The sequence below is a fragment of the Streptomyces sp. S465 genome (assembly GCF_026898115.1).
Classification (GTDB): domain Bacteria; phylum Actinomycetota; class Actinomycetes; order Streptomycetales; family Streptomycetaceae; genus Streptomyces; species Streptomyces luomodiensis.
Map to the genome: position 1 here is coordinate 9,007,150 of NZ_CP114036.1, position 115,343 is coordinate 9,122,492.

At 72.0% G+C, this 115,343-nt stretch carries 54 protein-coding genes and 2 pseudogenes (2 of these 56 only partly in view); 34 read left to right on the plus strand and 22 right to left on the minus strand.

Annotated features, from left to right (window positions below):
- Positions 1-306 carry the 5' end (the start) of a glycoside hydrolase family 35 protein gene (locus N6H00_RS37980; RefSeq protein WP_268976445.1) on the minus strand. Its footprint begins 1,446 nt before the window's first position, so 306 of the gene's 1,752 nt are visible here — the first part of the coding sequence; it begins with the start codon at positions 304-306; the stop codon falls past the left edge of the window.
- A gap of 199 nt (positions 307-505) precedes the next feature.
- Positions 506-1,498, minus strand: a complete 993-nt coding sequence (locus N6H00_RS37985; protein ID WP_268976446.1) for a LacI family DNA-binding transcriptional regulator — start codon at positions 1,496-1,498, stop codon at positions 506-508.
- A 263-nt stretch (positions 1,499-1,761) separates the two neighbouring features.
- Between N6H00_RS37985 and N6H00_RS37990 the strand changes: the two genes are divergently transcribed.
- The 4 genes from N6H00_RS37990 to N6H00_RS38005 all read left to right on the plus strand — a co-directional run bounded on the left by N6H00_RS37990 (position 1,762) and on the right by N6H00_RS38005 (position 5,943).
- Entirely contained in the window at positions 1,762-2,688 is a 927-nt protein-coding gene (locus N6H00_RS37990) for a carbohydrate ABC transporter permease (RefSeq protein ID WP_268976448.1), read from the plus strand.
- A gap of 5 nt (positions 2,689-2,693) precedes the next feature.
- The gene (locus N6H00_RS37995) at positions 2,694-3,638 is read left to right on the plus strand and encodes a carbohydrate ABC transporter permease (RefSeq protein ID WP_268976449.1); all 945 of its coding nucleotides are present in this window, start codon (positions 2,694-2,696) and stop codon (positions 3,636-3,638) included.
- Positions 3,639-3,703: 65 nt separating this feature from the next.
- On the plus strand, positions 3,704-5,041 hold the full coding sequence (locus N6H00_RS38000) for an ABC transporter substrate-binding protein (RefSeq protein ID WP_268976450.1): 1,338 nt from the start codon (positions 3,704-3,706) through the stop codon (positions 5,039-5,041).
- A 164-nt stretch (positions 5,042-5,205) separates the two neighbouring features.
- A complete protein-coding gene (locus N6H00_RS38005) occupies positions 5,206-5,943 on the plus strand; it encodes an SDR family oxidoreductase (RefSeq protein ID WP_268976451.1) in 738 nt (245 codons plus the stop codon).
- A gap of 142 nt (positions 5,944-6,085) precedes the next feature.
- Here N6H00_RS38005 and N6H00_RS38010 read toward each other — a convergent pair whose 3' ends face one another.
- Positions 6,086-6,979: an NADP-dependent oxidoreductase gene (locus N6H00_RS38010; protein ID WP_268976452.1), complete on the minus strand. Its 894-nt coding sequence runs from the start codon at positions 6,977-6,979 to the stop codon at positions 6,086-6,088.
- 87 nt (positions 6,980-7,066) lie between these two features.
- Here N6H00_RS38010 and N6H00_RS38015 point away from each other — a divergent pair, with 87 nt between their 5' ends.
- Complete coding sequence (locus N6H00_RS38015; protein WP_268976453.1) at positions 7,067-7,672, plus strand: TetR/AcrR family transcriptional regulator; 606 nt, start codon at positions 7,067-7,069, stop codon at positions 7,670-7,672.
- A 154-nt stretch (positions 7,673-7,826) separates the two neighbouring features.
- On the opposite strand, the gene N6H00_RS38020 is transcribed toward N6H00_RS38015, so the two are convergent.
- From N6H00_RS38020 to N6H00_RS38055, 8 genes are all read right to left on the minus strand, one after another.
- The gene (locus tag N6H00_RS38020) at positions 7,827-7,976 is read right to left on the minus strand and encodes a hypothetical protein (protein ID WP_268976454.1); all 150 of its coding nucleotides are present in this window, start codon (positions 7,974-7,976) and stop codon (positions 7,827-7,829) included.
- 50 nt (positions 7,977-8,026) lie between these two features.
- Positions 8,027-8,701 carry an MBL fold metallo-hydrolase gene (locus N6H00_RS38025; protein ID WP_268976455.1) on the minus strand — a complete coding sequence of 225 codons (675 nt, stop codon included), beginning with the start codon at positions 8,699-8,701 and terminating at the stop codon, positions 8,027-8,029.
- Between the two features lie 92 nt (positions 8,702-8,793).
- Positions 8,794-9,702, minus strand: a complete 909-nt coding sequence (locus N6H00_RS38030) for a class I SAM-dependent methyltransferase (protein WP_268976456.1) — start codon at positions 9,700-9,702, stop codon at positions 8,794-8,796.
- A 34-nt stretch (positions 9,703-9,736) separates the two neighbouring features.
- Entirely contained in the window at positions 9,737-10,825 is a 1,089-nt protein-coding gene (locus tag N6H00_RS38035; RefSeq protein ID WP_268976457.1) for an NAD(P)-dependent alcohol dehydrogenase, read from the minus strand.
- Positions 10,822-11,604, minus strand: coding sequence for an aldehyde dehydrogenase family protein (locus tag N6H00_RS38040; protein ID WP_268976458.1), 783 nt, complete (start codon positions 11,602-11,604; stop codon positions 10,822-10,824). The genes N6H00_RS38035 and N6H00_RS38040 overlap by 4 nt, the downstream gene beginning before the upstream one ends.
- An 8-nt stretch (positions 11,605-11,612) precedes the next feature.
- The gene (locus N6H00_RS38045; RefSeq protein ID WP_268976459.1) at positions 11,613-12,368 is read right to left on the minus strand and encodes a (5-formylfuran-3-yl)methyl phosphate synthase; all 756 of its coding nucleotides are present in this window, start codon (positions 12,366-12,368) and stop codon (positions 11,613-11,615) included.
- 248 nt (positions 12,369-12,616) lie between these two features.
- Positions 12,617-13,000 carry a VOC family protein gene (locus N6H00_RS38050; RefSeq protein WP_268976460.1) on the minus strand — a complete coding sequence of 128 codons (384 nt, stop codon included), beginning with the start codon at positions 12,998-13,000 and terminating at the stop codon, positions 12,617-12,619.
- 104 nt (positions 13,001-13,104) lie between these two features.
- Positions 13,105-13,935 carry a helix-turn-helix transcriptional regulator gene (locus N6H00_RS38055; RefSeq protein WP_268976461.1) on the minus strand — a complete coding sequence of 277 codons (831 nt, stop codon included), beginning with the start codon at positions 13,933-13,935 and terminating at the stop codon, positions 13,105-13,107.
- Between the two features lie 239 nt (positions 13,936-14,174).
- Here N6H00_RS38055 and N6H00_RS40675 point away from each other — a divergent pair, with 239 nt between their 5' ends.
- From N6H00_RS40675 to N6H00_RS38075, 4 genes are all read left to right on the plus strand, one after another.
- Positions 14,175-14,669, plus strand: a complete 495-nt coding sequence (locus tag N6H00_RS40675; protein ID WP_443073161.1) for a nuclear transport factor 2 family protein — start codon at positions 14,175-14,177, stop codon at positions 14,667-14,669.
- A 107-nt stretch (positions 14,670-14,776) separates the two neighbouring features.
- Positions 14,777-15,556 carry an SDR family NAD(P)-dependent oxidoreductase gene (locus N6H00_RS38065; protein WP_268976463.1) on the plus strand — a complete coding sequence of 260 codons (780 nt, stop codon included), beginning with the start codon at positions 14,777-14,779 and terminating at the stop codon, positions 15,554-15,556.
- 359 nt (positions 15,557-15,915) lie between these two features.
- On the plus strand, positions 15,916-19,311 hold the full coding sequence (locus tag N6H00_RS38070; RefSeq protein WP_268976465.1) for a discoidin domain-containing protein: 3,396 nt from the start codon (positions 15,916-15,918) through the stop codon (positions 19,309-19,311).
- A gap of 105 nt (positions 19,312-19,416) precedes the next feature.
- Positions 19,417-23,697, plus strand: coding sequence for a discoidin domain-containing protein (locus tag N6H00_RS38075; RefSeq protein ID WP_268976466.1), 4,281 nt, complete (start codon positions 19,417-19,419; stop codon positions 23,695-23,697).
- Positions 23,698-23,816: 119 nt separating this feature from the next.
- On the opposite strand, the gene N6H00_RS38080 is transcribed toward N6H00_RS38075, so the two are convergent.
- Entirely contained in the window at positions 23,817-24,578 is a 762-nt protein-coding gene (locus N6H00_RS38080; RefSeq protein WP_268976467.1) for an SDR family oxidoreductase, read from the minus strand.
- Between the two features lie 227 nt (positions 24,579-24,805).
- Between N6H00_RS38080 and N6H00_RS38085 the strand changes: the two genes are divergently transcribed.
- The gene (locus N6H00_RS38085) at positions 24,806-25,657 is read left to right on the plus strand and encodes a helix-turn-helix domain-containing protein (RefSeq protein ID WP_268976468.1); all 852 of its coding nucleotides are present in this window, start codon (positions 24,806-24,808) and stop codon (positions 25,655-25,657) included.
- 769 nt (positions 25,658-26,426) lie between these two features.
- Entirely contained in the window at positions 26,427-26,621 is a 195-nt protein-coding gene (locus tag N6H00_RS38090) for a zinc-binding dehydrogenase (protein WP_443073262.1), read from the plus strand.
- 173 nt (positions 26,622-26,794) lie between these two features.
- Here the strand turns inward: N6H00_RS38090 and N6H00_RS38095 are convergent, their stop codons facing one another.
- Positions 26,795-27,466, minus strand: a complete 672-nt coding sequence (locus tag N6H00_RS38095; protein WP_268976469.1) for a GntR family transcriptional regulator — start codon at positions 27,464-27,466, stop codon at positions 26,795-26,797.
- Between the two features lie 315 nt (positions 27,467-27,781).
- On the opposite strand from N6H00_RS38095, the gene N6H00_RS38100 reads away from it, so the two are divergent.
- The 3 genes from N6H00_RS38100 (at position 27,782) to N6H00_RS38110 (ending at position 31,346) form a co-directional block, all read left to right on the plus strand.
- Positions 27,782-29,386 (plus strand): AbgT family transporter, encoded by a 1,605-nt coding sequence (locus N6H00_RS38100; RefSeq protein ID WP_268976470.1) that lies wholly within the window; start codon positions 27,782-27,784, stop codon positions 29,384-29,386.
- A 180-nt stretch (positions 29,387-29,566) separates the two neighbouring features.
- The gene (locus N6H00_RS38105) at positions 29,567-30,646 is read left to right on the plus strand and encodes an NAD/NADP octopine/nopaline dehydrogenase family protein (RefSeq protein ID WP_268976471.1); all 1,080 of its coding nucleotides are present in this window, start codon (positions 29,567-29,569) and stop codon (positions 30,644-30,646) included.
- Positions 30,647-30,779: 133 nt separating this feature from the next.
- Positions 30,780-31,346 (plus strand): GNAT family N-acetyltransferase, encoded by a 567-nt coding sequence (locus tag N6H00_RS38110; protein ID WP_268976472.1) that lies wholly within the window; start codon positions 30,780-30,782, stop codon positions 31,344-31,346.
- Between the two features lie 58 nt (positions 31,347-31,404).
- On the opposite strand, the gene N6H00_RS38115 is transcribed toward N6H00_RS38110, so the two are convergent.
- Complete coding sequence (locus tag N6H00_RS38115; RefSeq protein ID WP_268976473.1) at positions 31,405-32,298, minus strand: NAD-dependent protein deacetylase; 894 nt, start codon at positions 32,296-32,298, stop codon at positions 31,405-31,407.
- Between the two features lie 315 nt (positions 32,299-32,613).
- On the opposite strand from N6H00_RS38115, the gene N6H00_RS38120 reads away from it, so the two are divergent.
- The 11 genes and pseudogenes from N6H00_RS38120 to N6H00_RS38170 all read left to right on the plus strand — a co-directional run bounded on the left by N6H00_RS38120 (position 32,614) and on the right by N6H00_RS38170 (position 46,398).
- Complete coding sequence (locus N6H00_RS38120; protein ID WP_268976474.1) at positions 32,614-33,378, plus strand: SDR family oxidoreductase; 765 nt, start codon at positions 32,614-32,616, stop codon at positions 33,376-33,378.
- A gap of 168 nt (positions 33,379-33,546) precedes the next feature.
- A pseudogene (locus N6H00_RS40680) lies at positions 33,547-33,648 on the plus strand (glucose-1-phosphate thymidylyltransferase); the annotation flags it as partial.
- A 22-nt stretch (positions 33,649-33,670) separates the two neighbouring features.
- A pseudogene (locus N6H00_RS38125) lies at positions 33,671-33,921 on the plus strand (dTDP-glucose 4,6-dehydratase); the annotation flags it as partial.
- A 477-nt stretch (positions 33,922-34,398) separates the two neighbouring features.
- Positions 34,399-35,355, plus strand: a complete 957-nt coding sequence (locus N6H00_RS38135) for an alpha/beta hydrolase (protein WP_268976476.1) — start codon at positions 34,399-34,401, stop codon at positions 35,353-35,355.
- A 173-nt stretch (positions 35,356-35,528) separates the two neighbouring features.
- Positions 35,529-38,162: a rifamycin-inactivating phosphotransferase gene (gene rph, locus N6H00_RS38140; RefSeq protein WP_268976477.1), complete on the plus strand. Its 2,634-nt coding sequence runs from the start codon at positions 35,529-35,531 to the stop codon at positions 38,160-38,162.
- A gap of 125 nt (positions 38,163-38,287) precedes the next feature.
- Positions 38,288-39,307, plus strand: coding sequence for an RICIN domain-containing protein (locus N6H00_RS38145; protein WP_268976478.1), 1,020 nt, complete (start codon positions 38,288-38,290; stop codon positions 39,305-39,307).
- Positions 39,308-39,535: 228 nt separating this feature from the next.
- Positions 39,536-39,703, plus strand: a complete 168-nt coding sequence (locus tag N6H00_RS38150; RefSeq protein WP_268976479.1) for a hypothetical protein — start codon at positions 39,536-39,538, stop codon at positions 39,701-39,703.
- A gap of 200 nt (positions 39,704-39,903) precedes the next feature.
- Positions 39,904-41,211: an alpha/beta hydrolase family protein gene (locus tag N6H00_RS38155; protein WP_268976480.1), complete on the plus strand. Its 1,308-nt coding sequence runs from the start codon at positions 39,904-39,906 to the stop codon at positions 41,209-41,211.
- A gap of 209 nt (positions 41,212-41,420) precedes the next feature.
- The gene (ccrA, locus tag N6H00_RS38160; protein ID WP_268976481.1) at positions 41,421-42,782 is read left to right on the plus strand and encodes a crotonyl-CoA carboxylase/reductase; all 1,362 of its coding nucleotides are present in this window, start codon (positions 41,421-41,423) and stop codon (positions 42,780-42,782) included.
- Entirely contained in the window at positions 42,779-43,522 is a 744-nt protein-coding gene (locus N6H00_RS38165; protein WP_268976482.1) for a thioesterase II family protein, read from the plus strand. Before ccrA ends, N6H00_RS38165 begins: the two co-directional genes overlap by 4 nt.
- 134 nt (positions 43,523-43,656) lie before the next feature.
- Positions 43,657-46,398 carry a helix-turn-helix transcriptional regulator gene (locus tag N6H00_RS38170; RefSeq protein WP_268976483.1) on the plus strand — a complete coding sequence of 914 codons (2,742 nt, stop codon included), beginning with the start codon at positions 43,657-43,659 and terminating at the stop codon, positions 46,396-46,398.
- Between the two features lie 53 nt (positions 46,399-46,451).
- Here the strand turns inward: N6H00_RS38170 and N6H00_RS38175 are convergent, their stop codons facing one another.
- Genes N6H00_RS38175 through N6H00_RS38195 form a run of 5 tightly spaced genes read right to left on the minus strand, consistent with a single transcriptional unit; the run spans position 46,452 to position 73,078 of the window.
- Entirely contained in the window at positions 46,452-47,234 is a 783-nt protein-coding gene (locus N6H00_RS38175) for an FkbM family methyltransferase (RefSeq protein ID WP_268976484.1), read from the minus strand.
- A complete protein-coding gene (locus N6H00_RS38180; protein ID WP_268976485.1) occupies positions 47,231-48,397 on the minus strand; it encodes a C9 hydroxylase cytochrome P450 in 1,167 nt (388 codons plus the stop codon). Before N6H00_RS38180 ends, N6H00_RS38175 begins: the two co-directional genes overlap by 4 nt.
- A complete protein-coding gene (gene fkbA, locus N6H00_RS38185; RefSeq protein WP_268976486.1) occupies positions 48,394-67,593 on the minus strand; it encodes a tacrolimus type I polyketide synthase FkbA in 19,200 nt (6,399 codons plus the stop codon). Before fkbA ends, N6H00_RS38180 begins: the two co-directional genes overlap by 4 nt.
- A 2-nt stretch (positions 67,594-67,595) precedes the next feature.
- Positions 67,596-72,083, minus strand: a complete 4,488-nt coding sequence (locus N6H00_RS38190; protein ID WP_268976487.1) for an amino acid adenylation domain-containing protein — start codon at positions 72,081-72,083, stop codon at positions 67,596-67,598.
- Positions 72,080-73,078, minus strand: a complete 999-nt coding sequence (locus N6H00_RS38195; protein WP_268976488.1) for an FkbO/Hyg5 family chorismatase — start codon at positions 73,076-73,078, stop codon at positions 72,080-72,082. Before N6H00_RS38195 ends, N6H00_RS38190 begins: the two co-directional genes overlap by 4 nt.
- Before the next feature lie 216 nt (positions 73,079-73,294).
- Between N6H00_RS38195 and fkbB the strand changes: the two genes are divergently transcribed.
- From fkbB to N6H00_RS38240, 7 genes are all read left to right on the plus strand, one after another.
- Positions 73,295-95,836 (plus strand): tacrolimus type I polyketide synthase FkbB, encoded by a 22,542-nt coding sequence (fkbB, locus tag N6H00_RS40295; RefSeq protein WP_443073162.1) that lies wholly within the window; start codon positions 73,295-73,297, stop codon positions 95,834-95,836.
- Positions 95,837-95,867: 31 nt separating this feature from the next.
- Positions 95,868-106,628 carry a tacrolimus type I polyketide synthase FkbC gene (fkbC, locus tag N6H00_RS38215; RefSeq protein ID WP_443073263.1) on the plus strand — a complete coding sequence of 3,587 codons (10,761 nt, stop codon included), beginning with the start codon at positions 95,868-95,870 and terminating at the stop codon, positions 106,626-106,628.
- A 62-nt stretch (positions 106,629-106,690) separates the two neighbouring features.
- Positions 106,691-107,728 carry an ornithine cyclodeaminase family protein gene (locus N6H00_RS38220; RefSeq protein WP_268976490.1) on the plus strand — a complete coding sequence of 346 codons (1,038 nt, stop codon included), beginning with the start codon at positions 106,691-106,693 and terminating at the stop codon, positions 107,726-107,728.
- Positions 107,722-108,597 carry a 3-hydroxyacyl-CoA dehydrogenase family protein gene (locus N6H00_RS38225; RefSeq protein WP_268976491.1) on the plus strand — a complete coding sequence of 292 codons (876 nt, stop codon included), beginning with the start codon at positions 107,722-107,724 and terminating at the stop codon, positions 108,595-108,597. The genes N6H00_RS38220 and N6H00_RS38225 overlap by 7 nt, the downstream gene beginning before the upstream one ends.
- Positions 108,594-108,854, plus strand: coding sequence for an acyl carrier protein (locus tag N6H00_RS38230; RefSeq protein WP_268976492.1), 261 nt, complete (start codon positions 108,594-108,596; stop codon positions 108,852-108,854). Before N6H00_RS38225 ends, N6H00_RS38230 begins: the two co-directional genes overlap by 4 nt.
- Positions 108,847-109,947 (plus strand): acyl-CoA dehydrogenase family protein, encoded by a 1,101-nt coding sequence (locus tag N6H00_RS38235; RefSeq protein WP_268976493.1) that lies wholly within the window; start codon positions 108,847-108,849, stop codon positions 109,945-109,947. Before N6H00_RS38230 ends, N6H00_RS38235 begins: the two co-directional genes overlap by 8 nt.
- Positions 109,948-109,957: 10 nt before the next feature.
- Positions 109,958-111,040 carry an HAD-IIIC family phosphatase gene (locus N6H00_RS38240; protein WP_268976494.1) on the plus strand — a complete coding sequence of 361 codons (1,083 nt, stop codon included), beginning with the start codon at positions 109,958-109,960 and terminating at the stop codon, positions 111,038-111,040.
- Here the strand turns inward: N6H00_RS38240 and N6H00_RS38245 are convergent.
- The 3 genes from N6H00_RS38245 to N6H00_RS38255 form a co-directional block, all read right to left on the minus strand.
- On the minus strand, positions 111,018-111,686 hold the full coding sequence (locus tag N6H00_RS38245; RefSeq protein ID WP_268976495.1) for an O-methyltransferase: 669 nt from the start codon (positions 111,684-111,686) through the stop codon (positions 111,018-111,020). The genes N6H00_RS38240 and N6H00_RS38245 overlap by 23 nt on opposite strands.
- A gap of 104 nt (positions 111,687-111,790) precedes the next feature.
- Complete coding sequence (locus N6H00_RS38250) at positions 111,791-113,035, minus strand: SLC13 family permease (RefSeq protein ID WP_268976496.1); 1,245 nt, start codon at positions 113,033-113,035, stop codon at positions 111,791-111,793.
- Positions 113,025-114,242, minus strand: coding sequence for a CaiB/BaiF CoA transferase family protein (locus tag N6H00_RS38255; RefSeq protein WP_268976497.1), 1,218 nt, complete (start codon positions 114,240-114,242; stop codon positions 113,025-113,027). The genes N6H00_RS38250 and N6H00_RS38255 overlap by 11 nt, the downstream gene beginning before the upstream one ends.
- Before the next feature lie 112 nt (positions 114,243-114,354).
- On the opposite strand from N6H00_RS38255, the gene N6H00_RS38260 reads away from it, so the two are divergent.
- Together N6H00_RS38260 and N6H00_RS38265 are read left to right on the plus strand one after the other, a co-directional pair.
- Entirely contained in the window at positions 114,355-115,248 is an 894-nt protein-coding gene (locus tag N6H00_RS38260; protein ID WP_268976498.1) for a LysR family transcriptional regulator, read from the plus strand.
- Positions 115,249-115,304: 56 nt separating this feature from the next.
- Positions 115,305-115,343: the 5' end (the start) of a MaoC family dehydratase gene (locus tag N6H00_RS38265; RefSeq protein WP_268976499.1), read on the plus strand. It continues 531 nt past the right edge of the window; the window shows 39 of its 570 coding nt (coding positions 1-39); it begins with the start codon at positions 115,305-115,307; its stop codon lies beyond the right edge, outside the window.

The window sequence follows — 115,343 nt, forward strand, 5'->3', positions numbered from 1 at the left end:
TCCCTCCCATTCGGCACAGATGTAAGGACCTGGCCGAAGGAGCACATGGAGACCTTCCGCCGCGGCGAGGTCGAGGAAGCGCGGCAGATCGAGCGCGCCGTCCATGCGGAAGGTGTCCGGTCGCGGCTGGTGGAGGTTCCACGGGACGTACGTCTCGATGGTGTTCAGGCCCATCAGGCGTGCCTTGCTCAGCCGGTCGGCCCACTGCGCGGGATGGACGCGGAAGTAGTGCAGCCCGCCCGACAGTATCCGGAAGGGCTCTCCGTCGAGCAGAAAGCCGGAAGCGTCTCGGTGAAGTACGGGCATGGCTGCTGGCTCCTAGGTGGCTGGCGGGGGAGGGTTGCGGTCAGTGCGCCGCCCACCCGTGATGTTTGCGTAAACATGAGGGGTCGTGCAAGCCCCCACCATCACCTGGCGAACTGGCCGGGAGGGCCGGGCAACACCGTGCGTCATGCCCCTGGTCGGCCGGCGTCGGCGGCACCGCCGCCCGGCGCGCCCGGCGCCGTCACCGCTGGTCCGGCGGCGGGGCGGTGCTCTCCCGGACGACGAGCCGGGTGGGTACGAGCACCGTGCCGCGCTCCGGCCCGTTCTGCCGCACTTGGTGCAGAACACCTTCCACGCAGCGGCGGCCCACCTCGGCGAAGTCCTGGTGGACCGTGGTCAGTGGGGGCAGGAACGAGCCGGCCTCGGGGATGTCGTCGAACCCGACGACGGACACCTCCTCGGGAACCTTGCGGCCACGCTCGTGCAGGGCCCGCAGGAGGCCGAGTGCCATCTGGTCGTTGGCCGCGAACACCGCGGTGCAGTCGGGCTGCTCCGCCAGGTGGAGTCCCGCGCGGTAGCCCGACTCCGCCGACCAGTCGCCGCGTACCAGCGGTGGTGCCACGCGCCCCGCGTCCTCCAGCGCCGTGCGCCAGGCATCCGTTCGCCGCTGGGCCGCGTACGACTCCTCGGGTCCCGCGAGGTGCCAGACCGTGCGGTGCCCGAGGTCCAGCAGGTGGCGCACGGCGTCCCGGGTCCCGCCCGCCTGGTCCGTGTCGACGACCGTGAACCGGTCGCCGGCGTCCGAGTCCGCGACCACCACCTTCACCTGCGGCGGCAGCGACAGCCGGGCGGCGTCGAGAAGGTGGACCTCCATGATGACGATGACCGCGTCCACCGCCAGCTCGCCCAACCGGGAGAAGGCGCCGCGCACCTCGTCCTGAGTGGGCACCGCGACCGGCAGGAGCGTGACCGCGTACCCCTCGTGCGCGGCCGAGGTGGCGATGGCCTCCAGCGTGCGCACATTGCCCGTCGTCGAGAGGGTGAAGGTGATGACGCCGATCGTGCGGAACTCCCCGCGCTTGAGCGCGCGCGCCGCGCTGTTGGGCCGGTAGCCCAGCTCCTTCATGGCCGCGAGCACCTGTTGACGCGTGCCCTCGGTCACGCCGGCGAAGCCGTTGGAGACCCGGGAGACGGTCTGTGAGGAGACGCCCGCGAGCTGGGCGACGTCCGCCATCGACACGGTCCGCCGTCGGCGTGGGGTGCGGTCCGCGGGCGGTGGTGTGCCTGGTGCCGAGGTGCTCTGGCCTGTTCCGTCCACCGGTTCCTCTTCCGCGTTGCGTGAGCGACCCTTGACCGCCCTCCTGGACGCAGTGTAAACATGCCGCCATCAGATGTTAACGCAAACATCACCCCTGTCCGGCTCCGCCGGTGATCTGCTCGAGCGGCCTGAATGTTTGCGTAAACCCCCGTTGGCGAGGCACGAGCGAGGGACGCGAGATGACGACGCTACAACCGCCGGCGGCCGTGGGGCACCAGTCGGCCGGGCCACCGGCGCGACGGCCGCGCCGGTCGTGGACGGGATGGGGGTTCATCGGCCCGTTCGTGCTCGTGTTCGCGCTGGTCTTCCTGGCGCCGCTGGCGTATTCGATCTACCTGAGCCTGTTCCGGACCCGGCTCATCGGCGGCACGTCCTTCGTCGGCCTGGACAACTACCAGCAGGCTCTCCAGGACGGCCAGTTCTGGGACGGTGTGCTGCGCGTCGGCCTGTTCCTGCTGATCCAGGTGCCGATCATGCTGGGCCTCGCCCTGCTGGTGGCGCTCGCGATCGACAGCGGCCGCCTGTACGGCAAGGACTTCTTCCGGATCTCCGTCTTCCTGCCGTACGCGGTACCCGCCGTCGTCGCGGCCCTGATGTGGGGCTTCATGTACGGCCCGCGCTTCGGGCTGGTCGGCGACATCAACGACGCCTTCGGCGTGCGACTGCCCGACCCGCTCTCCTCCGACCTGATCCTGGCGTCCATCGGCAACATCGTCACCTGGGAATTCGTCGGGTACAACATGCTGATCTTCTACTCCGCGCTGCGGGTCGTCCCGCACTCGCTCTACGAGGCCGCCGAGATCGACGGTGCCGGACAGTGGCGGGTCATCGCGGCGATCAAGCTCCCGGCGATCCGCGGCGCCCTCGTCATCGCCACGATCTTCTCCATCATCGGCAGCTTCCAGCTCTTCAACGAGCCCGCCATCCTGCAAAAACTCGCGCCGAACGCGATCACCACCGACTACACCCCCAACTACTACACCTACTCGCTGTCCTTCTCGGGCCAGCAGCACAACTACTCCGCGACGGTCGCCATCGTCATGGGCGTGATCACCATGGTCGTCGCCTATGTCGTCCAGCTGCGCGGCATGCGCAAGGGAGCGTGAGCGCGATGACGACGAGCAGCGCCACCGACGCACCGCGGCCCACGACCGCACCGAGGCCGATCGCACGTCCGCGCCCGCGCGCACCGCGCCGCCCGCACACCCCGGGCCGCCCCCGGCGCAGCGTCCTGCTGACCGTGCTCACCGGCGTGGTCCTGCTCTACAGCCTCGTACCGCTGCTCTGGCTGGTGATCAGCGCCACCAAGACCCAGCAGGGCCTCGCCCGGTCGTTCGGCCTGTGGTTCGACGGGGATTTCGCCCTCTGGGACAACCTCACCGAGACCTTCACCTACCAGGACGGCGTCTTCGGCCGCTGGCTGCTCAACACCCTCCTGTACGTGGTGGTCGGCGCGGGCGGTGCCACCTTGCTCGCCGTCCTGGGCGGCTACGCGCTCGCCAAGTTCGACTTCCCCGGCAAGCGCGCCGTGTTCGCCGTCGTCATCGGGGCCGTCGCGGTACCCACGACGGCGCTCGCCGTCCCGACGTTCCTGATGTTCAGCAAGCTCGGCCTGACCGACACCCCCTGGGCCATCATCGTCCCCTCCCTCATCTCGCCGTTCGGCCTGTACCTGATGTGGGTGTTCGCCACCGAGGCGATCCCCGCCGAGCTGATGGAGGCCGCCCGGATCGACGGCGCGGGCGAGCTGCGGACCTTCTTCCAGGTCGCGCTGCCACTCCTCGCACCGGGGACCGTCACCGTGCTGCTCTTCACCACGGTCGCGACGTGGAACAACTACTTCCTGCCGCTGATCATGCTCAAGGACCCCGACTGGTATCCGCTGACCCTCGGTCTCGACGCCTGGAACAAACAGGCGGCCACGGCCGGCGGTGAAGCCGTCTTCAACCTCGTCGTCACCGGCTCGCTGCTCACCATCGTGCCGCTGATCGCCGCGTTTCTCCTGCTCCAGAAGTACTGGCAGTCCGGGCTCGCCGCCGGGAGCGTGAAGGAGTAGCCGCCGCGCTGCCCCGCTCCTGGCCCGCACATCCCTGTCGAACCGAATGAAGTGGAAGTACCGCCATGTCCAAGTACTCCCGCCGCCTGCTGCGCGGCCTTGGTCTCGTCTGTGTCCTGGCGCTCGGGGCGACGGCCTGCGGCTCCGACGGCGACAGCTCCGATCAGAAGCGGGTGGACGCCGCTGACATCCGGGCCGCGCTGAAGAAGGGCGGCACCGTGACCGTGTGGGCGTGGGAGCCCACCCTCAAGCAGGTTGCCGCCGACTTCGAGAAGAAGTACCCGAAGGTCGACATCAAGCTGGTCAACGCGGGCACCAACAACGACCAGTACAAGGCCCTCCAGAACGCCATTTCGGCGAAGAAGGGCGTCCCTGACGTCGCACAGATCGAGTACTACGCGCTCGGCCAGTACGCCCTGACGAAGTCCGTCACCGATCTCACGGCGTACGGCGCGGGCAAACTGGCCGGCTCCTACTCGCCGGGCCCGTGGAACGCGGTGCGGTCCGGCGACGGCGTCTACGGCCTGCCCATGGACTCCGGGCCGATGGCGCTGTTCTACAACAAGAAGGTCTTCGACAGGTACGAGATCGCCGTGCCGACGACCTGGGACGAGTACGTCGAGGCCGCCCGCAAGCTGCACAAGGCGAACCCGAAGGCGTACATCACCAGCGACGTCGGTGACGCCGGTCTGACCACCAGCCTGCTGTGGCAGGCCGGTTCGCGCCCGTACAAGGTCGACGGCACCACGGTGGGTATCGACTTCACCGACGCGGGCGCCAAGAAGTACACCGAGACATGGCAGAAGCTGATCGACGAAAAACTCGTCTCGCCCGTCGTGGGCTGGAGCGACGACTGGTACAAGGGGCTGGGCGACGGCAGCATCGCCACGTTGCCCATCGGCGCGTGGATGCCCGCCAACTTCGCGTCCGGTGTGAAGAACGCGGCCGGTGACTGGCGGGTGGCCCCGCTCCCGCAGTGGACGAAGGGGCAGAGCGTGAGTGCGGAGAACGGCGGCAGCTCACTGGCGCTGCCCGCGCTCGGCAAGAACAAGGAACTCGCGTACGCCTTCGTGGAGTACGCCAACTCCGGTGCGGGCGTGCGGACCCGCGTCGAGAACGGCGCGTTCCCGGCGACCACGAAGGACCTGAACGCGTCGTCGTTCCAGGACACCGCGTTCCCGTACTTCGGCGGCCAGAAGGCCAACAAGATCTTCGCCGAGTCCGCGAAGAACGTGCCCGCCGACTGGACGTACCTGCCGTACCAGGTGTACGCCAACTCGATCTTCAACGACACCGTCGGCAAGGCCTACGTCTCCGACAAGAAGCTGGCGGACGGCCTGGACGCGTGGCGCGAGGCGTCCGCCAAGTACGGCTCGGAGCAGGGCTTCACCGTCGAGAAGTAATACATGGAGCCGCGGTACGCCCGGTTGCGTCACCGGCCGAGGCTCGCGCCCTCGACTTGCTAACCGGAGACTCCTCCACTTAGTCTCGAGTCAAGTGGGGGCGCCTCCGGTTCGCTGTGGGTCGGCCCGACGACCTGTGCGCACACCGTGAAAGGAAGCTGGTCATGTCAGGTATCGAGGGCAAGGTCGTCGCGATCACGGGCGCCAGCAGTGGCATCGGCGAGGCGACGGCGATCCACCTCGCCGAACACGGGGCCCACCTGGTGCTCGGAGCCCGGCGGGAGGACCGGCTGAACGCGGTGGTGGACCGGATCACGGCGAAGGGCGGTTCGGCCGTCGGGGTCGTCGTCGACGTGACGCGCCGCGAGGACCTGAGGCGCCTGACGGACACGGCGGTCGGCCGCTTCGGCCGGCTCGATGTCCTGGTCTCCAATGCCGGCACCATGGCGATCTCGCCGTTCGACGAGTTGCGCCAGGACGACTGGGACGCCATGGTCGCCACCCACATCACCGGCCTGCTGAACGGCATCGGGGCGGCACTGCCCATCTTCCGGCGGCAGCGCTCCGGCCAGTTCGTCAACGTCGCCTCCACCGCGGCCTACGTGGTGAAGTCTCCCCAGGCCGTCTACGCGGCCACCAAGACGGCGGTGAAGGTGCTGACCGAGGGCCTGCGGCAGGAGTCGGGGCCCGACCTGCGGGTCACCCTGGTCTCGCCGGGGTTCACCAACACGGAGGGCGTGGGCAAGGGAGCGAGTCCCGAAGCGGCGGCGGCCGCCGTCCGGCAGCGCGACGAGATCGCCATGCCGCCCTCCGCCGTCGCCTCCGCCATCGGGTACGCGATCGAGCAGCCCGACGGCGTCGACATCAGCGAGATCGTCGTCCGGCCCACCGTGCAAGCCTGACGGCGACGCGGCCGGGAAGACCGTCGCCGTCCGCACGGCCGCTGCCGGCCTCGTGTCCGAGCACCCCGGGCCGGGAGCCGCCGGCCGGCCTGGAGGCCGGCGGCGTCCTCGATTCCCGCTCGCGGACGCCGCCGGCCGGCTTTCACACGACGATGACCCGGCGCCCGCGCGTATGACCGGCGTGGCTGTCGATGTGCGCCGCCGCGGCCTCGGCGAGGGTGTAGGACTTCTCGACCGGGATGTGGAGCTTGCCCCGTGAGATGAGGTCGACGGCCTCGGCGAGCGCGTCCGGCACGCTCCCGGCGACGCCGGAGAATCGGACACCGGATTCCGGCGCGTCGAGATCGGCGATGGAGATCACCTTCTGCGGATCCCCGGTCAGCTCGACGAGCTCGCGGATCACGCCCGAGCCGGCCAGATCGAGTGCCGCGTCGACCTGGCCGAGCTGCCGCACCCGCTCGACCCAGCCCTCGCCGTACGTCGTGGCGAGGGCACCCAGGCTGCGCAGGTAGTCCTGGTTCGCGGCCCCGGCCGTGCCGATCACCGTGATGCCGCGGTCGCGGGCGATCTGCAGCACCGCCGATCCGACTCCGCCGGACGCGCCGCTGACCAGCAGCGTCTGCCCGGACCGCACACCGACCTCGCGGATGATGCGCAGCGCGGTCTCCACCACGGAGGGGTACCCGGCCGCCTCTTCGAAGGTCAGGCCCTCGGGCATACGGGCCCAGGCCGACAGCACGGCGAACTCGGCATAGGTGCTCGCGCCCTCGCCGAACACCTGGTCGCCGATCTCGACCCCTTCGACGCCCGCGCCGACCTCGTCCACCACCCCGGCGGCGTCCAGCCCGACCCCGGAGGGCAGCTCGGTCGGATGGGCGCCGAGGACCTGGCCTTCCCGGATCCTCCAGTCGACGGGGTTCACGCCCGCCGCCCGCACGGCGATGCGTACCTGACCGGGGCCCGCGTGGGGCTCCTCGGCGTCTATGAGTCGCAGCACGTCCGGACCGCCGAATTCGGCGAAGCTCACTTTCTTCATGCGGCCGACCGTAGCACTAACCGTTAGTGTTTAAAAACAGGTAGGGTTTAAGAACCGATACGCCTTTGTGTCTGATAGCATCAGGGAATGACCGTGCCGCCCGGACGCCGTGAGCGTAAGAAGGCCGCGACCCGTCAGAAGATCGCCGACACCGCCCTGCGGCTCTTCCTGGAACGCGGGTACGACGCGGTGGGCATCCGTGACGTGGCCGCTGAGGCCGACGTGGCCGTCACCACGCTCTTCTCCCACTTCGCCTCGAAAGAGGCCCTGGTGTTCGAGCAGGACCAAGACTTCGAGCAACGCCTGACGCAGGCGGTCACCGGCCGGGCGCCGCACGAGCCGCTCATGCCCGCGCTGCGGCGCGAGATCCAGGCCCTGGTGCGGCACTGCACGGCGGACAGCGCCGCCCCGATCTGGCGCATGGTCGACGCGTCACCCGCCCTGCGGGAGTACGAGGAGTCGATGCGGCTGCGCCACGCGGACTCGCTGGCAACGGCCATCGCCGCTGATCCCGACCTGGCGCAGACCACAACGGCCTGCCGGACGATCGCGAGGTTCGTGATCGACGCCTATTCGCTGGCCCGGGAGGCGGCCGATCCCGAGGCCGCGGTGGACGAGATCTTCAAGATGATCGAGGCGGCCTGGGAGGTCGCCTGCCGCTCCGGGAACTCCACCGGCGCGGCCGGAGCGTAGTCAGCGCTCGATCCCGCCCGGCCCCGTTTCGCCGACGATCCGTACCGTGCGGCGGAGATGCCCACGGATCGCGCGGAACGAATACGCGCGATCCGTCAGGACGGCCGCCGGCCGGGCCCGAGGTCTACCCTGGCACAGCTCGAGCGCGGGCGCGTCAGGTGAAGAGTGACATGTAGGACGAGGCGAGGCCGGAGGCCAGCCAGAACGATCCGAGCGCGATACCGATGATGATCAGTACGGCCAGCGCTCTGTCTATCTTCTCCGCCAGTGGGGACGGCGGCCGGGGATCCAGGTCGTAATTCATCCGTCCAACGTAAGACAACACGGAGGTGTGCGGGGTGGCTTGGGCAAGTTTTATGTGGCTGCGGCCGTGGACGCGCCGTGCAAGGCGGACGCGGCGTTACGGGTGATCGGCTCACCGTGGCCGAACACCGCCGTGTCGACGTCGAGCTCGGCCAGTCGGCGCAACGACTCCATGGCCCGGACCCGGTCGGTGTTGAAGACGCCCAGCATGGCCCGACCGACGTTGGCGACCGCGTCGCCGGTGAACACAACCCGTGGACCGGGCAGGTGGAGCGCGATCGACCCGTCCGTATGGCCGGGCACCGCGACCACCACCGCCCCGCCGCCGAACGCCAGCACATCGCCGTCCTCGACCTCGTGGTCAACTCGGCACGGCGGAGCCGGCGGCAGCGGCGGAAGCGCCGCTTTGATCGGTACCTCGAACTGCTCCAGTACCGGTGGCGCCCCGACCGCCTCCCCTCGGATCACCGGAGCCTCCAGCCGATGCGCGACCACCTCGGCTCCGTGCCGGTTGGCCAGTTCGGCCGCCGAGCCGGTGTGGTCCTCGTGCCAGTGCGTCAGCACGATGCGCCGCAACGCACCGTCCAGTGCTCCTTCGATCTCCGCCGCGCGGTCAGCCGTCCCGGTGTCGATGAGGGTCAGCTCGTCGCCGTCCTGCCACAGATAGGCCGACCCCACGGGGAAGCGCAGCATGCGCAGTGCCGGTAGTACCTCGATGATCTCCATACGACACAGCGTGCCCGGCCGGCCCGGCGGTCGTGCGGCTCTTAGCTGAGGGCCGATCAGCGGCGCTCACACCGGCCGCCCTGACGGCAGCGTCACGGCCGGGGCTTGGTCGCGAACACCCACCGGTTGCCCTCCAGCGCGTCGTTCTGCTCGGGCAGTGGGCCGCATCCGTGCCGGCGGGTGAAGTCGAAGGGGGTGTGGACCGATGTGGACCAGCCCTTGCCCGCCAGATCACCTGCGGAGTCGGGCCGCTGCTCGCCACTGAACAGGTCGAGCAGGTCGATGCCGATCTGGCGTTTCGTCGAGGTGTAGAGCGGGCTGTCGCGGTAGTCCAGCAGGTCCTTTTCCAGCTTGGCCTCGAACGCCAGAGCGCTTCCTCCCGCGCTCAATCCGTCCACCGTGTCGATGAGGTACTTCTCGGCGGCGTTCGGCAGGTAGAACAGCAACCCCTCGGCCAGCCAGACGCTCGGCGCGGTCGCGTCGAAGCCGGCGTCGGTCAGCGCGCCGACCCAGTCGGCGCGCAGATCGATCGGGATCGGCACGCGCGCTGCCTTCGGGGTGGCCGACAGTCCGCCGAGCACCTTGTGCTTGAACGCCAGCACGCCTTCGCGGTCGATCTCGAAGATCACGCACCCGGAAGGCCAGTCGAGGCGGAACGCCCGCGCGTCCAACCCCGCCCCGAGCAGAACCACTTGGCGGGCGCCCTGCGGGTGCACCGACCGGAGGAGAAAGTCGTCGAGGACCCTCGTCCGCAGACCGAAGTAACGCGCGAATCGCCCCCACAGCGGGTTCGCGTCTCCGTCCGCGGCCTGTTCTATGCGGACCGGCCAGCCCGCGGACGCCGGTGCGGCGCGCACGAAGTGCTCCGCGTAGACGTCCCGTGCCAGGCTGTCGTGGCGGTGGGTCTCGATCGCCCGTGCCGCGGCGACCATGAGGGCGGTCAGACCGACACCCCCTTCCACACCCTCCACACCGGCGTTGCGATGTGCCGTGCCGACCATGTGTCCTCCCTTGAGGCGAGCAGAGACGTAAAGATCACGGAACCAGGACGGGTTTGACCACGCGGCCCGCCTCGCAGTCGCGTTCGGCCTTGTTGATGTCGGCGAGCGGGTACGTACGGATCAGCTGGTCGAAGGAAAACCGTCCGGCCTGCCACAGTCCGATCAGCCGTGGAATCAGCAGTCCCGGCACCGCGTCCCCCTCACAGATGTGGGAGATCCTGCGGCCCCGGTCCAGTGTCCCCGGTTCGAGCGGCAGCGCGGTGTGGAGCCGTGCCACCAGGCCGAGGTGGCCGGTGGGGCGCAGGGCCGACAGCGCGTTGTTGATCAGCTGGGCGGAGCCCGTGGTGTCCAGCGCGTACTGCGCGCCGCCGTCGGTCAGTCGCCGGATGCGGTCGGGCAGGCCAGCCGATGCGGCGTGCAGCGGGACCGCGCCGAACCGCTCGGCGAGGGCCAGCCGTTCGGGGTGCCGGTCGACGGCCACGGCCACCGCCCCGGCGGCGGTGGCCGCCATCACCGCGGCCAGGCCCACCGCTCCCGCGCCGAAGACCGCGAAGCTGTCGCCGGGGCCGACGCCGAAGGAGTTGAGGACCGCTCCGGCACCGGTGAGGAAGCCGCAGCCGAGCGGTCCGAGGAGTGCGATGGGCAGCGAGGGATCGACCCGGACGGTGTTGCGGGCCGAGACCAGCGCGTACTCGGCGAACGAGGACTGGCCGAACCACCGGGGGGCCAAGGCGCCCCCGGCCGCGTCGGTGAACCGCGCCGCCTTCTCCGCGCGCCCTCCGAAGAGGTTGAGCGAGGCGAAGGAGTCACAGTAGGCGGGGGCCGCGCCCACGCAGTTCCGGCAGTGTCCGCAGGAGTCGAAGCTCAGCACGACATGGTCGCCGACGCTCAGGCCGGTGTCCGGGCCGCCCGTCTCCACCACGACCCCGGAGCCCTCGTGGCCGAGCACCGCCGGCAGCGGTGAGCGGCCCGCCGAACGCCGTACCGCGAGATCGGTCCGGCACATCCCGCAGCCCGCGATCCGGACCAGGACCTCGCCGTCGGCCGGGCCCGCGTGCAACATCACCTCCTCGACGGTGAATCGGCTCTCGTACGAGCGCAGTACCGCCGCACCGAACCTCATCGGCCCGCCTCATCCGGACGGTGCACGGAGAGTTCGGCGTCATGGTTGATCCACGCCGTCCCGCACACCAGCCGGTCGGCCACCGCCTCGGCCCGGTCGAGATCGGCTCCCCAGACCGAGCCGCCCAGCCCGAAGCCGGTGCCGTTGGCCCGCTCGACCGCTTCGTCGAGACTCCCGTACGGCAGCACCGGAAGGACCGGACCGAGCTGCTCCGCCACCACCACCGGGCTGTCGGGCGGGACATCGGCCAGGATCGTCGGGGCGAAGAAGCAGCCCGGCCGGTCCAGCCGGTGGCCACCGGCCACGGCCCTGGCACCGTCCGCCAGGGCCTGGGCCGTACAGTGCTCGACCCGGGCCAGGTGCGCGGAGTTGTTGACCGGCCCCGGCTCCGAGCCCGCCTCGAGCCCGGGGCCGACGACGACGGACTTCGCGCGCCGCGCCAGGGCCTGGACCACCTCGGAGTGGAGCCGGACCGGGGCGTAGCCGCGCTTGACCGCCATGCAGACCTGCCCGCAGTTGCGGAACGCCGCCCAGAACAGCCGGTCCGCGATCCGCTCCACCTCCACGTCCGCGTCGGCTGCCGCGAGCAACGCCATGGTGCGGGCGACGGGGTCGGCCCGCCGGCCGAGCCAGGCCGCGTGGGCCCGGTCGACGACGGCGTCCAACTCGTCCGGCCGCTGGTCGGGAGCCTCGTCGAAGGCCGCGCCCGTCGCCGGATCGAGGACGGCGAAGCGCTTGCCGCGGGTCCTGCGCGGGTGATGTGACCGACCTGTCGGCATGCCGGCGGTCAGCTCGCGGCCGCGACGGCAGCCGCGCGTTCCCGGGCGTGCCGGTCCATCTCCGCCCGGAAAGCGGCCACCAGCCGTGGCTGAATCCTGCCGGCGTTGCGGTCGCCCCCCTCGCAGACCGCCCCGCGCACCCCCACGATGTCCGTGCCGATACGGGTCAGCGCGCCGAGGTCCGCCGCTGTGACGCTGCCCGCGAGGGCGGCGAGCAGACCCGCCTCGTGGGCCAGCCGGACGAACTCCGCGCAGACATCGGGCGGAACGTGGTCGAACAGCCGTGTCCCGTCCTTGATCGCGGTGTCGAGCATGGCCGCGTCGGAGCCGGAGCGGCGGGCGATGTCGGGCAGCGCGAGCGGGTTGACGCAGCCGATCCGGTGGGCGTCGGCATAGCCGGAGGCGACGACGAACGCGTCCGGCCGGTAGTCCTTCACCGCCCGGACGACCCCTTCCATGACCTCGACGGCCTGTTCGGGCGTGGTGCATCCGTAGAGGCCGACCTTGATGTACGTGGCTCCGGAGACCGCCGCGCCGAGCGCCGCCTGGGCCACCGTGCCGGGCTTGTACGGTACGTCTCCCACGGTGGCGGACACCGGCTTGTCCGCCGGGACCGCGTCGCGGATCTCCCGGATGACCCACGGGAAGTTCGCGCCGAGCGAGCCCTCGTCGGGCCTTTTGACATCGACGATGTCGAGGTGCTCCGCCGCCTTTGCGCAGTCGAGGGCCTCCTCGACGCTGTCCGGGGAGATGAGAAGCAACAACGTGTATTCCTTCCACCGCGTGTCCGCCTGCCAGGGGCAGGCGTGCGGAGTCGACGGGATCACGTGCGGTCTGCTCATCATTGCCGCGGCCCGTGACCATCGGCAGGGCGCGCGGAGTGTGGCAGGGGGTCATTGCCGGACGTGTCCGCGCCCCCCAGCGCGCCGTCTACGCCGGTCAGAACCAGCCGCACCCGGTGTGCCCGTTGCCACATCGTCGGCCGAGCGGCTCGGCGCCGGGAGGCACGTGGTCACACAGGCTTGAGCCGGGTGTGCAGAAGGCAGAATTCGTTGCCTTCCGGGTCGGCCAGGACATGCCAGTTCTCGGCGCCGGTCTGGCCGACGTCGGCGGGCCTGGCGCCGAGCGCGAGCAGCCGCTCCAGCTCGGCGTCCTGGTCGCGGTCGGTGGCGTTGACGTCGATGTGCAGTCGGAGCTGCCCGGTCCGCGGGGTGCTGCTGGGGCTGAGGACGAGGGTGGGCTGCGGGCCGCCGAAGCCGGTGTCGGGTGGCCCGATCTCGATGCTTCCGTCGTCCTCCCGGCCGAGTTCGACGTAGCCGAGGACCTCACTCCAGAACGCGGCGAGCCGCTCGGGGTCGGCGGCGTCGATGACCAGCTCACTGATGCGGCATGCCATGCCCGGCAGTGTACGGACAACACCCCGGAAGTCGATGGCCGGCCGTGCGCCGGGGCAGGCGGCCGCCACCGGCCGAGCGGCCGCTTCATTGCGGCGGTGGGCGGTCATTCGGCCAGCAGCTGCGTCCCGATCACGTCCAGGAGTGCCAGGCGGTCGGCGTCTTCGGTGCCGGGCTGGGCCGTGTAGATCATGATGCGCAGATCGCTGGCGGCGACGCTGAGGACGTCGCAGTCCAGGGTCAGGGCGCCGACCTGGGGGTGGTCGATGGTTTTGCGAGCGGCTGGGTGCTCGCTCACGGCGCCGGATTCCCACAGGTCGTTGAAGCGGGCGCTGGTCCGGCGCAGTTCGGCGATGAGGGATGTGAGATCCGGGTCGTCGGGGTAGCGGCCGGCGGTGCGGCGCAGATCGGCGACGTGTGCTGCCTGGAGCGCGCCCTTGGACTCGGGGGTGTCGCGCACACGGCTGTGCGGGTTCACGAAGTTGCGCCAGACCGCGTTGAGATCGTTGCCCTGCCATTCCCCCATGAGTGCCGTGTAGAGGGGATTGGCGAGCAGCTGGGTCCAGGCGGCGTCGAAGACGGCGACCGGGGTGCCGGTCAGCCGGTCCAGCATGCGGTGGATACCGGGCGTGATGTGGCGCGGGATCGTGCCGGGGCCCGGCACCGCGAGGCCGGCCAGGTGGAAGAAATGGGCTCGTTCGTCCTGGGTGAGTCGCAGGGCGCGGGCCAGGGCTTCGACGACCTGGGGTGAGGGGTTGGCAGCGCGTCCCTGCTCCAGCCGGATGATGTAGTCGGCGGAGATGCTGGCCAGCTGGGACAGTTCCTCGCGGCGCAGTCCGGCGGCGCGCCTGCGTCCGCCCGTGGGCAGGCCGACGGCCTGGGGCGGGACGCGATCGCGCCAGTGGCGCAGGGCCGCACCGAGTTCTGTGGTCGCCATGTCCTCGATTGTGACAAGAGAGCCGTTCGCCTGTCCTGGTACCGCCATTCCCAGGAAAACGGGTCCACTCGCTACCCAGGCGTTTCCGGCCGACCGTGGAGGCATGACACAGACGCAACCGCCCGCACGGCCCGTCGTGGGGTTCACCGGGCTGTTCACCGGGCCGGGGGACCAGGGCCTGCCCATGGCCACCCCGCGATCGCCGAAGCGCCGGCTGCCGCCTGCGACCTCGGCTGCCGGTGCGTACGCGCCGACGGCGGCGTCCTGGAACACACCGGAGCCGGGACCGCGGCCGGTACGGGGAGACGGCCGCCTGCTTCGCCGATGTCCCCACCGTCGAGATCAGCTGGTCAACCGGGAGCGGTGCCGACTTCGTACGCTGGACCCGTGCCATGGCCGGGCGCGGCGATCGCGGCGACCGAGCGGTGCACCGGCTCGGTCCGGCTGCGATCCGCATCGACGGTGGCCGGGCCCTGGCCGAGCTGCCACTGACCACTGACCATCGAGTGGCGCATCGACATCGACGGTGCGCATCGACATCGACGGTGCGCACGCGGACCTGGCCTCCGCCTGCCGCCGCCCCACGAGAGGGACACCCACCTCGTCCCGGTGCTGCCCGGCACCCGGCTCGCCGTCGGCCCGGCCGAGCCGGTCGGCCACCGGCCGTCCCACCGACACCTGGCCTGGTACCTGCCCCGCCGGGGCCACAGCGTCGGCGATCACCACCTCGGTGACGACCGGCCCGAGGCCGCGTCGCCGAGCGGTACCGCGCCGAACACACCTGGCTCCACCAGAGTCGCACCCCGGCCGCATCGGCCGATCCCTGAAAGGAACAGCACTCATGAGCAAGCTCGCCCTCGTCACCGGCGCCACCTCCGGCATCGGCGAGGCATTCGCCACACGCCTCGCCACGGACGGCTACGACCTGATCATCGTGGGCCGCAACAAGGACCGCCTCGAGAAGTTCGCCGCCGACCACCCCGGCGTCACCATACGCACCGTCGCAGCCGACCTGTCCACCGACGACGGCGTCGACACCGTCGCCGAGATCTGCGCCGGCGAGCCGCTGACCATGCTCGTCAACAACGCCGGCGTCGCCCACTACATGCCGGTGGCCGAGCTGCCCGCCGACAAGGCCCGCGAACTCGTCCACGTCAAGGTCGTCGCCCCCACCATGCTCACCCGCGCCGCCGTCGCCGGTATGCAGGAACGCGGCGAAGGAAAGATCATCAACGTGGCCGGGATGATCGCCTTCAGCGGTCCCGCCGACACGTCCGTCATGCCCCGCCGCGCCGTCTACGCCGGCACCCTGGCCCACCTCGTCGCCATGTCCCAGACCCTCAGCGCCGAGCTGGCGGACACCGGCGTCCAGGTCCAGGTCCTGTGCCCCGGCGTCGTCGCCACCGAATTCCACTCGCGCCAGGGCCTCGACCTGAGCGCCGTACCCCGCATGAGCGCCGAGGACGTCGTCACCGCCGGCCTGCGCGGCCTCGAACTCGGCGAAGTCGTCTGCGCCCCCGGTGTCGAAGACGCCGCCCTCCTCGACGCCGTCTTCCAGGCCGACCTCGCCGCCTTCGGCGGACAGAGCCCCGCACTCGCCTCCCGCTACCGGACCAACTGAACCGCTCCGCCCCGCCGATCCCTGTTCGCCCCTTTGCCCTTTGCCGTGTGTGTCCGCCCATGAACGTCCCGGCGGAGCGGCCCATCAAAGTACGTACCAAGCCGTTGACAAAGTTGAAACGGAGTAGAAATCTGTCAAGGCAATGCAAAAGATGAACGAAATCACTTAACTCTTGTACTGCGGCTGGCTCGGTTTCACCACGGCATCGTCTTGGCCTTGCCGAACACTTTCATCGTTCACCCGGCGCACCGGTCCCTCATGCCTCCGTGATCCCTGCCCCGAGAGGTCCTGCGCGTCGGCGGACAGCGGGTCGCGGGGCCGGTTGCGGGCGCTCAGGGGAAGGGAACGAGAGGGGCCTCATGAACAGAAGACATCACGGTCGGCGGTGGTCCGCCGGGCTTGTGCTGGCGGGTCTGCTCACGGTCGGGCTGCTGCCCGTGACAGCCCATGCCGCGGAGGGAACGAACTTGGCGCTGGGCAGGCCGGTGACGGCCAGTGGGGCGCACGGCTCGTACCCGGCGAGCAATGTCACCGACGGCAGCCAGGCCTCCTACTGGGAGGGTCCCGCGGGCTCGTTCCCACAGTGGGTGCAGGTCGACCTCGGGAGCAAGGCGGACATCGACGAGGTGGTGCTGAAGCTCCCCGCGTCGTGGGAGTCGCGCACCGAGGCCGTAACGGTCCAGGCCGGCACCGACGGCAAGGACTTCACCACCGTGGTGGCGGAGGCGCGCAAGGAGTTCGCGCCGTCGTCCGGCAACACCGTGGCGCTCGACGCCACGGCCCAGGCACGGTACGTGCGGGTCCAGGTGACCGGCAACACGGGCTGGAACGCCGCCCAGCTCTCCGAGATCGAGGTGCGCGGGGAGGCCGGCGGGGAGAACCCCGGGGACCCGCCCCCGGGCACCAACCTGGCTCTGCGCAAGCCGATCGAGGCGTCGTCGACCACCCAGAACTACGTCGCGGGCAACGCCAACGACGGCAGCACCTCCACCTACTGGGAGGCGAGCGGCCAGTCCTCGACGCTGACCGCGAAGCTCGGCGCCGACGCCGATCTGACCGGCGTCGTCGTCAAGCTGAACCCCGATGCCGCCTGGAGCACCCGGTCGCAGAGCATTCAGGTGCTGGGACGGCCGGCCGGGGAGTCCGGGTTCACCTCGCTGAAGGACCGGGCCGACTACACCTTCAGCCCGTCGCAGAACAAGAACACGGTGACCATCCCGGTCACGGGCCGGTACGCGGACGTACGCCTGCAGTTCTTCGGCAACACCGGCGCCGGCGGAGGCCAGGTCGCCGAGTTCGAGGTCGTCGGCGCGGCCGCACCCGCCCCCGACCTGACCGTCACCGACCTCGCCTGGTCGCCCGAGTCGCCCTCCGAGGCGGAGGCGGTCACCGTCGAGGCCACGGTCCGCAACGTTGGAACGGCCGCCGCGCCCGCGACCACGGTGAACGTCAGCCTCGAGGGCGCGGTCGCCGGCAGCGGCGCCGTCGACGCGCTCGCACCGGGCGCGTCGGCGAAGGTGCCGGTCAAGGTCGGCAAGCGGCCCATGGGCAGCTACAGCGTCTCCGCCGTCGTCGACCCGACCGACACGGTCGTCGAGCTCGACAACACCAACAACAGCCGCAACGCCGCCTCGAAGCTGGTCATCGGCCAGGCCCCCGGACCGGACCTGGAGGTCACCGGCATCACCACCAACCCCTCCAGCCCGGCCGTCGGCGCCAAGGTCACCTTCACCGTCGCCGTGCACAACAGGGGCACCACCGCGGTGCCCGCCGGATCGGTCACCCGGCTCACCGTCGGCGACACCACGCTGAACGGCACCGCGGACGCCATCCCGGCCGGTGACACGGCCACCGTGGCGATCAGCGGCGACTGGACCGCCACCAGCGGGGGAGCGGCGCTCACCGCGACGGCCGACGCCACCGGCACCGTCGCCGAGACCAACGAGGACAACAACACCTTCGCCCGCTCCCTGGTCGTCGGACGCGGCGCCGCCGTGCCCTACATCGAGTACGAGGCGGAGGACGGCCGGTACGACGGCACCCTGCTGAAGACGGACGCCAAGCGCACCTTCGGGCACACCAACTTCGCCACCGAGTCCTCCGGGCGCTCATCGGTCCGGCTCGACTCCACCGGCCAGTACGTGGAGTTCACCTCCACCACGCCGGCCAACTCCATCGTCGTCCGCAACTCGATCCCGGACGCGGCGGGCGGCGGCGGCAGGGAGGCGACCATCAGCCTCTACGCGGACGGCAAGTTCGTCCGCAAGCTCAACCTGTCCTCCAAGCACAGCTGGCTGTACGGCACGACCGACGACCCGGAGGGCCTGACCAACCGGCCCGGCGGCGACGCCCGGCGACTGTTCGACGAGTCCAACGCCCTGCTCACCGAGACCTATCCGGCGGGTACCAAGTTCCGGCTCCAGCGGGACGCCGGTGACGACGCGTCCTTCTACGTCATCGACCTGATCGATCTGGAGCAGGTCGCGGCACCGGCCGCCAAGCCCGCCGACTGCGTCTCCATCACCGACTACGGGGCCGTGCCCAACGACGGCATCGACGACGCGGACGCCATCCAGCGCGCCGTCACGGCGGACCAGAACGGCGAGATCCCCTGCGTGTGGATCCCCGCGGGCCAGTGGCGCCAGGAGAAGAAGATCCTGACCGACGACCCGCAGAACCGGGGCCAGTACAACCAGATGGGTATCCGGGACGTCACCATCCGCGGCGCCGGTATGTGGCACTCCCAGCTCTACTCGCTCATCCCGCCCCAGGAAGCGGGCGGCATCAACCACCCCCACGAGGGCAACTTCGGCTTCGACATCGACGACAACACCAAGATCTCCGACATCGCCATCTTCGGCTCCGGCACCATCCGCGGCGGCGACGGCGGCGCCGAGGGCGGTGTCGCGCTCAACGGCCGCTTCGGCAAGAACACCAAGATCACCAACGTGTGGATCGAGCACTCCAACGTCGGCGCCTGGGTCGGCCGCGACTACTCCAACATCCCCGAGCTGTGGGGACCGGGCGACGGCCTGGAGTTCAACGGCGTACGGATCCGCAACACCTACGCCGACGGCGTCAACTTCACCAACGGCACCCGCAACTCGACCGTATACAACTCCTCCTTCCGCAACACCGGCGACGACGCGCTCGCCGTGTGGGCCAACAAGTACGTGAAGGACACCTCCGTCGACATCGGCCACGACAACCACTTCCGCAACAACACCATCCAGCTGCCCTGGCGGGCCAACGGCATCGCGATCTACGGCGGCTACGGCAACACGATCGAGAACAACCTGGTCTCCGACACCATGAACTACCCGGGGATCATGCTGGCCACGGACCACGACCCGCTGCCCTTCTCGGGCCAGACGCTCATCGCGGGCAACGGCCTGTACCGCACGGGCGGCGCGTTCTGGGGCGAGGCGCAGGAGTTCGGCGCGATCACCCTGTTCGCCCAGGGACAGGACATCCCGGGGGTCACGATCCGCGACACGGCCATCCACGACTCCACCTACGACGGCATCCAGTTCAAGACGGGCGGCGGCGCGCTGCCCGGCGTCCAGATCAAGGACGTCACCATCGACAAGTCCAACAACGGGTCCGGAATCCTCGCGATGGGCGGGGCGCGCGGCAGCGCCACCCTGACGAACGTGACGATCACCAACTCGGCCGAGGGTGACGTGGTGAAGGAGCCCGGCTCGCAGTTCGTGATCAACGGCTCCGCGAACCGGTCCTCCGCATCGCGCGACTGAGCGCTGTGCCACCGGGTGCGCCGACTCCGGCCGGCGCGCCCGCTCCCCCCACCCATCCCACTGACGTGCCCCGCCGGACGCGGCGGGGCAACAGATCGGGGACCCATGAAAACCCGCAGTCCCTTACGGGTCATATGTGCCGTGGTGGTCACGAGCCTGATGCTGCTGGGCGGCCCTCTGGTGTCCGCCGCCCCGGCGGCCGGCGGCCCTGACATCGCCGCCGGCGACCCCGCCACGGCGAGCAGTTCCCACCGCGATTACGGCGCCGCGAACGTCACCGACGGCAACCAGGACACCTACTGGCAGAGCGCCGGCAGCGACCTGCCCCAATGGGTACAGACCGACCTCGGGACCACCGCCCGGGTGGACGAGGTGGTCCTCAAACTGCCCGGCTCGTGGGAGAAGCGCAGCCAGACCCTGTCCGTGCAGGGCAGCGCCGACGGCACCGGCTTCACCACCCTCAAGGCATCGGCCTCCTACGCCTTCGACCCCGCGGGCGGCAACACCGTCCGGGTGAGCTTCCCCGCCACCCGGACGCGGTACGTACGGGTGGCCATCACCGCCAACACCGGCTGGCAGGCGGCCCAGCTGTCCGAGCTGGAGGTGCGCGCCGCGGGGGAGTCCTCGGACAACCTCGCCCGGGGGCGCCCCTTCACCGCCAGCAGCCACACCGATGTCTACCTCCCGGCCAACGCCGGTGACGGCAACAAGGGGAGCTACTGGGAGAGCCGCAACAACGACTTTCCGCAGTGGCTCCAGGCCGACCTCGGCGCGGCCGTCCGGGTCAACCGCGTCGTCCTGCGGCTTCCCGACGGCTGGGGCACGCGCACCCAGACACTGAAGATCCAGGGCAGCACCAACGGTTCCGACTTCTCCGACCTGACCGCGAGCAAGACCTACACCTTCGCCCCCTCCGACGGGAACTCGGCGACGATCACCTTCGACGCGGCCACCACCCGCTATGTGCGGGCGCAGGTCACCGCCAACAGCGTCCAGCCCGGCGCCCAGGTCTCCGAGCTGGAGGTCTACGGACCCGCCACCGGCGACACCCAGGCGCCCTCCGCCCCGGCCCATCTGGCCCTGACCGAGCCCAGCACCGGCCAGATCCGCCTCACCTGGGACGCGGCCACGGACGACACCGGCGTCACCGCGTACGACATCTACGCCGACGGCGACCTGCTGACCTCGGTCGGTGGTGACGTCACCACCTACACCGACACCCGGCCCGCGGGCACCCGTGTCAGCTACTTCGTACGGGCCAGGGACGCGGCGGGCAACCAGTCGGCCAACAGCAACACCGTGACCCGGGCCGCGGGCGACGGCGACACCGAGGCCCCCACCGCCCCGGTGAACCTGTCCTTCACCGAGCCCGAGCCAGGCCGGATCAAGCTCACCTGGGACGCCTCCGCCGACAACAAGGGCGTGACCGGATACGACGTCTACGCCAACGCCACCCGGCGCGCAACCGTCTCCGGTGACGTGCTCACCTGGACGGACACCCAGCCCACGGCCGCGACCGTCACCTACTACGTGCGCGCCAAGGACGCGGCCGGCAACGAGTCCCCGGCGAGCAACTCGGTGACCCGCAACGGCAGCGGAGCCGACTCCAACCTGGCTGTCGGCAAGCCCATCTCCGCGTCCTCCGTGATCCACACGTATGTCGCGGAGAACGCCAACGACAACGACACGGGAACCTACTGGGAGGGCGGCGCGGGCAGCTACCCGAACACCCTCACCGTCAAGCTGGGCGCCAACGCGGACGTCGACCGGCTGGTCCTGCGGCTCAACCCCGGATGGGGCAGCCGCACGCAGACCATCGAGGTCCTCGGCCGGGAGCAGGACGCGTCCGACTACACGTCGCTGGTCGACGCCAAGGAGTACCTCTTCGACCAGGCGAAGCAGAACACCGTCACCGTCCCCGTCGGCAAGCGCGTCGCCGACGTGCGGCTGCGCTTCACCGCCAACACCGGGGCGACGGCCGGTCAGATCGCCGAGTTCCAGGTGCTGGGCGTGCCCGCGCCCAACCCCGACCTCCAGGTGACGAAGCTGACCCCGTCGCCGGCGTCGCCCGTCGAATCGGACGACATCACCGTCTCCGCCACCGTGCGCAACAGCGGGTCGGCCGACGCGCCGGGCAGCAAGGTCGCCGTACGGCTCGGCGGGACGACCGTCGCGACCGCCTCGGTCGGGGCCCTCGACGCGGGGGAGCAGACCACGGTCACCGCGTCCCTCGGAGCGCGCGAGGCGGGTACGTACGAACTGAGCGCGGTGGCCGACGAGCCGGACGAGATCATCGAGGAGAACGAGACCAACAACACCTTCACCAGCCCGGACGCCCTGGTGGTGAAGCCGGTCGCCAGCTCGGACCTGGTCCCCGCCCAGGTGACCACGTCCCCGTCCTCCCCGGCCGCCGGCCAGGACGTCACCTTCAAGGCCGCCCTCACCAACCAGGGCACCGTCGCGTCCGCGGGCGGCGACCACGAGATCACCCTCACCCTGACCGACTCCAAGGGCGAGACGGTCAAGACCTGGACGGGCACCCACACGGGCGCCATCGGCCCCGGCGACACCACCGACCCCGTGACCCTCGGCTCCTGGAAGGCCGCCAACGGGTCGTACACCGTGAAGGTCACGGTCGCTCCCGACGCCGAGGAGATACCGGCCAAGCGGGAGAACAACACCGCCACCAAACCCCTCTTCGTCGGGCGCGGCGCCAACATGCCCTACGACATGTACGAGGCGGAGGACGGATCACTCGGCGGCGGCGCGAAGGTCGTCGGACCCAACCGGACCATCGGCGACCTCGCGGGTGAGGCGTCGGGCCGCAAGGCGGTCACCCTGGACGACACCGGCGAGTACGTCGAGTTCACCACCAGGGCCAGCACGAACACCCTGGTCACCCGCTTCTCCATCCCGGACGCGCCGGGCGGCGGCGGCATCGACGCCACGATCAGTGTCTATGTCGACGGCGTCAAGAAGAAGTCGCTGCCGCTGACGTCCCGCTACGCCTGGCTGTACGGGGCGGAGGCATCGCCCGGCGACTCGCCCGGCTCCGGGGCGCCCCGTCACATCTACGATGAGGCGCACATCATGTTCGACGAGACCGTCCCCGCGGGCTCGAAGATCCAGCTGCGGAAGGACGCCACCGACACCTCCACGTACGCGATCGACTTCGTGAACCTGGAACAGGTGGCGCCGATCGCCAACCCCGATCCCGCCGCGTACGTCGCGCCCACCGGCTTCACCCACCAGGACGTGCAGAACGCCCTGGACCGGGTCCGGATGGACACCACGGGCAAGCTGGTCGGCGTGTACCTGCCGCCCGGCGACTACGAGACGTCGAGCAAGTTCCAGGTGTACGGCAAGGCGGTCAAGGTCGTGGGCGCCGGGCCCTGGTACACGACCTTCCACGCACCCGCCAGCCAGCGGAACACCGACATCGGCTTTCGGGCCGACGCCTCCGCCAAGGGCTCCTCGTTCGCGAACTTCGCCTACTTCGGCAACTACACCACGCGCATCGACGGCCCCGGCAAGGTGTTCGACTTCTCTAATGTGTCGGACATCGTGATCGACAACATCTGGAACGAGCACATGGTGTGCCTGTACTGGGGCGCCAACACCGACCGGGTGACGATCAAGAACTCCCGCATCCGCGACATGTTCGCCGACGGCATCAACATGACCAACGGGTCGACGGACAACCTGGTCTCCAACAATGACGCGCGGGCCACCGGCGACGACAGTTTCGCGCTCTTCTCGGCGATCGACGCCGGCGGCGCGGACATGAAGAACAACCTCTACGAGAACCTGACCTCGACGCTGACCTGGCGCGCCGCGGGCGTCGCCGTGTACGGCGGATACAACAACACCTTCCGCAACATCCGCATCGCCGACACCCTGGTGTACTCCGGAATCACCATCTCGTCCCTGGACTTCGGCTACCCGATGAACGGCTTCGGGACCGATCCGACGACCTTCGAGAACATCTCGATCGAGCGGGCGGGCGGCCACTTCTGGGGCGCGCAGACCTTCCCCGGCATCTGGGTCTACTCGGCGTCGAAGATCTTCCAGGGCATCCGCGTGAACAACGTGGACATCATCGACCCCACCTACAGCGGAATCATGTTCCAGACGGACTACGTGGGAGGTCAGCAGCAGTACCCCATCAAGGACACCATCTTCACGGACATCACCATCACGGGGGCGCGCAAGAGCGGTGACGCCTACGATGCCAAGTCGGGCTTCGGTCTGTGGGCCAATGAGATGCCGGAAGCGGGCGAGGGCCCGGCCGTCGGCGAGGTCGTCTTCAACGGGCTGAAGCTCGGCGACAACGCGGTGGACATCCGCAACACCACCTCCACGTTCAAGATCATCCAGAACCCGTAGGGCCTCATCCGGCCAGTGCTGACCGAAAGGCGTAGCGCAAGTCCTTGCGTGGGCTTGCGCTACGCTTGCGTGAAACGGCGCCTGCTTGCCGATGGCGCCTGGTTACTGACGGCGCCTGCTTACCGACGGCCCGGGAGTGTCGCGAGCGCCTGCGACCGCTGGGCGACCAACTCGTCGTAGGTGCCGTCGCGCTCGGCCCACCGGTGCATCAGCACCCCCTTGACCAGGATCTCGTGCGGAGTGGGGTCGGTCCGGAGCAGCTCCATCACCTCGGTGGCGTACGCGGCCAGTTCCAGCGCGTGGGGGTTGCTCTGCGCCAGCTCCGGTGTGGTGGCGACAGCCGGCGGCACGAGTTCGGAGACCTCGATACCGGTGCCGTCCAGTTGCGCGCGCAACGCCTCGGAGTAGGCGTGGACACCGGCCTTGGAGGCGGCGTAGGTCGGCATGAGCGGGAACGGCAGGAACCCGATGCCCGAGGTGACCGTGACGATGGTGCCGGTGCCGCGTCCGATCAGGTGCGGGGTGAACGCGTCGATGACGCGGATGGTGCCGAGGAGGTTGGTGTCGATCGTCCGCTCCGCGGCACCGAAGTGTGCGGGATCGCGCAGGTCCTCGGGGATCATGACCCCGGACATCGTCACGACCGTATCGAGGCCCGGGTGGCCGTGCAGGACCGTGTCGCGGGCACGGTCCACGCTGTCCTGGTCGGTCACATCGATGGGAACGGTGGCGAACCCCTCAGCCGCGAGCTGGTCGAGCAGGTCGGTTCGCCGGCCGCCGACGACGACGGCACTGCCGGCCGCGGCGAAGCGGCGAGCGAGCTCGAGACCGATGCCCGAGGTGGCGCCGGCGATGAAGACGGTGCGGTTGCTGATGTCCATTGATGTGCTCCTGAGCAGGGCGCCGACCGCGACAAGCCGGCGGGCGGCGGTTCCGATGGTGGTTCCGGTCGCCGGTCGGGGCTTGCGCGCGAGGAATGTCGTGCGGCCTCGCCGTGCGGCGACACCTCCAGTGTTGATCTGTTCTCCGGCCGGAGGCAGTGCCCCCGTCTTCCGGGGTCCTGTCAGGGCCCCCTTCGCCGAGGAGGCGCTGCATTACGATGCCGGATATGAGCGACGACGACCGCGCCAACCTCCTCGGCGGTTACCTCCGTGCCCGGCGGGCGCTGGTCACCCCGGAGCAGGTCGGGCTTCCGGCCGGTGCCCATCGCCGGGTACCCGGGCTTCGCCGGGAAGAAGTCGCCATGCTCGCGGGCATCAGCGCCGACTACTACCTGCGGCTGGAGCGCGGCCGCGACAAGAACCCCTCACCCCAGGTGCTCGCATCGCTCGCGCGGGTGCTGCGCCTCGACGAACTCGCACAGGAATACCTCCTCGGCCTGGCCGCATCGCGCCCGAGACCGCGGCGGCGCCGGAAGCCCGAACGCGTGCCCCCACGGTTGCACCAGCTCCTGGCGAGCGTGCAGGTGCCCGCGTTCGTGGAGGGACGCGCCTTCGATGTGCTCGCCTCCAACCGGCTCGCCGTCGCTCTCTCGCCGCGCCTCCAGCCCGGGTACAACCGTCTCCGGTCGCTCCTGTTCGACCCTGAGGAGCAGGCGTTCCAGCAGGACTGGGCGCGCTCCACGGCAGGATTCATCGCCGCCTTCAGAACGTCCATCGGCGATGACATCGACACCCCGCGAGCCGTGGAACTGGTGGGCGAGCTCGCCCAGTCGAGCGAGCGGTTCAGAACGCTCTGGGAGCGCCACGACGTCCGCGACCTCGAAGGCGGCACCACCACGGTGAACCATCCCGTCGTCGGTGAGCTGCGCCTGCACCGGGACAAGCTCCCCGTGGACGATCTGCTCCTGGTCCTCTACTACGCCGATCAGGGCAGCGAGAGCGAGGAGAAACTGCGCCTCCTCGCTCTCCACGACCCGGACAACACCCACCCCGACGCGCACCGGATCCCGCACGGCTGAACCCCAGCGGCCATCCCGCAACCCCCGGACCTGGCCGCTGAGCCGGCGCTCGCCAGGCCCGAGGTGGAGGCGGCCCTGGCCTGCTTCCGGCAGGCCGGCGACCGCTGGGGCCAGGCCGCCGCGCTGCCGATGCGCGCCCAGCTGCGGCAGTACGACGGCGACCTCGACGGCGCGCTGGCCGACCTGCGCGAGGCCCGGACGCTGGCCGGCGAGTTCGGCTCGCTCAGCCTCCGCGACGAGGTGTACCGGGACATGCGCCGGATCGACCTGCACCTGCGGCGCGGCGACACCGACCTGGCGATCGCCATGATCGGCGCGACCCGGGACCGGGCCCGGCGCGCGGCCTCGGAGGAATTGCTGGTCCTGGTCGACGCTCGGGAGGCCGACTTCCTGGTGCGGCTCGGCGACCTGGACCGGGCGCGGCACCTGCTCGACGACGCCGAACGGGGCCTGCGCGGCGCCACCACGTTCCCCGGCGACCACGCGCGGACGCTGATCGGCTGCGTACGGGCCTCCGCATGCCTGGAGCTGGGCGACCTGGCCGGCGCGGAGCGGGCACTGGCGAAGGCGTACGCGGCGGCACTGGAGACCCGGGACCTGCCGACCCTGTCCCTGGTGGCGGTGAACACGGCCGCACTGGCCGAGGCGCACGGGCGGCATCACACGTCGGCCGTCCTGCTCGGCGCCGCCTCCCGGCTGCGCGGCGCGCACGACCGACGGCGGGGCGCTGGCCGAACTGCGGGGCTGGTCCGGCCCGGCCGGGCGCGGCATCCGCGTGTGCCCGGTGATGGTGACGGACGGCATCACCGACACCGAGCGGCTGAACACGCTGTGCCGCCAGGCCGAGGACGGCACCCTGACGCTGCACGTCGCCGAGGTGCTGCCCGCCGAAGAGGCGGCCAGGGCCCACCGCATGCTGGAGGCCGGCGGCGTGCGTGGCCGGCTGGTGCTCGACTTCTCCTGACGGCATCGTGCGTGCTTTTCGCGGCGACCGGGCGACCGGCCCGTGCGCGCCTCCGCTGGGGCGACAGGCCGACGCCCGCGGCCAATTCCGTCATCGGTCCGCCGGCGTGCCTCCGTCCCGGTTACGCACACGCCTTGTCCGACTCCTCGGCATCCCCCCGTACAGGGAAACTCTCACACCGGATTGCTCGCGCCGCTCGCCTCTGGTCCCCCCGACAGCAGGGTGTCCAGCATGTACTGGCGAGAGCGCTCGATGCCTTCGAGGGCGACCTGCCTGATCTTCTCCTCCGAGCCGCTCCTGATGGTTTCGACCAATCGCCCGTGATTGACACTCGTGTAGGGCGGCTGGCCCAGTTCGCCCCGGAGGTTGAGGAAGCGTTCGATTTCTTCGTGCAGCGTGTTGATCATCGGGATCATCAGCGATACGCGCGCGACTTCCGCGATCGCCACATGGAGCAGTCGGTTCGCTTCGTTCCGGTCGGGGCGTGAGGCGTTCGCCGCCACGGTTGCCGCGCTGAGCGCGTCCAGGCGGTCGAGATCTTCGGCGTCGGCGCGCTGTGCGGCGAGTACGGCCGCTTCCGGTTCCAGGAGCCTGCGCAGGCGGTAGGTGTCCTGGAGGTCGCCGAGGTCCGTCGGCTTCACGAAGGTTCCGCGCCGCGGGACGACCACGACGAGACCTTCCCTGCGCAGCGCGTTGATGGCTTCGCGCACCGGGGTCTTGCTCATCCCGTACCGCTGCGCGAGCCACGCCTCCACGATGACGTCGCCCGGCCGGAGGTGGCACCGGATGATGTCGCGCTTGAGGGATGCGTACGCCCGCTCCGCCATCGACGATCCCGAACTCAAACCACAGCTCCTCTTCCAGCACGTGGGCGGTCCTCGTCATCCATCGTCCACCGGCGCGAAGACCTGTTGACATCCACCTTTCGCAGCGTATCATCCCTGTGAAATATCACAGGGATTGCACGAGTACCGGCAGGGCCGGCTCGTCCTGAACGGAAGCGAAACCCTCCCGCAAGCAGCTGCTGACCCGGACACATACCTGCCTGGTCTTTACCGGCCTGGCCTTCGCGGCGCCGGACGTCCGCGGCCGGCCTTGCGTATCCGACAGAGCAGCACACATCGCAGCCTGCGTTCACCGTCGACCCGATAAGGCCCCAGATGACGCAACTTCGAAGCAGCAGTCCGACCGCGGACGGCTCCATGAATCGGTTGTTCCGTGCGCTCAGCGCCCTGGAACGGGCGGGAAACAGGCTCCCCCATCCGTTCTGGCTGTTCTGGATCTTCGTGGCACTGCTGGGTGTGGTCAGTGCCGTACTGGCCGGGGCGGGCGTGTCCGTCACCCTGCCGTCGACAGGGGACTCCGTCGCGGTGAAGAACCTGCTCTCTCTTCAGGGGGCCAAGTTCGCGGCGGAGTCCGCACTGGACAACTTCGCCGGGTTCGCACCGCTGTCGGTCGTGGTGGTGGTCCTGCTCGGAGTCAGCGTCACCGAGAAGAGCGGCCTTCTCACCGCGCTTCTTCGCGTCACGATCGGCCGTCTGCCCGTTCGGTGGCTGACCTTCTCCATCGCGTTCAGCTCGATGATCGCGCACGTCATGAGCGACTCGGCCTACATCGTGATGATCCCGCTGGGGGCGCTGGCCTTCCGGACCGTGGGCCGCAGCCCCGTGCTCGGTCTGATGGTCGCCTACGCGTCGACGGCCATCGGCTTCAACGCCAGCCCGCTGGTGACACCGGCCGACGCGGTCAGGTCGTCCCTGGCGGCCGAGGCCGCGCACACCGTCGACCCCGACTACGTCATCACTCCGGTCGCCACGTACTTCTTCACCGCGGTCTCATCGGTGTTCCTCGCCGCCGTGATCGCCCTCACGGTCGACCGCCTCCTGGCCCGAAGGCCCGAGTTCGTGCCGACACCCGAGGACGACGCGGCCGCCGACAGGCTCTTCAACACCACCCGAGCCGAGGCATCGCAGCCCAGCGGACCGGCCGGCGAGGCCCCTTCCGCGGTCACGCTGAGCGCCGTGGAGAAGCGCGCCATGAGACGGTCCGGCGCGGTGCTCCTGCTCTACGTCCTGGCGGTGTCCGCGCTCCTGCTGCCCGGATCCCCGTTCCGCGGCGAGGGCGGCAGCATCGTCCAGTCCGTGGTCGTGGTGAACATCGCCGTGTTCATCTCCCTGCTGTTCGCGATCCTCGGCATCGTCTACGGCAGGCAGGTGGGCACGATCCCCTCGCTGTCGTCCGTCCCCTCCGCCATGGCCGACGGGGTGAAGTCCTTCGTACCCGTGATCGTGCTGTTCTTCGTGGTCGCGCAGTTCCTCGCTTACTTCACCTGGACCGGCATCAGCAATGTGATCACCGTCGAGGGCGCCCGGCTCCTGAAATCCCTGGACGCGCCCCACCTCGTCATCCTGCTCGTGATCATCCTGGCCATCAGCGGACTCAACATCGTCATCAGCAGCGGTTCGGCGATGTGGTCCATCCTCGCCCCCGTCGTGGTTCCCCTGACGATGTACATCGGACTGTCCCCCCAGGCGGCGATGGTCTCGTTCATGATCGGCGACTCGGTCACCAACACCACCCCCATGAACGCCTACTTCGTCCTGGCCCTGGGATTCCTCCAGCAGTTCCGGAAGGGCGCGGGCATCGGCACCATGCTGTCCTTCACGGTTCCCGTGGCTCTCGCCGTACTCGTCTCGTGGTCGTCCTTCTTCGCCCTCTGGTACGCCCTGGGCATTCCGCTCGGCCCAGGGGTGCCCGTCAGATGACACCCTGCCGCCCGCCCGGCGATTCCCCGCCGGACAACGGGCGCCCGATGACCGAAAGGAAGCCGCGAACGGCTGTCGCGACACCACCACTTCAACGCCTTGCACAGTCCGCCACCTTGCACGGTTCGGCACCGCCGAGCCCACTCCCGCACCACTTCAGAACGGAAAGAGTCACTCACCATGGGCAGCATCGCCATCATCGGCGCAGGCAACGTCGGCCAGGCCATCGCCGGCCACATGTCCTTCAAGGGACACGACGTACGGATCTTCGACAGGTGGGGTCGTGATCTTGAACCGATCAAGGCCAACGACGGCATCGACATGACCGGAGACGTGGAGGGCCACGGCACCCCCTCCGTGCTGACGACCGACCTCACGCACGCCGTCGGCGGCGCCGAGGTGGTCATCGTCGCCGCCCCCGCCTTCGCGCACGCCTACCTGTCCAAGGAACTCGCCGCTGTCCTCGCGCCGGACCAGCTCGTCCTGTTCCAGCCGGGCGTCCTCGGCAGCGGCGTGGAGCTCGCGCGCATGTTCGCCATCGCCGGTCGGCAGCCCTGCCTCATCGCGGAGACGCCGACCAGCCTGTACACATGCCGGCTGCGCCGCCCCGCGCACGTCTACATCGGGGCGATCAAGCACGCCGTCCCGCTGGCCACCGTACCCAGTGCGGACACGCCCCGGGCTCTGGACATCCTGCGGACGTACTTCGGCGACCGGTACGTGCCGGGCGAGGACACGCTGACCGTCGGACTGAACAACTGCAACCCCATCTACCATGTGCCGCCGGCGGTGCTGAACTTCAAGACGGTCGAAGACGCCGACTGCCACCCGCTGCACAGCCTGGTGACACCGCGCATCGCGGAGGTCATCGACGCCCTCGACCGCGAACGCCTCGCCCTGGCGGACGCCCTCGGCGTGAAGGCGGCCAGCTTCTGGGACTTCCTCGACACCGCCTACGGGGTGACCGAGGGCAGCTTCGTCGAGCGCATCGTGCAGGGCTACGGCCGTCAGGGATTCCCCGAACCGGACTCGGTCAAGCACCGGTACTTCACCGAAGACGTCCCGTTCGGGCTGGTCATCTGGAGTTCGCTGGCCGCGCAGATCGGACTCTCCCTGCCCCTGACCGACTCGTTCGTCGCCCTGAGCACAGCCCTGTGCGGACAGGACTTCGTAGCCGGTGGGCGCACAGCGCAGACGCTGGGCCTGCTCGGCTCCGATGTCGACGGCATCCGGGCCGCGTTCGTCGACGGCGCGGTGTGAACGTGCCGCACCGGCCGTAACCCGCCGCCCGCCGGAGCCGCCCGCCGGACCAGCCGCCCGCGGTCCCAGAAGGCGCAAGGCCGTCCGGGGCCGCGGGCGCGCGTTGAGTCCGTCAGCGCGCTAGGTTGGCGTGATGCGTGATCTGCACACCGAACGTCTTGTGCTCCGCGGCTGGCGGAAGTCCGACCTTGACCCGTGGGCGGCCATGAATGCCGATCCGCGGGTCCGGGAGTACTTCCCGGACATCCTCACCCGGGAGCAGAGCACGGCATCCGCGGCCCGTTTCCAAGCCGACCTCGACCGGCGAGGCTGGGGATGGTGGGCGGTGGAGGTCAGGGCAACCGGCGAGTTCATCGGGTTCACCGGGCTCGATCCGGTGGATGAAGGGATGCCGTTCACCGGGGTGGAGGCCGGCTGGCGGCTGGCCCGCCCGGCGTGGGGACACGGCTATGCCACCGAGGCCGCCCGAGCCGTGGTGGCCTTCGGCTTCGAACATCTCGGGCTGGCGGAGATCCTCGCGGTGACCACGGCCACCAACCTGCGTTCGCGGGCAGTGATGCGCCGTATCGGCATGACCCGCGATCCAGCCGACGACTTCGACGACCCGAGCGTGCCCGACGGACCGCTGCGCCGGAGTGTGGTGTACCGGCTCCGCGCCGAAGAGCGGCAGCCCGCTCGGCGGGTGCCGGACAGCGGTTGACGCTTCGCGGCTCGGGGCCACCGGCTCAGCCGGAGGGTGGTCACCGCACCGAGCCGCCTCACGCCTGGGCCGGCCCGGGGATGCCCAGCCGGCCGGCCACGGCGGTGAGGGTCGTTCCCAGCGGGAGCGCGACCCGGGTGACGGCGTGCCGGTCGCCCCGGGTGGGGTCCAGGTTGACGATCAGCACCGGTTTCCCGGCCTGGGCCGCCTGGCGGACGAACCGGAGCCCGGACATCACCGTCAGTGAGGAGCCCAGGACCAGGAGCGAGGACGCCTCACGGACCAGTGTGCGGCAGTGCTCGACCCGAGCCGGCGGAACGGCCTCGCCGAAGAACACCACGTCCGGTTTGAGGATGCCGCCACAGACCGTGCAGGGCACCACGCGGAAGTCCCCGACCTGTTCGTCGGTGAGGTCGGCGTCACCGTCCGGGTTGATTCCGGCAGCCACCGGTTCGAAGCCCACATTGGCCTCCTCCAGCCGCCGGGCGAGTTCGCGGCGCGGGCTGAAGGCGCCGCAGGAGAGGCAGACGACCCGGTCCAGGCTTCCGTGGAGTTCCACCACGTCCTCGCTGCCGGCGGCCTGGTGCAGGCCGTCGACGTTCTGCGTGATCACACCCGAGAGCAGGCCGTGCCGCGCGAACGCGGCCACGGCCCGGTGCCCGGCGTTGGGGCGGGCGCGGCCGAAGGTGCGCCAGCCGAGGTGGCTGCGCGCCCAGTACCGACGCCGGGCCTGGACGTTCGCTGTGAACTCCTGGTAGGTCATCGGGGTGTGCCGGCTCAGGCTCCCGCCCTCGCCCCGGTAGTCGGGGATGCCGGACTCCGTGGACAGGCCCGCCCCGCTGAGCACCAGCACACCGCCGGCGCTCAGGGCATCGGCGACCGGCTCCGGATCGGTGCTGCCCGGCGGCAGGTCCTCGGTGGGGGTCCAGTTCACAGTGGGGCGCATGCGCATGCCGCAAGGGTACGGAACAGGCTGCCACCCTCCGCTGTGCGGCGTCGGACGCGACCTCGGCAACGTCCCCCGCCCGCGGCCAGTGCCGTTGCGCGGGCGGCGGGTCTCCCGGAGCACACGTCGCTCTCGCCACGCCGAACCATGATGTCAGTCTGCGAGCGGTGGCCGGTCCGAGCCAGGGGTTCTCAGCCCCTGGGCGAAGGACCCCCTGGTTGTCCGTGACGGGCGGGCTCATGGTGGGAAGGGACCACCGGCTTCCCGGTGAACCTGGGCGCAGCCCGCCCGACACATCCCAGATCCATAAGGAAAAATGCCATGGACATCTCCGGCAACACCATCTTCATCCCCGGTTCCACCAGCGGCATCGGTCTCGCCCTCGCCCTCGAACTGCGGGCCAAGGGGAACACCGTCATCATCGGAGGGCGCCGAGCCGAGCTGCTCGAGAAGATCGCCGCCGAGCACCCCGGTATCGGCACCGTCCGGATCGACACCGCGGACCCCGCGAGCATCACCGCCGCCGCCGAAGAGGTGCTGAACCGGTACCCGGACCTCAATGTCCTGGTCACGATGGCCGGGATCATGCACATCGAGGACTGGCACCAGCCCGAGTCCTTCCTGGCCTCCGCCGAATCCGTGGTGACCACCAACGTACTCGGCCCGATCCGGCTCATCGCCGCGTTCATCGAGCACCTGCGGGCACAGCGGGACGCCACGATCGTCACCGTCTCCTCGGGCCTGGCGTTCGCTCCGCTCAAGGTCACCCCCAGCTACAACGCTTCGAAGGCCGCGATCCACATGCTCAGTGAGTCGATCCGGCTACAGCTGACCGACACCAGCGTCAAGGTGGTGGAGCTCGTGCCGCCGTCCGTACGCACCGAACTGCTGCCCGGCCAGGAGGAGAATGAGCTGGCCATGCCGCTGGATGAGTTCGTGGCGGAGGTCATGGCACTGCTGGAGGCCGAGCCCGAGGCCAAGGAGATCCAGGTCGAGCGGGTGAAGTTCCTGCGCCACGGCGAGGCACGCGGCGACTACGACCAGGTCGTCCGGACACTCAACGCCTCCGACCCGCACGCCAGGTAACCGCGCGGCCAACCGCCGCCGCTGCTCCGCCCCCTCGGCCGCTGGGCCGGGCGCGGCCGGGACGGGGCTCGCCCGGCGGTTGGGCCGTCCGCGGAGATCGACCAGTCCGCCGACCTCATCACCCGAACCGCACATACCATGGCACCGGCGCCGGCCGGCGTGGCCTGACGCATCGACGGCGAGGTCGACGAGGCGTCGCAGACCGTAGGGCGGGTGGTGGCGGAGGGCGCGCGGATCGAGTCCTCGCTGATCGGCCAGGTCGCCCCGGCGCCCTGCGTGCCCAGCGCGCACCGACTGGCCGCACGTCGCGGACCACTGCCAGGGCATCGAGCTGGTGCGGACCGGGGGCCGTCCCGGGGAGGTCTACAACATCGGAGGCGGCACCGAACTGAGCAACAAGGAGTTGACCGGTCTGCTGCTTAACTCGGCTACCGGCCGCGGCACGGCTTCGCCGACGGGCTCGCCCGCACCGTCCCCTGGTATCGCGACAACCGTGACTGGTGGGAGCCGCTCAAGCGCCGCATCCGTCAGGGACGCGCGTGAGGTGGCTGGTCACCGGCGCCGGCGGCATGCTCGGCCGCGACACGGTCGGCGAACTGCGTCGACGAGGCGAGGACGTGACCCCTATGCACCGTGTCGCCCTGGACATCACCAGCCCCGGGGCCATGAGCAGCTACCCCGCCCGACGTCCCGGCACCGCGGCGGAGGCCGCCGACGCCGTGGTCTTCCTCGCCGGCGACGAGGCGTCCTACATTCACGGCGTGCTGCTGCCCGTCGACGGCAGAGCCCTGACCCGTGAACCGCCCGCGCCCCGGGCCAGGCAGCGCCATGCGGGCTGCCTCACCCGGGGCGCATCGCGCTGCCTGTTCTCTCGCTGGGCGCCGTTGCCTGCCGGGAAGTGCGCGGCGATACGATGCAAGCGCCGCCCGCGGTGGAGAACCGTTGATGCTCAGTGCCCCCGGGGGAGCCGCCACACGCGTCCGTCACGCCGGCGCGGCTCACAACCCTGAGGAGATCAACATGAGTTTCGCACTCCACCCCGACCTCGCCCGCGCCGTGCGGTCAGCGGCCGTCGGCGCACCGAAGCCCGCGGCCCGCGACGACTGGCGGCAACTGCGCGCCGACGGGGAGAAAGCCCTCGCGGCCATGGAAGCCACCCTGCCCGAATCCGCGACCGTGAGCCGCCAGGACTTCATCGCCACGTCCTACGACGGACAGCAGGTACTGCTGCGCTGGTACACCCCGCCCCATGACACCGAGGCACCCGAACCCACCGGTCCCGCGGTCCTCTACCTGCACGGCGGCGGGATGATCCTGGGTTCTGTGCGGTTGTTCGACCGTGTGGTGGCGCAGTACACCGCCGACAGCCAGGTGCCGATGCTGGCCGTGGACTACCGGCGCGCCCCCGAACACCCCCATCCCGCACCGGTGGAAGACTGCTGGGCGGGACTGGCTTGGCTCGCCCAGCACGCGGCAGAGCTCGGAGTCGACCCGGCGCGCATCGCCGTCATGGGCGACAGCGCCGGCGGCGGGCTGGCCGCCGCGACAGCCCTGCTCGCCCGGGTCCGCGGCCTGCCGCTGGCACGGCAGATCCTCATCTATCCGATGCTCGACGACCGCAATACCCATCCCGACCCCGTCCTGGAACCCTTCGTCGGCTGGAACTACGACAACAACCACACCGGCTGGCACGCCCTGCTGGGCGACACCATCGGCACCCCTGACGTACCCCCCACCGCGGCCCCCGCCCGCGCCGAGAGCCTGACCGGTCTCCCCGCCGCCTACATCGAGGTGGGAGAGCTGGACATCTTCCGCGACGAGTGCCTCGACCACGCCCGCCGCCTCACCGGCGCCGGGGTCTCCGCCGAACTGCATGTGCACCCGGGCTGTCCGCACGGTTTCGACCGCATCGATCCCACCGCCGATATCGCGCAACGCTCCCGCGCCGACAGGATCCGTGTCCTGCGCGCCCTGTGACAGCCCTTGCGCCGAGCGGGGGGTAGGCAAAAGACAAAGGCAAGGAGAACTTGCTCCTTGCCACTCTCAACGTATAGCGCACTGGGGGGCTTGCCGCAAGACCCGGGTCACGGCGCAGAATCGTCGGCCGATGCCCCGACCTGGGGGCATGGGGAGGCACGAGGTGTGTGTTGTTGTCGACGTATGGGGGACGCGGTGATGTCCTCGAGCAGTACGTGGTGGATCTCGAAGATGTCGACGAGACGCGGGTCGCGGTCGTCGGCGGCAAGGGCGCGCACCTGGGCGGGCTGTCGCGGGTCGACGGCGTCCGCGTGCCGGGTGGCTTCTGCGTGACGACGGACGCCTTCCGGCGGATCATGGCGGACGTGCCGTCGATCGACGACCGGCTCGATCAGCTGTCGCGGCTGAGCCCGGACGACCGGGAGGCGATCCGCACGCTCAGCGCGCAGATGCGCGAGACCATCGAAGGCACTGCCATTCCGGGCGAGCTCGCGGCGGCGATCAGCCGCGCGCTCGCCCGGCACGGCGAGCAAGCCGCCTACGCCGTCCGGTCCAGCGCGACGGCGGAGGACCTGCCGACGGCCTCCTTCGCCGGCCAGCAGGATACGTACCTGAACGTCGTGGGGCCGACGGCGATCCTCCAGCACATCAGCCGGTGCTGGGCCTCGCTGTTCACCGAGCGGGCCGTGACCTACCGCCAGCGCAACGGCATCGACCACCGTACGGTCCACATGGCCGTGGTCGTGCAGCAGATGGTCTTCCCACACGCCTCCGGCATCCTGTTCACGGCCGACCCCGTCACGGGCAACCGGAAGGTCGCCACCGTGGACGCCGGCTTCGGCCTCGGTGAGGCCCTGGTCTCCGGCCTGGTGAACCCGGACGTCTTCACGGTGCGAGACGGCGAAGTCGTCGCCAGGGCGATCGCCGCCAAACAGCGTGCCGTGCAGGCCCTGCCGGCCGGTGGTACGCGGGAAGTGGCGATCGACGCGCAGCGGCAGGAGCAGCCGGCGCTGACGGATGCGCAGGCCGTGCGGCTCGTGCGGCTCGGGCGGCGGATCGAAGCGCACTTCGGCCGCCCGCAGGACATCGAATGGTGCCTGACCGACGATGGCTTCCAAATCGTTCAGAGCCGGCCGATCACGACGCTGTTCCCCCTCCCCGAGACCGGCGACCAGGAGAATCACGTCTATGTCTCCGTCGGTCATCAGCAGATGATGACCGACCCCATGAAGCCCCTGGGGCTCTCCATGTGGCAGCTGACGGCCATGGTGCCGATGCACGAGGCCGGCGGGAGGCTGTTCGTCGACGTCACCCGGCGCCTGGCCTCGCCCGCGAGCCGGGCCGGCCTCCTGGACGTCATGGGGCGAGGCGATCCGCTGGTCAGGGACGCACTGGAGACCGTCCTCGGCCGCGACGATTTCGTCCCGTCGCTCCCGGACGCGGATCCCGGCGGGCCGCCGGCCGGCAACGCTTCCGCCCCGATCGAGACCGATCCGGCCATCGTCACCGAGCTGATCGAGCGCAGCCAGGCGTCCATCGCGGCCCTGGAGCGCGACATCCGGACGAAGACCGGACCGGCGCTGTTCGACTTCCTGCTGGAGGCCTTCGAGGAGCACAAACGAGTCCTCGGTGATCCGCTGAGCCTGAAGGCGATCATGGCGGGGATGGAGGCCACGTGGTGGCTCAACGACAAGCTGGGGGAGTGGCTGGGGGAGAAGAACGCGGCCGACACGCTCACGCTGTCCGCCCCCGACAACGTCACGTCGGAGATGGGACTGGCGCTGCTCGACGTCGCGGACGTGATCCGCCCGCGCCCGGAGGTGGTGGCGTTCCTGCGGGGCATCGAGTACGTCGAGGACGACGCCTTCCTGGACGAGCTGGCGAAGCTCGCGGGCGGGACCGAAGCGCGCGACGCCATCGAGGTCTACCTCGACCGGTACGGCATGCGCTGCGTCGGCGAGATCGACATCACGCGGTCGCGTTGGCGCGAGTGCCCCACCACACTCGTGCCGGTGATCCTCGACAACGTCAGGAACTTCGCACCGGGCGCCGCGAAGCGGCACTTCGAGCAAGGGCGGCAGAAGGCGCGGCAGAAGGAACAGGACGTGCTGTCACGCTTGCGGGCCCTGCCGGACGGGGACCGGAAAGCCGACGAGGCCAAGCGGATGATCGACCGGGTCCGGACCTTCATCGGGTACCGGGAGTACCCCAAGTACGGCATCATCAGCCGCTACTTCGTCTACAAGCGGGCCTTGCTCGCGGAGGCCGAGCGCCTCGTGCGGGCCGACGTGCTGCCTGAGCGGGAGGACATCTTCTACCTCACCTTCCAGGAGCTCCACGACGTCGTGCGCACGCACCAGGTGGATCACCAGCTCATCCAGCGGCGCAAGGACGCGTTCCGCTCGTACCACGCGCTCACCCCGCCCCGGGTGCTCACCTCGGATGGCGAGGCCGTCACCGGGGCGTACCGGCGCGACGATGTGCCGGCCGGTGCCCTGATCGGCCTGCCGGTTTCCGCCGGGACCATCGAGGGACGGGCCCGCGTCATCCTCGACATGGCGGAGGCCGAGCTCGAAGCGGGCGACATCCTGGTCACGACCTTCACGGACCCCAGCTGGTCGCCGCTGTTCGTCGGCATCGCGGGCCTGGTGACGGAGGTGGGCGGCCTGATGACCCATGGCGCGGTGATCGCCCGGGAGTACGGCTTGCCGGCCGTCGTGGGCGTGGAGCGGGCCACCCGGCTGATCCGGGACGGGCAGCGGATCCGTGTGCACGGATCCGACGGGTACGTCGAGATCCTGAAGTGACGTCTGCGAACTCCCCGTGGAATCAGTGGAGTTGATACCTTGGCAGGCAGTCCGACATCATCGGCACTTCGATCATTTGGGGGGTTTGTATGAGAGTACTGGGACACGGGGCCTTAGCCCGGACCGTGGCCGTCTTCTTCGCCGTCCTCGCCGTCACGCTGGGCCTGTCGGCCCAGGCCGACGCGGCCGAGACCGTCGACGATCCGGGTGGTCTGACCGGACTGACGTTCACGTCGGTCAACAGTGGCCGCAACCTCGACCTCCAGAACGGCAACACCGGGGACGGCGTGTTCATCGTCACCAATTCCGCCCCTGGTTACCACCAGAAGTGGACCGCCAGGTTGCAGGCCGACGGATCGTTCACCCTGGCCAACGACGTCAGCGGCAAGTGCGTCCAGGCCGGCCTGCCGCTCACACAGCGTCCGTGCTCCGGATCGTCCGGCCAGCGCTGGTACTTCCAGCCGGTGAACGGCGCCGACGACACGTTCATGATCCGCAACGCCGGCGACGACAAGTGCATCGACGTCGTGCTGGCCTCCCAGAGCAACGACGCGTGGACCGACACCTACGGGTGCAACGGTACCGCCGCGCAGCAGTGGCGCATTCCCTCGTCGGGCACCGATGCCGCGTTCAGCGCCGCCGTGACGTACGCGTCCCACCGCTGCCAGACCAAGGCGGCGACCTGCTCCTGGACGAAGGGTTCCCAGGCCCCGGCCGAGCCGCTGCCGAAGCAGTGCGTCTCGCCCGGCTGGTACAACGGCACCGAAGCACCCGTGCCGTGGACGTTCTCGCTGACGACGACCTCCGGCTGGTCGAGCGAGCTGAGCGTGTCCTTCCAGTCGACCGTCGGCGCGACGAGTCCGGTCCAGGCGAGCGTCACCTCGACCGTCACCGGCAGGGTCACGTACAACCTGAGCGAGGCACTCGGGAACAGCCTGGTGATCAGCGTCCCGTCGCACCAGTACGGGTGGGTCGCGCTGTCGGAGCTGGCGACGAAGGTGACCGGGGAGTGGACCTTCGACGCCAACGGCTACCCGTGGACGGCGCACGACACCGTCACCGTTCCGCTGCTGAGCGACGACCAGGGGCGGGCCAGTATCTATCTGGTCGAGACCAGCCCGGAACCCCCGACCTGCGGCGGCTGAACCAGTCGGCGGGTTTGTGGCAGCAGAACGCCCCCACCGGCATGGGTGGGGGCGTTCGCGCTCGGCTGGTTCAGCCGCTCGCCTTCGCCTGTGTGCGGTGCCTGCTCGCCGGCCTTCGACAGCGGCCCGTAGGCCGGCGATTTCCCGCAGGACACGGTCGTTCACCTATCCGGGTGGTCTGCCGCTTCCTGGGCCGCCCGTTCCACCGTGGGGCGTCATGCTGCGGGAATGCCTGAGGACCCACACTGCTCGAAATGCTGCCCTGTTGAGCAGCCGGAGCCCCCGGAGCCGTGGTCACCGCCGTCGGTCGTGTATCTGTGGCTGGCGATTGTGGCCGTGGTGATGGTGGGCGGCTGGGGTCTGATCGTGTGGGGGCTGGCCGGCGGCTGGCGGTGACGCCGCGGCCGGGTGGAGCCTGTGGGTGTCCGAGGTGGCCGGATCGCCGATGGCGAACTCGTGGTCGTGACGAGGCGAGCGTCGGACACCATCCGGCTGGCCCCATGGATTCGGGCCCAGGACGCAACCAGGATCGTGCCATGCGATCCATACCTGCTGGTGACTCCTCAAACACTTCCCGCTTTTCCGGTCTTTCGGCCATGTCTGTGACACGGCGGCGTTTGCTGGCCCGCGCGGCCGGTTCAGCCGTAGTGGGTGCCGTCTCGGTCCTGGGCCCGGCCGCGCGTGCGTCCGCCGCGCCGGCGGCCGCTGATGGGCCCGTACGGCTGGAACTGCCGCGCCCCACGGGCCCGTGCGCGCTCGGCGTCACCGAACTGCGTCTGGTGGACCGGACGCGTCGCGGCCCCTGGTGGGCGGGGGACGCGGCCGGGCAGTTCCGGGAGCTCATGGTGAGTGTCTGGTACCCGGCCGATCGCGCCGCGGCGGAGGACGGGCCCCGGGCGCCCTATATGCGTCCGGGCGCGGCAGCGGTCTTCGGGGCGGGTGCGGCGAACATCCTCGAGGTCGACCAGGGGGCCATCGACTGGGCCGGGTTCGGCACCCATGCCCGTGTCGGAGTGGCCGCGGCGTCCGGAGGCGGGCCCCGTCCCGTGGTGCTGTACTCGCCGGGCATGTACAACGAGCGCACGCTCGACACCACCGCCGTGGAGGAGCTGGCGAGCCACGGCTATGTCGTGGTCACCGTCGACCCCGTGCACGAGGCGCATGCGGTCGAGTTCCCGGACGGCCGCGTGATCGAGCCCGCGCCCGGTCTCGGCGCCATTGAGGCGGACGCCGAACGGTCCAGGGCGGCGCTGGAGGTCCGGGTCGCCGACATCCCGTTCGTCCTGGACCAGCTGGCCGTGCTCGCCCGCGGCGGCAACCCCGACGCCGGAAAGCGGTCGCTGCCGCAGGGTCTGGGGAAGGTCCTGGACCTCGCACGCACCGGCATGTTCGGGCATTCGCTGGGCGGGATGACGACCGCGGAGGCGATGCGTGTGGACCGTCGTATCCGCGCCGGGGCCAACCTCGACGGGCCGCTGGGTTACGACTGGACCGACCCCGAACTGCTGCTGCCGGTCGCCCGCACCGGTCTGGACCGGCCGTTCCTCCAGATGGGGGCGTGGCTCGCGGTCCCGTCCGGCAGGCTGCCGCACACCCACGAGCATTCCCCGTCATGGCGGGCGATGTGGCGCAACTCCACGGACTGGAAGCGCGATCTGTGGACGGAGGCGGCCGAGCACAATTCGTTCACCGACTACCAGACCGTCCTCCCGGGCCTCGCCGAGCGGCTCGCACTGCCGGACGGACTGACATCCCGGATGATCGGCACCGTCGGCCCGGCGCGGTTCGCCGCCAGCCGGCGGGCCTATCTCACCGCCTTCTTCGACCAGCATCTACGCGGCCGCCACCAGCCGCTGCTCGACGGCCCCTCGCCGCTCCACCCGAACGTGCGGTTCATCGGCTGAGACAGCGGGGTGTGGTGGGTGGGGATCGGCACCGGGGGAGCGACAGCCGATGCATTCAGTGCGGCCAGAGGATACAGCCACTGATGAATGCTCTCAAGAGAATCTTCCCCCCAGCCGCGATGTCAGGGGGTGGGTATCCGGCCAGGGGTGTGAGTGGCGTTATGGGCGTGGCTAGAGTTAATTTGCGATCTCGGAGCGGAGGACCAAAAATGCGTGACCTTCTTCAGGCGTTGGAGTCCGGCGACGCAGGAGAGGGTGATTTCCGGAACTTAAAGATTCCGGAGAGTTACCGGGGAGCCGTGGTACTCGCTGACGAAATACACATGTTCGAAGGTCTGCGGACCCATGAGAAACACCCCGAGAAATCGCTGCACGTGCGCGACGTGCCGACGCCCGAGCCGGCCCCCGGCGAGGTGCTCGTCGCCGTGCTCGCCAGTGCGATCAACTACAACACCGTATGGAGCGCGCTCTTCGAGCCGATCCCCACGTTTCACTTCCTCGCTCGGTACGGGCGGACCGGCGCCGCGGCCAAGCGGCACGACCTGCCCTATCACGTGGTCGGGTCCGACCTGGCCGGTGTCGTCCTGCGCACCGGCGACGGCGTGGTGGACTGGAAGCCCGGCGACCGCGTCGTCGCGCACTGCCTCAGCGTCGACCTGCACACGCCCCACGGTCACGACGACGCGATGCTCGACCCCGAGCAGCGGATATGGGGCTTCGAGACGAACTTCGGCGGCCTCGCCGAGATCGCCCTGGTCAAGGCGAACCAGCTGATGCCGAAGCCCGCGCACCTGACCTGGGAGGAGGCGGCCGGCTCCGGGCTGGTGAACTCGACCGCCTACCGGCAGCTGGTGTCCCGGAACGGCGCCCGGATGAAGCAGGGCGACGTCGTCCTGATCTGGGGAGCCGGGGGCGGGCTCGGTTCGTACGCGACCCAGCTCGTCCTCAACGGCGGTGGCATCCCGGTCTGCGTCGTCTCGGACGAACGCAAGGCCGACCTGGTCCGCGCCCAGGGCGCGGAGCTGGTCATCAACCGGGCCGCGGAGGGGTACCGCTTCTGGACCGACGACGACCGGCAGGATCCCAGCGAGTGGAAGCGCTTCGGCAAGCGGATCCGGGAGCTGACCGGCGGTGACGATCCCGACATCGTGTTCGAGCACCCGGGGCGTGCGACGTTCGGCGCGAGCGTCTACGTGACACGTCGGGGTGGCACGATCGTCACCTGCGCGTCAACCTCGGGATACGAGCACGCCTTTGACAATCGGTACCTGTGGATGTCCGTGAAGCGGATCATCGGTACCCACTTCGCGAACTATCGTGAGGCGTGGGAGGCGAACCGCCTGATCTGCAAGGGGATGGTGCACCCGACGCTGTCGGTGACCTACCCGCTCGACGACGTCGGGTCGGCGGTGCGCGATGTGCATCGCAATGTGCACAACGGCAAAGTCGGCGTCCTCTGTCTGGCGCCGGAGGAGGGATGGGGCGTGACCGACCCGGAGATGCGGGAGAAACACGTGGCCGAGATCACCCGGTTCCGGGCTCCCCAGGCCGCGGCCGAGGGGGTGCGGTGAGCTCGGAACTCTGGCTGCGGCAGTTCTTCCCCACGCCCGAGGCCCCGGTACGGGTGGTGCTGCTGCCCCACGCCGGCGGATCGGCGACGTTCTACCTTCCGCTGGCCCGTGCGCTCGCCCCGGTGGCGGACGTGTACGCCGTGCAGTACCCCGGCCGCCAGGACCGCCGCGACGAGGAGGCGGTGCGCGACCTGCGTGTTCTCGCCGGCCTCGTGGCCGAGGCGTTGAAGCCGGGGCTGGACCGGCCGCTGGTGCTGTTCGGCCACAGCATGGGCGCGACACTCGCGTTCGAGCTGGCCCAGCGGCTCCCGGTGGCGCACCTGATCGTCTCGGGCCGGCGGGCGCCGTCGCAGCCGCGCGCCGACCAGGACCACCTCGCGTCCGACGACGAGCTGCTGGCAGCGGTCATCGGCCTGGGCGGGACGAGCGCCGATGTGATGGCCGACGACGAAATGCGCGCGCTGATCCTGGCGCCGTTGCGGGCGGACTACTACGCGGCGGAGACGTACCGGTGGGAGCCCGCGCCGCCGCTGGAGACGCCGATCACGGTGTGCATCGGTGACGACGATCCGAAGACGACGGTGGAGCAGGCCCACGCCTGGGCCGGGCACACGACCGCGCCGACCACGGTGGAGGTCTTCCCCGGCGGGCACTTCTACCTCGTCGACCACCAGGAGCGGGTCGCCGAGCTGGTGGCCCAGGGGGTACGGCGGGTGGCGCCGGGGGCGGTCGGCTCCTGACGGAACGGCACGGCCCGAGATCACATCTTCCCGTCTGTAGCACAGCATCCCGCCAGGCTGGATCACAGCCGTACAGATCAACAAGCCATGTGATGCCTATGGGTTTCCACGACGGTCGCGAGGTAGTTCCATTCGTGATAGCGCGCTTATCTCCCCCAGATCTGATCGCCCGCGATGACGAGTTCGGTGCCCTCCACCGGGCGCTCACCCGAGCGGGGGGCGGGCGGGGCGTCGTCGCCGCCGTCACCGGACCGATCGCCTGCGGCAAGACCGAACTCCTCGACGCCGCCGCGGCCAAGGCCGGCTTCGTCACCCTTCGCGCGGTGTGCTCCATGGAGGAGCGGGCCCTGCCGTACGGCATGCTCGGCCAGCTCCTCGACCAGCCCGAGCTGGCCGCCCGGACACCGGAACTGGTCCGGCTGACGGCATCGTGCGAAAACCTGCCGGCCGACGTCGACAACCGCCTGGGGACCGAACTCACCCGCACGGTGCTGACGCTCGCCGCGGAGCGGCCCGTACTGATCGGCATCGACGACGTGCACCACGCCGACGCCCCGTCGCTGCGCTGCCTGCTCCACCTCGCGCGCCGCATCAGCCGGGCCCGTGTCGCCATCGTGCTGACCGAGCTGCTCCGGCCGACGCCCGCCCACTCCCAATTCCGGGCGGCACTGCTGAGTCTGCGCCACTACCAGGAGATCGCGCTGCGCCCGCTCACCGAGGAGCAGACCACCGAACTCGTGCGCCGGCACCTCGGCCAGGACGCGCACGACGACGTGGTGGCCCAGGCGTTCCGGGCGACCGGCGGCAACCTGCTCCTCGGCCACGGCCTGATCGACGACATCCGGGAGGCACGGACACGGACCTCAGGGCGCCTGGAAGTGGTCGCGGGGCGGGCGTACCGGCTCGCCTACCTCGGGTCGCTCTATCGTTGCGGCCCGGCCGCGCTGAGCGTCGCCCGAGCTTCCGCCGTGCTCGGCGAGAGTGTCGAACCCACCCTCGTCCAGCGGATGACCGGCCTCGACACCGAGGCGGTCGAGCAGGCCCACGAACAGCTGGTCGAGGGGCGGCTGTTGCGGGAAGGGCGGTTCCCGCACCCCGCGGCCCGCTCCGTCGTACTCGACGACCTCTCCGCCGCCGAGCGGCGTGGCCTGCACGAGCTGGCGCTGGAACTGCTGCGGGACCGCGGCGTGGCCAGCAAGGTGCTCGCCCGCCACCAGATGGGTACCGGCCGGGTGCACGGCGCCGAGGTCGCCGGGCTGTTCACCGAGGCCGCACGCGAGCACCACCTGCGCGGCGAGCTCGACGAGGCCGTCACCTACCTGGAGTTCGCCTACCGGGCCTCCGACGACCCCGCCGTCCACGCCGCACTGCGCGTCGACACCGCCGCCATCGAGCGGCTCTGCGATCCCGCCAGATCCGGCCGGCATGTGCCCGAGCTGCTCACCGCGTCGCGGGAAAGGCTTCTCTCCAGCGAGCACGCCGTGTCGCTCGCCTGCTGGCTGGCGATGGACGGGCGGCCGGGCGAGGCCGCCGAGGTCCTGGCGGCCCAGCGCTCCACCGCCCAGAGCGAGCAGGGCCGGGCGCACCTGCGCGTCGCGGACCTGTCCCTCGCGCTGATCTATCCCGGCGCGGCCGATCCGCCGCGTCCGGCCGATCCGCCGGCCGAGGACGAGGTCGCCTCGTTCTCCGGAGCCGTCCGGCACCGCGCGGTCGCCGACAAGGCCCTGAGCAACGCGCTGCGCGGCTGGTCCGAACAGGCCGAGGCCAAAGCCGAGTACGTGCTCCAGCACTCCCGGGTCACGACGGACCGGACCACGACCATGATGGCGTTGCTGGCCCTGCTCTACGCCGAGGACACCGATGCCGTCCAGTCCTGGGTCGACAAGCTGGCCGGTGACGACAACATGCGGACCCCGGCCGACGAGGCGGTCCGCGCGGGGTTCCGCGCCGAGGCCGCGCTGCGCCGCGGCGACCTGACCGCCGCCGTCGAGTGCGGCGAGGCCGCGCTCGCCCCCCGGGTCGTGCCCTCCTGGGGGATGGCCGCCGCACTGCCGCTGAGCAGCACCGTGGCCGCCGCGATCCGACTGGGCGACCTCGACCGGGCGGAGCGGTGGCTCGCCGAGCCGTTGCCGGAGGAGACCTCGGACAGCCTCTTCGGACTGCACATGGTCTGGGCCCGTGGGCAACACCATCTCGCGGCCGGGCGGTACCGGGCGGCGTACAACGCGTTCCGGGACTGCGGGGAGCGGATGCGACGCTGGTCCGTCGACGTGCCGGGCCTGACCCTGTGGCGGGTCGACGCCGCCGAAGCGCTTCTGCTGCTCGGCCGCGGCCGTGACGAGGGGCTGAGGCTCATCTCCGAGCAGCTGTCCCGGCCGATGGGGTCCCGGGCGCGGGTGATGACGCTGCGGGTGCAGGCGGCCTACAGTCCGCCGGCCAAGCGGATCGAACTGCTCGACGAGGCCGCCGATCTGCTCATCATGTGCCGCGACCAGTACGAGCTGGCCCGCGTCCTCGCCGACATGGGCGAGGCGTGCGGCATGCTCCGGCGGCACAGCCGTGCGCGGGGACTGTTCCGCCGCGCACGGCACCTCGCGACCCAGTGCGGAGCCGTGCCGCTCCTCCGGCGGCTCGGTGGGGAGTCCTCGGACGCGGACGGCACCCAGGACGTGACGCCGGCGCAGCGGATCACATCGCTGACCGAGGCGGAGCGGCGGGTGGCGTCGCACGCCGCGGTCGGGCGCACCAACAAGGAGATCGCCAGCCAGCTGTTCGTCACCTCCAGCACGGTGGAACAGCACCTCACCAACGTGTTCCGCAAGCTCGGGGTGAAGGGCCGTCAGCAGCTGCCCAAGGAACTCTCCGACGCCGGCTGAGCCGCCGTCCGCACCGCGGCCGCCGGTGCGGACGGCCGCGGCCCCGACGGCGCTCAGCCGGCCACCCGCCGCGCGGCGACCTGGTGGATGCCCGTGCCGGCGAACAGCGGTTCCTGCTCGGCGACCACGGTGAAGCCATGGCCGCGGAGCAGCGTGACGACCTCCTCGAGCGCGCCGTCGATGTCGTGGACCTCCGCGACGACCTGGCGGATACGGGGCCAGTCGGTGTCCTCGAGGCCGGCGAAGACCTGCCGTTCGCTCTTCTCCACGTCGACCTTCAGCAGGCCGATGGCGTCGATGCCGCGCTCCGCGATGACGTCGGAGAGCCGGACCACAGGGGTTTCGATCTCCTCGCTGACGTCGGGCAGTTGCGCGAGCATGGTGTCGACGTCCTCGGCGGTGTAGCCGCCGTTGAGGCCGAGCGTGCGCAACAGCTCCGTCCGGGCCGCGGCATCCGCGTGGAAACCGGACATCAGCGTGGCGTCGGGATAGAAGGTCATCTTCCGGGTGCCGGAGCTGTCGGAGACCGCGCACTGGTCCGCCTGGCCCGGGATGCCGTGCCGCGTCACGTTCGCCCGCAGCGCCGCGAACGGCACGGGCGCGGGTTCGAAGGCGTGCACGGTCACACCAGGACATTCCAGATGCGCGAAAAGCGTGAACATGCCGATGTTCGCGCCGACGTCGAACACCACGTCCCCCGGGCGCAGGTCGACACCGTGGCGCAGGTAGCAGCGCTGGGTGAAGATCTCCCGGTAGAGGAACTGCGCCTCGCCCGCGTTGATGTGCGCGACCGTCGTCCCGTTCGGCAACCGCAACGTCTCCACCGGGTGACTCATGCCGCCCCCCAGGTGACCCGCAGCTCGGCCGGGCTGAACAGCCCGAGCCCCTCGTTCATCGGCACGTCGCCGGCCAGCCGGACGTCCGGGAAACGCTCGAACAACCGCAGGCAGGCGACCTTGATGAGCACCCGGGCGATGTGCTGGCCGGGACATTTGTGAATGCCGTGGCCGAACGCGAAGTTGCCCTCCAGCGGGCGCGCCACATCGAAGGTGTCGGGCTGCGGGAACACCTCGGGGTCGCGGTTGGCCGTCGAGTAGAGCGGGATCACGTTGTCGCCCGCACGGATGCGCACGCCCCGCACGTCGACGTCCTCGACACAGACGCGCGGCACCCCCATCTGGTTGACGGGCAGAAAACGCAGCATTTCCTCGACCGCGTTGTCGGCCAGCTCCGGGTGCGCGCGCAGCGCCGCCTGCTGCTCGGGGTGGCTGAGCAGTGCGTACAGGCAGTAGCCGACCATCTGCTGCACCGAGTCGTGGCCGGCGAACAGCAGCGTCGCGAACACGCCCGTCGCCTCGTCGTCGCTGAGCGAGATCTCGCCGTCGTCGGCCGAGGCGAGCCGGTGCAGCAGGTCCTCGCCCCGCTCGTCACGCTTTGCGCGGACCAGCCGCAGCGCGTGACCGAAGAAGTCGTCGGTCAGGGTCTTGACGCTGTCCAGGTCGGCCGAGCCGGTGATGTCGCGCATCCGTGCCTCCAGCACGGCCCCCTCCTCAGGGGTGAGCCCGTACAGCGCGTTGATGACGAGGGAGGGGAGCCGCTTGGCGTACCCGGGGATGAGGTCGGCGCCGGGTCCCGCGGCCTCGATGTCGTCCAGGCAGGCGTCGGCGGCCTCGGCGACGAAGTCCTCCCGCTTGCGCGCCGCGCGCAGCGTGAAGTCCCCCGCGATCTTCTGCCGGTAGCGGTTGTGCTCCGGCGAGTCCATCCCGGAGAACCAGCCGGGCCGCCGGTCGGGCAGCATCTCGGACGGCGCGGCCGAGCTGAACCGCGGATCGTTGGTGACCAGCTTGACGTCCTCGGCGGCGGCGACCAGCCAGTGCTTGACGCCGAACAGGTCGAACGAACCCACCGTGCCGCTCTCCAGGATGGCGCGGTGACCGTCCTGGATCGCGAATGGGCAGCGGCCGGCGGGCGGCGTTCCCTCGTGCGTATCGGTGCTCATCGGTAGTCCTTCCAGGTATGGGCGAGCTTGTCGAGCAGATCGGCGATGGCCGCACGCTCCGGGGCCGGCGTCGCCGCGATGTCCGCGGCGTCGAGCGACTCCATCTCCTCCAGGAGCGAGAGCACGGTGGGCGCGTCGTCGTCCTCGCCGGCCTCGATCTGGTCCTGGCCGACCTCGATCCGGTCCTGGAGGAACGCGGTGAGCGCGGCCGGGGTGTCGTGGTCGAACAGGACGGCCGCCGGCAGGTCCAGCCCGGTTGCCGAGGCGAGCTGGTTGCGCAGCCGCTGCACCGCCAGTGAGTCGAAACCGAGCGCGAAGAACGTCGCTTCCGCATCGACGTCGGCGGGGTCCGTGACGCCGAGCAGCGCCGCGGTGCGCCGACGGACGATCTCGGCGACGGTGAGGTCCTCCGGCTCGGACTCCGCCGGGCCCCCGGTGTCCACCACGGTGGCCGGCGCCCCCGCCACGGCCGGGGCCAGCCAGTAGGAACGGTGCTGGAACGCGTACACGGGGAGGTCCACTGGCCGGCCACCGGCCAGTACCGCGGCCAGGTCCACCGGGACGCCGTGGGCGTGCAGCTCGGCGAGGGCGGTCAGCGCCGCGGTCTCCTCACCGGTCCGGGCGCGCAGCACCGCGTGGTAGGTCCCGGCGTCCTCCCCGGCGCTCTCCGCCGCGGCCGACGCCAGGGATCCGGAGGGGCCGACGGCCACGAACGTGGTGACGCCGCAGTCGGCCAGCTCCCGGACGGCATCCGAGAACAGCACCGGCCGACGCGCATGGCGCAGCCAGTGCGCGGGCGTTATGAGGTCGTCCGCGGCGTCCCGGCCCGTCGTCGTGGACACCACCGGCAGCTGCGCCGCGCCGAACGCGAGCGACTCCAGCACCGTACGGAAGCCGTCGAGCGCACCGTCGACGTGCCGGGAGTGGAACGCGTGCCCGACGTCGAGCCGTTTCGTGCGCCGCCCGGCCGCCGACCACTCCTGTTCGAACGCCGCCACGTCGTCCGGCGAACCGGCGAGCACCACGGCGGACGGGCCGTTGACCGCGGCGATGTCCAGATCCGTGCGGGCGCCGACCTCCGCCGGACTTCCGTCGACCGCGATCATCGCCCCGGGCGGCAGCGCCCGCAGCGCCCGCCCCCGGGCCACGATCAACTCCGTCGCGTCCGCCAGGGTGAGCACCCCCGCCGCGTACGCCGCGGTCACCTCGCCGACGGAGTGCCCGACGAGCACGTCCGGCCGCACCCCCCAGTGCTCCAGCAGCCGCAGCAGCGCCACTTCGAGCGTGAACAGGCCGGCCTGGGCGTACAGGGTGTCATGGGCGAGAGCGCCGTGTTCGCCGTGGTAGACGTCGGTGGGGGAGTGCTTGAGGTGCTTGCCGAACGCGTCGGAGACCTCGTCCCACGCGGCGGCGAAGACGGGGAACCGCCGGTAGAGCTCGCGCCCCATCCCGGCGCGCTGGGCGCCCTGGCCGTCGAAGAGGAAGGCGACACGCCGCTCCTGAGCGGTCCCGGTGACGACTCCGGGCGCCTCCGCACCGTCCGCGAGGCCGTCGAGCGCGGCACGGAATCCGTCCGGGGTGGTGGCGACGACCGCGGCACGGTGGGCGAACTGGGCGCGGCTGGTGGCCAGCGCGTACCCGATGTCCAACGGATCCGCGTCCGGTGCCGTCGCGAGGTGGTCGCGCAGCCGGGCCGCCTGGGCCCGCAGCGCGGCCGGAGTCCGCGCGGAGAGCACCCACGGCAGCGGCTGGGACTCCTCACGGGGCGGCCGGGGCGGCTGGGACGCCACCGGCGCCGGACGGTGCTGTTCCAGGATGACGTGCGCGTTCGTCCCGCTGAGCCCGAACGCGGAGACGGCCGCCCGGCGCGGACGCTCGTCGTCCGGCCAGGGCCGGTTGGAGCTGAGCAGGGACACCTGTCCGGTGCTCCAGTCGACGGCGGGCGAGGGCTCCTCCACATGCAGCGTCCGCGGCATCGTGCCCGCGCCGATCGCCTGCACCATCTTGATGACGCCCGCGACACCGGCCGCGGCCGTGGCATGTCCGATGTTCGACTTCAGCGAGCCCAGCCAGACCGGTGCCGGACGGTCCTGCCCGTACGTCGCGAGCAGCGCGTCCGCCTCGACCGGGTCGCCGAGCCGGGTGCCGGTGCCGTGCCCCTCGACGACGTCCACGTCGGCGCCCGCCAGCCCGGCCGCGGCGAGCGCCTTCCGGATGACCCGCTGCTGCGAGAGCCCGTTCGGCGCGGTGAGGCCGTTGGAGGCGCCGTCGGACGTGACGGCGCTGCCGCGGACGACGGCGAGCACGGTGTGCCCGAGCCGCTCGGCGTCGGAGAGCCGTTCCAGTACGAGCACGCCCACGCCCTCGGACCACGTCGTGCCGTCCGCGCCCGCGCCGAACGACTTGCAGCGCCCGTCGGCCGCGAGCCCGCGCTGGCGGGAGAACTCCACGAACGCGGCCGGCGAACTCAGTACGGAGACGCCTCCGGCCAGAGCGAGTTCGCACTCGCCCAGGCGCAGCCCCTGGCACGCCAGGTGCAGCGCGACCAGAGACGACGAGCACGCCGTGTCCACGGTGACCGCCGGGCCCTCCAGCCCGAGGACATACGCCAGCCGTCCGGACAGCAGGCTCGTGGAACCACCGGTGATCGCGTTGCCCTCGGTGTCCTCGGCGCCCAGCCCGTAGCCCTGCGCGGCCGCACCGACGTAGACGCCGACCTCCCGGCCGCGGAGCGACGCCGGACTGATCCGGCCGCGCTCGATCGCCTCCCACGCCGTTTCGAGCAGCAGGCGTTGCTGCGGGTCCATGCCGAGCGCTTCGCGCGGGCTGATGTCGAAGAACGCCGCGTCGAACTCCGCCGCCCCGTCCAGGTAACCGCCCCGCAGGTTGTACGCCTTGCCGGCCGCGTCCGGGTCCGCGTCGTACAGCGCGTCGACGTCCCAGCCGCGGTCGTCAGGAGGCGTGGTGATCGCGTCGGTGCCGGACTCGACGAGCCGCCACAGGTCCTCGGGCGAGGTCACACCACCGGGCAGCCGGCACGCCATCGCCACGATGGCGATCGGCTCGTCCTGGTCCCGCGCGGCCGCCACGGGAGCGGCCGTCACCGCGGGCAGGGACTCCCCGGCGATCCGGGCGGTGGGAGCGTCGATCAGTTCGAGCAGGTGGGCGGTGAGCGCCTCCGCCGTCGGGTGGCTGAACACCAGCGTCGTCGGCAGCCGCAGCCCCGTCTCGGCCGCGAGCCGATTGCGCAGGTCGACCGCGGTCAGCGAGTCGAAACCGAGCTCGCGGAACGGCCGGTCCGCCGCCACGCGGTCGCCCAGCCCGTACGCGAGGACCGCGGCCGCGTGGCGGAGCACGACCTCCTGCATGATGCGCCGCTGCTCGGCGGCGGTACGCCCGGCGAGACGCACGGCCAGGGGCTCTTCGCCGGCGTTGCGGGCGACCGTGCGCGCCGGCCCGGCCCGGTGCGCGGCCAGACCGCGGAGCAACGGCGCGACGGGGCCGTCGAGCTGGGTGAGGTCGACGGTCGTCGCGACGACGACCGGTTCCGGGGTACGCGTCGCCGCGTCGAACAGCCGCATGCCGTCCGCGGCGCTCAACGGCGGGAATCCGCTGCGCCGGATGCGCTGGCGGTCCGCGTCGGTGAGTTTCGCGGTGAGCGCGCTGACGTCCGCCCACATGCCCCAGGCGAGGGACTGCGCGGGCAGCCCTTGCGTACGGCGGTGTTCGGCGAGCGCGTCGAGGAACGCGTTCGCCGCGACGTAGTTGCCCTGCCCCGGGCTGCCCATGAGGCCGGCGACCGCGGAGTAGACGACGAACGCGGCGAGGTCGGTGTCGCGGGTGAGCCGGTGCAGGTGCCAGGCGGCGTCGGCCTTGGGTTTGAGGACGGTGTCGATGCGGTCGGGGGTGAGGTTGTCGAGCAGGGCGTCGTCGAGGGTGGCGGCGGTGTGGAAGATGGCGGTGAGGGGTTGGGGGATGTGGGTGAGGGTGGTGGCGAGTTGGTGGGGGTCGCCGACGTCGCAGGGGAGGTGGGTGCCGGGGGTGGTGTCGGGGGGTGGGGTGCGGGAGAGGAGGTAGGTGTGGGGGTGGTTGAGGTGGCGGGCGAGGATGCCGGCGAGGGTGCCGGAGCCGCCGGTGATGACGACGGCCCCCTCGGGATCCAGCGGTCGCGGGATCGTCAGCACCAGCTTGCCGGTGTGACGCCCGCTGCTCATCCAGCCGAACGCCTCCCGTGCCTGCCGCACGTCCCAGGCGTGGACCGGCAGCGGGTGCAGCACGTCGCGCGCGAACAGGCCGAGCAGCTCGACGATGATCCGCTGCATCCGGTCGGGGCCGGCGTCCATCAGGTCGAACGGCTGCTGGACGGCGTGCCGGATGTCGGTCTTGCCCATCTCGACGAACCGGCCGTCCGGCGCGAGCAGGCCGACGGACGCGTCGAGGAGTTCTCCGGTGAGCGAGTTGAGCACGACATCGACCGGCGGGAACGCGTCGGCGAACGCGGTGCTGCGGGAATCGGCCAGATGCGCTCCGTCCAGGTCCACCAGATGGCGCTTCGCGGCGCTGGTGGTCGCGTACACCTCCGCGCCCAGGTGCCGCGCGATCTGGACGGCCGCCGCGCCGACGCCGGTCGCCGCCGCGTGGATCAGGACCTTCTCGCCGGGGCGCAGCCCGGCGAGGTCGACCAGGCCGTACCACGCGGTCGCGAACGCGGTCATCACGGACGCCGCCTGCGGGAACGTCCAGCCGTCCGGCATCCGGCTGAGCAGCCGCCGGTCGGTGATCGCGACCGGTCCGAAGGCGCCCGCGAGCATCCCCAGGACCCGGTCGCCGGGCGCCAGGTCGTGCACACCGGGGCCGGTCTCCAGGACGACACCCGCGGCCTCGCTGCCGAGCGGACGCGCATCGGCGACCACGCCGAGCGCGACCGTGACATCGCGGAAGTTCAGGCCCGCCGCGCGTACCGCGATCCGCACCTCGCCGGCCGCGAGCGGCCGGTCCGGGGCGTCGGTGGGGACGACGGCGAGGTCGTCGAGGGAACCGGTGGCGGACTGCCGCAGCTGCCACGACCCGGTGTCCGGGAGCGTCAGGGACGGTGCGGCCCGCATCAGCCGGGCTGCCTCGAAGAGGCCGTCGCGCAGCCGCACATGGGGCTCGCCGAGTGCCGCGATCGCGTCGCGCTTCGCGCCGTCCAGGACCTCTCCCGGGTCCGTTTCGACGAGGAAGAACCGGCCGGGCTGCTCGTTCTGAGCGGTGCGGACCAGGCCCGCGGCCGCCTTGGCGGCGAGGCCACCGGTCACCTGGAAGATCACCGGCTGGTCGGCCCGGTGCAGCGCGTCGAGAACACGGGTGGTCAGGTCCCGGGTCTCCCCGAGCGGGTCGGCGTCGTCGCTGCGCAGCGTCAGCACGTCCGCGTCGGACGGACCGGCCCCGGCAGGTACGGGCACCGGGGCCCACCCGACCCGCAGCATCGGATCGGCGGGCGCGAGGTCCGCTTCCGGGGACCGGGTCACGAGCGCGTCGATCGTCGCGACGGGACGGTTCCCGCTGTCCGCGGCGTGCAGCCGGAGGCCGTCCGGACCCGGTACGACCGCCACCCGCAGCATGGTCGCGCCCGTCGCGTGGAACCGGACGCCGTGCCAGGAGAACGGCAGTTGCACGCTCTGCTCGCCGTCCGATTCCAGCATGAGCAGGCTGCCACTCTGCAAGGCCGCGTCGAGCAGCGCCGGATGCATGCCGAAACCGTCCGCGTCGGCGGCACGCTCCTCGGGGAGCGCGACCTCGGCGTACACGGTGTCACCATCACGCCAGGCAGCCCGCATTCCGCGGAACATGGGTCCGAACCGGTAGCCCAGCGCGTCCAAGCGCGAGTAGAACTCCGAGGTGTCGACGGCCGCGGCCGTGGCCGGAGGCCACTGCGAGAACGGCTCCGCACCGACAACACCGGAAGCGTCGGATGCGCTGGGGGTGTCGGGGGTCAGGGTGCCGCTGGCGTGCCGGGTCCAGCTGCCGGTGCCTTCGGTGCGTGCGTGGACGGTCACCGCCCGCCGTCCGGCCTCATCGGCCCCTTCCACGGTCACCGACAGATCCACGGCTGCGGTCGCCGGCACCACGAGCGGGGTCTCGATGACCAGCTCGTCCACCACTCCGCAACCGGTCTCGTCACCGGCCCGGATGACCAGCTCCACAAACGCCGTGCCCGGCAGCAGGACTGTGCCCCGCACCGCGTGATCAGCCAGCCAGGGATGGGTGCGCAACGAGATCCGGCCGGTGAGAACGACACCATCGTCGTCGGCGGGCAGTGCCGTGATGGCGGCCAGCATCGGATGCGCCGCACCCGCCAGCCCGGCCGCGGACAGGTCGGTGGCACCGGCTGCCTCCAGCCAGTAGCGCCTGTGCTCGAACGCGTAGGTGGGCAGATCCAGCAGCCGTCCCGGCACCGGTTCGACCACCGTGTCCCAGTCCACCGCCGCGCCCAGGGTCCACGCCTGTGCCAACGCCGTCAGCCACCGCTCCCAGCCGCCGTCACCGGTCCGCAACGACGCCACCGTGTGAGCCTGTTCCATCGCCGGCAGCAGCACCGGATGGGCACTGCACTCCACGAACACCGACCCGTCCAGTTCCGCCACCGCCGCGTCCAGCGCCACCGGACGACGCAGGTTCCGGTACCAGTAGCCCTCATCCACCGGCTCCGTCACCCAGGCGCTGTCCACGGTGGACCACCACGCCACCGACCCGGTTCCGCCGGAGATTCCCTTCAGTACCTCAGCGAGTTCGTCTTCGATGGCCTCCACGTGAGGCGTGTGGGAGGCGTAGTCGACCGCGATACGACGTACCCGCACGCCTTCGGCCTCGTACCGCGCCACCACCTCCTCCACCGCGGACGGCTCGCCGGCCACGACGGTCGACGACGGGCCGTTACGCGCCGCGATCCACACGCCCTCGACCAGACCCACTTCACCGGCCGGCAACGCCACCGAAGCCATCGCCCCCCGCCCGGCCAGCCGGGCGGCGATCACCTGACTGCGCAACGCCACCACGCGGGCGGCGTCCTCGAGGCTGAGGGCTCCGGCCACGCACGCCGCCGCGATCTCGCCCTGGGAGTGTCCGATCACCGCGTCCGGTACGACCCCATGCGCCTGCCACAGTGCGGCCAGGCTCACCGCGACCGCCCAGCTGGCCGGCTGGACCACCTCCACCCGCTCCGCCACGTCCGGCCGCGACAGCATCTCCCGCACATCCCAGCCCGTATGCGGCAACAACGCCCGCGCACACTCCTCCATACGCGCGGCGAACACCGCAGAGCGGGCCATCAACTCCACGCCCATGCCGACCCACTGGGCGCCTTGGCCGGGGAAGACGAACACCGTGCGCGGCTGGTCCGCCGCCACGCCCGTCACCCGGGCATCGCCCAGCAGCACCGCACGGTGACCGAAGACAGCACGCTCACGCACCAGCCCCTGCGCGACCGCGGCCACATCCACACCACTCCCGCGCAGATACCCCTCCAGCCGCTCCACCTGCCCTCGCAGACTCACCTCACCACGAGCCGACACCGGCAACGGCACCAACCCGTCACCAACCGACTCCACACGCGACGGCCCGGGAACACCCTCAAGGATCACGTGCGCGTTCGTACCGCTGATACCGAGCGACGACACGCCCGCGCGGCGTGGGCGTCCCGCGTCGGGCCACGGCCTCGCGTCGGTGAGCAGTTCCACCGCGCCCTCGGTCCAGTCCACATGGGAGGACGGCTCGTCCACGTGCAGCGTCTTCGGCGCGATCCCGTGGCGCATCGCCATGACCATCTTGATGACGCCGGCGACACCGGCGGTGGTCTGGGTGTGTCCGATGTTCGACTTGACCGAACCGAGGTAGAGCGGTGTGTCGCGGTCCTGGCCGTAGGTCGCGATGATGGCCTGTGCCTCGATCGGGTCGCCCAGCGGGGTTCCGGTACCGTGCGCCTCCACCACGTCCACATCGGCGGGGGCGAGCCCCGCCTTGTCGAGGGCTTGGCGGATGACGCGTTGCTGGGAGGGGCCGTTGGGGGCGGAGATGCCGTTGGAGGCGCCGTCCTGGTTGACGGCGGAGGAGCGGACGACCGCGAGGACGGTATGTCCGTTGCGCTCGGCGTCGGAGAGCCGCTCCAGCACAAGAACGCCGGCGCCTTCCGAGAAGCTCGTGCCGTCGGCGCCTTCCGCGAAGGCCTTGGCACGGCCGTCGGGGGCGAGTCCCCGCTGGCGGCAGAACTCGACGTAGCCCAGCGGGGTGGGCATCACCGTGACACCGCCGGCGAGCGCCAGCGAGCATTCTCCGGTCCGCAGTGCCTGTGCCGCCTGGTGCAGGGCGACCAGCGACGACGAGCAGGCGGTGTCGACGGTGACGGCCGGGCCCTCCATGCCGAAGAAGTACGACAACCGGCCGGAGAGCACGCTGTTCTGGGTGGCCGTGGCGCCGAATCCGCCCAGGTCGACGCCGGCGCCGTACCCATGGGAGAACGCGCCCATGAACACGCCGGTGTCGCTGCCGCGCAGCGTGTCCGGCACGATGCCCGCGTTCTCGAACGCCTCCCAGGAGGTTTCGAGGATGACGCGCTGCTGCGGGTCCATGGCCCGTGCCTCGCGCGGGCTGATGCCGAAGAACGCGGCATCGAATCCGGCGGCCTCGGCGAGGAAGCCGCCGTGCCGGACGTAGGTCTTGCCGGGGGCGTCGGGGTCCGGGTCGAACAGCCGGTCGATGTCCCAGCCGCGGTCGGTGGGGAACTCGGTGATCGCGTCGGTGCCGGACGCCACGAGCTGCCACAGGTCCTCCGGCGAGGAGACCCCGCCGGGCAGTCGGCACGCCATGCCGACGATCGCGAGCGGCTCGTCGTGGTGGGTCCGTGCCGTCCGTGCGGGCGTGGGCACGGCTGTGCCGAACAGATCGGTGCGGAGCTTGGCGGCGAGGACCCGAGGTGTCGGGTGGTCGAACACCAGCGTGGCACTCAGCCGCAGCCCGGTCGCCTCCGCGAGCCGGTTGCGCAGCTCGATCGCGGTGAGCGAGTCGATGCCGAGGTCCTTGAACGTCGTGGTCGGCGCGATCTCGGAGGCGTCGGCGTGGCCGAGCACGGCGGCCGTGGCGTCCGAGACGAGGGTGACCAGCGCCGCGCCGCGGTCGGCGTCGGGCAGCTCGGCGAGCCGCTGGGCGAACGTCTGCCCGGCACGGGCGACGCGCCGCGCGCTCCTGCGCAGGCCGCTCAGGATGGGCGGTACGGAGCCGGTCATCGGCTGTGCCGGGTCCATCGCGGCGGCCATCACGAAGTCCTCGCCGGAGCCGACGGCCGCCTCGTACAGGCGCATGCCCTCGTCGTCCGTGATCGGGAGGAAACCGCCGCGGCGGATGCGGTCCCGGTCGGCGTCGCTGAGTTGTCCGGTGAGGGTGCTGGTGGTGTGCCACATGCCCCAGGCGATGGAGGTGGCGGGTTGGCCGAGGGTGTGGCGGTGGGTGGCGAGGGCGTCGAGGAAGGCGTTGGCGGCGGCGTAGTTTCCTTGTCCGGGGCTGCCGAGGACGGCGGCGGCGCTGGAGTAGAGGACGAAGTGGGTGAGGGGTTGGTTTTGGGTGAGGTGGTGGAGGTGCCAGGCGGCGTTGGCTTTGGGGTGGAGGACGGTGGTGAGGCGGTCGGGGGTGAGGGCGTCGAGGATGCCGTCGTCGAGGGTGGCGGCGGTGTGGAAGATGGCGGTGAGGGGTTGGGGGATGTGGGTGAGGGTGGTGGCGAGTTGGTGGGGGTCGCCGACGTCGCAGGGGAGGTGGGTGCCGGGGGTGGTGTCGGGGGGTGGGGTGCGGGAGAGGAGGTAGGTGTGGGGGTGGTTGAGGTGGCGGGCGAGGATGCCGGCGAGGGTGCCGGAGCCGCCGGTGATGATGATGGCGTGTTCGGGGTTGAGGGGGGTGGTGGTGGGTGGGGTGGTGGTGTGGTGGGGGGTGAGGTGGGGGCGGTGGAGGGTGTGGTGGGTGAGGCGGAGGTGGGGGTGGTCGAGGGTGGTGAGTTGGGCTAGGGGGAGGGGGGTGTGGGGGTGGTCGGTTTCGATGAGGCGGATGCGGTTGGGGTGTTCGTTCTGGGCGGTGCGGGTGAGGCCGGTGACGGTGGCGCCGGCGGGGTCGGTGGTGGTGTGGACGATGAGGGTGTGGTCGGTGGTGGTGAGGTGGTGTTGCAGGGCGGTCAGGACGCGGGTGGCGCGGGTGTGGGCGCGGGTGGGTACGTCCTCGGGGTCGTCGGGGTGGGCGGCGGTGATCAGGACATGTCCCTCGGGCAGGTCACCGTCGTAGACCGCCTCGGCGACCGCGAGCCACTCCAACCGGAGCAGGCCGTCCGACTCCTGGGAGCCGGACGTTGACGCCACCTCCCGCAGCGTCACCGCCTCCGCGGTGAGCACCGGCAGGCCGGCGCCGTCGAAGGCGGTGAGTCCCATGGCTCCGTCGGTGCGCCGGGTGAGGCAGGCGCGCAGTACGGTGGCGTCCGACGCGTGCACCGTCAGGTCGCGCCATCCGGCCGGCTGGCGGCTTCCGTCGCCGACCGCGGAGAAGACCGCGTCGAGCAGGTCGGGGTGCACCACGAAACCGTCCGGTCCGTCCACCTCGGCCTCGGCGAAGACCTGGTCCCCCCGGCGCCACACACCCGGCAGCCCGTCCGCGGGCACCGCGCCTGGTGGGGGCCACTCGGTGTCGGCCGCATCGGGCAGGGCCGTGCCATGGGGGCGCAGTACGCCCTCGGCGTGCAGTGTCCACGGGGCGTCGCCGGTGCGGGTGTGCACGGTGAACCGGCGCCGGCCGTCGTCCGCCGGCTCGTCGACCCAGGTCTGTACGGTCGTCCGGCCATGGCCCGGCCGGCCGGGCACGGAGGCGATGTCGAGCCGCTCGACCGTGGCGCAGTCGACCGCGTCCGCGGCGGCCAGCGCCAGCTCGGCGACGAACACCGCGCGGTCCGCACCGGTCGGCACGGAACCCGTGAACACCCGGCCCGGCGACCCGGCGAGGGCGATACCGGAGCCCAGCACGGGGTGGCCCGCGTCGGATGCGGCCGGGCGCGCCGACTCGATCCAGTAGTGCCGCTGTTGGAACGCGTACGCGGGCACATCCGCGTCGTGCCGTGATCCACCCCCGAGGATGCGGGGCCAGTCGAGCGTGGCACCGCGTGCGTAGAGGTGCGCGAGCGCGGTGTGCAGCGCGTGCACCTCGTCCGCGGTGCCGTTCTGCAGCGGGATCCCGTCGATGAGCGGGGAGAGGTCCTGGGCGGGGCCGATCTCCACGAACACGGCGTCCGGGTACTGCTGCGCGTGGGCGTGGAACAGCACGGGCTTGCGGACCTGCTCGGCCCAGTACTCAGCGGTGGTGGGGTCGTTCGGAATGGAGGTGTGGGGAGGGTTGTAGCCGAGCCCGCGGGTGGTGGCGAGCAGCTCGGCGGCCACGGGCTCCATGTACGCGGAGTGCCCGGCGTGCGGGGCGGGCAGGCGGTGGTGGATGCCGAGCTGCCCGGCGACGGTGAGCACGGCGTCCTCGTCCCCGGACAGCACGATGGAGTGGGGCCCGTTGACGGCGGCGATCTCCACGCCCGGCCGCAACGCCTGGCGTGCCTTCTCTTCGCTGGTCAGGACGGTGACCATGGCACCGGGTGGCGGGAGCGTGTGCATGAGGCGGGCGCGCGTGGTGATCAGCGTGCACGCGTCGTCCAGCGACAGGATGCCGGCGGCGTGCGCCGCGGTGATCTCGCCCAGTGAGTGGCCGATGACCGCGTGCGGGGTGATGCCCCAGGACCGCAGGAGGGCGGTGAACGCCGCCTGGTGGGCGAAGAGCACATGCTGGCTGTGCGTGGGGTCGTGGGGGTCGGGGTCGTCAAGGCGGCGGAGCGCTTCATGCCAGGCGTCGGCGAACACGGGATGGGCGGCGGCGAGCTGCTCGCCCATCGCGGGATGCTGGGTGCCCTGGCCGGAGTAGACGAAGACGAGTTCGTCGGGCCGGTCCGCGGGGGGTGCGGTGATGACGGTGTCACCGAGCAGCACGGCGCGGTGGGCGAAGTGCGTGCGCCGGGCCAGCGTCTGTGCCACGGCCACCCGGTCGACGTCGGGGGTGGTGTCCAGGTAGGCGCGCAGTCGGCGGATCTGCTCGTCGAGCGCTTCCGGTGAGCGTGCCGACACCAGCAGGGGAAGGTCACCGGCCGGCGATGCCGCGGGCGTCTCCGTTACCGGGCCGGCCTCCAGGATGACGTGGGCGTTGGTGCCGCTCACCCCGAACGAGGAGACGGCGGCACGCCGTGGCCGGTCGGTCTCGGGCCACGGCCGGGCCGACGTCAGCAGTTCGACGGCGCCGGCCGTCCAGTCGACGTGCGGCGACGGCTCGTCCGCGTGCAGCGTCGGCGGCAGCTCCCCGTGGCGGAGGGCCTGCACCATCTTGATGATGCCGGCGACGCCGGACGCGGCCTGGGCGTGGCCGATGTTGGACTTCAGCGAGCCCAGCAGCAGGGGGGTGGCGCGCTCCTGTCCGTAGGTGGCCAGTACCGCCTGTGCCTCGATGGGGTCGCCCAGCCTGGTGCCGGTGCCGTGCGCCTCGACGGCGTCCACATCAGCCGGGGTGAGCCCGGCGTTGGCCAGGGCCTGCCGGATCACCCGTTCCTGCGACGGCCCGTTCGGCGCCGACAGCCCGTTGGAGGCACCGTCCTGGTTGACGGCGGAACCACGGACGACCGCCAGGACGGTGTGGCCGTTGCGCTCGGCGTCGGAGAGCCTCTCGACGATCAGGACACCGGCACCCTCGGCGAAGCTCGTGCCGTCCGCACCCGCGCCGAACGCCTTCGCCCGGCCGTCCGGTGCGAGGCCGCGCTGCCGGGAGAACTCCACGAAGCCGCCGGGAGACGCCATGACCGTGACGCCGCCGACCAGGGCGAGCGAGCATTCGCCGGAGCGCAGCGACTGCCCGGCCTGGTGCAGCGCCACCAGCGACGACGAACACGCCGTGTCGACCGTGACCGCCGGACCTTCCAGACCGTAGAAGTACGACAGCCGGCCGGAGAGCACACTGGTCTGCGAGCCGGTCGCGCCGAAGCCGTCGGTGTCCGCACCGGTACCGTAACCGTAGGAGAAGGCGCCGACGAACACACCGGTGTCGCTGCCGCGGGTCGAGTCCGGGGTGATGCCGGCGCTTTCGAACGCCTCCCACGACGTCTCCAGGAGCACCCGCTGCTGCGGGTCCATCGCGAGGGCCTCGCGCGGGCTGATGCCGAAGAACGCCGCGTCGAAGCCTGTCGCGCCGGTGAGGAAGCCGCCGTGCCGGACGAAGGTCTTGCCGATCGCGTCGGGGTCCGGGTCGTAGATCGCGTCGACGTCCCAGCCGCGGTCCGTCGGGAACTCCGTGATGGCGTCGGTGCCGGACGCCACGAGGTGCCACAGCTCCTCGGGTGACGCGACCCCACCGGGCAGCCGGCAGGCCATCCCCACGATCGCCAGCGGCTCGTCGTGCGCACCGGCCGTGGCCGCGGTCCGGGGTACGACGGGCGCTTGGGTGCCGGTCAGTTCGTCGCCGAGCTTCCCGGCGAGCACGTGCGGGGTCGGGAAGTCGAAGACCGCCGTGGCGTTCAGCCGCACACCGGTCGCCTCGGTGAGGGCGTTGCGCAGCTGGACCGCGGTGAGCGAGTCGATGCCGAGGTCCTTGAACGCCGCCGTCGCGGGGATGTCCTCGCCACCCACGTGGCCGAGCACGGCGGCGGTGCTCTCCCGGACGAGCGTCAGCAGCGCTTCGGCGAGCTCGTCGCCGGTCAGCGCGGCGAGCCGGTCGGCGGACGAGCGCTCCCGGACGGCGGCCCGCCGGACGGTCGTCCGCCGCAGGCCGCGCAGCAGCGGCACGTCCGGCGCGTCGTCGAGCGCCGCCGCGACCACCACGGGACTTCCGGTGCGGCCGGCCGCCTCGTACAGGTGCATGCCCTGTTGCGCGGTGATGGCCCGGAAACCGCTGCGCCGCATCCGGTCCCGGTCGGCTTCGCCGAGCGCCGCGGTGAGCCCGCTCACGTCCTCCCAGAGCCCCCAGGCGATGGAGAGGGCCGGCAGCCCGGAACCGTGGCGCAGCTCGGCGAGCGCGTCGAGGAACGCGCTCGCGGCGACGTAGTTGCCCTGGCCGGCGTTGCCGAGCACGCCGGCGGCCGACGAGTAGAGCACGAACGCGGCGAGGTCCTGCTCCTTCGTCAGCTCGTGCAGGTACCAGGCGCCGTCGGCCTTCGGGCGCAGCACCGTGTCGAAACGCTCGGGGGTGAGCGACGCGACGGTGCCGTCGTCCAGCGCACCGGCGAGGTGCACCACGGCGGTGATCGGCCGGTCCACCCGCTCCAGGGCCGCCGCCAGCTGGTCCCGGTCACCGACGTCGCAGGGCAGGTGGACGCCGGGCGTCCCCTCGGGCGGTGCCGTCCGGGACAGCAGGTAGACATGCCGTTCGCGCAGGTGGCGGGCGAGGATGCCGGCGAGCGTGCCGGAGCCGCCGGTGATGACCACGGCGCCCTCCGGGTCGAGCGGCCGGGGCAGCGTCAGGACGTTCTTGCCGATGTGGCGGGCGCGGCTCATCCAGCCGAGCGCGTCGCGTGCCTGCCGGACGTCCCAGGCACGGACCGGCAGCGGCTCCAGCGCGCCCGCGTCGAACAGCCGGAGCAGTTCGCCCAGGATCTCGCCGATGCGGTCGGCGCCCGCGTCCAGCAGGTCGAACGGCAGGTAGGCGGGTACGATCGCGGCCGGATCGCGCAGCTCGGTGCGGCCCATCTCGACGAACCGGCCGTCGGCGTCCAGCAGGTCGAGCGACGCGTCGATGAACTCGCCGGTCAGCGCGTTCAGGACGACGTCCATGCGCGGGAACGCGGTCCGGAACGCGGTCGTCCGCGAGTCGGCGATGTGCGTGTCGGGCAGCCCGGCGGCGCGCAGGACGTGCTGCTTGCCGGTACTGGCGGTGGCGTAGAGCTCGGCGCCCAGGTGGCGGGCGATCTGTGCGGCGGCCATGCCGACACCGCCGGTGGCCGCGTGGACGAGAACCTTCTCGCCGGCGCGCAGCGTGCCGAGGTCGACCAGGCCGTACCACGCGGTCGCGAACACGATGGGGACGGACGCCGCCGTGGTGAAGCTCCAGCCGTCGGGGATCCGGGCCAGCCAGCGCCGGTCGGTGACGGCCGTCGGGCCGATGCCGCCCCGGGTCAGGCCGAACACCCGGTCGCCGGGGGACAGGTCGTCCACGCCGGGCCCGGTCTCCACCACGACGCCCGCGGCCTCGCCGCCCATGGCCGTGGCCCCGGTGTACGTCCCGAGCGCGATCAGCACATCGCGGAAGTTCAGTCCGGCCGCGCGGACGTCGATGCGGACCTCGCCGGCTTCGAGCGCCCGCCGGGGCGTGTCGTCGGCGGTGAGCGCGACATCGTGCAACGTGCCGGAGGCGGACCGGGTGAGCAGCCAGTCGCCGTCCGGCAGGGGCAGCGGGCCGTGCGCGGGGTCGGACATCCGGACCAGGCGCGGCGCGAAGAGCACGCCGTCCCGGACGGCCAGCTGCGGTTCGTCCAGCGCGGCGCACGCGGCGAGCAGCTCCACCGAGGTGTCCGGGGACGCCTCGACGAGTACGACGCGGCCGGGGTTCTCCGCCTGCGCCGAGCGGACCAGGCCCGCGGCGGCGGCAGCGGCCGGGCCGGTGCCGGTCCGTACCACCAAGGTGGTGTCCTCGGCGGCGGACAGGTGGCGCTGGAGCGCGCCGAGAACGCGGGCGGTCAGCTCTCGGGTGGCCGCCGGAACGTCGCCGTCGCCCGGGTCGGCGCCGAGGACCTCCACGCGCGGGTCGTCCGCGGACGGGACGGGCATCGGCAGCTCGGTCCAGACCGGGCGCAGCAGGCCGTCACCGGAGCCTTCCGCGTACGGGCGCGACAGCACGGAACCGACCACGGCCACCAGCTGCCCGTCCGGGCCGGTCATGCGGACGGTGCTGCGCTCGCCGTCGCGGCCGACCGTGACCCGCAGCCGCGTGGCCCCGGCCGCGTGGATGTGGACGTCCTGGAACGAGAACGGCAGTCGGGCCGCCCCGCCGGGTGCGTCGAGCGCGGCCAGCGCGCCGGCCTGGAACGCGGCGTCGAGCAGCGCGGGGTGCAGCGTGAAACGGGCGGCGTCGGCGCTCTGCTCGTCGGGGAGCGCGACCTCGGCGTACACGGTGTCGCCGTCGCGCCAGGCGGCCCGCAGCCCCCGGAAGCCCGGCCCGTAGGAGTACCCGATGTCCTCGAACCGGTCGTAGACGTCGGCCACGTCGACCGGCCCGGCTTCCGCGGGCGGCCAGGGTGCCGGGTCCGCCGCGGTGGCCGGTGCCGGTGCCGGTGCCGTGCCGAGGAATCCGCCGGCGTGGCGGGTCCACAGGCCCGAGCCGTCGGCCCGCGCGTGGACGGTGACCGCCCGCCGCCCCGTGTCGTCGGGTTCGGCGACCTCGACGGAGACCGCCACACCGCCGGTCGCGGGCAGCACGAGCGGCGTCTCGATGACGAGTTCGTGCAGCAGGTCGCAGCCGACCTCGTCGCCGGCGCGCGCCGCGAGTTCGAGGAAGGCCGCGCCGGGCAGGAGCACGGTGCCGTCGACCGCGTGCTCGCCGAGCCACGGATGGGAGGCCAGCGACAGGCGGCCGGTCAGGACGACTCCGCCCGTGCCGGGCAGCGCGACCGCGGCGCCGAGCAGCGGGTGCGCCACCTGCTGCTGCCCCGCGCCGGTCACATCGGCCCGGGACGTGGGCCGCAGCCAGTAGTCCTTGTGCTGGAACGGATACGTGGGCAGCGTGACGGGCGCGCGGTCCCCGCCGAGGACGAGCGTCCAGTCGATCGCGACACCGCGGACGTGGAGCTGCGCGAGCGCGGTGTGCAGCGCCCGCACCTCGTCGGGCGTACCGGTCTGGGCGGCAACGCCGTCGACGAGCGGCGAGAGGTCCTGGTTGGGGCCGATTTCGAGGAACGTCGCGCCCGGGTACTGCTCGGTGTGCGCCTGGAAACGTACTTGGTCGCGGACCTGGTACGCCCAGTATTCGGCGGTGGTGGGGTCGCCGGGGATGGCGGTGTGGGGCTGGTGGTACGTCAGGGTCCGGGCGACTTCGAGGAGGGGGGCGACGAGCGGCTGCATGCGCTCGGAGTGGCCGGCGTGGCGGGTCGGCAGGCGGTGGTGGATGCCGAGCTGCCGGGCGGCTTCGAGTACGGCGTCCTCGTCCCCGGACAGCACGAGGGAGTGGGGGCCGTTGACGGCGGCGATCTCCACCCCCGGCCGCAGCACCTGGCGTGCCTTTTCCTCGCTGGTCAGGACGGTGACCATCGCGCCGCCCGCCGGCAGTTGGTCCATCAGGCGGGTGCGGGTGGTGAGGAGCGCGCCCGCGTCCCTCAGGGACAGGACACCGGCGGCGTGCGCGGCGGTGATCTCACCGAGGGAGTGGCCGATGACCGCGTGCGGGGTGATGCCCCAGGACCGCAGGAGCGCGGTGAGCGCGGTCTGGTGGGCGAAGTGCGTGGCCGGGCCCTGGGTGGGGTCGAGGTGGTCGAGGGCCTCGCGCCACGCTTCGGCGAACACGGGGTAGGTGGCCGCGAGTTGCCGCCCGGTGTGCGGGTGCAGCGTGCTTTGCCCGGAGTAGACGAAGACCACCGGTCCGCGGCCGGCGTTCGGGCTCACGGTGATGAGCGTGTCGCCGAGCAGCACGGCGCGGTGTTCGAACTGGGTGCGCCGGGCGAGTGTCTGCGCGACGGCGACCCGGTCCGCGCCGGGGTTGTCGTCGAGGAACGCGCGCAGGCGGTGTACCTGTGCGTCGAGTGCCTGCGGGGTGCGTGCCGAGAGCAGCAGCGGCAGCGGTCCGGTGTCGGGTGCGGGGGCGGAGACGGGGGCCGGTCGGGGGTGGCTTTCGAGGATGATGTGGGCGTTGGTGCCGCTGACGCCGAAGGAGGAGACACCGGCGCGCCGTGGCCGGTCGGTTTCGGGCCAGGGCTGGGCGTCGGTGAGGAGTTCGACGGCTCCGGCCGTCCAGTCGACGTGCGAGGACGGCGTGTCCACGTGCAGGGTGCGCGGCAGGGTGCCGTGCCGCATGGCGAGGACCATCTTGATGACACCGGCGACACCCGCGGCGGCCTGGGTGTGGCCGATGTTGGACTTCAGCGAGCCCAGCAGCACAGGGGTCTCGCGCCCCTGTCCGTAGGTGGCCAGTACCGCCTGTGCCTCGATGGGGTCGCCCAGCCTGGTCCCGGTGCCGTGCGCCTCGACGGCGTCCACGTCCGCGGGGGTGAGCCCGGCGTTGGCCAGGGCCTGCCGGATCACCCGTTCCTGCGAGGGCCCGTTCGGCGCCGACAGCCCGTTGGAGGCACCGTCCTGGTTGACGGCGGAACCCCGGACGACCGCCAGGACGCGGTGGCCGTTGCGCTCGGCGTCGGAGAGCTTCTCGACGATCAGCACACCGGACCCCTCGGCGAAACCGGTGCCGTCAGCCGCTTCCGCGAACGCCTTGCAGCGCGCGTCGGGGGCGAGGCCGCCCTGCTCGGAGAAGTCCGCGAACCCCGCCGGCGATGCCATCACCGTGACGCCGCCGACCAGCGCGAGCGAGCACTCCCCCGAGCGCAGCGACTGCCCGGCCTGGTGCAGCGCCACCAGCGACGACGAACACGCCGTGTCGACCGTGACCGCCGGACCCTCCAGACCGTAGAAGTACGCGAGGCGGCCGGAGAGCACGCTCGTGTGAATGCTCGTGGTGCCGTAACCGTCGAAGTCGGCGCCGATGCCGTACCCCTGGAAGAACGCGCCGAGGAACACCCCCGTGTCACTGCCCCGTAGCGTCTGCGGATCGATGCCCGCGTGCTCGAACGCCTCCCACGAGGTCTCCAGGGCCAGGCGCTGCTGCGGGTCCATCGCCAGCGCCTCACGCGGGCTGATCCCGAAGAATGCCGCGTCGAAGCCGGCCGCCCCAATGAGGAAGCCGCCGTGACCGTCGGCGGCGGTCTCCCAGCCCCGGTCCGTGGGGAACGCGGTGATGCCGTCACCACCGGACTCCAGCAACTGCCACAGGTCCTCCGGCGACCCGACCCCGCCGGGCAGCCGGCAGGCCATCCCCACGATCGCCAACGGCTCGCTGTGCGCGGCGAGTTCCGCACGGGTCTTCTGGAGTTCCGCGGTCGCCCAGCGAAGGTACTCGACTGTCTTGTCCTGCTCGGGCATGGCTACTCGCTTTCCACGTAACCGGTGACGCGTACGGTGAGGTCGCCCGCGGCGGCACGCAGCGTCGCCTCCACCCGGGTGAGCAAATCGTCGACGGTGGCACGGTCGAGCAGCGCGGCATCGTGGACCACCGCGCCGGAGACGGTGCGACCGTCGTCGAAGAGGTTGATCGACAGTTCGCCGGTCATCTCGTCGACGGTCTCGGCGACGACGGGGAACGGCTCGGTGTGCATGCCGGGCAGCCGCAGTTCCGCGCTGAGCGCGCTGATGAGCTGGAACGACACGGGGGCCGGCGGCAGAGCGGGGTCCTCGGCGCGCAGCGCGGAGTAGGGCACCGCCTGGTGGGCGTGCGCGCCCACCATCGCGGTGTGCACCCGGCGCAGCACCTCGGGGAACGACGGCGTGCCGCCGAGGTCGAGGCGCAGCGCGAGGACCTTCGCGAAGAAGCCGATGAGGTGGTCGGTCCCGGCGTACCCCCGGTCCGCGAACGGCGTCGCGACGAGCACGTCGTCGGTGTCGGCGGTCTCCGCCACGACCAGGGCGAAGGCGCCGAGCACGGTTTCGTGCAACGTCGCGTCGTGGGCGTCCGCGACCCGGCGTGCCGCCAGGACGGCGGTGTCCTCGAGCGTCCACAGGAACGCCCGCCCGGTCGGTGCCCCGCCGGGCCGGACCGCGGACAGCTCCGGCGCGGTGGCGCCCCCCAGCTGCCGGCGCCAGTAGGCCCGGTCGTTCTCCCTGGCCGCGATCACGGCCGGACTCCGTTCCCACCGGGCCACGTCCGTGTAGGACACCGGAAGGTCCGGTTGCGTCCCCGACAACTCCCGGACCAGGAGGTCGAAGGACCATCCGTCACCGGCGAGGTGGTGCAGCATCAGCAGCAGCACGTGATCCTCGGCGTCCAGCGGCAGCAGCACGGCACGCAGCAACGACCCGTCCACGAGGTCGAAGGGCCGGGTCAGCTCCCGGTGGGCGACCCGGACCGCCGCGTCGACGTCGCCGGCCGGCACCGGAACCACCTCGGCGCGCACCGGAGCGGGCGGCCGGACGACCTGTTCCCGATCGCGGAACCCGGTCCGCAGCGGCTCGTGGCGCGCGGCGATCCGGGTCAGTGCCGCGTCGAGCGCCTCGCGGTCGAGTGGCCCGCGCAGCCGGAACCCGTACGGGGCGACCGTGTAGGAGGGCGCGGCGAGCAGCGAGCCGTGCGAGTGCAGCATCTGTTCCTGTGCCGCGGTGAGGGGGGCCGGCCCGTTCTCCGCGGAGGGCGGGATCGGGGGCAGGGCGGCCGGGCCGGCCTCGTCCGCCGCACGGGCGAGCGCGGCGGGCGTCCGCCCGTCGAAGAGCGTACGCAGCGGGACATCGGCACCCAGTTCGGCGCGGATGCGGGAGACGACGCGGGTGGCGAGCAGGGAGTGCCCGCCGAGCGTGAAGAAGTCGTCGTCGGCACCGACCCGCGGGACGTCGAGCACCTCCTGGAAGATCCGGCACACCGTCCGCTCGGCATCGGTGCGGGGCGTAACCGTCCCGGTCGACGCCGGGCCCGGCTCCGGGTCGGGCAGCGCGCGCCGGTCCACCTTGCCGCTCGTGGTCCTCGGCAGTCGCTCCACCAGGACGACGGCGGAGGGCACGAGTGCGGCGGGCAGCCGGGCGGCCAGTCCCGCGCGCAGCGACGCGGCGAAGTCGTCGCCGTGCCGGCCGGCCACCGGTACGACGTACGCGGCCAGGAACTTCTCGCCCCGCCGGTCCTCGCGCACGGACACGGCGGCCTGCGTGACGCGGGCGTCCTCGGCGAGCAGGCTCTCGATCTCACCCGGTTCGACCCGGATGCCGCGGATCTTGACCTGGTCATCGATCCGGCCGAGGAATTCCAGGTCGCCGTCGGGCGCGCGGCGGGCCAGGTCGCCGGTGAGGTACATGCGCTCCTCGCCGACCGCGCCGCCCGGCACCCAGCGCTCGGCGGTCAGTTCGGGACGGGCCAGGTACCCGCGGGCGAGGCCGACGCCGGCGACGCAGAGCTGTCCCGGCATACCGTCCGGAACCGGCCGCATCGCCTCGTCGAGCAGATGGATGCGGGTGTTGTCGATCGGCGGGCCGATCGGTGCGGTGGCGGGCCACGCGTCGGGGTCGGCGGGCAGCGTGTACCCGGTGATGAGCTGGCTTTCGGCCGGGCCGTAGTGGTTGTGCACGCGCAGGTGGGGCCGGTGCCGGCACAGCTCGCGCAACCGCGTGTCGAGGATCAGCGCCTCGCCGCCCTGGCACAGGTGCCGCAGGGCGGCGAGCTGGTCGCTGTGCGGATCGACGTGCTCGATCAGCGCGCGCAGTACGGCCGTCGGCGCGTAGATCCGGGTAATCGCCTGTTCGTCCATCCACCGGGCGAGTCCCGGCGGGTCGAACCGCACCTCGTCCGGCGGGATGACGAGCGTGCCGCCCAGCAGCGCGGAAAAGATCTCCTGCACCGAGTAGTCGAACGTGGGCGTCACGAACTGGACGGTGCGGCTGGCCGGCTCGCGGCCCATCGTGCGCTCCTGCCAGAGCAGCAGGTTGACGGCGCTGACGCCCGGCATGAGCACGGCCTTCGGCCTGCCGGTCGACCCGGACGTGTAGATCGCGTAGGCGAGGCTGTCCCGGTCCAGCTCGACGTCCGGCGCCGTGTCGTCCGGCTGCCGGTCCAGCTCCGGGTCGTCCAACGCCACCACGTGCGGCACATCGGGGAACCGGGAACGGTAGCCCTCGTGCGCCACCACCGTGGTCAGCTGCGCGTCGGCCAGCACGAACGCCGTGCGCTCCGGCGGATGTTCGGGGTCGAGCGGTACGTAAGCGGCGCCCGCCTTGAGGATCCCCACGATGCCGACGATCAGGTCGGCGCCGCGATCGGCGCAGATCCCGACCAGGTCGCCGGTGGCGGTGCCGTGCGCGCGGAGCAGGTGCGCGAGGCGGTTCGCCCGCCGGTCCAGCTGCGCGTAGGTGAGGGAGGTGTGCGGGTCGGTGACGGCCACGGCGCCGGGGGTGCGTGCGGCGTACCGGGCCAGCAGGCCCGGCAGCGTGTCGACGGGCAGGTCCCGCGCCGTGTCGTTCGAGGGCACCACGGGCGCTGCCGCCGTCGCGTCGCCGGCCGGCAGCGGCGACAGCCGTACGTCCGGGTCGGCGGTGACCGCCTGAAGCACCGCCGTGAACTCCTCCAGCAATCCCGTGATCCGTGGCTCGTCGAACAGCGCACGGCTGTAGAGCAGTTCGCCGGTCAGAGCGCCACCCGGCTCCTCGTACACATGGAATTCGAGGTCGAAGCGGGTGAACCAGCGGCCGGTGCGGAACGGTTCGGCCGCGATGCCGGGCAGCGCGGCCGTCGCCGCGTCGCGCCGCAGCACCTGCAACAGCACCTGGACGACCGGGTTGACCGACAGGTCGCGTTCCGGTGCGACGAGTTCGATGACGTTCTCGAACGGCAGGTCGGCGTGGGCGAACGCGTCCGTGGTCGTGGCCCGGCAGCGGTCGAGGAGTTCCCGGAACGACGGATCGCCCGAGAGGTCGCCGCGCAGCGCGAGCGTGTTGACGAACATGCCGATCAGGCCCTCGTACGCCGCCCGCGTACGGTTCGCCACGGGCGTGCCGACCAGCACGTCCCGCGTGCCCGCCTGCCGGGCGAGGACCGCTTGGAAGGCCGCCAGCAGGGTCATGAACACGGACGCCCCGGAGTCGCGCGCGAGCGTGAGGACCGCGGTGGCCAGCGCGGCCGGCGGCCGCCACTCGGCCATGCCCGCGTCCGCGTCGGCGACCGGCGGGCGGGGACGGTCGGTGGGGAGGGCGAGCCGCGCCGGGGCGCCCCGGAGCTGCTCGCGCCAGTAGGCGAGACGCCTGTCCAGTCCGGCGCCGGTGAGTTCGCGCCGTTCCCAGGCGGCGAAGTCGGCGTACTGCACCGGCAACGGCGGCAGTTCGGCAGGGCGGGAGGTGTCGCGCAGCGCCGTGTAGTGGGCGGCGAGTTCGTGTTGGAGGAGCCCGAACGACCAGCCGTCGCCGGCGACATGGTGCACGGTCACCGCGAGGACGTGGTCGTCGTCACCGAGGCGGATCAGCAGGGCCCTGATCACCGGTCCGGTGGCGAGGTCGAACGGCGCGGCGATCTCGTCGCGGACGAGCCGGGCGGCGTCCTCGTCGCTGCCCGCCCGCGCGTGGCGCAGGATGTGTTCCGGGGCGGGGAGCACCCGCTGGAGGGGTTCGCCGTCGGCGGTGTCGAAAACCGTCCGCAACGCCTCGTGGCGCGCGACGACGAGCGCCAGCGCACGCTCCAGGGCCGGCGCGTCCAAAAGACCGCGCAGGCGTTGCACAAGCGGCAGATTATAGGCGTTGCTGTCCGGGTCCAATTGCTGGAGAAACCAGATCCGCCGCTGTGCGAAGGACGAAAGGACCGGGCCGCCGCGCTGTGCGGTGACGCTCTTCTTTCTCTTCGCGGATCCGCCGAGGCGCAGCGTCGCGGGCCTTTTACCGGGTATTGTCACGCCACCATGCCTTCGATTTCGACGAGCAGGTCCTCGCGGGCTATGTCGGTGTGCAGAAGGGCGACGGCCGCGGTGCTCGACAGGCGTGCGGCGCAGACCCGGCGGACCGTGTCGAGATCCTCGCGGCGGCGGACGTAGACCTTGAGGTGGTCGACGTCGGCGAGGACGTGCCCCCGCTGGACGCCGTGGCGCCGCAGGTTCTCCGCGCCGATGACCCGGGCCATGTTGTCGAGGGCGACCTCGCACTGGCCGGTCACATCACCGTGGTGCACCGTTCGGTGTCCGAGGATGCCAGCCGTCGCCGAGATGAACAGCCGGCCCCCCTCCGGCGGGCCCAGCCAGGTGGCCCGTGCGAAGACCGGGGGCCGCGGACCGTACGTCGTCGGGTAGTGGTGGGCCGTGAGGACGGCGGGGTTCTCGATATTGATCCGGACTCCGCCCCGGGCGGCGAGGAACACGCAGGTGATGCCGCCCCCGTGGGCGCCGATACCGGTGGCCGCGGGCATGGTGGCCGGGTCGATCCCGCCCTCGTCGAGCGCCTGGGCGCGGCCCACGCAGAAGTCCCGGTACACCTCCAGCCCGTCCGCGTTCGTCGTGTTGATGCCGCTGACGTAGTTCCAGGTCCGGGCGAGCAGGGGATACCCCAGCGACCGGGTGAGCGCGAACACGTTCGTGTAGAGGGTCGCGGTGGCATCGGCGTACCTGCCGCTCTCGCCGGTGCGCACGACACCGAACAGGTACGCGTCGGTGCGGGCCCAGGCGATGCCGTTGTCCATGCCGGACTCGACGGGGCGCTGTGCGTGCCAGACCTCGGTGAACGCCTCGTCGTCGCGGGTCGTGGTGTGCACGGCGGTCCGGGGGGCACCGTCCACCAGCGACACGTCGGTGTGGCCGGTGCCGTGCTCGATCAGGCCGAGCACCGTCTCGTCACCGTCGAGGTCCGGTGATCCGGTCTTCTCGAAGCGGCAATACGGCGCCGTGACAGATATGGACAACGCCTCCACCCTTCCCTGGCGTCCGGCATCGGTCATCAGGAAGGCAATTACGCACGGCGGTATGCGTGCAACCCCCTAGATGAGCGTCCGGGGAGGCCGGCCACGGTAGGGGGATCTTCAGGGGGTGGCGGTCCGGAAAACGCTGCTAGCGTCGCCGGCGTCTACTCGTGGCCGGTTCCGTGCTGTTGTGCGGTTGGTCGAGAGAAAGGTGTTTCCATGGCGCGTGTGGAACCAATCCGGCCGTTGCACGAATTGCTCCGCATCCATGCCGAGCGACGCGGCGACCGGATCGCCTACACGGATTCCCAACGCGCCGTGACGTACACGCAACTGCGGCTCCGGGCCGGCCGGCTCGCCGGACACCTCGCCGCGTCCGGCGTCGACCGCGGCGACCGGGTCGCGATGCTGCTCGGCAACCGGATCGAGACCATCGAGGTCTACCTCGCCGCCGCCCGCGCTGCCGCCGTCGCCGTCCCGCTCAACCCGGACGCCGCCGACGCCGAACTCGCCCACTTCCTGACGGACTCCGGCGCGACCGTGCTGGTCACCGACGAAACCCACCTCGACCAGGTGCGCCGCACCGGCACCGACGCCACCGTCGTGCTCGTCGGGCGCCGGGCACCGGACTGCGTCTCCTACGAGGACCTCGCCGGGACCGAGCCGCCGTGCCCGCCCCGCGACGACCTCGGCCTGGACGAACCCGCCTGGATGCTCTACACCTCCGGCACCACCGGCCGCCCGAAGGGCGTGGTTTCCGCACAGCGCAGCGGCCTGTGGTCCGCGATGCACTGCGACGTGCCGTCCTGGCGGCTGACCGAGGACGACGAACTGCTCTGGCCCGCACCGCTGTTCCACAGCCTCGGCCACCACCTCTGCCTGCTCGCCGTCCTCACGGTCGGCGCGTCCGCCCGTATCCTGGGCGGCTTCGTCGCGCGCGACGTCCTCGACGCCCTGACCGAACACCCCAGCACCGTGCTCGTCGGCGTGCCGACGATGTACCGCTACCTCCTCGGCTCCGTGTCCGGCGAGCCGCGGGCCCGCGCGCTGCGCGTGGCGCTGGTCGCCGGATCCACCTCGCCGGCGTCGCTCACCAGGGACTTCGAGGCGACGTTCGGCGTGCCACTGCTCGACACGTACGGCTGCACCGAGACGACCGGCTCGCTCACCGCCAACACCCTGGACGACGCGCGGGTTCCCGGCTCGTGCGGGCTGCCCGTACCGGGCCTGTCGCTGCGGTTCGTCGACCCGGTGTCCGGCGCCGACGTGGCACCCGGCGAGGAGGGCGAGCTGTGGGCGAGCGGGCCGAGCCTCATGCTCGGCTACCACGCCCAGCCGGAGGCGACCGCCCAGGTGCTCGTGGACGGCTGGTACCGCACCGGGGACCTCGCACGTCAGGCCGAAACCGGACACGTGACGATCACCGGCCGGGTCAAGGAGCTGATCATCCGCGGCGGGGAGAACATCCACCCCCGGGAGATCGAGACCGTCGCCCAGGAGGTGGCCGGTGTCCGGGACGCCGCCGCGGCGGGCCGCCCGCACCCCGTCCTCGGCGAAATACCCGTGCTCTATGTCGTTTCCGACGGCCCCCGCGTCCCCGCCGAGGCGATCCTCGCCGAGTGCCGCCGCCGGCTCGCCTACTTCAAGGTGCCCGACGAGATCTGGCACGTCACCACGATCCCCCGCACCGCGTCGGGCAAGGTCCAGCGCGCGCGGCTCGCGGGGCTGCCGGCCCATCTGGTCGCCACCGGCAGTGGCGAGGCCACGCTGTGCGAACTGGTCTGGGAGCGGCGCGACCTGCCCGGCACCCTGTCACCCCGCCAGACGGTCGTCACCCGCCGCGCGGTGGGCGTCGGCCCGGCCGAGATCCCGGACGCGGACCAGGCCCGGCTCTGGGACGAGGCGCTGCGCCGCCAGGCCGCCGAGCCCGGATCGTTCGTGCTGGTGGACACGGACGGCGATGACGACCTCGTCCCCGCCGCGGCCTCGCTCGGCGAACCCCAGATCGCGCTGCGGGCCGGCGTGGCCTACGTGCCCCGGCTGGTACGCGCGGACACCACCCCCCTGCCGACCGCGCAGTGGGCGCTGCGCCCGCCCGCCTCCGGAACGCTCCGCGACCTCGCCGTCGCCCCGCTCGACGTCCCGCCGCGCCCCCTGGCCGCCGGCGAGGTCCGCATCGACGTCCGCGCCGCGGGGCTGAACTTCCGCGACGTGCTGATCGCGCTCGGCACCTACCCGGGCGAGGGCGAGATGGGCGGTGAGGCCGCCGGCATCGTGACCGAAGTCGGACCCGGCGTCGACGACCTGGCCCCCGGCGACCGCGTGTTCGGTCTCGTGCAGGACGCGTTCCGGCGCAGCGTGGTCGCGGACCGGCGGCTGGTCGCACGGATCCCACGGGGATGGTCGTTCCCCATCGCCGCGTCCGTGCCCATCGTGTTCGCCACCGCCTGGTACGGCCTCGTCGACGCGGGCGAGCTGCGACCCGGCCAGAAGGTCCTGGTCCACGCCGCGACGGGCGGTGTCGGCATGGCGGCCACCCGGATCGCCCGCCACCTCGGCGCCGAGGTGTACGCCACCGCCAGTCCCGCCAAACAGCACCTGCTGCACGCCGACGGCTTCGACACCGACCATGTGGCGAACTCCCGCAGTGCCGCCTTCGCCGACACCTTCCCGCCGGTCGACGTCGTGCTCAACTCGCTCACCGGTGAACTGCTCGACGCGTCCATCGGCCTGCTCGCACCGGGCGGCCGGTTCGTCGAGATGGGCAAGACCGACATCCGCCACGCCGCCCAGCAGCCGTTCGACCTGGCCGACGTGGACCCCGCGCGCCTGCGGGAGATCCTCGAACTGCTCCTCGACCTGTTCGACCGCGGTGAGCTGTGCCCGCTGCCGGTGCAGCCGTGGGACATCCGCCGTGCGCGGGACGCGTTCGCGTGGATGAGCCACGCCCGGCACACCGGCAAGATGGTCCTCACCGTGCCGCCCCCGATCGGCCCCGACGCGCCGGTCCTGGTCACCGGGGAGGACGCCGACACCGTCGCCGGCCTGCTCCGCGACGAGACCGGGCTCACCCACGTGACCACCGCCGCCGAGGAAGCCGCGGACCCCGGCGCGCTCGTCCACGTCCTGCTCGACGGCCCGGCCGGCGCCGACGCCCACACTCGGCCACGGGCCGCGGAGGGACTCCCCACCGTCACCGTCCGCGCGCTGCCCGGCATCGAACGGCCGGCGCTCACCGGCGACCTGATCGAGAAGGCCATCGCGGGCGGCGGCTCGTACATCGTGGCCCGGACCGGTTCCGCCGGGGCGCGGGCCGCGGTGATGGCGGGCGCCACGCCGCCGATCCTCACCGCACTGACCGGACCGGCCGAGCCCGACGCCACGGAACAGGAGTGGGCGAACCGCCTCGCCGCGGCCCGTGCGGGCCGGGAGGACGTACTGCTCGACCTGGTCCGCGACAGCGTCGCCACCGTCCTGGGCCTGCCGGGCGCCGGACACTGCTCCCCGGACCGCACCTTCCGCGAGAACGGCCTCGACTCGCTCACCACCGTCGAGTTCACCAACACCGTCGCCGCGCGGACGGGTCTGCGGGTGCCCGCGTCAACCGCGTTCGACCACCCCACTCCGCGTGCGTTCGCCGCCCACCTCGCCGGCTCCACGACAGCGGCCCCCGCGACCGCCCAGACCCTCGGCTCCGGCGACCCCGTCGCGATCGTCGGCATGGCGTGCCGACTGCCCGGCGGGGTCGCCTCGCCGGAGGACCTGTGGCGGCTCGTCGCCGCCGGTACCGAGGCGATCACCGAGTTCCCCACCGACCGGGGCTGGGACGTCGACGCGCTGTACGACCCGGACCCGGACGCGGCCGGCCGCTCCACGACACGCCACGGCGGATTCCTGGCCGGCGCCGGGTTCGACGCCGCGTTCTTCGGCATCAGCCCGAACGAGGCGCTGGCGATGGACCCCCAGCAGCGCCTGATCCTGGAGACCTCCTGGGAGGCGTTCGAGAACGCCGGCATCGTGCCGGACAGGCTCCGGGAGAGCGACACCGGCGTGTTCATGGGCGCGTTCAACCAGGGCTACGGCGTCGGCCGGGACCTGGGCGGGCTCGGCGTCACGGCGACGCAGACCAGCGTCCTGTCCGGGCGCCTCTCGTATGTGTACGGACTTCAGGGTCCGGCGGTCACGGTCGACACGGCGTGCTCGTCGTCGCTGGTCGCCCTGCACCAGGCGGCACAGGCACTGCGGGCCGGGGAGTGCTCCCTGGCGCTGGCCGGCGGTGTCACCGTCATGGCGACACCGCAGAGCTTCGTGGAGTTCTCCCGGCAGCGCGGACTCTCCCCGGACGGACGGTGCAAGGCGTTCGCCGACGCGGCGGACGGGACCGGTTTCGCCGAGGGCGTCGGCGTTCTCGTGCTGGAGCGGCTCTCCGACGCCGAGCGCAACGGGCACACCGTCCTCGCGGTCGTCCGCGGCTCGGCGGTGAACCAGGACGGTGCCTCCAACGGACTGTCCGCACCCAACGGCGTCGCCCAGCAGCGGGTGATCCGGCAGGCGTTGGTGAACGCCGGACTGCGCGCCGCCGATGTGGACGTGGTGGAGGCGCACGGCACCGGCACCCGGCTGGGCGACCCGATCGAGGCGCAGGCCGTCCTCGCGGCCTACGGGCAGGACCGCGACACGCCGCTCTACCTCGGCTCGGTCAAGTCGAACATCGGTCATGCGCAGGCGGCGGCGGGTGTCGCCGGTGTCATCAAGATGGTCATGGCGATGCGGTATGGCATCGCGCCGAAGACGCTGCACGTGGACGAACCGTCGTCGCATGTGGACTGGTCGGCCGGTGCGGTGGAGCTGCTTACCGAGGCGAGGCCGTGGCCCGAGTCGGATCGGGCACCGCATGCGGGTGTGTCGTCGTTCGGGGTGAGCGGTACGAACGCGCACGTGATCCTTGAGGGTGTTCCCGGGCCGTCGCGTGTGGAGTCGGTTGGTGACGGGTTGGTGCCGTTGCCGGTGTCGGCTCGTGGTGAGGTGAGTCTGCGGGGGCAGGTGGAGCGGCTGGAGGGGTATCTGCGGGGTGGTGTGGATGTGGCCGCGGTCGCGCAGGGGCTGGTGCGTGAGCGTGCTGTCTTCGGTCACCGTGCGGTGCTGCTGGGCGATGCCCGGGTGACGGGCGTGGCGGTGGACCAGCCGCGTACCGTGTTCGTCTTCCCCGGCCAGGGCGCCCAGTGGGTCGGCATGGGTGTGGAGTTGATGGACCGTTCTGCGGTGTTCGCGGCGCGTATGGAGGAGTGTGCGCGGGCGTTGTTGCCGCATACGGGCTGGGATGTGCGGGAGATGCTGTCGCGGCCGGATGTGGCGGAGCGGGTGGAGGTGGTCCAGCCGGCCAGCTGGGCGGTCGCGGTGAGCCTGGCCGCACTGTGGCAGGCCCACGGGGTCGTACCGGACGCGGTGGTCGGACACTCTCAGGGCGAGATCGCGGCGGCGTGCGTGGCCGGGGCCCTCAGCCTTGAGGACGCGGCCCGTGTGGTGGCGTTGCGCAGTCAGGTGATCGCCGGGCGGCTGGCCGGGCGGGGGGCGATGGCTTCGGTGGCGTTGCCGGCCGGTGAGGTGGGTCTGGTCGAGGGTGTGTGGATCGCGGCGCGTAACGGCCCGTCGTCGACCGTCGTGGCCGGCGAACCGTCGGCGGTGGAGGAGGTGGTGGCACGGTACGAGGCCGAAGGCGTGCGGGTACGTCGTATCGCCGTCGACTACGCCTCCCACACGCCCCACGTGGAAGCCATCGAGGACGAACTCGCTGAGGTGCTGAAGGGAGTGGCAGGGAAGGCCCCGTCGGTGGCGTGGTGGTCCACCGTGGACAGCGCCTGGGTGACGGAGCCGGTGGATGAGGGGTACTGGTACCGGAATCTGCGTCGTCCGGTGGCGCTGGATGCGGCGGTGGCGGAGCTGGACGGGTCGGTGTTCGTGGAGTGCAGTGCCCATCCGGTGCTGCTGCCGGCGATGGAACAGGCTCACACGGTGGCGTCGTTGCGGACTGGTGACGGCGGTTGGGAGCGGTGGCTGACGGCGTTGGCGCAGGCGTGGACCCTGGGCGCGGCGGTGGACTGGGGCACGGTGGTCGAACCGGTGCCGGGACGGCTGCTGGATCTGCCCACCTACGCGTTCGAGCACAGGCGCTACTGGCTGGAAGCGGCCGGTGCCACGGATCTGTCCGCGGCCGGACTGACCGGGGCGGCGCATCCGATGCTGGCCGCCGTCACAGCACTGCCCGCCGACGACGGTGGTGGTGTTGTTCTCACCGGCCGGATCTCGTTGCGTACGCATCCCTGGCTGGCTGATCACGCGGTGCGGGGCACGGTCCTGCTGCCGGGCACGGCGTTTGTGGAGCTGGTCATCCGGGCCGGTGACGAGACCGGTTGCGGGGTAGTGGACGAGCTGGTCATCGAGACCCCGCTCGTGGTGCCGGCGACCGCAGCCGTGGATCTGTCGGTGACGGTGGAAGGGGCCGATGAGGCCGGACGGCGGCCGGTGACCGTCCACGCACGCACCGAAGGCACCGACAGCTGGACCCGGCACGCCAGCGGCACCCTGACCCCCGACACTCCCGACACGCCCGGTGTTGTCGGTGCGGAGCCGTTCTCGCAGTGGCCTCCGGCCACGGCCGCGGCCGTCGACGTCTCGGGGTTCTATGACGAACTGCGGGATGCGGGTTATGAGTACGGGTCGGCGTTCCAGGGGTTGCGGGCTGCCTGGCGTGATGGTGACACCGTGTATGCCGAGGTGGCGCTGGCCGAGGAGCAGGCCGCCGAGGCGGACGGTTTCGGTGTGCATCCGGCGCTGCTCGACGCGGCCCTGCACGCCGGGCGCCTCGACGCGGGCGGCGGGATCGAGCTGCCGTTCTCCTGGACGGGCGTGCGCCTGAACGCCACCGGGGCCGCCGCGGTACGTGTCGCCCTCACCCGGGGGGAGGCCGGCGTCGCCGTGCGCGTGGCCGACCCGGATGGCCGTCCTGTCGTGTCGGTGGACTCGCTGGTGCTGAGGGAGCGGGCCGACACCCCGTCGGGACCGAACCCGCTCCGGTTGGAGTGGCTCGCGGTCGCCGAGGCGGTCTACGACGGTGACCTGCCCGAGGGACATGTCCTGATCACCGCCGCCCACCCCGACGACCCCGAGGACGTACCCACCCGCGCCCACACCCGCGCCACCCGCGTCCTGACCGCCCTGCAACACCACCTCACCACCACCGACCACACCCTCATCGTCCACACCACCACCGACCCCGCCGGCGCCACCGTCACCGGCCTCACCCGCACCGCCCAGAACGAACACCCCAACCGCATCCGCCTCATCGAAACCGACCACCCCCACACCCCCCTCCCCCTGGCCCAACTCACCACCCTCGACCACCCCCACCTCCGCCTCACCCACCACACCCTCCACCGCCCCCACCTCACCCCCCACCACACCACCACCCCACCCACCACCACCCCCCTCAACCCCGAACACGCCATCATCATCACCGGCGGCTCCGGCACCCTCGCCGGCATCCTCGCCCGCCACCTCAACCACCCCCACACCTACCTCCTCTCCCGCACCCCACCCCCCGACACCACCCCCGGCACCCACCTCCCCTGCGACGTCGGCGACCCCCACCAACTCGCCACCACCCTCACCCACATCCCCCAACCCCTCACCGCCATCTTCCACACCGCCGCCACCCTCGACGACGGCATCCTCGACGCCCTCACCCCCGACCGCCTCACCACCGTCCTCCACCCCAAAGCCAACGCCGCCTGGCACCTCCACCACCTCACCCAAAACCAACCCCTCACCCACTTCGTCCTCTACTCCAGCGCCGCCGCCGTCCTCGGCAGCCCCGGACAAGGAAACTACGCCGCCGCCAACGCCTTCCTCGACGCCCTCGCCACCCACCGCCACACCCTCGGCCAACCCGCCACCTCCATCGCCTGGGGCATGTGGCACACCACCAGCACCCTCACCGGACAACTCGACGACGCCGAGCGGCAGCGGGTGCGCGACGGGTTCCGGCCGCTCACCGAGGCCGAGGGCACCCACTTCATCGACGCGAGCCTCGCCGCGGACGTGCCGTTCGTGGTCGCGGCGATTCCCACCGAGCCCGTCCGGCAGCGGACCGAGCGCCGCACCGCCGCCCGTGCGGAGGACAACCGCGACCGCGATCGTGACCTGTTGGCCATCGTGTGTGCGGCCACGGCCGCCGTGCTCGGCCACGCCGACGCCTCCGAGATCACGCCCACGACGGCGTTCAAGGACCTCGGCATCGACTCGCTCAGCGGTGTCCGGTTGCGCAACAGCCTCGCCGAGACGACCGGGGTACGGCTCTCCGCGACGGCCGTCTTCGACCACCCGACACCGGCCGCACTCGCCGCCCGCCTCGACGAGGAACGGCGGGGTGAGCCGGCCCCTGCCGCTCCGGCGGCGACAGTGCCCGCACCGACGGTGGCGGGGAACGAGCCGCTGGCGATCGTGGCCATGGCGTGCCGGATGCCCGGTGGCGTGCGGTCACCGGAGGACCTGTGGCGGCTGGTCGACTCCGGCGGGGACGCGATCACCGAGTTCCCCGCCGACCGCGGCTGGGACCTCGCCGCGCTCTACGACCCGAACCCCGACGCGGTCGGCAAGGTTTCCGTGCGCCACGGCGGCTTCCTCACCGGCGCCGCCGACTTCGACGCCGCGTTCTTCGGGATCAGCCCGCGTGAGGCGCTGGCGATGGACCCGCAGCAGCGTCTGGTCCTCGAAGCGTCGTGGGAGGCGTTCGAGCGAGCGGGCATCCTGCCCGAAAGCGTCCGCGGCAGCGACACCGGCGTATTCATGGGCGCGTTCACCCAGGGCTACGGCGCGGGCGTGGACCTGGGCGGTTTCGGGGCGACCGGCACGCCGACCAGCGTTCTCTCCGGGCGGCTCTCCTACTACTTCGGTCTGGAGGGCCCGTCGGTCACCGTCGACACGGCGTGTTCGTCGTCGCTGGTGGCGCTGCACCAGGCCGCGCGGTCGCTGCGCTCGGGGGAGTGCTCGCTCGCCCTGGTCGGCGGTGTCACGGTGATGGCGACGACGACCGGGTTCGTCGAGTTCTCCCGGCAGCGCGGGCTCGCCCCCGACGGCCGTGCCAAGGCCTTCGCGGACACCGCGGACGGCACCAGCTTCGCCGAGGGCGCCGGTGTCCTCGTGCTGGAGCGGCTCTCCGACGCCACCCGCCACGGCCACCCCGTGCTGGCGCTGGTGCGTGGCTCCGCGGTCAACTCCGACGGCGCGTCGAACGGGCTGTCCGCCCCGAACGGGCCCGCGCAGCAGCGCGTCATCCAGCGTGCGCTCGCCGACGCCGGCCTGGCGCCGGGCGACGTCGACGCCGTGGAGGCGCACGGCACCGGCACCCGTCTCGGCGACCCCGTCGAGGCCCAGGCCCTGCAAGTGGCGTACGGGCGCGAACGGGTGCATCCGCTGCTGATCGGCTCGCTCAAGTCGAACATCGGCCACACCCAGGCCGCGGCCGGCGTCGCCGGCGTCATCAAGATGGTCATGGCGATGCGGCACGGCGTCCTGCCGCGCACGCTGCACGTCGACGAGCCGTCCCGGCACGTCGACTGGGACGGCGACATCCGGCTGCTGCACCGCAGTGAGCCGTGGCCGGTCACCGGGCGCGCCCGGCGTGCGGGTGTCTCGTCGTTCGGCATCAGCGGCACCAACGCCCACGTCGTCCTGGAGGCCGGGCCTCCCGCCGCACCCGCGTCCGCACCCGAGGCCGAGCCGGTGCCCGAGGACGTGGTCTGGCCGATGTCGGCCCGGACACCGGAGGGACTGCGGGACGTCGCGGAACAGCTGGCCCCGCTCACCGGCGCCGCGGCCGCGGTCGGGCACTCGCTCGCCACCACCCGGACGGCCATGCGCCACCGGGCGGTCGTGCCGGCCCGAGAGGCGGAGGCGTTCGCCCGTGGCGCGGAAGTGCCGGGGGCCGTGACGGGAGCCGCCGACGTCACCGACACCCGGGTCGTGTTCGCCTTCCCCGGGCAGGGCTCCCAGTGGGCCGGCATGGGTGCCGAACTGCTCGCCACCGAGCCCGTGTTCGCCCGGCGGCTCCGCGAGTGCGCCACGGCGCTCGCCCCGCACACCGGCTGGGACCTGCTGGACGTCATCGCCCAGCGGCCCGGAGCGCCCGCGTTCGACCGGGTCGATGTCGTGCAGCCCGCGTCGTTCGCGGTGATGGTGGCGCTGGCGGAGCTGTGGCGTGCGCACAGGGTCGCCCCGGCCGCGGTCGTCGGCCACTCCCAGGGCGAAGTCGCCGCGGCCTGCGTCGCCGGGGTGCTCACCCTGGACGACGCCGCGAGGGTCGTCGCGGTGCGCAGCCGACTCGTCGCCACCGAACTGGCCGGGCAGGGCGGCATGGTCTCGGTGCCGCCCGCCGACTTCGACGCCGCCGTGTGGGCCGGGCGCCTGGAGGTCGCCGCGGTCAACGGACCCGCGTCGATCGTTGTCGCCGGTGCGGCCGACGCCGTGGAGGAGCTGCTGGCCGCCACCCCCCGCGCCCGCCGGATCGCCGTCGACTACGCGTCGCACACCGCGCACGTCGAAACGATCCGCGGCGCGCTGCTCGACGCGCTCGCCGGCATCACCCCGCGCACGCCGGACGTCCCGTTCTTCTCCACCGTGGACGAGGCGTGGCTGGACCGGCCCGCGGACGCCGCCTACTGGTACGACAACCTGCGCCGCACCGTTCGGTTCGCCGCCGCGACCGGCCACCTGGCGGACCGCGGATACCGCGCATTCGTCGAGGTCAGCGCGCACCCCGTGCTCACCACCGCACTGGAGGACACGCTCGCCGGGCATGCGCATACGGTCGTCACCGGCACACTGCGGCGAGGCGAGGGCGGCCTGGACCGCTTCACCCGGTCGCTCGCCGCGCTCTGGGTCCGGGGCGTGCCCGTCACCTGGTCGTTCGCGACGCGTGGGGTGGTGCCGCTGCCCACGTACCCGTTCCGCCGTGACCGCTACTGGATCGACGCGGAACCGGCGGGAACGTCCGGCCACCCGCTGCTCGGCTCGTTGGTCGACCTCGCCGGCGGCGAGGGCGCGCTGGCCACCGCGGTGTTCTCGGTACGCCGTCAGCCCTGGCTCGCCGACCACGAGGTGGACGGCCTGGTCATCGTGCCCGGCTCGGCGCTCGTGGAACTGCTCGCCGAAGCGGGGGCCCGGCTCGGCACGCCGGAGGTCGCGGAGCTGACCATCGTCGCGCCGGTGGTGGTCGACGGCGACGGCGACACGGAGATCCAGGCCACCGTCGGAGCCGAGGTGTCCGGACGGCGGTCGGTGAGTGTGCACAGCCGTACCGGCACGGGCCCCTGGGCGCTCAGTGCGACCGGAGCGCTGAGCGTGGACACCGGCGGTCCGGCGGAGCCCGTGGACTGGCCGCCCGCCGACGCCGACCCGGCCGACCTGACCGGCTTCTACGACGCGCTGCCGCTCTCGTACGGGCCCGCGTTCCGGGCCATGACCGCGATGTGGACGGGGGAGGGCCGCGCCTACGCGTCGGTCCGCCTCGCCGAACAGCTCACCGACGCCCGGTACGGGCTGCACCCCGTGCTGCTCGACGCGGCCCTGCACGCGCTCGGGACGATCTTCACGGATCCGGAGCGGCGCCGGCTGGCGTTCTCCTGGTCCGGCGTGCGGATCCACGCGCGCGCCGCGACCGCGCTGCGTGTGCTGCTGGAACGCGTCGGCCCCGACATGGTCCGCATCGTCGCCACGGACGAGCACGGCTCACCGGTCCTCGACGTCGACAGCCTGACCGTGCGGGCCGCCGACCCCGATGCCGAGGCGCTGTTCGAGATCGCCTGGGTGCCCGTGCCCGCGTCACCCGTCCCCGACTGGACGTACCTCGCCGACGTGCCCGAGGGCGAGCACCCCCCGGTCGTGGTCCTGGCCGTGGAACCCGGCGACCCGGGCACCTCGCCCGGCGCCCGGACCCGGGAGCTGGGCCGCGACCTGCTCACCACCGTGCAGACCTGGCTCGCCGAGCCGCGCTGGGCGCGATCCCGGCTCATCGTGGCCACCCGTACCGGCGATCCCGCGCAGGAAGCGCTCGGCGGCCTGGTCCGGACGGCGGAGACGGAGCATCCCGGCCGCGTCGCACTGATCGAAGCGGACGAGATCACGCCCGCCGCCATAGCGGCCGGGCTCGCCGCCGGCGACGAGCCGCACGTCCGGGTGGTCGACGGCACAGCGCGTGCGGCCCGTCTGCGCCGTGTCGCCGCGGCCACCGGAACCTCCCCGCTGACCGGCGGGACCGTCCTCGTCACCGGCGGCACCGGCGGGCTCGGCCGCCTCCTCGTGGACCACCTGCTCACCGTGCACGAGGCCGCCGAGGTCGTCGTGGTGTCCCGCAACGGCCGGCCCGGCGACACACCGGAGGACGACCGCGTGCGGTACGTGGCCGCCGACGTCGTCGACCGCGACGAGCTGGCCGCCGTCGTCGCCGACGTCGCCCCGCGGCTGCGCGCCGTCGTGCACATGGCCGGGATCGTCGACGACGCGGCCGTGACGACCATGCGGCCGGAGCAGTGGGACGCCGTGCTGCGGGTCAAGGCGGACGTCGCCTGGCACCTGCACGAGCTGACGCGCGATCTCGACCTGGCCGCGTTCGTCCTGTACTCGTCCATTTCCGCCACGTTCGGCGGCGCGGGTCAGGCCAACTACGCGACCGGCAACGCGTTCCTCGACGCGCTCGCCCGCCACCGGCACCACCAGGGGCTGCCCGCCGTCTCGCTCGCCTGGGGACTGTGGGACGCGGCGGACGGGATGGGCGGGCGGCTGACCGCCACCGACCTGGCCCGCATCGCCCGCAACGGCATGACCCCGATGACGGCCGCACAGGGGCTCGCCCTGTTCGACGCGGCCCTGCACACCGACCGGCCCGCGCTCGTGCCGATCCGGCTCGACCTCGCCGCCGTCGCCGCGTCCGACCGGGTCCCGCCGGTCCTGCGCACCCTCGTGCCGGCCGTCCGGCGCACGTCCGCACCTCCGGCCGCGCGCGACATGCTCGACCTCGTCCGTACCAGCGCTGCCGCGGTGCTCGGCCACCGCGACGCCCACGCCATCGCCCCCGCGCGCGCGTTCAGGGAAGTGGGCTTCGACTCGCTGACCGGTGTCGAGCTGCGCAACCGGCTGGCCGACGCGACGGGCCTGACGCTGCCCGCCACGCTCGTCTTCGACCACCCCACGGCGCAGGCGCTCGCCGCCCACCTCGACGAACTGGCCGGCGCGCGGGCCACCAACCGGCGGCGTACACCGACCGCGGCCGTGCGGCAGGACGAGCCGTTGGCGATCGTGGGGATGGCCTGCCGGCTGCCGGGCGGGGTCGCGTCGCCGGAGGACTTGTGGCGGCTGCTGGAGTCGGGTGGTGACGGGATCACGGCGTTTCCGACGGACCGTGGGTGGGACGTGGACGGGCTGTACGATCCCGATCCGGATCACCCGGGTACGTCGACCGTGCGCCATGGTGGTTTCCTCGCCGGGGTGGCGGACTTCGATGCGGCGTTCTTCGGGATCAGTCCGCGTGAGGCGCTGGCGATGGACCCGCAGCAGCGTCTGGTCCTGGAGACCTCGTGGGAGGCGCTGGAACACGCCGGGATCCTCCCGGAGTCGCTGCGCGGAAGCGACACCGGCGTGTTCATGGGCGGCTACTTCTACGGGTACGGCACTGGAGCCGACCGCGGCGGTTTCGGTGCCACCAGCACCCAGACCAGCGTGCTGTCCGGTCGGCTGTCGTACTTCTACGGTCTGGAGGGTCCGGCGGTCACGGTCGACACGGCGTGTTCGTCGTCGCTGGTGGCGCTGCACCAGGCCGGGCAGTCGCTGCGCTCGGGGGAGTGCTCGCTCGCGCTGGTCGGCGGCGTCACGGTGATGGCATCGCCGTCCGGCTTCGTGGACTTCTCCCAGCAGCGGGGCCTCTCCTCGGACGGCCGCTGCAAGGCGTTCGCGGATGCGGCTGACGGCACCGGTTTCGCCGAGGGGTCCGGTGTGCTGATCGTCGAGAAGCTCTCCGACGCCGAGCGCAACGGCCACAATGTCCTGGCGGTCGTCCGGGGTTCCGCCGTCAACCAGGACGGTGCCTCCAACGGGCTGTCGGCGCCGAACGGGCCGTCGCAGGAGCGGGTGATCCGGCAGGCCCTGGCCAACGCCGGGCTCACCCCCGCGGATGTGGACGCCGTCGAGGCCCACGGCACCGGGACCAGGCTGGGCGACCCCATCGAGGCGCAGGCGGTGCTGGCCACCTACGGGCAGGGGCGCGAGACCCCTGTGCTGCTGGGCTCGCTGAAGTCCAACATCGGCCACACCCAGGCCGCCGCGGGTGTCGCCGGTGTCATCAAGATGGTCCTCGCCATGCGGCACGGCACCCTGCCCCGCACCCTGCACGTGGACACGCCGTCCTCGCACGTCGACTGGACGGCCGGCGCCGTCGAACTCCTCACCGACGCCCATCCCTGGCCCGAAACCGACCGCCCACGGCGCGCCGGGGTGTCCTCCTTCGGCGTCAGCGGCACCAACGCCCACATCATCCTCGAAAGCCACCCCCGACCGGTCCCCGTTCCCGCCCCCGCACCCGACACCGGACCGCTGCCCCTGCTGCTCTCGGCACGCACCCCGCAGGCACTCGACGCACAGGTACACCGCCTGCGCGCCCACCTCGCCACCGGCGAGGAGGACGAGCGCGCGGTGGCCGCGGCCCTGCTCACCCGCACGGCCTTCCCGCACCGGGCCGCGCTGATCGGCACCGACACGGTCACCGGCACCGCAGAACCGGACCGCCGCCTCGTGTGGCTCTTCTCCGGACAGGGCTCACAACGCCCCGGCATGGGCGACGGACTGGCCGCCGCCTACGACGTCTTCGCCCGCACCCGCCGCGAGGTGCTGGACGCCCTCGACGTGCCCACCGGGCTCGACCTCCACGACACCGGGTACGCCCAGCCCGCGGTGTTCGCGCTCCAGGTCGCACTCGGCGCACAGCTCGAGGCGTGGGGCGTACGCCCGGACGCCCTCGTGGGCCATTCGATCGGCGAGCTGGCCGCCGCGTACGTCGCCGGCGTCTGGTCCCTGGAGGACGCGTGCAGGCTGGTGTCCGCACGGGCCCGCCTGATGCAGGCGCTGCCGCCCGGCGGGGCGATGGCCGCCGTGATCGCGTCGGAACGGGACGCGCTGCCGCTGCTGCGGGACGGCGTGGAGATCGCCGCGGTCAACGGGCCCGCGTCGATCGTGCTCTCCGGTGACGAGGAGGCGGTGCTCGACGTCGCGGCCCGGCTCGGCCGCTTCACCCGCCTGCGGACCAGCCACGCGTTCCACTCGGCGCGGATGGAGCCGATGCTCGGGGAGTTCCGCGAGGTCGCGGAGAGCCTGACGTACCACGAGCCGAGGATCCCGATGGCCGCGGGCGCCGCCTGCACCACGCCGGAGTACTGGGTGCGACAGGTCCGCGACACCGTTCGGTTCGGGGAACAGGTCGCCGCGCACGACGGGGCGGTGCTCCTGGAGATCGGCCCGGACCGGAGCCTGGCCCGGCTCGTCGACGGCATCCCCATGCTGCACGCCGACGACGAACCGCGGTCCGCCCTGACCGCGCTCGCCCGGCTGCACACCGACGGCGTCACGGTCGACTGGCCGAAGGTCATCGACCCCGCGCCGGCGCACGCCTCGCACCCGCCGACGTACCCGTTCGAGCGGGTCCGCTACTGGCTCGGCACCCAGACCGCGGGCGACGCGGCCCTGGCCGGACAGACGCCGGTCGCGCACCCGGTGCTGACCGCGGCGGTCACCCTGCCCGGCACCGGCGACCTGGTGCTCACCGGCCGGGTCGACGCCGCCGATCCGCTGGCGCACTCCCTGCACGGCATCGCGGTGCTGCCCGCCGCGGCCCTCCTGGACCTGGCGATCCGGGCGGGCGACGAAGCCGGCTGCGGCGCCCTCGACACGTTCACCGTGGACACCCCCCTCACGCTGCCGCGGTCCGGTGCGCTCGCGCTCTCCGTCACGGTGAGCGCGCCCGGGGCGGACGGCCGCCGCGCGGTCACCGTGCACACGCGGCACGCGGCGGGGGAGTGGACCGAGCACGCCAACGGAATCCTCGCCCCCGACCCGCGGACGGCCCCGGCCGTGCGGGAGCTGCCGTCGACGTGGCCGCCCGCCACGGCCCGGCCGGTCGACCCCGACGACATCGCCGACCGTCTGGCCCGAGCCGGGTACACGGACGGGCCCGCGCTGCCCCGCCCGCGCGCCGTCTGGGCCGACGACGACACCGTCTGGGCGGAAGTGGCCCTCGCCGACGGACAGCTCGCCGACGCCGGACGGTACGGCCTGCACCCGGCGCTGCTCGGCGCCGCACTCCGCCTCGCCGCGGAAGGGGACCACCTTCCGTACGCGTTCGACGACGTCCGCGTCCACGCCACCGGCGCCACGGCGGTACGCGTCGCCGTCACCGCCGACGGCGTGCACCTCGCGGACGAGACCGGCGGGCCCGTCGCCACCATCGGCGCCGTGCGCAGGCGCCCCCTGACGATCACGGGAGCCGTTCCGGGCCTGCTGCGCCCGGTGCTGGCCGAGATCCCGGAGCTGCCGCCCACGACCGCGACGACCGGCCGCCTCGACGACCCGACGGTCCCGGACGTGGTGATCCTCCCCGCGCACGGCGGCGGCGGTGCCCCGCTCGACGACACCCGCGAACTGGGCGCCGGCATCCTGACCGCCGTGCAGCGCTTCCTCACCGACGACCGGTACGCCGACGCGGTCCTGGCCGTCCACACCGGGCCCGGTCTCGCGTCGGCCGCGGCCGCCGGACTGGTGCGGACCGCGCAGGCCGAACACCCCGGCCGGATCGTCCTCGTCGACGCCGCCCCGGACACCGCCGAGCCGCTGCTCGCAGCGGCCACCGCGCTCGATGAGCCCCAGGTGGTGCTGCGTGACGGCCAGGTGTACGCCCGCCGTCTGGCCCCGGCGGTCCCGGCGGGTGACGCTCCGGCGCTCGACCCGGACGGCACCGTGCTCGTCACCGGCGGCTCCGGCACGCTGGCCGGCATCATCAGCCGCCACCTCGTCGAACGCCACGGTGTGCGCCGACTGCTGATGCTGTCGCGCAGCGGCACGGCGAGCGACGTGCCCGGCGCCGAGGTCACGGCGGTCGCCTGCGACGTCGCCGACCGGGACGAACTCGCCTCCGTACTGGCGGGGATCGACCCGGCGCACCCGCTCACGGCCGTCGTGCACACCGCGGCCGTCCTCGACGACGGTGTCCTCACCGCGCTCACCCCCGACCGGCTCGAGACGGTGCTGCGCCCGAAGGCGGATGCCGCGTGGCACCTGCACGAACTCACCCAGGACACGGAACTGGCGGCGTTCGTCCTCTACTCGTCGGCCGCCGGTGTGCTCGGCAGCCCCGGACAGGGCAACTACGCGGCCGCGAACGCGTTCCTCGACGCGCTGGCCGAACAGCGCCGGGCGGCCGGACTGCCCGCGTTGTCCGTGGCCTGGGGCCTGTGGGAACCGGAGAGCGGGCTGACGGCCGGCACCGGTGCCCGCATGCGCCGCGACGGCGTGACGGCGCTGACCGCCGAAGGCGGACTGACGCTGTTCGACGCGGCGTTGCGGTCCTCGGACCCGGCGCTGGTCGCCGCCGACCCGGCCGGCCTCGGCAGCTCGCCCCTGCTGCGCGCACCGCGCCGGGAGCCGCGGCGCCGGGCAGCCGGCGCCACCACCCTCGCCGACCGGATCGCGCGGCTCTCCGCCGCGGACGCCGAAAAGGACGTACTCGCCGTCGTCCGGCAGTGCACTGCGGCCGTACTCGGCCACGACGGTGCCGCACGGGTCGAGGCGACCGCCACGTTCAAGGAACTCGGCGTCGACTCGCTCATGGCGATCCGGCTGCGCAACGCCTTCACCGAAGCGACGGGCGTACGGCTGCCCGCCACCGCGGTCTTCGACTTCCCGACGCCGCGCGCCGTCGCGGCGAAGCTCACCGCGGCGCTGTCCGGCCGGACGGCATCGCCGACCCGTACCACGACCGCGGCCGTGCGGCAGGACGAGCCGTTGGCGATCGTGGGGATGGCCTGCCGGCTGCCGGGCGGGGTCGCGTCGCCGGAGGACTTGTGGCGGCTGCTGGAGTCGGGTGGTGACGGGATCACGGCGTTTCCGACGGACCGTGGGTGGGACGTGGACGGGCTGTACGATCCCGATCCGGATCACCCGGGTACGTCGACCGTGCGCCATGGTGGTTTCCTCGCCGGGGTGGCGGACTTCGATGCGGCGTTCTTCGGGATCAGTCCGCGTGAGGCGCTGGCGATGGACCCGCAGCAGCGTCTGGTGCTGGAGACCTCGTGGGAGGCGCTGGAACACGCCGGGATCCTCCCGGAGTCGCTGCGCGGAAGCGACACCGGCGTGTTCATGGGCGCCTTCTCCGACGGGTACGGACTCGGCACCGACCTGGGCGGTTTCGGTGCGACCGGTACTCAGACCAGTGTGCTGTCCGGTCGGCTGTCGTACTTCTACGGTCTGGAGGGTCCGGCGGTCACGGTCGACACGGCGTGTTCGTCGTCGCTGGTGGCGCTGCACCAGGCCGGGCAGTCGCTGCGCTCCGGCGAATGCTCGCTCGCCCTGGTCGGCGGCGTCACGGTGATGGCATCGCCGTCCGGCTTCGTCGAGTTCTCCCAGCAGCGGGGCCTCGCGCCCGACGCGCGCTGCAAGGCGTTCGCGGATGCGGCTGACGGCACCGGTTTCGCCGAGGGGTCCGGTGTGCTGATCGTCGAGAGGCTCTCCGACGCCGAGCGCAACGGCCACCGCGTGCTGGCAGTCGTCCGTGGTTCCGCCGTCAACCAGGACGGTGCCTCCAACGGGTTGTCGGCGCCGAACGGGCCCTCGCAGGAGCGGGTGATCCGGCAGGCCCTGGCCAACGCCGGGCTCACCCCCGCGGATGTGGACGCCGTCGAGGCGCACGGCACCGGGACCAGGCTGGGCGACCCCATCGAGGCGCAGGCGGTGCTGGCCACCTACGGGCAGGGGCGCGAGACCCCTGTGCTGCTGGGCTCGCTGAAGTCCAACATCGGCCACACCCAGGCCGCCGCGGGTGTCGCCGGTGTCATCAAGATGGTCCTCGCCATGCGGCACGGCACCCTGCCGCGCACCCTGCACGTGGACACGCCGTCCTCGCACGTCGACTGGACGGCCGGAGCCGTCGAACTCCTCACCGACGCCCATCCCTGGCCCGAAACCGACCGGCCACGGCGCGCCGGTGTCTCCTCCTTCGGCGTCAGCGGCACCAACGCCCACGTCCTGCTGGAAGCCCACCCGGCCGGGGAGCCGCCGGCCGAGGAGCCGCAGGCCGCGAAGCCCGGTGAGCCGCTGATCGCCACGCCGCTCACACCACTGCCCGTCTCGGCGCGGACCGCCACGGCCCTCGACGGCCAGGTCCGCCGACTCCGCGAGCACCTCGCCGCCCGTCCCGACCACGACCCGCGCGCCATCGCCGCGGGCCTGCTCGCCAGGCGTACGACGTTCCCGCACCGCGCCGTGCTGCTCGACGACGACGTCGTCACCGGCACGGCGCTCACCGAGCCGCGCACCGTCTTCGTCTTCCCCGGACAAGGACCGCAGTGGCGCGGCATGGGCGTCGAACTGATGGCGGCCTCCCCGGTGTTCGCCGCCAGGATGCGCCAATGCGCCGACGCGCTGATCCCGCACACGGGCTGGGATCCCATCGCCATGCTCGACGATCCGGAGGTGACCCGCCGCGTCGACGTCGTGCACCCCGTCTGCTGGGCCGTCATGGTGTCGCTGGCCGCCGTGTGGGAGGCCGCGGGCGTACGCCCGGACGCCGTCATCGGACACTCCCAGGGCGAGATCGCCGCGGCCTGTGTCGCCGGAGCGCTCACCCTGGAGGACGGTGCCCGCCTCGTCGCGCTGCGCAGCGCCCTGCTCCTGCGCGAACTCGCCGGACGCGGCGCGATGGGCTCGGTCGCGCTCCCGGCCGCCGACGTCGAGGCGGATGCCGCCCGGATCGACGGCGTCTGGGTCGCGGGCCGCAACGGCGCCACCACCACGACCGTCGCCGGGCGCCCGGACGCCGTCGAAACGCTGATCGCCGACTACGAGGCCCGCGGCGTCTGGGTGCGCCGCATCGCCGTCGACTGCCCGACCCACACCCCGTTCGTCGACCCGCTGTACGACGAACTCCAGCGGATCGTCGCGGACACCACCTCGCGCACGCCCGAGATCCCGTGGTTCTCCACCGCCGACGAACGCTGGATCGACGCCCCGCTCGACGACGAGTACTGGTTCCGTAACATGCGCCACCCCGTGGGCTTCGCCACGGCCGTGACCGCCGCCCGCGAGCCGGGCGACACCGTGTTCGTCGAGGTCAGCGCGCACCCCGTGCTGCTGCCCGCGATCGACGGCGCGACCGTCGCCACGCTGCGCCGCGGCGGGGGAGTCCACCGGCTGCTCACCGCGCTGGCCGAGGCGCACACGACCGGCGTGCCCGTCGACTGGGCGGCGGTCGTCCCCGCGAGGGCGACGGCACACGACCTGCCCACGTACGCCTTCCACCATGAGCGCTACTGGATCGAGACCGCGGCCGGCACGGACGCCTCCGGCCTCGGACTCGACGCCGTCGACCACCCGCTGCTCGCCGCGTCGGTGGCGCTCCCCGACTCCGACGAGGTGCTGCTCACCGGCCGGTTCTCGCTGGCCACCCACCCATGGCTGGCCGGCCACTCCGTCGACGGCGCCGTACTGCTGCCCGGACCCGCCTTCCTGGAACTGGCCGGACGCGGCGCCGACGAGGCAGGCTGCGACCTGCTCGACGAACTGGTCGTCGAGACACCGCTGGTACTGCCCGCCACCGGCGCCGTCCAGGTGCGCGTGACCGTCGCCGCGCCCGACGACACCGGACGCCGTGCCGTGCGCGTCCACGCCCGGACGGACGGCGACCGGACGTGGACCCGCCACGCCTCCGGCTTCGCCGGCATCGCCACCACCGAACCGGCCACCACTGCGGGGCCCTGGCCGCCCGAGCACGCGGAACCGGTCGACGTCGCGGCCTTCTACCAGCGACTCGACGACGCGGGATACGAGTTCGGCCCCGAGTTCCGCGGCATGTCCGCCGCGTGGAGCCACGGAGAGGCCGTCTGCGCCGAAGTCGCCCTCGACGGCGCCCTCGCCAGGGACGCCGCCCGCTACACACTGCACCCGGCGCTGCTCGTCACCGCGCTGCAAGCGGGCAGCATCGGCGCGGCCGCCGAGAACGCGGGGGTACGGTTGCCGTTCGCGTTCACCGGCGTCCGTGTCCACACCAGCGGCGCCACCAAACTGCGCGTCACCTTCGTTCACGGCGAGGGCGAGGGCGGTGCCCGCGTGCACCTCGCCGACGAACTGGGACGGCCGGTGGCGGAGATCGGCTCGCTCGTCACCCGGCCCCCCGCCACGACGGGCCCGGACGGGGACGTGCGGCTGTTCCGGCGCACCTGGACCGGCGTCCGGGCCCCCGCGGCACCCAGCACCACGGCCCGCCGGTACACCGACCTCGGCGACGACGCCACGCCCGACGTCATCGTCGTCCGGGCATCCGGCCCCGACGAGGTCCGTACCGCACTGGACGACCCGAGGACCGCCGGCGCGACGCTGGTGGTGTCCGCCGAGGCCGGGCCCGTCGCCGGTGCCGTCGCCGCACTGCTCGACACCGCGGAACCGGGCCGGCTCGTGCTCGTGGAGACCACCGACACGGTCACCCCCCGCCGCGCCGCCGCCCTCTCCCGCCTCGACGAACCGCACCTGCGCCTGGCCGACGGGCGCCTCGAAGCGCCCCGCCTCGTCCCCGCCGCGCCCACCACGGCCGCGGCCTCGTACGGCGACACCGTCCTCCTCGCGGGCGGTTCGGAGGAACTCGCCGGACACCTCGGCGGCCACGGCGCCGAAGTGATCCGGTACGAGCCGGGCACAGTGCCGGAAACCCCGGTGACCGCGATCGTCCACGCGGACGGCACCGCCGAGTCGGCCTGGGAACTGCACCACCTGACCCGCGACCTCGACCTGACCGCGTTCGTTCTCGCCGTTCCGCCCGGCGAGGCGGCCGGACCACTCCAGGCCCTGGCCGACCTGCGCCGGGCACAAGGCCTGCCGGCCGTGGCGTTCACCGCCGCGGCGGACCGGCTGACCGACCTCCTCGACGCCGCGTGCGCCACCGGAGAAGCCGTGGTCGTGGCGACCGCCCCACCCGGACCCGGCGACCCGTCACCGCTGTGGCGACCGATCCAGCGCCCCACCCGGCGCTCCGCGACCGACGGCGGCTCCCTGCTGGAACGCCTGCCGGACCTGCCCCCCAAGGAACGGGAACAGGTGCTGCTCGGCGTCGTCCGCGACACCGCCGCCACCCTGCTGGGCCACACCGACGCGGCAGCGGTCACGGCCACCACGGCGTTCAAGGACCTCGGGGTCGACTCGCTCACCGCGCTCGGCCTGCGCAACCGGCTCTCCGAGACCCTCGGCATTCCGCTGCCGGCCACGCTCGTCTTCGACTATCCCGCTGCCGGCGCGCTCACCCGTCATCTGCTGACCCTCCTGACCCCGGACGACAACGGGACCCCGGACGGCGGCGAACCACCGGCACAGCCACCCGCGAGCACCCCGACCGCGGAGCCGGACGACGAACTGTTCGACGACATGGACGCGGACGCGCTCATCGCGCACGTGCTGAAGGGATGAGGCGATGGCCGAGAACGACCTGATCGAGGCGCTGCGGACGTCGGTCAAGGACAACGCGCAGCTCCGCCGGGAGAACACCGCGCTGCGCGCCGCGGCGAACGAGCCGCTCGCCGTCGTCGGCATGGCCTGCCGGCTGCCGGGCGGCGTCACCTCACCGGAAGAGCTGTGGCAGCTCGTCGCGGACGGCCGCGACGCGATCGGCGACTTCCCCACCGACCGCGGCTGGGACGTGGCCGCGCTGCACGCCGCCGCCGAGTCCGCCACCGGGCGGGCCGGCGCACTCGCGGGCGCCGCCGACTTCGATGCCGCGTTCTTCGGCATCAGCCCGCGCGAGGCCACCGCACTCGACCCGCAGCAGCGGATCCTCCTCGAAATCGCCTGGGAGGCGCTCGAACACGCCGGCATCGTGCCGGACACCCTGCGCGGCAGCGACACCGGCGTCTTCGTCGGCGGCTTCTACTACGGCTACGGCACGGGCGCGGACCTGGGCGGGTTCGGCGCCTACAGCACACAGCCCGCGGTGCTCGCCGGACGGCTGTCGTACTTCTTCGGCATGGAGGGTCCGGCCGTCACGGTCGACACGGCGTGTTCGTCATCGCTGGTCGCGCTGCACCAGGCCGGACAGGCGCTGCGCACCGGGGAGTGCTCGCTGGCGCTGGTCGGCGGTGTCACGGTGATGGCATCACCACAGACCTTCGTGGAGTTCTCCCGACAGGGCGGCGTCGCGCCGGACGGACGGTGCAAGGCGTTCGCCGACGCGGCGGACGGCACCGGTTTCGCCGAGGGGGCCGGCGTCCTCGTCGTCGAAAAGCTCTCCGACGCCGAGCGCAACGGACACACCGTCCTCGCGGTCGTCCGCTCCTCCGCCGTCAACCAGGACGGCGCCTCCAACGGCATCTCCGCCCCCAACGGCCCCTCCCAGCAGCGCGTCATCCGCCAGGCCCTCGACAAGGCGGGGCTCGCCCCCGCCGATGTGGACGTGGTGGAGGCGCACGGGACGGGGACGACGCTGGGCGATCCCATCGAGGCGCACGCGATCCTGGCGACGTACGGGCAGGAGCGTGAGGTTCCGCTGCTGCTGGGTTCGTTGAAGTCGAACATCGGTCATGCGCAGGCGGCGGCGGGTGTCGCCGGTGTCATCAAGATGGTCATGGCGATGCGGTATGGCATCGCGCCGAAGACGCTGCACGTGCACGAGCCGTCGTCGCATGTGGACTGGACCGAGGGCGCGGTGGAACTGCTCACCGACGCGCGGGCGTGGCCCGACGCGGGACGCCCGCGCCGGGCCGGTGTCTCCGCTTTCGGGGTGAGCGGTACGAACGCGCACGTGATCCTTGAGGGTGTTCCCGGGCCGTCGCGTGTGGAGTCGGTTGGTGACGGGTTGGTGCCGTTGCCGGTGTCGGCTCGTGGTGAGGTGAGTCTGCGGGGGCAGGTGGAGCGGCTGGAGGGGTATCTGCGCGGGGGTGGTGTGGATGTGGCCGCGGTCGCGCAGGGGCTGGTGCGTGAGCGTGCTGTCTTCGGTCACCGTGCGGTGCTGCTGGGCGATGCCCGGGTGACGGGCGTGGCGGTGGACCAGCCGCGCACGGTGTTCGTCTTCCCCGGCCAGGGTGCCCAGTGGGTGGGCATGGGTGTGGAGTTGATGGACCGTTCTGCGGTGTTCGCGGCGCGTATGGAGGAGTGTGCGCGGGCGTTGTTGCCGCACACGGGCTGGGATGTGCGGGAGATGTTGTCGCGGCCGGATGTGGCGGAGCGGGTGGAGGTGGTCCAGCCGGCCAGCTGGGCGGTCGCGGTGAGCCTGGCCGCACTGTGGCAGGCGCATGGGGTCGTACCGGATGCGGTGGTCGGACACTCTCAGGGCGAGATCGCGGCGGCGTGTGTGGCCGGGGCCCTCAGCCTTGAGGACGCGGCCCGTGTGGTGGCGTTGCGCAGTCGGGTGATCGCGGCGCGGCTGGCCGGGCGGGGGGCGATGGCTTCGGTGGCGTTGCCGGCCGGTGAGGTGGGTCTGGTCGAGGGTGTGTGGATCGCGGCGCGTAACGGCCCGTCTTCGACGGTGGTGGCGGGGGAGCCGTCGGCGGTGGAGGAGGTGGTGGCGCGGTACGAGGCCGAAGGCGTGCGGGTACGTCGTATCGCGGTCGACTACGCCTCCCACACACCCCACGTGGAAGCCATCGAAGACGAGTTGGCCGAGGTGCTGGAGGGGATTTCCGGTGGGGCCGGGTCGGTGGCCTGGTGGTCCACGGTGGACAGCGCCTGGGTGACGGAGCCGGTGGATGAGGGGTACTGGTACCGGAATCTGCGTCGTCCGGTGGCGCTGGATGCGGCGGTGGCGGAGCTGGACGGGTCGGTGTTCGTGGAGTGCAGTGCCCATCCGGTGCTGCTGCCGGCGATGGAGCAGGCTCACACGGTGGCGTCGTTGCGTACTGGTGACGGCGGTTGGGAGCGGTGGCTGACGGCGTTGGCGCAGGCGTGGACCCTGGGCGCGGGGGTGGACTGGGGCACGGTGGTCGAACCGGTGCCGGGACGGCTGCTGGATCTGCCCACCTACGCGTTCGAGCACAGGCGGTACTGGCTGGAGGCGGCCGGTGCCACGGATCTGTCCGCGGCCGGGCTGACGGGGGCGGCGCATCCGATGCTGGCCGCGGTCACGGCACTGCCCGCCGACGATGGTGGTGGTGTTGTTCTCACCGGCCGGATCTCGTTGCGTACGCATCCCTGGCTGGCTGATCACGCGGTGCGGGGCACGGTCCTGCTGCCGGGCACGGCGTTTGTGGAGCTGGTCATCCGGGCCGGTGACGAGACCGGTTGCGGGGTAGTGGACGAGCTGGTCATCGAGACCCCGCTCGTGGTGCCGGTGACCGGTGCGGTGGATGTGTCGGTGACGGTGGAAGGGGCCGATGAGGCCGGTCGGCGGCCGGTGACCGTCCACGCACGCACCGAAGGCACGGACAGCTGGACCCGGCACGCCAGCGGCACCCTCGGCCGGGCCGGAAGCGTCGTGGCGGTCCCCCCGTCCGCATGGCCGCCGCCGGGCGCGCGACGCGTCGACGTGAGCGCGTTCTACGAGCGGCTTGCCGAGACCGGCTACAGCTACGGCCCAGCGTTCCAAGGACTGCGCACCGCCTGGCGCGACGGCGAAACCCTGTACGCCGAGGTGGAGATCGCCGGGGAACAGGCGGACGACACGTCGCGCTACGGCGTCCACCCGGCGCTGTTCGACGCGGCCCTGCACGTCACCTGCCTGCCGCTGCTCGCGGAACAGGAAGCGGAGGTGCGGCTGCCGTTCTCGTGGAGCGGCGTGCGGTTCCACACGACCGGGGCCACCACGCTGCGCGTCACGATCACCCAGGGCCCGGACGGCGCTGCCGTGCATGCGACGGACCCGGTCGGCCAACCGGTGGTGACCGTCGCCGCGCTGACCGCACGACCGGTGAACGTCGACGGCGACGCCGCCGTCGTCCGGAACTCCCTGTACGGCCTCTCCTGGACCGAGCTGCCCACTCCCGGGCCCGGTCCCGCGGACGCGGTCCACATCGTCTCCGCGCTCCCGGAACCGGGCGCGGGCGTCCTCGACGAGACGTACCGGCTCACCGAGTCCGTGCTCGGCGAGCTGCACCGGGTGATCGCCGAGGACGGCCCTGCGGAGACCACTCTCGTCGTCCGGATCGACGCGGGACCGGTCGGAGGAGCGGTCGCCGGCCTCGTCCGGTCCGCCCAGGCCGAGCACCCGGGCCGGTTCGTGCTGGTGGAGACCGGCACCGACACCCCCATGGAAGCGCTGGCCGCCGCCACGACACTGGCCGAGCCGTACGTCCGCGTCACCGACGGCCGGTACGAAGCGCCCCGGTTCACCCGCACGGCCGCCGCGGAAACGCCCGAACCGCTGCTCGACCCGGACGGCACGGTGGTCATCACCGGCGGCTCGGGCGTGCTGGCAGGTCTCCTCGCCCGGCATCTCGTCGCCGAGCACGGCGCCCGCCACCTCCTGCTGCTGTCGCGCAGCGAACCGCCGGCGGACACTCCCGGTGTCCACATCAGCTGTGACGTCGCCGACCGGGACCAGCTCGCCGCCGCGCTCGCCGCCGTCGGCAGGCCGCTCACGGCGGTCTTCCACACGGCGGCCGTGCTCGACGACGGCGTGACCACGGCACTCACCCCGGAGCGGCTCGCCACCACACTGCGCCCCAAAGCCGACGGCGCCTGGCACCTGCACGAGCTGACCCGGGACGCGGACCTGCGCTCGTTCGTCCTCTACTCGTCCGTCGCGGGCATCATGGGCGGCCGCGGCCAGGGCAACTATTCGGCGGCGAACGGGTTCCTCGACGGACTCGCGACGCTGCGCCATGCCGAAGGATTGCCCGCGCTGTCGCTGGCCTGGGGCCTCTGGGCCGATGACAGCGGACTCACCGGCAGCATGAGCGGCACCAACCGCACCCGTGTCCGCCGCGGCGGTTTCCGCCCCATGTCGGCCGGTGTGGGCATGCGCCTGCTGGAAGCCGCGGCCGGAACCGGCAGCGCGTTCGCCGTGGCGGCCACGATGGACCTCACCGCGCACACATCGCCGCTCCTCGCCGATCTGCGCCGCGCCGTATCGCGCCCGGCGGCGGCCACCGCCGTTCCGCTCGCCGACCGGCTCGGCACCATGACCGGCGCTGAGCGGGACACCGTGCTGCTGGCACTGGTCCGCGACAACGCGGCGGCGGTGCTCGGCCACGCGGACGCCGCGGACGTACCCGCGGACGCGGCCTTCAAGGAACTGGGTATCGACTCGCTGACCGCCGTCGAGCTGCGGAACCGACTTGCCGCGGCGACCGGCGTCCGACTGCCCGCCACGCTTGTCTTCGACTACCCGACGCCGCGGGCCATCGCGTCGCGGTTGGACGAGGCTCTGGTCGGTGGTGCCGCACCGGTCGCTGTTCCCACAGCCGCCGCGACCCGTGACGAACCGCTGGCCATCGTGGGCATGGCCTGCCGACTGCCGGGCGGCGTCACCTCGCCCGACGACCTGTGGCGCATGGTGGACAGTGGCGGCGACGCGGTCACCGGCTTCCCGGCCGACCGTGGCTGGGACCCGTCCGGCCTCACCGGCGGATCGGACACGGACCGTGGCGGCTTCCTCTCCGACGCCGCCGGCTTCGATGCCGCGTTCTTCGGCATCAGCCCCCGTGAGGCACGGGCCATGGACCCCCAGCAGCGGATCCTGCTGGAAACGACGTGGGAGGCGTTCGAGAGCGCGGGCATCGTGCCGGGCACGCTGCGCGGCAGCGACACCGGCGTGTTCATGGGCGCCTTCTCGTACGGGTACGGCGTCGGCGCGGACCTGGACGGGTTCGGCTCGATCGGCATGCAGCCCAGCGTGCTCACCGGCCGGATCTCGTACTTCTACGGGCTCCAGGGACCGGCGTTCACGGTGGACACGGCGTGTTCGTCGTCGCTGGTCGCGCTGCACCAGGCCGGGCACGCCCTGCGCCACGGGGAGTGCTCGCTGGCGCTGGTCGGCGGCGTCACCGTCATGGCGACCCCGACCGGGTTCGTGGAATTCCAGCAGCAGGGCGGACTCTCCCCCGACGGCCGCTGCCGCGCGTTCGCGGACTCCGCCAACGGCACCGGCTGGGCGGAGGGCGCCGGCGTTCTTGTGCTGGAGCGGCTCTCCGACGCCGAGCGCAACGGGCACACCGTCCTCGCGGTCGTCCGCGGCTCGGCGGTGAACCAGGACGGTGCCTCCAACGGGCTGTCCGCACCCAACGGCCCGTCCCAGCAGCGTGTCATCCAGCAGGCGTTGGTGAACGCCGGACTGCGCGCCGCCGATGTGGACGTGGTGGAGGCGCACGGGACGGGGACGACGCTGGGCGATCCCATCGAGGCGCAGGCCATTCTGGCGACGTATGGGCAGGAGCGTGAGGTTCCGCTGCTGCTGGGTTCGTTGAAGTCGAACATCGGTCATGCGCAGGCGGCGGCGGGTGTCGCCGGTGTCATCAAGATGGTCATGGCGATGCGGTATGGCATCGCGCCGAAGACGCTGCACGTGGACGAGCCGTCGTCGCATGTGGACTGGACCGAGGGCGCGGTGGAACTGCTCACCGAGGCGAGGCCGTGGCCCGAGTCGGATCGGGCACCGCATGCGGGTGTGTCGTCGTTCGGGGTGAGCGGTACGAACGCGCACGTGATCCTTGAGGGTGTTCCCGGGCCGTCGCGTGTGGAGTCGGTTGGTGACGGGTTGGTGCCGTTGCCGGTGTCGGCTCGTGGTGAGGTGAGTCTGCGGGGGCAGGTGGAGCGGCTGGAGGGGTATCTGCGCGGGGGTGGTGTGGATGTGGCCGCGGTCGCGCAGGGGCTGGTGCGTGAGCGTGCTGTCTTCGGTCACCGTGCGGTGCTGCTGGGCGATGCCCGGGTGACGGGCGTGGCGGTGGACCAGCCGCGCACGGTGTTCGTCTTCCCCGGCCAGGGCGCCCAGTGGGTGGGCATGGGTGTGGAGTTGATGGACCGTTCTGCGGTGTTCGCGGCGCGTATGGAGGAGTGTGCGCGGGCGTTGTTGCCGCATACGGGCTGGGATGTGCGGGAGATGCTGTCGCGGCCGGATGTGGCGGAGCGGGTGGAGGTGGTCCAGCCGGCCAGCTGGGCGGTCGCGGTGAGCCTGGCCGCGTTGTGGCAGGCGCATGGGGTCGTACCGGATGCGGTGGTCGGACACTCCCAGGGCGAGATCGCGGCGGCGTGCGTGGCCGGGGCCCTCAGCCTTGAGGACGCGGCCCGTGTGGTGGCGTTGCGCAGTCGGGTGATCGCCGGGCGGCTGGCCGGGCGGGGGGCGATGGCTTCGGTGGCGTTGCCGGCCGGTGAGGTGGGTCTGGTCGAGGGTGTGTGGATCGCGGCGCGTAACGGCCCGGCCTCGACCGTCGTGGCCGGCGAACCGTCCGCGGTAGAGGAGGTGGTGGCGCGGTACGAGGCCGAAGGCGTGCGAGTACGTCGTATCGCCGTCGACTACGCCTCCCACACACCCCACGTGGAAGCCATCGAAGACGAACTCGCTGAGGTACTGAAGGGAGTGGCAGGGAAGGCCCCGTCGGTGGCGTGGTGGTCCACCGTGGACAGCGCCTGGGTGACGGAGCCGGTGGATGAGGGCTACTGGTACCGGAATCTGCGTCGTCCGGTGGCGCTGGATGCGGCGGTGGCGGAGCTGGACGGGTCGGTGTTCGTGGAGTGCAGTGCCCATCCGGTGCTGCTGCCGGCGATGGAACAGGCTCACACGGTGGCGTCGTTGCGGACCGGTGACGGCGGCTGGGAGCGGTGGCTGACGGCATTGGCGCAGGCGTGGACCCTGGGCGCGGCGGTGGACTGGGGCACGGTGGTCGAACCGGTGCCGGGACGGCTGCTGGATCTGCCCACCTACGCGTTCGAGCACAGGCGCTACTGGCTGGAAGCGGCCGGTGCCACCGACCTGTCCGCGGCCGGGCTGACGGGTGCGGCGCATCCGATGCTGGCCGCTGTCACGGCACTGCCCGCCGACGATGGTGGTGGTGTTGTTCTCACCGGCCGGATCTCGTTGCGTACGCATTCCTGGCTGGCTGATCACGCGGTGCGGGGCACGGTTCTGCTGCCGGGTACGGCGTTTGTGGAGCTGGTCATCCGGGCCGGTGACGAGACCGGTTGCGGAGTGGTGGACGAGCTGGTCATCGAGACCCCGCTCGTGGTGCCGGTGACCGGTGCGGTGGATGTGTCGGTGACGGTGGAAGGGGCCGATGAGGCCGGACGGCGGCCGGTGACCGTCCACGCACGCACCGAAGGCACCGACAGCTGGACCCGGCACGCCAGCGGCACCCTGACCCCCGACACTCCCGACGCTTCCGACGCTTCTGGTGTTGTCGGTGCGGAGTCGTTCTCGCAGTGGCCTCCGGCCACGGCCGTGGCCGTCGACGTCTCGGGGTTCTATGACGAACTGCGGGATGCCGGTTATGAGTACGGGTCGGCGTTCCAGGGGTTGCGGGCTGCCTGGCGTGATGGTGACACCGTGTATGCCGAGGTGGCGCTGGCCGAGGAGCAGGCCGCCGAGGCGGACGGTTTCGGTGTGCATCCGGCACTGCTCGACGCGGCCCTGCACGCCGTCGCCCTCACCACGCCGGACGACAGCGCTGCGGGTCTGCCGTTCGCCTGGAAGGGGGCCCGGTTCGTCGCTACGGGCTCGGCCATGCTCCGAGCCGTGATCACTCGTGACGGCGACGAGCTGAGCCTGCGCGTCGCCGACTCCGCCGGCCAACTCGTCGCCGAGATCCGGACGGTCCGCACCCGCCCGCTGTCCCCACCCGCCGGCACCGGCCTGATGCGTCTCACCTGGATCGAGGTCGCCGCACCCACGGATGTCCCCACGGCCGACGTGGACGTCATCACGTTGCATACCGCTGACGGCGACGACCCGGTGGCCGAGACGCGTGCGCTCACCACCCGGCTGCTGACCGCCCTGACCGGCTCCGACGGGGATCTGCTCGTGCACACCACCGCGGGCCTCGCCACCGGCGCGGCGGCCGGACTGCTGCGCGCCGCCCAGGCCGAGCAGCCCGGCCGGTTCGTCCACGTCGAGACCGAGTCCGGCGTCACGCTCGCTCCCGAGCAGCAGCGCATCGCCGTCGCGCTCGGCGAGCCGCGTCTGCGGCTGCGCCGCGGCCGGTTCGAGGCGGCCCGCCTCACCCGCGTGCCGGAGCCGCTCATCGTGCCGGACAGCGACACGTGGCTGATCCGGCCGGCGCGGACGGGCACCCTCGACGGCCTCACCGCGGCCGACTCGGCGGAGCCCCGGCGCCCCCTCGCCCCGACCGAGGTCCGGATCGGTGTACGTGCGGCGGGCCTCAACTTCCGCGATGTGCTGATCGCGCTCGGCACCTACCCCGGTCAGGGCGTGCTCGGCGGCGAGGCCGCGGGCATCGTCCTGGAGACCGGCGCCGATGTCTCCGGTCTGGCACCGGGCGACCGCGTCTTCGGCCTCGTCGGCACCGGCTTCGGCCCCACGGTCATCGCCGACCACCGGATGCTCGGCCGGATGCCGGACGACTGGACGTTCCCGCAGGCGGCGTCCGTGATGACCGCGTTCGCGACCGCGTGGTACGGCCTGGTCGACCTGGCCGGGCTGCGCCCCGGCGAGAAGGTCCTGATCCACGCGGCCACCGGCGGTGTCGGTTCCGCCGCCCGGCAGATCGCGCGGCATCTGGGCGCGGAGGTGTACGCGACCACCAGCGCCGCGAAGCGCCATCTGGTGGACCTGGACGGAGCGCATCTGGCCGATTCCCGCAGCACCGCGTTCGCCGACGCGTTCCCGCCGGTCGATGTCGTGCTCAACTCGCTCACCGGTGAACTCCTCGACGCGTCCGTCGGCCTGCTCGCGCCGGGTGGCCGGTTCGTCGAGATGGGCAAGACCGACATCCGGCACGCCGTCCAGCAGCCGTTCGACCTGATGGACGCCGGCCCCGACCGGATGCAGCGGATCATCGTCGAGCTGCTCGGCCTGTTCGCGCGCGACGTGCTGCACCCGCTGCCGGTCCACGCCTGGGACGTGCGGCAGGCACGGGAGGCGTTCGGCTGGATGAGCAGCGGGCGTCACACCGGCAAGCTGGTGCTCACGATCCCGCGACCGCTGGATCCCGAGGGGGCCGTCGTCATCACCGGCGGCTCCGGCACCCTCGCCGGCATCCTCGCCCGCCACCTCAACCACCCCCACACCTACCTGCTCTCCCGCACCCCACCCCCCGACACCACCCCCGGCACCCACCTCCCCTGCGACGTCGGCGACCCCCACCAACTCGCCACCACCCTCACCCGCATCCCCCAACCCCTCACCGCCGTCTTCCACACCGCCGGAACCCTCGACGACGCCCTGCTCGACAACCTCACCCCCGACCGCATCGACACCGTCCTCAAACCCAAGGCCGACGCCGCCTGGCACCTGCACCGGCTCACCCGCGACACCGACCTCGCCGCATTCGTCGTCTACTCGTCGGCGGCCGGTGTGCTGGGCACCCCCGGTCAGGGCAACTACGCGGCGGCGAACGCCTTCCTCGACGCGCTCGCCGAACACCGCCGTACACAAGGGCTGCCAGGGCTGTCGATCGCGTGGGGGCTGTGGGACCAGGCGAGTGGCCTGACCGCGGACCTGACCGACGCCGACCGGCGCCGCATGCGCAAGGGTGGGGCGAGCGCGCTCACCGCCGAACAGGGCATGCGCATGTACGACGCCGCCGTCCACACCGGAACGGGCAGTGTCGTCGCCGTGGCGGGCGACCTGCCGCCGGACCTCCCGCTGCTGCGTGGCCGGCCCAAGCCGTCGGCCCGCCGGAGCGCCCGCAACGAGCAGGCACGCCCCACCGACCTGCTCGCCCTCGTCCGGCAGAAGGCAGCGGCCGTCCTGGGCCACGCCGACCCGGAGGACATCCCGGAGGACGCGGCGTTCCGGGAACTCGGTGTGGACTCGCTCATCGCGGTGCAGCTGCGCAACGGCCTCAACGAGGCGACCGGTCTGCGACTGTCCGCCACGCTCGTCTTCGACTACCCGTCGCCGCGCGCACTCGCCGACCGCATCGGTGAACTGCTGTCCCCGGACGACCCGGTGACCGTGGTGCTCGCGCAGCTCGACCGGCTGGAAGCACTCGTCGCCGGTGTCGACCCGGGCGACCGCCAGGCGGACGCCATCGGAACCCGGCTGGACGCCCTGCTCAACCGCTGGCGGCGGGAGACCCGCCCGACCACGCCGGCCGGCGTGCTGTCCGCGGACGCGACCGCGGACGAGATTTTCGACCTCATCGACAGGGAGCTGCGATGAGAACGGAAGCCGCCCCGAGCGGCACCACCAAGACAGCTCCGGCCACGAAAGGGAGGTGACACATGCAGACCAGGGTCCTGCGCCAACGTGACATCAAGCGGATTCTCTCCGTGATCGGCCGCGACGTGATGATGGACCGGCTGATCAGCGAGCTGCACGACGGGTTCGCCGCGCTCGGCCGCGGCGAGTTCGCCGAGGCGCCGCCGCGTACCGGATTCGTCCGCGGCGGCGACATTCCCGGCGTCATCGAGTTCATGCCGTACCGGGTCCCCGGTGTCGGCGTGACCATGAAGACGGTTTCGTACAGTCCGCACAACTATCCGCGCTTCCGGCTGCCGACGATCGTCGGCACGATGTCGCGCCTCGACGACGACAGCGGCAGTCTGACCGCCCTCGCCGACGCAGGCGTGATCACCGCGATGCGGACCGGCGCGGTCGCGGCCGTCGCGAGCCGGCTGCTGGCCCGGTCCGACAGCGCCACGCTCACGCTGATCGGCGCGGGCGCACAGGCGGTGACCCAGGCGCACGCGCTCAGCAGGGTCCTGCCCATCGAGCGGATCCTGGTCAGCGACACCGACCCCGGCCACGCGGCGTCGTTCGCGGACCGCGTCGCGTTCCTCGGACTGCCGGTCAAGGTGACCGATCCGGCGGAGGCCGCCGCCGCCGCGGACGTCCTGAGCACCGTCACCTCGGTGCCCTCGGGCAAAGGGCCGGTGCTGCCCGCCGAGCCGCGGCTGCCGCACCTGCATGTGAACGCCATCGGCGCCGACGAGCCGGGCAAGACCGAACTGCCGAAGGCCCTGCTCGACGACGCGTTCATCTGCGTCGACCATCCGGGGCAGGCCCGCGCCGAGGGCGAGTACCAGCAACTGCCGGACCGCGAACTCGGCCCGTCGCTCGCGGCCCTGTGCGCGGCACCGGACAGCGCGGCGGACCACCGGGACAGTCTGAGCGTCCTCGACTCGACGGGCAGTGCGTTCGCCGACCACATCGCGTTCGACGTGCTGCTCGGCTTCGCCGACGAACTCGGCCTCGGCCGCAAGGACGCGATCGGGTCGACCCCGGAAGACGTCCTCGACCCGTACTCGCTGCCATGGTGACCCCGGAGGGAGGAAACAGCGTGGACCACCAGCTGATCGTGCTCGGCGCGGGAGTGATGGGCACCGGCATCACCACGCTCGCGCTGCGCCACGGCGTCCCCGTGACACTCGTCGACACGTCCGAGGAGATCCTTACGGCGGCGCGGGCGCGGATCGCCACCGAACTGCGGACGGCACAACTCGTGGCCGGGCCCGCCGAGGCCGACCCCGGTGTGCTGCGGACGGCCACCTCCGCGCTGCCCGCGATCGGTACGGCCACCGCGGTGATCGAGGCCGTCGTCGAGGACGCCGAGGTCAAGGCGGAGGTACTCGCCACGGTCTCGGCAGCGGCGCCCGGTATCCCGGTCATCACGAACACGTCGTCGATCCCGGTTGACGAACTGGCCGACTCCGTGGCCCGGCCCGAGGACCTGCTCGGCACGCACTTCATGAACCCGTCGTACCTGATCCCGACGGTCGAGGTGATCCGCGGACCCCGGACCGGTGAGAAGGCCATGGCCGCCGCCGGGGACCTGCTCGCGGCGCTGCGGCGCAAACCGATCGTCGTCCGGGACGCGCCCGGCTTCGTCACGAGCCGGCTGCTCCACCCGATGATCAACGACGCGGCGCGGATCGTGCAGGAGGGCACCGCGTCCGTCGAGGACGTCGACGCGCTCATGACGGGGTGCCTCGGCCATCCGACCGGGCCGCTGCGCACCGCGGACCTGATCGGCATCGACAACCTCGTCGACGCGCTGTGGGTGCTGCACAAACGCACCGGCGACGAGCGCAGCCGCCCCTGTGACCTGCTGCTGGGCAAGGTCCGCGAGGGACACCACGGCCGGAAGACCGGCCGGGGCTTCTACGAATACGAGAAGGTGTTCTCATGACCGTACCCGTCAAGGACGACCCCGTCGCGCACGCGTTGGTCGCGTTCCTCAAGACGAAGACCAGGTCGGACTGGCCCGTGGACCGCGACCTGTTCGCGGAGGGCGGCCTCACGTCGCTGTTCGCGATGGAACTGGTCGTGTACCTGGAGAAGACGTTCGACGTCACGATCGCCGGCCCGGACCTCCAGCTCGCGAACTTCCGTACCGTCGAGTCCATGGTCGCACTCGTCCACCGGCTGCGGGCCGTCGATGCCTGAGCGCGACGCGCTGCTGACCGACCTTGTCGGTGACCGGGCCGCCGAGTGGGACACGTCCGGCGAACTGCCGCGCGACCTGCTCGTCCGGCTCGGCGCCGACGGCCTGCTCTGCGCCGAAGTGGCGGCCGAGCACGGCGGTCTGGGACTCGGCAGCCGGGAGAACGGCGAGTTCACCGCACACGTCGGCAGCCTCTGCAGCTCGCTGCGCAGTGTCATGACGTCGCAGGGCATGGCCGCGTGGACCGTGCAGCGGCTCGGCGACGCCGGTCAGCGGGCGACCTTCCTGAAGGAGCTGACCGGCGGGAAACTCGCGGCCGTCGGCTTCAGCGAGCGGCAGGCGGGCAGCGATCTGTCGGCGATGCGGACGCGGGTTCGGCTCGACGGGGACACCGCTGTCGTCGACGGCCACAAGGTCTGGACGACTGCCGCCGCCTACGCGGACCACCTGGTCGTCTTCGGCCTCCAGGAGGATGGTTCCGGCGCGGTGGTGGTCGTGCCCGCCGACACCCCCGGCGTACGTGTCGAGCGCGTCCCGAAGCCGTCCGGCTGCCGCGCCGCCGGCCACGCCGATCTGCACCTGGACCAGGTGCGTGTGCCGGCCGGCGCGGTCCTGGCCGGCTCCGGCGCGTCACTGCCGATGCTGGTCGCGGCGTCACTCGCCTACGGGCGCAAGTCGGTCGCCTGGGGCTGCGTCGGGATCCTGCGGGCCTGCCGCACCGCCGCGGTGGCCCACGCCCGGACCCGGGAGCAGTTCGGCCGGCCGCTCGGCGACCACCAACTCGTCGCCGGGCATGTCGCCGACCTGTGGACCGCGGAGCAGATCGCGGCCCGCGTGTGCGAGTACGCCAGCGACCACTGGGACGAGGGCTCGCCCGAGATGGTGCCCGCGACAATCCTGGCCAAGCACGTCGCCGCCGAACGAGCCGCCGCCGGGGCCGCGACCGCCGCACAGGTGCTCGCGTCGGCGGGCGCGAGAGAGGGGCACGTCGTCGAACGGGCATACCGCGACGCCAAGCTCATGGAGATCATCGAGGGCAGCAGCGAGATGTGCCGGGTGATGCTGGCCCAGCACGCGCTGGCGCTCCCGGCTTGAGAGGAAAGCCATGACCATTGTCAAGTGTCTGGTCTGGGACCTGGACAACACCTTGTGGCGGGGCACCGTGCTGGAGGACGACGAGGTGGTCCTCACCGACGAGATCCGCGAGGTGATCACCACGCTCGACGACCGCGGCATCCTCCAGGCGGTGGCGAGCAAGAACGACCACGACCTCGCGTGGGAGCGTCTGGAACGCCTCGGCGTGGCGGAGTACTTCGTGCTTCCCCGCATCGGATGGGGGCCGAAGTCGCAGTCCGTCCGCGAGATCGCCACGGAACTGAACTTCGCACCGAACACGATCGCGTTCATCGACGACCAGCCCGCCGAGCGTGCCGAGGTGGCGTTCCACCTGCCTGAGGTGCGGTGCTACCCGGCCGAGCAGGCGGCCACGCTCCTGTCGCTGCCGGAGTTCAGCCCGCCGGTGTCCACGGTCGACTCGCGTCGGCGCCGCCTGATGTACCAGGCGGGTTTCGCGCGCGACCGGGCCCGGGAGGCGTACTCCGGTCCCGACGAGGACTTCCTGCGCTCGCTCGACCTCTCCATGACGATCGCATCCGCGGGGGAGGAGGAACTCAGCCGCGTCGAGGAACTGACGCTGCGGACCAGCCAGATGAACGCGACCGGCGTGCACTACTCCGACGCCGACCTGCGCGCATTGCTCACCGATCCCGCCCATGAGGTCCTCGTCGTCACCATGGGCGACCGCTTCGGCCCGCACGGCGCCGTCGGCATCATCCTGCTGGAGAAGAAGCCGTCGACGTGGCACCTGAAACTGCTCGCCACGTCCTGCCGGGTCGTGTCCTTCGGTGCCGGTGCGACGATCCTGAACTGGCTCACGGACCAGGGCGCCCGCGCGGGGGCGCACCTGGTGGCGGACTTCCGGCGTACGGACCGCAACCGCATGATGGAGATCGCCTACCGGTTCGCGGGCTTCGCGGACTCCGACTGCCCCTGCGTGTCCGAGGTGGCGGGCGCTTCCGCCGCCGGCGTCGAACGCCTGCATCTGGAGCCCTCCCCGAGGCCCGCGCCGACGACGCTGACGCTGACCGCCGCCGACATCGCCCCGGTCACCGTTTCCGCAGCAGGGTGACGCCGTCGGCCGTCGTCAGCATCGCCAGGTCCACCCGGTCGTCGTCGTGCAGTGCCGCGTTGAGTTCGCGTACCGCGACCGTGTCCGGGTCCTGCACCGCTTCGTCGGCCACCCGGCCGAAGAACAGCGTGTTGTCGACGACGATCAGCCCGCCGCGGCGTACCAGCGGCAGCGACGCCTCGTAGTAGGCCGGGTAGCCGGCCTTGTCGGCGTCGATGAACACCATGTCGAACGACTCCGGCCCCGCGCCCGCCTCGTCGAGCAGCCCGGTGAGGACGGTCCGGGCGTCGCCGATCCGGACGTCGATCCGGTCGGCCACCCCGGCCTCCTCCCAGTACCGCTCGCCCACCTCGGGCCACTTCGGCATGACATCGCACGTCACCACACGGCCGCCGGGCGCCAACCCGCGGGCCAGACAGAGCGTGCTGTAGCCGGTGTACGTCCCGATCTCCAGCACCTGACGCGCGCCGGTCAACCGCACCAGGAACTCGAGGAACTGTCCCTCCTCGGCCTGCACCGGCAGTACGCCACCGCCCGGCAGCTCGGCCGTCTGCGCGCGCAGCCGGCTCAGCACCTCGTCATCGCGCAGGGACACCTTCCGTACGTAAGCGAGCAGCGTGTCGGACAGGGTTATCTGATTAGCCATGCCACACATGCTAGGTGTACTGCCCGCCCGGCACATGGACTTGACGGCACGTCAGCGACACGGCACGGGAAACGGACTCCAGGGTGTCCCTCCCTCCGCTGCGCTCACGCCACCACGAAGGCCGCCCAGGCGGCCGCGGGAGCCAGTGCGCACACCCCGGCACCCCACCACACCAACCCCTGGTACACGCCGGGCCGCAGCCGCTCGGGAGCGTTGGCCACCACCAGAGCACCATTGGTGGAGAAGGGACTCGCGTCCACCACGGTCGCCGCGGCCGCCAGGGCCATCACCATGCCGGTCGTCCCGATGGCACCGGACTTCAGGAACGGCTCGGACAGCGGCATCAGGGCACCGAGGATCCCGGTGGTCGAGGCGAAGGCCGAGACGACACCGCCCACGTAGCAGATCACCAGAGCGGCCAGCAGCGGGGTGCCGATCGCCGCGATCATCTTCCCCAGGGAGTCCACGATGCCCAGCTCCTGGAGCAGGGCGACGTAGGTCACGATCCCGCACACCAGCAGCACCACGGGCCAGGCGATCTCCTTGGTGGCCTGCTGGGAGGTGCGGGGGAAGAGCAGCGCCAGCAACGCCGCCAAGGTGAGCGCCAGGAACCCGGTGTCCAGGGAGAGGACCGTGGTTCCCAGTACCAGCGCGGCCATCGCGGTCAGCGTCATCACGTGTTCCGCGCCGGGGCGGGAAGCCGGGTCCCCTTCCGTGGGATCGGTGTCCTCGTCCAGGTCCTGCGGCTCGAGGCGTCCGCGCCCGAGGACGAGCCATGACACCGCGGCGACCGCCAGGTTGAAGGCGAAGGTGCCGGCGAAGAGCAGCCCGCCACTGACGGGCAGATGGTTCTTCTCCAGCGCCGAGTGGACGATGCCGCCCAGGATCCCGGAGGGGGCGAAACTGCCCGCCGCGGCCCCGTTCACCGCCATCAGTCCGGCGTACAGCGGATCGATGCGGTGCCTGACGGCGAACGCGACGCCGATCGGCGCCACGATCGCCACCGCCGCGGGCGAGGCCGCGCCGGTCGCGCAGAGCAGTGCCGCCAGGCCGAAGAGCACCCAGGGGACGGCTCCCACCCGGGCACCCACCGCCCGCACCGCGACACGTACCAGCCAGTCCACCGTGCCGTTGACGCGGGCGATCCCGAAGAGGAACGTGACGGCGACCAGCACCAGGAACATGCTCGCGGGGAAGCCCGCCAGCACCTCGTCCGGCGTTCGGTCGAGTGCGACCACGCCGAGCAGAAAGGTGGCGACCAGCGCGAGCAGGCCCATGTTCAGCCCCCGTACGCCGGCGAGCAGGAACACGGCGGCCAGGACCAGGACTCCGGTGAGTTCATTCGGCATGGCCGGCCTCTTCGCGGTCGGCGCTGTGGGGCGTGGCCAGCCACGCCAGGACGGACTCGGTATGCTCGCCCAGCTCCGGGACCCGGCCCAGCCGCCGCGGGTGCTCGCCGTGGAAGGTGACCGGGGGGATCAGGCCCTCCAGCGCACCGACCGGGCTGTCGAACGGAGCCCAGCGTCGACGGTCACGCAGCTGGGGGTGTTCGCTGAACTCCCGCACGGTGCGCTGGCGTGCGTAGGCGATCGACGCCTCCTCCAGCCGCGCCACCAGTTCCTCGCCGGTGAGCGTGCCCGTCACCTCGCTCACCAGGGCGTCGAGTTCGGTGCGGTGCGCCACCCGGTCGGCGTTGCCGGAAAAGCGCGGGTCGTCGCACAGACCGGGGCGCCGTAGCACGACACCGCAGAAGGAAGCCCACTCCCGCTCGTTCTGGAGCCCGAGGTTGATCGTCTGCCCGTCGCGCGTGGTGAACGGGCCGTAGGGGGCGATCGTCGCGTGGCTGGCGCCGGCGCGGGCCGGAGCGGTGCCGCCGTAGCGCGTGTAGTACTCGGCGTATCCCATCCATTCACCGAGGGCTTCGAGCATCGAGACCTCCAACTGCGAGCCCCGGCCGGTGCGGGCCCGCTTCAGCAGGGCCGTGAGGATGCCGGAGTACGCGTACATCCCCGCACAGATGTCCGCGATGGACAGGCCCACCTTGGACGGGGTCTCGGGGGTGCCGGTGATGGAGACCAGCCCCGCTTCGCACTGGACCAGGAGGTCGTACGCCTTGCGGTCGCGGTAGCAGCCGGTACTGCCGTAGCCGGATATGTCGCAGGTGATCAGCCTCGGGTGGCTCCGCGCGAGGACCTGGTGGCCGATGCCCAGGCGGCCCGCGGCGCCGGGGGCCAGATTCTGCACCAGGACGTCGGCCCGGTCCACCAAGGCGTGCAGTCGCCGGTTGCCCTCCGGCGAGCGCACATCGAGCTGGACGCTCTCCTTCCCCCGGTTCAGCCAGACGAAGTGGCTGGACATGCCACGCACCGTGCGGTCGTAGCCGCGGGCGAGGTCGCCGCTGCCGGGGCGTTCGATCTTGATGACACGGGCGCCCAGGTCCGCCAGGTGGCGGGTGGCGAACGGAGCGGCGACGGCCTGCTCCAAAGAAACCACGAGCAGACCGGACAGGGGCCCGGCGGGGCGTTCCTGTTCAGGGCGAGGATGCGGCTCGGACATGGGGTCCCTCCCATGGGGTCCTGGTTGGTGAGGACTCACTGTGGGCCGCCGCCCGGCCGTTGTGAAATGACGAAACCTCGCCAGGACCATGCCCGGTACGTATAGTCCCTGCATGGAGATACGGGAGTTGCAGTGGTTCACGGCCTTGGCCGAGCACGAGCATGTGACGATCACGGCGGAACGGCTCAACATCTCCCAGCCGACCCTGTCCAGGGCCATCCGGCGGCTGGAGCGACGAGTGGGCGTGCCGCTGTTCGACCGGCACCAGAACCGGCTCCGGCTCAACAAGTACGGCGAGGTCTTCCGCGCCCACGCCCTGCGCGCGATCAGTGAGGTCTCCGGCGCCGAGCAGCGCATCACCGCCCTGATCGACCCCGACACCGGCACCGTGGCGCTGGGTTTCCTGCACTCCTACGGCACCTGGCTCGTGCCCGACCTCCTCGCCGGATATCGCCGGCTGGCTCCCGGCACCACCTTCGAACTGCGCGGCGACGCCGCCGACGCCGTGGTCGACGACGTCCGCAACAGCCGGCTGGACCTGGGGCTGACCAGCCCACGACCCGCCGGGGACGATGTGGAGTGGACACCGCTGCGGGACGAGGCACTGTGCCTGCTCGTCCCACCCGGACACCGGCTGGCCAGACGCCGCCGGGTGCGGACCGCGGAGCTGGCCGATGAGGCGTTCGTGGCACTGGAGCCGGTCTTCGGACTGCGCCAGATAACCGACCGGCTGTGCGCCGCGGCCGGATTCATGCCGCGGGTCGTCCTGGAGAGCACCGAGCTGAGCACGCTGCGAGCCCTGGTGGCCGCCGGCCTCGGTGTGGCCGTCGCCCCCCTCACCGGCAGCCCGTCCGGCCCCGGTGACCACGCCGTCGCCGTGCCACTCGACGACCCGCAGGCGCGGCGCACGGTCGGCGTGGTCACACTCGCCGGAGGACCACGCGCGCCAGTGGTGGCGAGGTTCTACGACTACGTACGGTCCAGGGCTCATGCGCCGCACGTATGAGCCCGGTGAAGGTTCGGCATTTCACAGCGGACCGGGGACTTCCCAGAATGAGCGCCATGACGACTGAGAACCCGGACCAGGACGCCACCCGCACC

Bases quoted from the DNA above. Each gene is read 5' to 3' on its own strand.
- N6H00_RS38120 (WP_268976474.1), top strand. From the start codon at position 32,614: ATGGACATCTCCGGCAACACCATCTTCATCCCCGGTTCCACCAGCGGC.
- N6H00_RS38100 (WP_268976470.1), top strand. From the start codon at position 27,782: ATGACGCAACTTCGAAGCAGCAGTCCGACCGCGGACGGCTCCATGAAT.
- N6H00_RS38030 (WP_268976456.1), bottom strand. From the start codon at position 9,702: ATGGTCGGCACGGCACATCGCAACGCCGGTGTGGAGGGTGTGGAAGGG.
- N6H00_RS38240 (WP_268976494.1), top strand. From the start codon at position 109,958: ATGACCATTGTCAAGTGTCTGGTCTGGGACCTGGACAACACCTTGTGG.
- N6H00_RS38020 (WP_268976454.1), bottom strand. From the start codon at position 7,976: ATGAATTACGACCTGGATCCCCGGCCGCCGTCCCCACTGGCGGAGAAG.
- fkbB (WP_443073162.1), top strand. From the start codon at position 73,295: ATGGCGCGTGTGGAACCAATCCGGCCGTTGCACGAATTGCTCCGCATC.
- N6H00_RS38085 (WP_268976468.1), top strand. From the start codon at position 24,806: ATGAGCGACGACGACCGCGCCAACCTCCTCGGCGGTTACCTCCGTGCC.
- N6H00_RS38235 (WP_268976493.1), top strand. From the start codon at position 108,847: ATGCCTGAGCGCGACGCGCTGCTGACCGACCTTGTCGGTGACCGGGCC.
- N6H00_RS37985 (WP_268976446.1), bottom strand. From the start codon at position 1,498: ATGGCGGACGTCGCCCAGCTCGCGGGCGTCTCCTCACAGACCGTCTCC.
- ccrA (WP_268976481.1), top strand. From the start codon at position 41,421: ATGCGTGACCTTCTTCAGGCGTTGGAGTCCGGCGACGCAGGAGAGGGT.
- N6H00_RS38050 (WP_268976460.1), bottom strand. From the start codon at position 13,000: ATGGCATGCCGCATCAGTGAGCTGGTCATCGACGCCGCCGACCCCGAG.
- N6H00_RS38250 (WP_268976496.1), bottom strand. From the start codon at position 113,035: ATGCCGAATGAACTCACCGGAGTCCTGGTCCTGGCCGCCGTGTTCCTG.
- N6H00_RS38150 (WP_268976479.1), top strand. From the start codon at position 39,536: ATGCCTGAGGACCCACACTGCTCGAAATGCTGCCCTGTTGAGCAGCCG.
- N6H00_RS38075 (WP_268976466.1), top strand. From the start codon at position 19,417: ATGAAAACCCGCAGTCCCTTACGGGTCATATGTGCCGTGGTGGTCACG.
- N6H00_RS38115 (WP_268976473.1), bottom strand. From the start codon at position 32,298: ATGCGCATGCGCCCCACTGTGAACTGGACCCCCACCGAGGACCTGCCG.
- N6H00_RS37995 (WP_268976449.1), top strand. From the start codon at position 2,694: ATGACGACGAGCAGCGCCACCGACGCACCGCGGCCCACGACCGCACCG.
- N6H00_RS38070 (WP_268976465.1), top strand. From the start codon at position 15,916: ATGAACAGAAGACATCACGGTCGGCGGTGGTCCGCCGGGCTTGTGCTG.
- N6H00_RS38245 (WP_268976495.1), bottom strand. From the start codon at position 111,686: ATGGCTAATCAGATAACCCTGTCCGACACGCTGCTCGCTTACGTACGG.
- N6H00_RS38225 (WP_268976491.1), top strand. From the start codon at position 107,722: ATGGTGACCCCGGAGGGAGGAAACAGCGTGGACCACCAGCTGATCGTG.
- N6H00_RS38040 (WP_268976458.1), bottom strand. From the start codon at position 11,604: ATGCCGACAGGTCGGTCACATCACCCGCGCAGGACCCGCGGCAAGCGC.
- N6H00_RS38105 (WP_268976471.1), top strand. From the start codon at position 29,567: ATGGGCAGCATCGCCATCATCGGCGCAGGCAACGTCGGCCAGGCCATC.
- N6H00_RS37990 (WP_268976448.1), top strand. From the start codon at position 1,762: ATGACGACGCTACAACCGCCGGCGGCCGTGGGGCACCAGTCGGCCGGG.
- N6H00_RS38015 (WP_268976453.1), top strand. From the start codon at position 7,067: ATGACCGTGCCGCCCGGACGCCGTGAGCGTAAGAAGGCCGCGACCCGT.
- N6H00_RS38025 (WP_268976455.1), bottom strand. From the start codon at position 8,701: ATGGAGATCATCGAGGTACTACCGGCACTGCGCATGCTGCGCTTCCCC.
- N6H00_RS38175 (WP_268976484.1), bottom strand. From the start codon at position 47,234: ATGAGTCACCCGGTGGAGACGTTGCGGTTGCCGAACGGGACGACGGTC.
- N6H00_RS38035 (WP_268976457.1), bottom strand. From the start codon at position 10,825: ATGAGGTTCGGTGCGGCGGTACTGCGCTCGTACGAGAGCCGATTCACC.
- N6H00_RS38260 (WP_268976498.1), top strand. From the start codon at position 114,355: ATGGAGATACGGGAGTTGCAGTGGTTCACGGCCTTGGCCGAGCACGAG.
- N6H00_RS38010 (WP_268976452.1), bottom strand. From the start codon at position 6,979: ATGAAGAAAGTGAGCTTCGCCGAATTCGGCGGTCCGGACGTGCTGCGA.
- N6H00_RS38230 (WP_268976492.1), top strand. From the start codon at position 108,594: ATGACCGTACCCGTCAAGGACGACCCCGTCGCGCACGCGTTGGTCGCG.
- N6H00_RS38005 (WP_268976451.1), top strand. From the start codon at position 5,206: ATGTCAGGTATCGAGGGCAAGGTCGTCGCGATCACGGGCGCCAGCAGT.
- N6H00_RS38155 (WP_268976480.1), top strand. From the start codon at position 39,904: ATGTCTGTGACACGGCGGCGTTTGCTGGCCCGCGCGGCCGGTTCAGCC.
- N6H00_RS38255 (WP_268976497.1), bottom strand. From the start codon at position 114,242: ATGTCCGAGCCGCATCCTCGCCCTGAACAGGAACGCCCCGCCGGGCCC.
- N6H00_RS38065 (WP_268976463.1), top strand. From the start codon at position 14,777: ATGAGCAAGCTCGCCCTCGTCACCGGCGCCACCTCCGGCATCGGCGAG.
- N6H00_RS38180 (WP_268976485.1), bottom strand. From the start codon at position 48,397: ATGAGCACCGATACGCACGAGGGAACGCCGCCCGCCGGCCGCTGCCCA.
- N6H00_RS38000 (WP_268976450.1), top strand. From the start codon at position 3,704: ATGTCCAAGTACTCCCGCCGCCTGCTGCGCGGCCTTGGTCTCGTCTGT.
- N6H00_RS38110 (WP_268976472.1), top strand. From the start codon at position 30,780: ATGCGTGATCTGCACACCGAACGTCTTGTGCTCCGCGGCTGGCGGAAG.
- N6H00_RS38080 (WP_268976467.1), bottom strand. From the start codon at position 24,578: ATGGACATCAGCAACCGCACCGTCTTCATCGCCGGCGCCACCTCGGGC.
- N6H00_RS38220 (WP_268976490.1), top strand. From the start codon at position 106,691: ATGCAGACCAGGGTCCTGCGCCAACGTGACATCAAGCGGATTCTCTCC.
- fkbA (WP_268976486.1), bottom strand. From the start codon at position 67,593: ATGCCCGAGCAGGACAAGACAGTCGAGTACCTTCGCTGGGCGACCGCG.
- N6H00_RS38135 (WP_268976476.1), top strand. From the start codon at position 34,399: ATGAGTTTCGCACTCCACCCCGACCTCGCCCGCGCCGTGCGGTCAGCG.
- N6H00_RS38055 (WP_268976461.1), bottom strand. From the start codon at position 13,935: ATGGCGACCACAGAACTCGGTGCGGCCCTGCGCCACTGGCGCGATCGC.